This is a genomic window from Aeromonas fluvialis, from assembly GCF_000819885.1.
GTDB classification, from domain to species: domain Bacteria; phylum Pseudomonadota; class Gammaproteobacteria; order Enterobacterales; family Aeromonadaceae; genus Aeromonas; species Aeromonas fluvialis.
In genome coordinates this window covers 95,564-210,906 of record NZ_CDBO01000011.1, presented here as the reverse complement: position 1 = coordinate 210,906, position 115,343 = coordinate 95,564, and the positions used below count along the sequence as shown (strand labels likewise).

The 115,343-nt window shown below is 54.1% G+C and carries 100 protein-coding genes, 13 tRNA genes and 3 pseudogenes (2 of these 116 running past the window's edge); 48 read left to right on the top strand and 68 right to left on the bottom strand.

Annotation, left to right across the window (positions count from 1 at the left end; genetic code table 11):
- Positions 1 to 893, top strand: the 3' portion of a protein-coding gene (pheA, locus tag BN1125_RS03100) for a prephenate dehydratase (RefSeq protein ID WP_042010618.1). The gene continues 280 nt to the left of window position 1, outside the view; only the last 893 of its 1,173 coding nucleotides appear in the window; its start codon lies off the left edge, out of view; the stop codon is at positions 891 to 893.
- Between the two features lie 93 nt (positions 894 to 986).
- Here the strand turns inward: pheA and BN1125_RS03095 are convergent, their stop codons facing one another.
- A complete protein-coding gene (locus BN1125_RS03095; protein WP_042010617.1) occupies positions 987 to 1,412 on the bottom strand; it encodes an LPP20 family lipoprotein in 426 nt (141 codons plus the stop codon).
- Positions 1,413 to 1,422: 10 nt separating this feature from the next.
- Complete coding sequence (locus BN1125_RS03090; RefSeq protein WP_042010616.1) at positions 1,423 to 2,043, bottom strand: FlgO family outer membrane protein; 621 nt, start codon at positions 2,041 to 2,043, stop codon at positions 1,423 to 1,425.
- A gap of 207 nt (positions 2,044 to 2,250) precedes the next feature.
- On the opposite strand from BN1125_RS03090, the gene BN1125_RS03085 reads away from it, so the two are divergent.
- Positions 2,251 to 3,405, top strand: coding sequence for a flagella assembly protein FlgT (locus tag BN1125_RS03085; RefSeq protein ID WP_042010744.1), 1,155 nt, complete (start codon positions 2,251 to 2,253; stop codon positions 3,403 to 3,405).
- Positions 3,406 to 3,481: 76 nt separating this feature from the next.
- Here BN1125_RS03085 and BN1125_RS03080 read toward each other — a convergent pair whose 3' ends face one another.
- The 6 genes from BN1125_RS03080 to BN1125_RS03055 form a co-directional block, all read right to left on the bottom strand.
- Positions 3,482 to 4,426 (bottom strand): chemotaxis protein CheV, encoded by a 945-nt coding sequence (locus BN1125_RS03080; RefSeq protein ID WP_042010615.1) that lies wholly within the window; start codon positions 4,424 to 4,426, stop codon positions 3,482 to 3,484.
- A gap of 363 nt (positions 4,427 to 4,789) precedes the next feature.
- Positions 4,790 to 4,865: transfer RNA gene (locus BN1125_RS03075), tRNA-Ala, on the bottom strand.
- Between the two features lie 34 nt (positions 4,866 to 4,899).
- A tRNA-Ala gene (locus BN1125_RS03070) sits at positions 4,900 to 4,975 on the bottom strand.
- A 48-nt stretch (positions 4,976 to 5,023) separates the two neighbouring features.
- A tRNA-Ala gene (locus BN1125_RS03065) sits at positions 5,024 to 5,099 on the bottom strand.
- Positions 5,100 to 5,161: 62 nt separating this feature from the next.
- Positions 5,162 to 5,237: transfer RNA gene (locus BN1125_RS03060), tRNA-Ala, on the bottom strand.
- A 28-nt stretch (positions 5,238 to 5,265) separates the two neighbouring features.
- Positions 5,266 to 5,341: transfer RNA gene (locus BN1125_RS03055), tRNA-Ala, on the bottom strand.
- A 45-nt stretch (positions 5,342 to 5,386) separates the two neighbouring features.
- Between BN1125_RS03055 and BN1125_RS18865 the strand changes: the two genes are divergently transcribed.
- From BN1125_RS18865 to BN1125_RS03000, 13 genes are all read left to right on the top strand, one after another.
- Positions 5,387 to 5,605: a hypothetical protein gene (locus BN1125_RS18865; RefSeq protein ID WP_156993038.1), complete on the top strand. Its 219-nt coding sequence runs from the start codon at positions 5,387 to 5,389 to the stop codon at positions 5,603 to 5,605.
- Between the two features lie 706 nt (positions 5,606 to 6,311).
- Positions 6,312 to 6,385: transfer RNA gene (locus BN1125_RS03050), tRNA-Arg, on the top strand.
- A gap of 156 nt (positions 6,386 to 6,541) precedes the next feature.
- A complete protein-coding gene (locus BN1125_RS03045) occupies positions 6,542 to 7,963 on the top strand; it encodes a tyrosine-type recombinase/integrase (RefSeq protein WP_042010614.1) in 1,422 nt (473 codons plus the stop codon).
- Complete coding sequence (locus BN1125_RS18855; protein WP_156993036.1) at positions 7,960 to 11,367, top strand: hypothetical protein; 3,408 nt, start codon at positions 7,960 to 7,962, stop codon at positions 11,365 to 11,367. The genes BN1125_RS03045 and BN1125_RS18855 overlap by 4 nt, the downstream gene beginning before the upstream one ends.
- Positions 11,364 to 12,008, top strand: a complete 645-nt coding sequence (locus BN1125_RS03035; protein WP_042010612.1) for a hypothetical protein — start codon at positions 11,364 to 11,366, stop codon at positions 12,006 to 12,008. The genes BN1125_RS18855 and BN1125_RS03035 overlap by 4 nt, the downstream gene beginning before the upstream one ends.
- Positions 12,009 to 12,366: 358 nt before the next feature.
- The gene (locus tag BN1125_RS18085; protein ID WP_052446045.1) at positions 12,367 to 13,692 is read left to right on the top strand and encodes a competence protein CoiA family protein; all 1,326 of its coding nucleotides are present in this window, start codon (positions 12,367 to 12,369) and stop codon (positions 13,690 to 13,692) included.
- A gap of 328 nt (positions 13,693 to 14,020) precedes the next feature.
- Positions 14,021 to 15,226: a hypothetical protein gene (locus BN1125_RS03025; protein ID WP_042010611.1), complete on the top strand. Its 1,206-nt coding sequence runs from the start codon at positions 14,021 to 14,023 to the stop codon at positions 15,224 to 15,226.
- A 320-nt stretch (positions 15,227 to 15,546) separates the two neighbouring features.
- Positions 15,547 to 16,362, top strand: a complete 816-nt coding sequence (locus tag BN1125_RS03020) for a hypothetical protein (RefSeq protein WP_052446041.1) — start codon at positions 15,547 to 15,549, stop codon at positions 16,360 to 16,362.
- An 84-nt stretch (positions 16,363 to 16,446) separates the two neighbouring features.
- Positions 16,447 to 18,270, top strand: a complete 1,824-nt coding sequence (locus BN1125_RS03015) for an arylsulfatase (protein ID WP_084202237.1) — start codon at positions 16,447 to 16,449, stop codon at positions 18,268 to 18,270.
- Between the two features lie 58 nt (positions 18,271 to 18,328).
- Positions 18,329 to 19,312, top strand: a complete 984-nt coding sequence (locus tag BN1125_RS03010) for a transporter (RefSeq protein WP_042010610.1) — start codon at positions 18,329 to 18,331, stop codon at positions 19,310 to 19,312.
- A 114-nt stretch (positions 19,313 to 19,426) separates the two neighbouring features.
- Entirely contained in the window at positions 19,427 to 20,686 is a 1,260-nt protein-coding gene (locus BN1125_RS18325; protein WP_084202236.1) for an anaerobic sulfatase maturase, read from the top strand.
- A 29-nt stretch (positions 20,687 to 20,715) separates the two neighbouring features.
- Complete coding sequence (locus BN1125_RS03005) at positions 20,716 to 22,944, top strand: patatin-like phospholipase family protein (RefSeq protein ID WP_042010609.1); 2,229 nt, start codon at positions 20,716 to 20,718, stop codon at positions 22,942 to 22,944.
- Between the two features lie 38 nt (positions 22,945 to 22,982).
- Positions 22,983 to 23,657 carry a DUF3313 domain-containing protein gene (locus BN1125_RS03000; RefSeq protein WP_080741057.1) on the top strand — a complete coding sequence of 225 codons (675 nt, stop codon included), beginning with the start codon at positions 22,983 to 22,985 and terminating at the stop codon, positions 23,655 to 23,657.
- Between the two features lie 160 nt (positions 23,658 to 23,817).
- Here BN1125_RS03000 and BN1125_RS18320 read toward each other — a convergent pair whose 3' ends face one another.
- The 4 genes from BN1125_RS18320 to BN1125_RS02985 form a co-directional block, all read right to left on the bottom strand.
- Positions 23,818 to 24,777: a sensor domain-containing diguanylate cyclase gene (locus tag BN1125_RS18320; protein WP_084202240.1), complete on the bottom strand. Its 960-nt coding sequence runs from the start codon at positions 24,775 to 24,777 to the stop codon at positions 23,818 to 23,820.
- A gap of 538 nt (positions 24,778 to 25,315) precedes the next feature.
- Positions 25,316 to 26,161, bottom strand: a complete 846-nt coding sequence (locus tag BN1125_RS02995; RefSeq protein WP_042010607.1) for a universal stress protein — start codon at positions 26,159 to 26,161, stop codon at positions 25,316 to 25,318.
- 19 nt (positions 26,162 to 26,180) lie between these two features.
- Entirely contained in the window at positions 26,181 to 27,671 is a 1,491-nt protein-coding gene (locus tag BN1125_RS02990; protein ID WP_042010606.1) for a SulP family inorganic anion transporter, read from the bottom strand.
- Between the two features lie 673 nt (positions 27,672 to 28,344).
- The gene (locus tag BN1125_RS02985; RefSeq protein WP_042010740.1) at positions 28,345 to 28,788 is read right to left on the bottom strand and encodes an antitoxin Xre/MbcA/ParS toxin-binding domain-containing protein; all 444 of its coding nucleotides are present in this window, start codon (positions 28,786 to 28,788) and stop codon (positions 28,345 to 28,347) included.
- A 209-nt stretch (positions 28,789 to 28,997) separates the two neighbouring features.
- Here BN1125_RS02985 and BN1125_RS18850 point away from each other — a divergent pair, with 209 nt between their 5' ends.
- From BN1125_RS18850 to BN1125_RS02970, 4 genes are all read left to right on the top strand, one after another.
- Positions 28,998 to 29,249, top strand: a complete 252-nt coding sequence (locus BN1125_RS18850; RefSeq protein WP_125602553.1) for a hypothetical protein — start codon at positions 28,998 to 29,000, stop codon at positions 29,247 to 29,249.
- 15 nt (positions 29,250 to 29,264) lie between these two features.
- The gene (locus BN1125_RS02980; protein WP_042010605.1) at positions 29,265 to 29,456 is read left to right on the top strand and encodes a hypothetical protein; all 192 of its coding nucleotides are present in this window, start codon (positions 29,265 to 29,267) and stop codon (positions 29,454 to 29,456) included.
- 114 nt (positions 29,457 to 29,570) lie between these two features.
- Positions 29,571 to 29,870, top strand: coding sequence for a hypothetical protein (locus BN1125_RS02975; RefSeq protein ID WP_042010604.1), 300 nt, complete (start codon positions 29,571 to 29,573; stop codon positions 29,868 to 29,870).
- Positions 29,871 to 30,224: 354 nt separating this feature from the next.
- A complete protein-coding gene (locus tag BN1125_RS02970) occupies positions 30,225 to 30,632 on the top strand; it encodes an H-NS family histone-like protein (protein WP_042010603.1) in 408 nt (135 codons plus the stop codon).
- Positions 30,633 to 31,062: 430 nt separating this feature from the next.
- Here the strand turns inward: BN1125_RS02970 and BN1125_RS02960 are convergent, their stop codons facing one another.
- From BN1125_RS02960 to BN1125_RS18310, 4 genes and pseudogenes are all read right to left on the bottom strand, one after another.
- Positions 31,063 to 31,413, bottom strand: coding sequence for an NIPSNAP family protein (locus tag BN1125_RS02960; RefSeq protein ID WP_042010601.1), 351 nt, complete (start codon positions 31,411 to 31,413; stop codon positions 31,063 to 31,065).
- A gap of 286 nt (positions 31,414 to 31,699) precedes the next feature.
- Positions 31,700 to 32,539, bottom strand: coding sequence for a Fic family protein (locus BN1125_RS02955; RefSeq protein WP_223290132.1), 840 nt, complete (start codon positions 32,537 to 32,539; stop codon positions 31,700 to 31,702).
- 66 nt (positions 32,540 to 32,605) lie between these two features.
- Positions 32,606 to 32,839 (bottom strand): annotated as a pseudogene (locus BN1125_RS19455) (DUF4172 domain-containing protein); the annotation flags it as partial.
- 401 nt (positions 32,840 to 33,240) lie between these two features.
- Positions 33,241 to 33,447, bottom strand: coding sequence for a helix-turn-helix domain-containing protein (locus tag BN1125_RS18310; protein WP_005895552.1), 207 nt, complete (start codon positions 33,445 to 33,447; stop codon positions 33,241 to 33,243).
- 118 nt (positions 33,448 to 33,565) lie between these two features.
- Here BN1125_RS18310 and BN1125_RS02950 point away from each other — a divergent pair, with 118 nt between their 5' ends.
- Positions 33,566 to 34,132, top strand: a complete 567-nt coding sequence (locus tag BN1125_RS02950) for a hypothetical protein (RefSeq protein WP_042010600.1) — start codon at positions 33,566 to 33,568, stop codon at positions 34,130 to 34,132.
- 15 nt (positions 34,133 to 34,147) lie between these two features.
- Here the strand turns inward: BN1125_RS02950 and BN1125_RS18845 are convergent.
- Positions 34,148 to 34,417, bottom strand: a pseudogene (locus BN1125_RS18845) (hypothetical protein); the annotation flags it as partial.
- Positions 34,418 to 34,464: 47 nt separating this feature from the next.
- Here BN1125_RS18845 and BN1125_RS02940 point away from each other — a divergent pair.
- The 5 genes from BN1125_RS02940 (at position 34,465) to BN1125_RS02920 (ending at position 41,081) form a co-directional block, all read left to right on the top strand.
- A complete protein-coding gene (locus tag BN1125_RS02940; protein ID WP_052446031.1) occupies positions 34,465 to 34,728 on the top strand; it encodes a hypothetical protein in 264 nt (87 codons plus the stop codon).
- A 540-nt stretch (positions 34,729 to 35,268) separates the two neighbouring features.
- Positions 35,269 to 36,153: a DMT family transporter gene (locus BN1125_RS02935; RefSeq protein WP_042010598.1), complete on the top strand. Its 885-nt coding sequence runs from the start codon at positions 35,269 to 35,271 to the stop codon at positions 36,151 to 36,153.
- Positions 36,154 to 36,258: 105 nt separating this feature from the next.
- Positions 36,259 to 38,196 carry a methyl-accepting chemotaxis protein gene (locus BN1125_RS02930; RefSeq protein WP_042010597.1) on the top strand — a complete coding sequence of 646 codons (1,938 nt, stop codon included), beginning with the start codon at positions 36,259 to 36,261 and terminating at the stop codon, positions 38,194 to 38,196.
- A 503-nt stretch (positions 38,197 to 38,699) separates the two neighbouring features.
- Positions 38,700 to 40,112 (top strand): OprD family outer membrane porin, encoded by a 1,413-nt coding sequence (locus BN1125_RS02925; protein ID WP_042010596.1) that lies wholly within the window; start codon positions 38,700 to 38,702, stop codon positions 40,110 to 40,112.
- Between the two features lie 141 nt (positions 40,113 to 40,253).
- On the top strand, positions 40,254 to 41,081 hold the full coding sequence (locus BN1125_RS02920) for an SDR family oxidoreductase (protein WP_042010595.1): 828 nt from the start codon (positions 40,254 to 40,256) through the stop codon (positions 41,079 to 41,081).
- Between the two features lie 92 nt (positions 41,082 to 41,173).
- On the opposite strand, the gene BN1125_RS02915 is transcribed toward BN1125_RS02920, so the two are convergent.
- Complete coding sequence (locus tag BN1125_RS02915; RefSeq protein ID WP_042010594.1) at positions 41,174 to 41,506, bottom strand: DUF1904 family protein; 333 nt, start codon at positions 41,504 to 41,506, stop codon at positions 41,174 to 41,176.
- An 88-nt stretch (positions 41,507 to 41,594) separates the two neighbouring features.
- Between BN1125_RS02915 and BN1125_RS02910 the strand changes: the two genes are divergently transcribed.
- The 5 genes from BN1125_RS02910 to BN1125_RS02890 all read left to right on the top strand — a co-directional run bounded on the left by BN1125_RS02910 (position 41,595) and on the right by BN1125_RS02890 (position 46,502).
- A complete protein-coding gene (locus BN1125_RS02910; RefSeq protein WP_042010593.1) occupies positions 41,595 to 42,497 on the top strand; it encodes a TraB/GumN family protein in 903 nt (300 codons plus the stop codon).
- 121 nt (positions 42,498 to 42,618) lie between these two features.
- Positions 42,619 to 42,798, top strand: a complete 180-nt coding sequence (locus BN1125_RS02905) for a DUF3149 domain-containing protein (RefSeq protein ID WP_005338733.1) — start codon at positions 42,619 to 42,621, stop codon at positions 42,796 to 42,798.
- A gap of 189 nt (positions 42,799 to 42,987) precedes the next feature.
- Positions 42,988 to 43,569: a DNA endonuclease SmrA gene (smrA, locus tag BN1125_RS02900; RefSeq protein ID WP_042010592.1), complete on the top strand. Its 582-nt coding sequence runs from the start codon at positions 42,988 to 42,990 to the stop codon at positions 43,567 to 43,569.
- Between the two features lie 138 nt (positions 43,570 to 43,707).
- A complete protein-coding gene (locus BN1125_RS02895) occupies positions 43,708 to 45,186 on the top strand; it encodes a carboxypeptidase M32 (RefSeq protein ID WP_042010591.1) in 1,479 nt (492 codons plus the stop codon).
- A 314-nt stretch (positions 45,187 to 45,500) separates the two neighbouring features.
- Positions 45,501 to 46,502 (top strand): DUF2860 family protein, encoded by a 1,002-nt coding sequence (locus BN1125_RS02890; protein ID WP_244268454.1) that lies wholly within the window; start codon positions 45,501 to 45,503, stop codon positions 46,500 to 46,502.
- Between the two features lie 288 nt (positions 46,503 to 46,790).
- Here the strand turns inward: BN1125_RS02890 and BN1125_RS02885 are convergent, their stop codons facing one another.
- The 7 genes from BN1125_RS02885 to BN1125_RS02855 form a co-directional block, all read right to left on the bottom strand.
- Positions 46,791 to 47,681: a phospholipase A gene (locus BN1125_RS02885; RefSeq protein WP_042010590.1), complete on the bottom strand. Its 891-nt coding sequence runs from the start codon at positions 47,679 to 47,681 to the stop codon at positions 46,791 to 46,793.
- A 531-nt stretch (positions 47,682 to 48,212) separates the two neighbouring features.
- Positions 48,213 to 49,517, bottom strand: coding sequence for a carbohydrate porin (locus tag BN1125_RS02880; protein ID WP_042010589.1), 1,305 nt, complete (start codon positions 49,515 to 49,517; stop codon positions 48,213 to 48,215).
- Between the two features lie 296 nt (positions 49,518 to 49,813).
- Complete coding sequence (locus tag BN1125_RS02875) at positions 49,814 to 51,157, bottom strand: PTS sugar transporter subunit IIC (RefSeq protein WP_042010588.1); 1,344 nt, start codon at positions 51,155 to 51,157, stop codon at positions 49,814 to 49,816.
- Positions 51,157 to 52,566, bottom strand: coding sequence for a GH1 family beta-glucosidase (locus tag BN1125_RS02870; protein ID WP_042010587.1), 1,410 nt, complete (start codon positions 52,564 to 52,566; stop codon positions 51,157 to 51,159). Before BN1125_RS02870 ends, BN1125_RS02875 begins: the two co-directional genes overlap by 1 nt.
- A gap of 12 nt (positions 52,567 to 52,578) precedes the next feature.
- Positions 52,579 to 52,950, bottom strand: coding sequence for a PTS N,N'-diacetylchitobiose transporter subunit IIA (gene chbA, locus BN1125_RS02865; RefSeq protein WP_084202234.1), 372 nt, complete (start codon positions 52,948 to 52,950; stop codon positions 52,579 to 52,581).
- Positions 52,951 to 53,194: 244 nt separating this feature from the next.
- Positions 53,195 to 53,515, bottom strand: a complete 321-nt coding sequence (locus tag BN1125_RS02860) for a PTS sugar transporter subunit IIB (protein ID WP_042010586.1) — start codon at positions 53,513 to 53,515, stop codon at positions 53,195 to 53,197.
- A 369-nt stretch (positions 53,516 to 53,884) separates the two neighbouring features.
- Positions 53,885 to 54,892, bottom strand: coding sequence for a LacI family DNA-binding transcriptional regulator (locus tag BN1125_RS02855; protein ID WP_042010585.1), 1,008 nt, complete (start codon positions 54,890 to 54,892; stop codon positions 53,885 to 53,887).
- Between the two features lie 501 nt (positions 54,893 to 55,393).
- Between BN1125_RS02855 and BN1125_RS02850 the strand changes: the two genes are divergently transcribed.
- Together BN1125_RS02850 and BN1125_RS02845 are read left to right on the top strand one after the other, a co-directional pair.
- Positions 55,394 to 55,798 carry an NAD-binding protein gene (locus BN1125_RS02850; protein WP_042010584.1) on the top strand — a complete coding sequence of 135 codons (405 nt, stop codon included), beginning with the start codon at positions 55,394 to 55,396 and terminating at the stop codon, positions 55,796 to 55,798.
- A gap of 6 nt (positions 55,799 to 55,804) precedes the next feature.
- The gene (locus tag BN1125_RS02845) at positions 55,805 to 56,803 is read left to right on the top strand and encodes an NAD-dependent epimerase (RefSeq protein WP_042010583.1); all 999 of its coding nucleotides are present in this window, start codon (positions 55,805 to 55,807) and stop codon (positions 56,801 to 56,803) included.
- A 58-nt stretch (positions 56,804 to 56,861) separates the two neighbouring features.
- On the opposite strand, the gene BN1125_RS02840 is transcribed toward BN1125_RS02845, so the two are convergent.
- The 3 genes from BN1125_RS02840 to BN1125_RS02830 are packed head-to-tail and all read right to left on the bottom strand — an operon-like array spanning position 56,862 to position 59,660.
- The gene (locus BN1125_RS02840; RefSeq protein ID WP_042010581.1) at positions 56,862 to 58,568 is read right to left on the bottom strand and encodes an ArnT family glycosyltransferase; all 1,707 of its coding nucleotides are present in this window, start codon (positions 58,566 to 58,568) and stop codon (positions 56,862 to 56,864) included.
- Complete coding sequence (locus BN1125_RS02835) at positions 58,558 to 58,920, bottom strand: lipid-A-disaccharide synthase N-terminal domain-containing protein (protein WP_042010579.1); 363 nt, start codon at positions 58,918 to 58,920, stop codon at positions 58,558 to 58,560. The genes BN1125_RS02840 and BN1125_RS02835 overlap by 11 nt, the downstream gene beginning before the upstream one ends.
- The gene (locus BN1125_RS02830) at positions 58,920 to 59,660 is read right to left on the bottom strand and encodes a glycosyltransferase family 2 protein (RefSeq protein ID WP_042010577.1); all 741 of its coding nucleotides are present in this window, start codon (positions 59,658 to 59,660) and stop codon (positions 58,920 to 58,922) included. The genes BN1125_RS02835 and BN1125_RS02830 overlap by 1 nt, the downstream gene beginning before the upstream one ends.
- Before the next feature lie 244 nt (positions 59,661 to 59,904).
- Between BN1125_RS02830 and BN1125_RS18305 the strand changes: the two are divergent.
- Together BN1125_RS18305 and rraB are read left to right on the top strand one after the other, a co-directional pair.
- Positions 59,905 to 60,544, top strand: a pseudogene (locus BN1125_RS18305) (IS5 family transposase); the annotation flags it as partial.
- A 345-nt stretch (positions 60,545 to 60,889) separates the two neighbouring features.
- Positions 60,890 to 61,225, top strand: coding sequence for a ribonuclease E inhibitor RraB (rraB, locus tag BN1125_RS02820; protein ID WP_042010735.1), 336 nt, complete (start codon positions 60,890 to 60,892; stop codon positions 61,223 to 61,225).
- Between the two features lie 56 nt (positions 61,226 to 61,281).
- Here rraB and BN1125_RS02815 read toward each other — a convergent pair whose 3' ends face one another.
- Positions 61,282 to 63,234 (bottom strand): putative bifunctional diguanylate cyclase/phosphodiesterase, encoded by a 1,953-nt coding sequence (locus BN1125_RS02815; protein ID WP_042010734.1) that lies wholly within the window; start codon positions 63,232 to 63,234, stop codon positions 61,282 to 61,284.
- 185 nt (positions 63,235 to 63,419) lie between these two features.
- Between BN1125_RS02815 and BN1125_RS02810 the strand changes: the two genes are divergently transcribed.
- Positions 63,420 to 63,914 carry a hypothetical protein gene (locus BN1125_RS02810; RefSeq protein WP_042010573.1) on the top strand — a complete coding sequence of 165 codons (495 nt, stop codon included), beginning with the start codon at positions 63,420 to 63,422 and terminating at the stop codon, positions 63,912 to 63,914.
- Positions 63,915 to 63,982: 68 nt separating this feature from the next.
- On the opposite strand, the gene BN1125_RS02805 is transcribed toward BN1125_RS02810, so the two are convergent.
- The 4 genes from BN1125_RS02805 to trhA all read right to left on the bottom strand — a co-directional run bounded on the left by BN1125_RS02805 (position 63,983) and on the right by trhA (position 72,568).
- Positions 63,983 to 68,845, bottom strand: a complete 4,863-nt coding sequence (locus BN1125_RS02805) for an immunoglobulin-like domain-containing protein (RefSeq protein ID WP_042010571.1) — start codon at positions 68,843 to 68,845, stop codon at positions 63,983 to 63,985.
- Positions 68,846 to 68,849: 4 nt separating this feature from the next.
- Positions 68,850 to 69,911, bottom strand: coding sequence for a retention module-containing protein (locus BN1125_RS19450; protein ID WP_052446027.1), 1,062 nt, complete (start codon positions 69,909 to 69,911; stop codon positions 68,850 to 68,852).
- Between the two features lie 232 nt (positions 69,912 to 70,143).
- Complete coding sequence (locus BN1125_RS02795) at positions 70,144 to 71,805, bottom strand: putative transporter (RefSeq protein ID WP_042010568.1); 1,662 nt, start codon at positions 71,803 to 71,805, stop codon at positions 70,144 to 70,146.
- A gap of 127 nt (positions 71,806 to 71,932) precedes the next feature.
- Positions 71,933 to 72,568: a PAQR family membrane homeostasis protein TrhA gene (gene trhA / locus BN1125_RS02790; protein WP_042010566.1), complete on the bottom strand. Its 636-nt coding sequence runs from the start codon at positions 72,566 to 72,568 to the stop codon at positions 71,933 to 71,935.
- 174 nt (positions 72,569 to 72,742) lie between these two features.
- On the opposite strand from trhA, the gene BN1125_RS02785 reads away from it, so the two are divergent.
- From BN1125_RS02785 to BN1125_RS02775, 3 genes are all read left to right on the top strand, one after another.
- Positions 72,743 to 74,266 carry a pyridoxal-dependent decarboxylase gene (locus BN1125_RS02785; RefSeq protein WP_042010565.1) on the top strand — a complete coding sequence of 508 codons (1,524 nt, stop codon included), beginning with the start codon at positions 72,743 to 72,745 and terminating at the stop codon, positions 74,264 to 74,266.
- A gap of 91 nt (positions 74,267 to 74,357) precedes the next feature.
- Positions 74,358 to 74,909, top strand: coding sequence for a septation protein A (locus tag BN1125_RS02780; protein ID WP_042010732.1), 552 nt, complete (start codon positions 74,358 to 74,360; stop codon positions 74,907 to 74,909).
- A 24-nt stretch (positions 74,910 to 74,933) separates the two neighbouring features.
- Positions 74,934 to 75,230 carry a YciI family protein gene (locus BN1125_RS02775; RefSeq protein ID WP_042010563.1) on the top strand — a complete coding sequence of 99 codons (297 nt, stop codon included), beginning with the start codon at positions 74,934 to 74,936 and terminating at the stop codon, positions 75,228 to 75,230.
- Between the two features lie 79 nt (positions 75,231 to 75,309).
- Here the strand turns inward: BN1125_RS02775 and cysQ are convergent, their stop codons facing one another.
- The 11 genes from cysQ to rpoE all read right to left on the bottom strand — a co-directional run bounded on the left by cysQ (position 75,310) and on the right by rpoE (position 84,976).
- The gene (gene cysQ, locus BN1125_RS02770) at positions 75,310 to 76,077 is read right to left on the bottom strand and encodes a 3'(2'),5'-bisphosphate nucleotidase CysQ (RefSeq protein WP_042010561.1); all 768 of its coding nucleotides are present in this window, start codon (positions 76,075 to 76,077) and stop codon (positions 75,310 to 75,312) included.
- Positions 76,078 to 76,278: 201 nt separating this feature from the next.
- On the bottom strand, positions 76,279 to 77,016 hold the full coding sequence (gene pdxJ, locus BN1125_RS02765; RefSeq protein ID WP_042010560.1) for a pyridoxine 5'-phosphate synthase: 738 nt from the start codon (positions 77,014 to 77,016) through the stop codon (positions 76,279 to 76,281).
- 84 nt (positions 77,017 to 77,100) lie between these two features.
- The gene (recO, locus tag BN1125_RS02760; RefSeq protein WP_041210624.1) at positions 77,101 to 77,811 is read right to left on the bottom strand and encodes a DNA repair protein RecO; all 711 of its coding nucleotides are present in this window, start codon (positions 77,809 to 77,811) and stop codon (positions 77,101 to 77,103) included.
- A complete protein-coding gene (gene era, locus BN1125_RS02755) occupies positions 77,812 to 78,711 on the bottom strand; it encodes a GTPase Era (RefSeq protein WP_005335393.1) in 900 nt (299 codons plus the stop codon).
- Positions 78,708 to 79,379, bottom strand: a complete 672-nt coding sequence (rnc, locus tag BN1125_RS02750) for a ribonuclease III (protein WP_042010557.1) — start codon at positions 79,377 to 79,379, stop codon at positions 78,708 to 78,710. Before rnc ends, era begins: the two co-directional genes overlap by 4 nt.
- On the bottom strand, positions 79,380 to 80,318 hold the full coding sequence (lepB, locus tag BN1125_RS02745) for a signal peptidase I (protein ID WP_042010555.1): 939 nt from the start codon (positions 80,316 to 80,318) through the stop codon (positions 79,380 to 79,382).
- Positions 80,319 to 80,321: 3 nt separating this feature from the next.
- On the bottom strand, positions 80,322 to 82,115 hold the full coding sequence (gene lepA, locus BN1125_RS02740) for a translation elongation factor 4 (RefSeq protein ID WP_042010554.1): 1,794 nt from the start codon (positions 82,113 to 82,115) through the stop codon (positions 80,322 to 80,324).
- Positions 82,116 to 82,231: 116 nt separating this feature from the next.
- Positions 82,232 to 82,693 carry a SoxR reducing system RseC family protein gene (locus tag BN1125_RS02735; protein ID WP_042010552.1) on the bottom strand — a complete coding sequence of 154 codons (462 nt, stop codon included), beginning with the start codon at positions 82,691 to 82,693 and terminating at the stop codon, positions 82,232 to 82,234.
- A gap of 74 nt (positions 82,694 to 82,767) precedes the next feature.
- Complete coding sequence (locus tag BN1125_RS02730; protein WP_042010551.1) at positions 82,768 to 83,748, bottom strand: MucB/RseB C-terminal domain-containing protein; 981 nt, start codon at positions 83,746 to 83,748, stop codon at positions 82,768 to 82,770.
- A gap of 21 nt (positions 83,749 to 83,769) precedes the next feature.
- The gene (locus tag BN1125_RS02725) at positions 83,770 to 84,372 is read right to left on the bottom strand and encodes a sigma-E factor negative regulatory protein (protein WP_042010549.1); all 603 of its coding nucleotides are present in this window, start codon (positions 84,370 to 84,372) and stop codon (positions 83,770 to 83,772) included.
- A gap of 22 nt (positions 84,373 to 84,394) precedes the next feature.
- The gene (gene rpoE / locus BN1125_RS02720; protein WP_042010547.1) at positions 84,395 to 84,976 is read right to left on the bottom strand and encodes an RNA polymerase sigma factor RpoE; all 582 of its coding nucleotides are present in this window, start codon (positions 84,974 to 84,976) and stop codon (positions 84,395 to 84,397) included.
- Between the two features lie 182 nt (positions 84,977 to 85,158).
- On the opposite strand from rpoE, the gene nadB reads away from it, so the two are divergent.
- Positions 85,159 to 86,766 (top strand): L-aspartate oxidase, encoded by a 1,608-nt coding sequence (gene nadB / locus BN1125_RS02715; protein ID WP_042010545.1) that lies wholly within the window; start codon positions 85,159 to 85,161, stop codon positions 86,764 to 86,766.
- A 161-nt stretch (positions 86,767 to 86,927) separates the two neighbouring features.
- Here nadB and BN1125_RS02710 read toward each other — a convergent pair whose 3' ends face one another.
- Entirely contained in the window at positions 86,928 to 87,320 is a 393-nt protein-coding gene (locus tag BN1125_RS02710) for a protein YgfX (protein ID WP_042010731.1), read from the bottom strand.
- Between the two features lie 19 nt (positions 87,321 to 87,339).
- Entirely contained in the window at positions 87,340 to 87,609 is a 270-nt protein-coding gene (locus BN1125_RS02705; RefSeq protein ID WP_042010544.1) for an FAD assembly factor SdhE, read from the bottom strand.
- Positions 87,610 to 87,720: 111 nt separating this feature from the next.
- On the opposite strand from BN1125_RS02705, the gene ygfZ reads away from it, so the two are divergent.
- Positions 87,721 to 88,629 (top strand): tRNA-modifying protein YgfZ, encoded by a 909-nt coding sequence (gene ygfZ / locus BN1125_RS02700; RefSeq protein WP_042010542.1) that lies wholly within the window; start codon positions 87,721 to 87,723, stop codon positions 88,627 to 88,629.
- A 6-nt stretch (positions 88,630 to 88,635) separates the two neighbouring features.
- Here ygfZ and BN1125_RS02695 read toward each other — a convergent pair whose 3' ends face one another.
- Positions 88,636 to 89,517 carry a LysR family transcriptional regulator gene (locus BN1125_RS02695; RefSeq protein WP_042010541.1) on the bottom strand — a complete coding sequence of 294 codons (882 nt, stop codon included), beginning with the start codon at positions 89,515 to 89,517 and terminating at the stop codon, positions 88,636 to 88,638.
- Between the two features lie 133 nt (positions 89,518 to 89,650).
- Between BN1125_RS02695 and BN1125_RS02690 the strand changes: the two genes are divergently transcribed.
- Positions 89,651 to 90,088 carry a PACE efflux transporter gene (locus tag BN1125_RS02690; protein ID WP_042010540.1) on the top strand — a complete coding sequence of 146 codons (438 nt, stop codon included), beginning with the start codon at positions 89,651 to 89,653 and terminating at the stop codon, positions 90,086 to 90,088.
- 89 nt (positions 90,089 to 90,177) lie between these two features.
- On the opposite strand, the gene BN1125_RS02685 is transcribed toward BN1125_RS02690, so the two are convergent.
- Positions 90,178 to 90,534, bottom strand: a complete 357-nt coding sequence (locus BN1125_RS02685; protein WP_042010539.1) for a hypothetical protein — start codon at positions 90,532 to 90,534, stop codon at positions 90,178 to 90,180.
- A 231-nt stretch (positions 90,535 to 90,765) separates the two neighbouring features.
- Here BN1125_RS02685 and cutA point away from each other — a divergent pair, with 231 nt between their 5' ends.
- The 3 genes from cutA to BN1125_RS02670 all read left to right on the top strand — a co-directional run bounded on the left by cutA (position 90,766) and on the right by BN1125_RS02670 (position 93,415).
- Positions 90,766 to 91,083, top strand: coding sequence for a divalent-cation tolerance protein CutA (gene cutA, locus BN1125_RS02680; RefSeq protein ID WP_042010537.1), 318 nt, complete (start codon positions 90,766 to 90,768; stop codon positions 91,081 to 91,083).
- Positions 91,080 to 92,870: a protein-disulfide reductase DsbD gene (locus BN1125_RS02675; protein ID WP_042010536.1), complete on the top strand. Its 1,791-nt coding sequence runs from the start codon at positions 91,080 to 91,082 to the stop codon at positions 92,868 to 92,870. The genes cutA and BN1125_RS02675 overlap by 4 nt, the downstream gene beginning before the upstream one ends.
- A gap of 131 nt (positions 92,871 to 93,001) precedes the next feature.
- The gene (locus BN1125_RS02670) at positions 93,002 to 93,415 is read left to right on the top strand and encodes a hypothetical protein (RefSeq protein ID WP_042010534.1); all 414 of its coding nucleotides are present in this window, start codon (positions 93,002 to 93,004) and stop codon (positions 93,413 to 93,415) included.
- A gap of 30 nt (positions 93,416 to 93,445) precedes the next feature.
- Here the strand turns inward: BN1125_RS02670 and BN1125_RS02665 are convergent, their stop codons facing one another.
- The 11 genes from BN1125_RS02665 to BN1125_RS02615 form a co-directional block, all read right to left on the bottom strand.
- A complete protein-coding gene (locus BN1125_RS02665) occupies positions 93,446 to 93,976 on the bottom strand; it encodes a hypothetical protein (protein WP_244268453.1) in 531 nt (176 codons plus the stop codon).
- A 236-nt stretch (positions 93,977 to 94,212) separates the two neighbouring features.
- Positions 94,213 to 95,517, bottom strand: a complete 1,305-nt coding sequence (locus BN1125_RS02660) for an NAD(P)/FAD-dependent oxidoreductase (RefSeq protein ID WP_156993034.1) — start codon at positions 95,515 to 95,517, stop codon at positions 94,213 to 94,215.
- A gap of 159 nt (positions 95,518 to 95,676) precedes the next feature.
- Positions 95,677 to 96,756 carry a class II fructose-bisphosphate aldolase gene (gene fbaA / locus BN1125_RS02655; protein ID WP_042010529.1) on the bottom strand — a complete coding sequence of 360 codons (1,080 nt, stop codon included), beginning with the start codon at positions 96,754 to 96,756 and terminating at the stop codon, positions 95,677 to 95,679.
- 113 nt (positions 96,757 to 96,869) lie between these two features.
- The gene (locus BN1125_RS02650) at positions 96,870 to 98,033 is read right to left on the bottom strand and encodes a phosphoglycerate kinase (RefSeq protein ID WP_042010527.1); all 1,164 of its coding nucleotides are present in this window, start codon (positions 98,031 to 98,033) and stop codon (positions 96,870 to 96,872) included.
- A gap of 61 nt (positions 98,034 to 98,094) precedes the next feature.
- Positions 98,095 to 99,105, bottom strand: coding sequence for an erythrose-4-phosphate dehydrogenase (gene epd, locus BN1125_RS02645; protein WP_042010525.1), 1,011 nt, complete (start codon positions 99,103 to 99,105; stop codon positions 98,095 to 98,097).
- Positions 99,106 to 99,165: 60 nt separating this feature from the next.
- Positions 99,166 to 100,095: an ROK family protein gene (locus BN1125_RS02640; protein ID WP_042010524.1), complete on the bottom strand. Its 930-nt coding sequence runs from the start codon at positions 100,093 to 100,095 to the stop codon at positions 99,166 to 99,168.
- Between the two features lie 111 nt (positions 100,096 to 100,206).
- Positions 100,207 to 101,274 (bottom strand): uroporphyrinogen decarboxylase, encoded by a 1,068-nt coding sequence (hemE, locus tag BN1125_RS02635; RefSeq protein ID WP_042010522.1) that lies wholly within the window; start codon positions 101,272 to 101,274, stop codon positions 100,207 to 100,209.
- 180 nt (positions 101,275 to 101,454) lie between these two features.
- Entirely contained in the window at positions 101,455 to 102,234 is a 780-nt protein-coding gene (gene nudC / locus BN1125_RS02630) for an NAD(+) diphosphatase (protein ID WP_042010521.1), read from the bottom strand.
- 231 nt (positions 102,235 to 102,465) lie between these two features.
- Positions 102,466 to 105,630 (bottom strand): bifunctional proline dehydrogenase/L-glutamate gamma-semialdehyde dehydrogenase PutA, encoded by a 3,165-nt coding sequence (gene putA / locus BN1125_RS02625; RefSeq protein ID WP_042010519.1) that lies wholly within the window; start codon positions 105,628 to 105,630, stop codon positions 102,466 to 102,468.
- A 324-nt stretch (positions 105,631 to 105,954) separates the two neighbouring features.
- Positions 105,955 to 106,560 (bottom strand): TIGR04211 family SH3 domain-containing protein, encoded by a 606-nt coding sequence (locus BN1125_RS02620; protein ID WP_042010517.1) that lies wholly within the window; start codon positions 106,558 to 106,560, stop codon positions 105,955 to 105,957.
- 146 nt (positions 106,561 to 106,706) lie between these two features.
- Positions 106,707 to 107,525 (bottom strand): potassium channel family protein, encoded by an 819-nt coding sequence (locus BN1125_RS02615; protein ID WP_042010516.1) that lies wholly within the window; start codon positions 107,523 to 107,525, stop codon positions 106,707 to 106,709.
- 32 nt (positions 107,526 to 107,557) lie between these two features.
- On the opposite strand from BN1125_RS02615, the gene BN1125_RS02610 reads away from it, so the two are divergent.
- The gene (locus tag BN1125_RS02610) at positions 107,558 to 108,808 is read left to right on the top strand and encodes a methyl-accepting chemotaxis protein (RefSeq protein WP_042010514.1); all 1,251 of its coding nucleotides are present in this window, start codon (positions 107,558 to 107,560) and stop codon (positions 108,806 to 108,808) included.
- A 148-nt stretch (positions 108,809 to 108,956) separates the two neighbouring features.
- Here the strand turns inward: BN1125_RS02610 and gltX are convergent, their stop codons facing one another.
- Positions 108,957 to 110,372, bottom strand: a complete 1,416-nt coding sequence (gltX, locus tag BN1125_RS02605) for a glutamate--tRNA ligase (RefSeq protein ID WP_042010512.1) — start codon at positions 110,370 to 110,372, stop codon at positions 108,957 to 108,959.
- 274 nt (positions 110,373 to 110,646) lie between these two features.
- On the opposite strand from gltX, the gene BN1125_RS02600 reads away from it, so the two are divergent.
- From BN1125_RS02600 to BN1125_RS02590, 3 genes are all read left to right on the top strand, one after another.
- Entirely contained in the window at positions 110,647 to 112,749 is a 2,103-nt protein-coding gene (locus BN1125_RS02600) for a methyl-accepting chemotaxis protein (RefSeq protein WP_042010510.1), read from the top strand.
- A 99-nt stretch (positions 112,750 to 112,848) separates the two neighbouring features.
- Positions 112,849 to 113,514 (top strand): LysM-like peptidoglycan-binding domain-containing protein, encoded by a 666-nt coding sequence (locus BN1125_RS02595; RefSeq protein ID WP_042010508.1) that lies wholly within the window; start codon positions 112,849 to 112,851, stop codon positions 113,512 to 113,514.
- A gap of 272 nt (positions 113,515 to 113,786) precedes the next feature.
- Entirely contained in the window at positions 113,787 to 113,996 is a 210-nt protein-coding gene (locus BN1125_RS02590; protein ID WP_042010507.1) for a cold-shock protein, read from the top strand.
- 381 nt (positions 113,997 to 114,377) lie between these two features.
- Here BN1125_RS02590 and BN1125_RS02585 read toward each other — a convergent pair.
- From BN1125_RS02585 to orn, 8 genes are all read right to left on the bottom strand, one after another.
- Positions 114,378 to 114,453 (bottom strand) — tRNA-Gly (locus BN1125_RS02585).
- A gap of 24 nt (positions 114,454 to 114,477) precedes the next feature.
- Positions 114,478 to 114,553, bottom strand: a tRNA-Gly gene (locus tag BN1125_RS02580).
- A gap of 24 nt (positions 114,554 to 114,577) precedes the next feature.
- Positions 114,578 to 114,653: transfer RNA gene (locus BN1125_RS02575), tRNA-Gly, on the bottom strand.
- Between the two features lie 24 nt (positions 114,654 to 114,677).
- A tRNA-Gly gene (locus BN1125_RS02570) sits at positions 114,678 to 114,753 on the bottom strand.
- A 24-nt stretch (positions 114,754 to 114,777) separates the two neighbouring features.
- Positions 114,778 to 114,853: transfer RNA gene (locus BN1125_RS02565), tRNA-Gly, on the bottom strand.
- A gap of 33 nt (positions 114,854 to 114,886) precedes the next feature.
- A tRNA-Gly gene (locus tag BN1125_RS02560) sits at positions 114,887 to 114,962 on the bottom strand.
- A 36-nt stretch (positions 114,963 to 114,998) separates the two neighbouring features.
- A tRNA-Gly gene (locus BN1125_RS02555) sits at positions 114,999 to 115,074 on the bottom strand.
- A gap of 178 nt (positions 115,075 to 115,252) precedes the next feature.
- Positions 115,253 to 115,343 carry the final stretch of an oligoribonuclease gene (gene orn / locus BN1125_RS02550; RefSeq protein ID WP_042010505.1) on the bottom strand. The gene runs 455 nt beyond the window's last position, so the window shows 91 of its 546 coding nt (coding positions 456-546); the start codon falls outside the window, past its right edge; it ends in the stop codon at positions 115,253 to 115,255.

Below are 115,343 nucleotides of genomic sequence, written 5' to 3'. Positions count from 1 at the left end.
ACCCGGAGCAGCAGGAGCCGATGACCAGCGTCGCCTATCTGGGGCCGCGCGGTTCCTACTCCAGCCTGGCCGCCCGCAAATATCTGGCGCGCTACAAGGATCAGGTGATCGAGGTGAACTGCCAGAACTTCCGCGAAGTGCTGGATGCGGTGGAGTCTGGCCGCGCCGCCTTTGGCGTGCTGCCCATCGAGAACACCAGCTCGGGCTCCATCAACGAAGTCTATGACGTGATGCAGCATACCAGCCTCTCCATCGTCGGTGAGCTCACCTACCCCATAGAGCACTGCATCCTCACCGCCGTGCCGACCGAGCTTGGCCGCATCAAGACCTTCTACGCTCACCCGCAGGTGTTCCAGCAGTGCTCCCACTACCTCAGCAAGCTGGAAGGGGCGCGCCACGAGATCTGCGACTCCTCCTCCAGCGCAATGATGAAAGTCAAAGAGCTGGCCAGCCCGGAGGCCGCCGCCATCGGCAGCGCCGCAGGTGGCGAACTGTATGGTCTGGATGTGCTGGCCGAGCAGCTTGCCAACCAGAAAGAGAACTACAGCCGCTTCATCGTGGTGGCGCGCAAGCCCATCGACGTGGCACCGCAGATCCCGGCCAAAACCACCCTTATCATGTCCACCTCCCAGAAGCCGGGTTCGCTGGTCGAGGCGTTGCTGGTGCTACGCAGCCACGAGATCAACATGACCAAGCTGGAGTCCCGTCCGGTGCAGGGCAACCCGTGGGAAGAGATGTTCTATCTGGATGTCTCCGCCAACCTGCAGACCCCGGCGATGCAGGCCGCACTGGTGGAGCTGACCAAGATCACCCGCTATATCAAGGTGCTGGGCTGCTACCCGAGCGAAGACGTGAAACCGACTACGGTGCCCCCTGTTCTGCTGGGCAGCTGATTGAACTGACAAACCCGCGAAGCAACAAAAAGGCGAACATCATGTTCGCCTTTTGTCTTGCCTCTTCTTCGGCACATGTTTCCCGAGAGAAGGTCAGAATTGGCCCGCCATCAACTGATTGATGTTGTAGAGGGCGCGGGTATCGAGCTCCATCTCGGTGGCATAGGTATTGCCCCGCGGATAGGAGGCAACCACCCGGGCACCGCGTACCACGCCTGCCACCGACACATCCAGCGAGTTGGAGGTCTGGGTCAGATCGCGGTAGCTGCTCTGGCCGCGCACCTGCTGGCCATTGAGTTGTTCGGCCAGCTCGCGGTAGGCATCCATCTTGGATGCACGAATAGCTTGCAGCATCTTCTCCGACTGAGAGGGGCCAGGCTGGATGTCGATCACCGCATACCCCACTGCCTTGAGTACCGGAAAATCATCGGGCTTGCCACCCTGGGTGTAATCCACCACCCGGTTACCACTGCAACCGGTGAGCAAGAGTGCCAACAGGCAACCAAACATGATCTTCATGATTCGATCCTCACGGGGTCAGATTGACCAGATGACCGCCCGGCCGAGCCTGACTGTCACGCATCAGATAACCGCGATTGATCGATGCCCGGCCAAACGAGTTGTTGGCACCGACCAGATATTGTTGTGGCACCAGGCTCTGGGCCGTGGTTTCTACCATCTTGGTACGCATGTCAATGATACGGGCGTTGACCAGGATCCCCTGCTTGTTGCGGCTGAAGGTGCCGACCAGAATACGGGAGATGGGCAAACGGGAAGAGAGCTCCTTGTAGTTGCGACTCAGTACGAAATCCCCCTGGGGGGTCACCTTGATGCTGCCGGTCAGCTTGAAGTCCACCACCACCTCGCCGCGACGATTGAGCTCGTAGATAAAGCTCTCCTCAATCTGCTGCCCCATCCAGTTGGTATCCTGCAGGGTGTCGAGATCGACGAAAGAGGCCACCGCGATGGGTTCGGTCAGGGTGGTCAGCGATTTGCGCTCCATCAGCTGATCAGTCATGCGCGCCACCAGCCAGTTGAGTTCCATCCCCTGCACTGCCTGGCGGGGCTCCCCCTGATCCCGATTAATAGGGTCGGAGCCGCACCCGGTCAATGCCAGGACGAGCGCTAACGCCGTAATGAGTTTGTTCATGGATACCAGTTCCTGTATCTGTACCTGACTTGTTATCGGAACCGTCAGACAAAGCTTGAGCCAGGAGTGAGGCATGATTCTTGCTTTTTAATGGTCATCGTCAGCGCCAACGTGCGCTGCCACTTGGAAAGTGTTGTGATCCATGTCGGCCAGCAGATGCCATTTCCTCAAAATGGCTCGGCGGCCCGCCAACTCAAGGTATTTGCCATGAAATTACCGCTGCTGTTGACCCTGCTGCTGGCCAGCCTGAGCGCCCGCGCCGAGCTTATCGAAGCGCAGGGCAGCGCCGCCATTCTGGGGGGCGATGAAGTCTATGCCCGCGAGCTGGCGACCCGCGACGCCCTGCGTCAGGCGCTGCTGGCAAGCGGTGCCGCCGTCTCCAGCGTCCAGCGTCTGGAAAATGGCACTCTGCGATCCGAGCAGATCCAGATCCGCTCCGGTGGCGATATTCGCCAATACCGGCTCAAGCGGGAAGAGGTACGCAACGGCCGCATGTACATCACGCTAGTGGCCGACATTCAGGCCGAGCGCCAGCTCTGCCAGACCCAGCACTTCGCCAAGGATTTGACACTGGTAAGGCTGCGGATGCGCTATCCGGATCAGGCCAGCTACGGCGCCATGGACGACATGCCGGAGAACCTCTCGCGCCGGCTGTTCGAAACCCTCGCCAACGCGCCGCAAGGGGTCGCGGTGCGTCAATGGCTGGATGAAAACCTGCGCATCGACCCGCTCCACCTGCAACAGGGGGATCGCAGCGCCCTCGAGGAGATCAAGGCGCTCAGCCTGCGCACCGACAGCCAGTATCTGGTACTCGGCAGCATCGACGATCTCTCCATCGAGCCGCAGGGCAATCAGCTGACCCGCTGGTATGAGGATCCCGTGCGCAACTTTCGCATGCAGATCTACCTGTTCGACGGCATCAACGGCAGTCTGATCAACCGCAAGGTCTATGAAGGGCGCGCCACCTGGACCTTCGGCAAGCGGGACCGGGTGGGCAGTAGCAGCGGCCAGTTCTGGCAGTCAAGCTACGGCCAGGAGGTCAACTACCAGCTGCAGCAGGCGGCTCAGGATCTGGTGGCCCAACTCACCTGTGCGCCTGTCACCGCCCGGGTGGTCGGCCAGAACGAGCGCGGCCCCCACATCAATCTGGGCCGGCGCAACGGGGTCAAGCTCGGCGACCAGTTCCGCATCCAGCACAACGCCGACTTTATCGACCCCTACGGCAAGTCACGGATGATGCGCAACCCGGCCGACGGCTTGTTCGAAGTCGTGCAGGTCTTCGACGATGGCGCCATCATCAGCAGCCAGAACAAATATTCGCCGTTTAACATCCAGAATGGGGATTTGGCAGTGTTGGAATAGAAGCCAAGGAGTTACCAGCGATTCCGGCCTCTCCCGCCCTCCTCGTTGGCATGGCTGACCACCGGGCTGGTGTCGGTCAGCTTTCCAGCATCTGACGCAGCCGCTCCTGCGCAACACCCACCAGCAGGTCGGGCTGGAACTTGGAGATAAAGCGGTCACAGCCCACCTTCTTGACCATGGCTTCGTTGAAGTTGCCGCTCAGGGAGGTGTTGAGGGTGATAAAGAGATCCGACATACGCGGATCGCTGCGTACCTCGTGGGTCAGCCGGTAGCCGTCCATCTCAGGCATCTCGGCATCGGTGATCATCAGCAGGATCTCGTTGGTCACCTTCTTGCCTGCATCGCACCATCCCTTGAGCAGGGTCAGCGCCTGCAAGCCATCCTGACACTCGATAACCTCGAGCCCCAGCTGACACAGGGTCTCACGCACCTGATTGCGGGCGGTGCTGGAGTCATCGACGATCAGCACCTTGCGACCATGCATCTCGGGCAGGATCTCCCGATCCAGCACCTCTTCCGAGATGCGGATGTCATAGGTGATGATCTCTGCCAGCACCTTCTCCACGTCGATGATCTCGACGATCTGATCAACGCCATCTTCCGGGATGCGGGTGATGGCGGTGAGGTAGTTGGCACGCCCGGCAGAGCGCGGCGGTGGCAGGATATCCTTCCAGGTCATGTTCACTATGTTGGCAACCTGTCCCACCAGAAAGCCCTGAATGGTACGGTTGTATTCGGTGATGATGAGGTTGGACTCGCTGTCGATGGGCATGGGGCGCATGCCGATGGCGCTGCGCAAGTTGATCACCGGGATAGAGGTACCGCGGATATTGGCCACCCCACTGATATTGTGATGGGAGCCGGGTATCTTGCTGAGATGGGGTAACTTCACCACTTCCCGCACCTTGAAAACATTGATGGCGAACATCTGGCGGGTGCCGAGACGAAACATCAACAACTCGAGGCGGTTTTCCCCCACCAGCTGAGTTCGTTGATCAACGGAATCCAATATACTCGCCATACGCTGATATCCATCTGAATTATTAATCGACTCTAGTATAGAGACTGCCCGCCAGGAAAGGCAGACGCATTTTCCACCAGAGCGACCATTCAGGGCACAGGCTCCGCCAGCGCGCACCGGCTCGGACTCCCAGCAGCGACCTGTGAGTCGGTAGCTTTAACGTGCTCAACTACTTCACCAGCGCGCCCGAGATCGGCGGAGATCTCAACATTCTTTGTAAAGCCAGCGAGTCTCGCGGTTTTTTTTCATTCAGGTCATTGGATTTACAAATGAAAGCAGCAAAAACAGGGAGGAATTAAATAATGGAGAAAACAAAAAGGCCACCGCGATGCGGTGGCCTTTTAGCTTCTTGTCACAAGAAATTGGTGGAGCTACGCGGGATCGAACCGCGGACCTCTTGCATGCCATGCAAGCGCTCTCCCAGCTGAGCTATAACCCCGATTTGTGTGAATGACCGGCAGCCATTCTGAATTTGGTGGAGCTATGCGGGATCGAACCGCAGACCTCCTGCGTGCAAAGCAGGCGCTCTCCCAGCTGAGCTATAGCCCCATAATCGGCACTGAACAAATGGTTCTGGCGGCCATTCATCCTAAATAGTGGTGGAGCTACGCGGGATCGAACCGCGGACCTCTTGCATGCCATGCAAGCGCTCTCCCAGCTGAGCTATAACCCCACAAAGGTTGGCCTGGGTGATACACACCGCACTGCCCTGGGTATTCAATACAATCAGGAATCTGGTGGAGCTACGCGGGATCGAACCGCGGACCTCTTGCATGCCATGCAAGCGCTCTCCCAGCTGAGCTATAACCCCTTTGATTCCAGATTGTTCGAGGAGAATTTGGTGGAGCTACGCGGGATCGAACCGCGGACCTCTTGCATGCCATGCAAGCGCTCTCCCAGCTGAGCTATAACCCCAACTCACCTCGGCGCTGACGAAGTTATCTCCGGCAACGGAGGCGCATGATAGGCATCACCCGCTTTGCTGTCAACCCTAAAATAACCGCGATTGATTCGTTTAGTCAAAATTGCAGCAGTTCGCTGTTTTTACCAGCAAAGCTCGTGCTATCTCTCTGTTTTATGTCACAAATCGGCTCAGGCCCCTATAAAGGAGCGGTCGCGCAGCAAGCCGCTTTCCCCATGCAACGCACCCGCTCGAAGACCTCTTTTGCTGACTGGTAATCAACTTCTCACCCGTCACCCCGGGAAAGCCTTTCCATAAAGGGCATTGCATTTGAAAACCCTTTCCATGACTTTTGTAAATTTACAACACAAAAAGTTGATCTGGCTCACAGATGACCATAGGATCAAACCGTGACCCAGGTCACACACCATAACCATAAATGACAGAGCGATGAGGTAAACCATGTTTGAGAATCTGGCAGTCCTGTTCCACCTTAAGGGTGCAACCACCAAGAACGGCATTGTAGAGAAAGATGCCTATGCCCCATCCACCCGTGAATATTACTTCAGCTACGGCAAGTAATTGCTGAAAGCCTTTCACGGAAAACGTAATAAAACTACAACGCACACATCATCACCCAGCCCTCTCGAGGCGCTGTCCTGTCCGGGCCAGATGTTCCACGGCCAAACCTGAACTCCACCAAACAAGAATGGGGCCCACAGGCCCCATCTTTTATTACATCTATTGCATCGGCTCATTGCCGGATCACTGCTTGATCTCAACAAATGCATAAATCGGCCAGAATGTAAGCAACTGGATAAACAAATCTATGCAGTTGTTTATTTTTATTGGTTTTTTTATATAATGCGCGCACGTCCCAGTGGCACAGCTGGATAGCGCGCGCCCCTCCTAAGGGCGAGGTCGCAGGTTCTTATGTACTATAGGTTTTAGTGCAATAGAAAACATGATAGAGTAGGTTGTTATCGAGGCGTAGCTCAATTGGATAGAGCATCCCCCTCCTAAGGGGAAGGTTGTGGGATCGTGCCCCACCGTCTCGGAATTTTCCTCCATAAAACAATGCGTTGTATGGAAAAAGTAAAGGTGATTCGCTTAAACGCGTATCACCTTTTTTTTATCTATCAGCTCATCTATTGCACTAAGAGCACAAGCAAACTACTATTGCACTCCATAATGATACGTGCAAAGGTGATTTGGTGCGCAAACTTGCAAAGGTCGCAATTGGCATTGGCTCTCTTGGAATGAAGGGGTATGACCTTCTAGACACAGAGACTGGAGAGAGCATCCCTTTCTATGCAGACTATTTGCATACAATAATTTCTGAGCAAGTAGCCAATCAGAAGCGTTCCCAGAACACAATTGATGCAATTGCTGCTGACCTTAAGGTTTTCCTTGAATACGTAATCAACGCTCAGGAGTTGTTCTTTGAGCAAAGAGCGAAGACCGACAGCACACTACTTGCAGAGATCATACTGTCCTACCCTGTTTACCTGACACTCGGCAGCAATTCGTCAGCACCAATCGCGCGAGACACGGCTACAGCTACAGGCCATACCCCAATCAAGCCACAGAGTGCCAATCGCAATCTGAGCTCTGTGAACGGCTTTATTGACGCATCTGCTAACGCTCACCAAAAACTCAAAGAGGCCAAAATGCTAGGTCTCATTGACATAGATGTTCCCTCAGAGAACATCCATGCAGAATTGCTTACACGAAGAAAATTAAGCCTTTCAGAACGAAAGCGATTACAACAGCAATCCGTTCTTTGCCAGGTAATGCGCGGTGGAGCAAAGTACACAAAAACTCGTTTATTTAGCATTAAAGCCTTGCCAAAAGGCGGACATACGGCTGAATACAAATACTTCCCTGTATCACATATAGAGCCGCTCCTTGATGCAGCCCCGACCTACCGAGATAGAGCTCTATGGGCACTGATGTTTGGAACTGGTCTGCGGGTCAGTGAGGCGACACAGCTTCTTGTTACAGATGTCGATATTGTGAATGAAACTCTCAACGTTTTCTCTTATCGCAATCGAATCGAGTGCTTCGAAGGCATAAAGGATGAAGATATAAATAGATTATCCTTTAAGGGAAGAGAGACAGAAGAAGCTTACTTTATTTATCCATTCAATAAAATATTTTTTGAGTCCATCACAAAATACCTTCGACTTGAAAGACCAAAAGGTCTCGAACATAACTATCTATTTGTTACTAATTCAAACCGCAGCCGTGGCAGACCGCTTTTCGCAACGTCTAGATCTAATAGAGGTAGTTCGTTTAAAAAGACTCAAGAGACTATAGAATGTCCATTAAAAAACAACATAGATAAAAGATATACATTACATTCACTCCGCCACTTCTACGGATACTGGCTATTAAATTTTCATAGAACAGCAGATGGACACTCTTTTAGTCTTCTCGAAGTCCAAAATATGATGGGGCATGCAAATATTGAATCAACAAAAAAATATGCGGTTACAGACAAAATAGTAGCTCAAGAAAAAATGAGATTAGCCAATCTTGTTTTGCAAAACAAATCAATTAACAGTGACAAAAATATGCTTTTGGAGCATAAACAAAAAATCATTTCAGATCTGATTGCGGGAACTAAGTCATGAGAGTTGATACAAAAATCATAACAAATATTAATGATGCAACCGCTTGTGCTGAAAAATGGTTGCAGCAAGCGTTTGATGAAGATTATGAATATGACTGGAATAACTGTCGTAGTGAATACCTTACAAAGTTAGTATTGGCAAGCCTTAGAAGATATAACTGGCTTAAACACATTGAAGACGTATCACTGTATTTCAAAAAGAATGATAGCTCAATAGAAAACAAAATAAATATGGTCAGGTTCATTGGAGTGAACCATACTCATGGTCAAAAAGCAGACTCGATGATCTACCTGATCATTAGCTTTCTGTTTATCCATCTTTCATTTGAAGGGCATATTTCTCTACGCTTCGGGCATCAAATACACCTCCCTGCGACACCAAATGTATTTAGATGGTTCTATGTGCGAGGTTTAATTGTTAGCAGTGTGGCTCATGTTTACATGGCATCCACGCCTCCTAGATATGCAGAGCTAAGAGAGTTTTTACCTGAAAAATATAGACCTTTCATAGATGATTTAAGCAATGATAAGCGCTCAACTAGGCAGCGTGCGGCAATGAATATGATAGAGGCGTTAACATACTCTAAAACCAGTTCATTGGATAGCGTTTCCGTAGATATTCTAATCGAATATTATAATGCTAATGAAGAGGCTGCTAGGTACTACATATCAACCAATGATCTTCAAAACAAAATAAGCACTGTCACGTACTTAATCATTTTGGAGATGTTAGATTCAGCAAACGGTTCCACATTGAGCACAGAATATGAAAAAGCAATAGCTAGGAACTCATTTGTCATAGAATCACCTTTGGATAAAAATAGGGAAAAAAATCTTATAAAAGTTACATCAACCGCCAGTGATGTAAAAAAGCTAACTAACAATAATATTAATGCACAAGAATATGAAATTGAAACAGCCCTTCGAGAAATTTCCGTAATTTCATTTGGTGAATATACATTTTCGATTAGAGCTAGTTTGTCTAGCTTTCGGCCATCTGAATTATCACAGGATAATTATTGGAAGAAGACTCAACTAGATTTCGTGGCATCAGCAACCGAATCAGGAACAAAAAAAACACACGAATCTAGATTGGCATACCTAAATTCTTATCTCTTTGACTACCTTCCTACATTTTTTAGGAGTCATCCAAACACACCGATTAAATACCCTTCCTCGCCGGCAGAATTTCTAAGCTTTGTTTTCGTATCACAATCACAGACAATGGAGCATGCACATTTTGGTGAGCATGAAGGCACAATCTATCCAGTTGGACTATTGGATTACATCTACGCAATCACAGAAGAAAAGAGCGCATCTAAAGGTTATTTAAAAACCAATGCCGGACGAGATACAATAGCTGGTATTCAGAGATATTTTGACTATATAATTTCTAAGTTTTCAGGGGTTCCTGCATGTAAATTAGAATCAAACCCGATTTCGGATTTCGATAAAGATTCACATAAGGGTTATTCATATAAGCATACAGTAAAAGAAAAGATTAGTTTAGACTATTGGATATTGCTTCGCATGTATCTCTGTGAAGTAACGAAAGTAGTTCTCGATAATGCAGAGAATGTCATTTTCAACAAAGGAAAAAACAAACATAACTTCAAGGTAAATAAAACTATCGAGTGGTTAGAACACAAGGTTCATATAGAAGAATTTAATGCTTCGTGGTTGCAAGATTTCAATATTGAAGACTGGAGGGATCCTGTTAAGTTTACTCAGTATCATGGACTGGTAAACATGACTGTAATGGCATGGAGCGGTTTGAGAGACTCAAATATCCTATGGTTGGATGTCAGAAACTATTCTAAATGCTGCAAGAATGAATATACAGATGACGATTTTGTAGACTTATACGTCAACACCGACAAGGCAAAAACAGAGCCATATACAAGTCAAATTCCAGGTCATGTTATGCGCCTCTTAGATCGAGCAGCACGGCTAAGAATGAAAGTTAATAGAGTCGGTTTTAACGAACCAATCCATTACAATGGAGAGAGCTCTTCAAAGTGGCCTACGATCCTCCCATTGTTACAAAGAACTCCGCTAAATACCTCACATTATCATAACACCCAAAGAGGCCGCGAGAGCAGTTTTTTGTTGCATTTACTGCTTGAGTTTGAAAAGTGCCTACTAGCACATAACAAAAAAATGATGCTGGAAAATCGAGAACAAATAGATTTTGAATCTTCTCTATATTGGCTTCCATTGTATGCAAACCAAACAACATTTAGAAACACGAAGAACTTTGTTCATGCGGAACAAGACTACACAGCAACATTGAGAAACAAGTCCACCGGAGTAGGACATGCATTCACTCCACTTAAGCGTGCAGTAGTATGGACTCCACATTCTCTCAGGGTCACTTTTGACAGCGTTTGTTCCGTGCTGGCGAGTCCAAAAGCGGTAGGTGAGATTTGTACCGGACAATCAGAAAAAGTTGTAGGATATTACACAATAAACACACATGAGGAATCAGCTTTAATCAGATCAATTCATGATGCAAGTGGTCTTAAAAAGCAATTCCCCCCATCAATTCTAGATCAGAATCGCAATGAAACTGCCAGAATTGCGTCTATCAATGAAATTCGAGTTGATGAAAATGAATACCTAAAAAGGCATGAACAAGGTACAGCCATCAACGACTTCGGTTGCCACAGTATGTCTTCAATCGCAGTTAGCGGTATGCGCTCACCTATTGAGACACTATCTCAAGCATCAGCAAACGAAATATCATTCAACAGAACACACATATGTCCATTTAATAATGAATGCCCTAAAGATGTCATAGCAGCCCTAGCTGGTGAAAAGTGTTGTGCAATCTGTCCTTACGCTATCATCTGCTGTGACCATGCGGTTGCTATTGGCGTTGAATTGAAAAGGCTCGGAGATATTGCAGTAGATTTAACCAAGCAAATAAAAAATGGATCAAATCTCTTGAATGCAGAAAAAGAGAGCCTAAAAAGGGACAGGCAATTAATTATAAAATCAGTAAGTGGATGGTATGCGCGGCATCAGTTTTTGTCCACCCATATTAACTCTCGTAATTTCTATACTGGCTCAAAAAATGATAAATTGGTGAAACATATATCAGGTTCTTTTTCGGGGCAAAACATCATTGATAGACTCATAGAGTCAGATGGTGTTAGTACAATCACCTCCCCCAAGCTTGAGCGAGAAGCGAGCAAGCTTAATCGCCAACTTACTGCTCTTATGAATAAGAACATTGAAGCTATTGAAATACTGGAAGATAACTCAAATAGCGAAGCAGAAGTAGCCCTTCGGTTAATTAAAATTATATGTGATACGAATAGAATAAATGAAACTCAACTGGCTAAAAAGCTAACAAATCCAGCTTTGATTACCTCAAGCATCAAAATTGGTGAGTTCAAATGAAAATATCGAATAAAGACAAGGCTAAATCACTACAAGCATATTATTCCGAGACCACTGATGCTCGGGCAGAAAGAATCTCAAAAATATTAATGGAGCTGATCCCTCTTAAAGTAAAGTTCCCTAACAGGACAAAACTAAGTGAATATGTTGCTAAAAAACTTAGCGAAGAGGAAGGGCAACCTGTTGCTAGCTCAACTATACGTAGAAATAAAAAATATGACGATTTATTAATTAAATATCTTATGAAAGTCAGCCCTGAAACGGTTGCCCACAAAAAAGACCTTGCAATTGAGTTTAATCTTGTCCAACGTAGCTTACAAAAACAAGTTGAGGAGAAGGAACTCATAATAAAAGAGCTAACAAGGAAGCTTAATGAGGCTGATGCTCTACTTGAAAAACGTTTAGCACTTGAATATTCAGAAAAATATTCGATGCAAAAATCCAGAGTAGAAAAGATAGAAGTTTCAGGAGGGGAAACCTACGAGGACTTATTCAATGAACTTTATAAGTTAATTTTAAAGCTTGAATATATAAAATTTGAATTAAAAGATGGCGTTATTTATGACTGGGAGAGTGATGAAGCCATTATTAGCAAATCAAAGTTCCCAAAATTCTTTAAATGGTTAGCGAAGAAAATATAGTCTACAGTCCTCTCTATCGCCAGACACCGGCCTCAAACCGGTGTCTTTTTTACGCTACTTTCGTGCGCCCTTCCTTTTGTATCAATCTCAGAGCCGTCTTCAACATACTGTGGGGTTTCCCTTGCATCATCTTTCCCTGTTTGCCTGCCCCTGCCCATCCTCTACAGCCCAATTAGCTCGCTTGGGGAGTGGTCATATCTCTAAATCCGATTGAATCTTGATTAAGTTCAAAACAATCAAATGGAAGTGTATGATTTTTCATGAAAATGTTGTAGTAACTGATGTGGTGTACGCATCTACGTGGGCTGAATAAACTGATGCGCTTTGATACATAGATCCACTTGTGGGTAGGATAGAGATGGCAAGAATCCTGATGACTCGCGCCCTTGACGACAACGGCCATATCGTTGATGTCAAAGACGTTGTTAGTGGCAAAGGATGCAATTGCACATGCATCGGTTGTCAGGGCGCAGTCTGGGCAATGAAAGGGCCAATTAAAGCCCATTATTTTGCTCATGAGCCTAACTCAATCGAACAGGACTCCTGTACCTGGAAGCCGGAAACGGAAATACATATCCTAGCTAAAGAGGTTTTAGCAACTGACAGGCAGTTGTTACTGCCTATTGGAACTATAAACCCAATACATCAAAATATATCCTTTGATGAGATGGCATGTGAGGTTTATGAAGGTCGAGTTATACCTGATGTAATCGGATTCATCGATGGAGAGAAGGTTCTCATCGAAGTTGCAGTTACGCACTTTTGTGATCGAGGGAAAATTAAAGAATTAAAACGGGTGAATGCAACCTGTGTTGAACTTGACCTGAGTGGATTTCGTGTGAAAGGAGAGATAATCTCAAAAGAAGAGATAAGAGATTATCTAAAAAAATGCCCCAAAAAATGGGTATCTGTGGCCCCTGTTGGCAACTTCTCCGAAATGATGTATACGCACAATAGACAGCAGTTACTATCTTTACAGAATCAGTATTCATCTTTGAGTGCAAAGCATGATGCAGAGGTTAAAAGGCTTAATGCAGAATACAATGCGATAAAAAATACGAGTCAATCTGAGCTGAGTGATATGCAACGAGTCATTCAACAGTCTCGGCATGCAGAAGGCAAGGCTAACGCAATTCTGAGAAGATGGGAGAGAGTATTAAAAGAAAAAGAGTCGTCCATTTTAGAGGCACAGGAAAAAATAATCCTATTGGAAGATCAATACAGAAGCTTTGAAATGGAGTTAAAAGACCATCTTTATCATATGCAAGATGAAATCGATAAAAAGCAAGACTTACTACGCGACCTTCTCAATTTAGATGAACTTAAGGCAGGGTTTTATTCACAGGTTGATGATATAAATAGGACAATTAAAGCCAAAGAGGCTCAACTTGATGCTGGAGAGCTAGAAATAAGTAGGCGTACAACCTCTTTAGATCTCATACAGAAAAATTTAAATGATAACATAATCTCACTACAAGGACGAGAAGATGCTCTAACAGAAAAATCCAAAGACTTGGCAAGCATCGTGGATATTAAATCAAGAGAGCAGGCTAAAGTAATGTTTGAGCAGTTGCTAAAAGAAAAATCAAATGAGATAAAAGCACTGGAGGAAAAAGAAAGGAAAGCAAAAAAAGATATTGATGATTTAAGGCGAAAATATAGTTCATTTATCAAAATCCCATGATTTTCATATACAGATTGTGCATATGCAACATGCATACGAAACCACTTTCTATTCAACCATCAGTTGACAGCACTGCTAGGTCTTGTTTGACCTCAAGAGCATCAGTCCGCTTGAACAGTAACGGCCTATGTTAACCACACTTATATGACCTCGCCCACAAAAAAACAAAATTTCAGTCAGTTAGACCGTTGATTGTGGTTTTCCGAGAGAGCTATAACTATAGGCAATGGGGGAAGCAGTCCCTGAGTGGGCATCTCTGCACTGCCAAGCTGTTACGCTGAGAGGAGCTCGGTCTCGCCCGCCGTGTACAGTCACAAGGTGAACACTCATGTCTTCACAAAACCCAACAGAAGACCGTTCCCCCTCCACGACAACACTGGAGCAATTCTCTCTCGTATTGGGTGGCCCACTTTATCAATTGTTAAATCGCGCTCATCTTGGCGATGTCTCATCCCATCTTCGACTACGCATTTTGGTGCTTAGTGGGTTGTGCTGGATCCCACTTCTGTTGCTCTGCTCCTGGGAAGGCACATTGCTTGGTGGGGTTACGGTTCCTTTCTTGCTGGACATTGAATCTCAGACCCGTTTTCTGATTAGTGTGCCGCTCTTGGTTTTTGCAGAACTGATCGTACACCAGCGTATTCGGAGCATCATCGCCCAGTTTCTGGAACGTCATCTTGTTCCCGAGACAAATCTTGCTGATTTTCACCGTGCAATAAGCAATGCGATGACTTGGCGTAACTCTGTGGCCGCTGAATTGTTCCTACTGTTACTTGTATTCTCTAGTGGCTATTTCGTTCGCACCAGCACCTTTGTGATGGAGTCCTCAACTTGGTACATCAATCTAAGTGATGGTAAGGAGCATCTATCTTTTGCTGGTATCTGGTTTTTCTGGATTAGCATCCCTATTACCCAGTTTCTTATGCTGCGATGGTTCTACCGCATCTTCATCTGGGGTCGTCTACTGTGGCATCTGTCACGCATTCCCCTCGACCTAATACCAACACATCCAGACCGAAACGCTGGTCTAGGATTTTTAGGAACATCAGCATACGCATATTCGCCGCTACTTATGGTCTTTGGCGTACAACTAGCTGGTTATATCTTAAATCGCATTCTACATGATGGAGCCGTGCTCACGGCCTATAAACCGGAGATTGCTCTGCTCGTGGTGTTCGGTCTAGTGCTCGTGCTTGCCCCACTTACTGTTTTTGCCACCCAGATCATGCAAGCCAAGCGTCAAGGTCTACGTGAATACGGTGTCCTTGCCGCTGAATATACCCGAGATTTTGAAGGTCGATGGTTACACAGCCAAGATCGAGATAATGAGATCCTACTGGGGTCTGCCGATATCCAGTCTCTGGCTGATTTAGGTAATGCATATGCCGTGATCAAAGAGATCCGCCCCCTTCCATTTAGTAGGGATACGATCATGCAACTCATTATGGCGACATTGATACCCTTCATACCTCTTCTCTTTACCCTGTTCTCGTTCGAAGTAATTCTCGATAGAGTAATAGGAATCATTTTCTAATATAGGGCTGCATGCTTTCTTAGTCCTCCCTGGAGACACTAATAAAACCTGTGACTTAGCCGCAGAGCTCTCCCTTTTATCTGTTCGTTGTAAGCACCAAAAATGGTGAAAGCATCACACAATCCAAGTCTGTAACGGGCTACTATGGTGCTATGGTTCATTAAAGATTAACTTTATCAACCTCTTGCTTTATAACAGAGTTGCTGGATGTGAAAACTAAACCATAAAACGGATAGACCTGTCGTTAAACTGCCCAGAACAAGCTGCATCCATATCTGTGCTGAAAAACAGGTTTGAATGAAGTGCATGGAGCACAGAAGATGAAAAACTATGGGTATCTCTTTTTCTTTGGCATAGCAACCTCCACCTGGGCTGTTGACAGCCCCGCGACCTCGGATGCCAAATCTGCGACTGAACTAGCCAAGAAGCTTGCGAATCCTGTAGCTTCCCTGATCAGTGTCCCTATTCAGTACAACTATGACGAGTTAGGTGGTTCCAACGCGGGTGCCGCTGTCAATCGGTTGTATATTCAACCCGTTATCCCATTCTCACTCACCGAGGATTGGAACCTGATCACAAGGACGATCATTCAAGGTGTCGAGCAACATGGGTTTCAACAAAACGCTTTAAACACATCTGGTACTGGAGATAGCACAGCAAGCCAATTTTTCTCCCCTAAAGATCCTACTGATGGAGGCTTGATCTGGGGCGTAGGCCCAGTTGAACTGCTGCCCACTGCGAGTGAAAGCGTACTTGGTACAGAAAAATGGGGCTTGGGGCCAACGGGTGTAGTGCTCAAGCAGACTGGGCCTTGGACTGCTGGGCTTCTAGCCAGCCAAATTTGGTCTGTTGCTGGTCATAATGATAGAGATGATTTGAATGTCTTATCATTACAGCCTTTTTTTAGTTATACAACTGAAACGCATACAACAATCGGTATATACACGGAATCAACTTATGATTGGTATGCAAGTCAGTGGTCAGTGCCAGTGATTGTACAAGCTGGGCAGATTTTTAAAATCGGATCCCAGATCATGCAATTTTCTATAGCAGGGAAATATTGGGCTGAATCACCAGAGAACGGATATGAGGGTTGGGGTATTAGAGGACAGCTAACCCTGCTATTTCCTAAGTAGTAATGGATTTACCGTTTAGGTCTATTGTGTTTTTGTTATAGAAAGGCGTATTTAAAGCAATCGACATTAAGAAGGATTTGAGCTATGTCGAAACAGGTAAGTGGAATACCAATCAAGAGAAGTAAAATAAGTCTATTGATTGGTTCTTTTTTTTTACTTTCAGCATATGCAGGTGTTGATGCAGTCGCAGCTGAAACAGATGTTAAAAGACCCAATATTGTAGTCATTTTAGGTGATGACCTCGGTTTTTCCGATCTTGGTTCATTTGGGAGTGAAATCAACACTCCCACTTTTGATGCTCTGGCAAATGAAGGTGTTCGATTCACCAATTTCTATACAAATCCAAGCAGCTCTCCTACTCGCTCTACAATGCTGACAGGTATAGACACACACCTTAATGGTCTGGGCAATATGGATGAGTGGACGGCTCCTAATCAGAAAGGGGTGCCTGGCTACGAAGGGTATCTAAGCAAGCAACTCGTTACGCTTCCACAGTTGCTCAAAGATGCCGGATATCATACCTACATGGTTGGTAAGTGGCACTTAGGGAAAACCCCAGACCTCATCCCTGCGGCAAGAGGCTTTGAGCGTGATTTTTCGCTACTTGATGGAGCTGGTAGCTATTGGGATATGACCAATTTTACAGCGGCCTCATCCAAGTCAGTTTTCACTGAGGACGGTAAGTACCTTAAAGAGTTACCAGATGATTACTATGCAACGAAAACATACACAGATAAGTTGATTGAATTTATTGACTCAAATAAAAATAGTAACAAGCCATTCTTTGCATATGTATCACACCAAGCCCCTCATGACCCATATCACCTTCCAAAGGACTGGCGCAATCGTCATGTCGGTGAATACGATAAAGGGTGGGATGCAGTACGAGAGCAACGCCTTAAAAAACAGGTTGAACTTGGTATTATGCCAGCAGGAACGAATCTTGCCGAGAGAATGTGGTTTGTCCCAGATCCCATAGTTTTAGCTCCCGCCAGTCGCGCTCTGCTAGGTAAAAAGATGGAGCTCTATGCAGGGCTGGTTGAAAACCTCGATCATCATACTGGACGGCTGATACAGCATCTCAAGGATATCGGCGAATATGAAAATACAATTTTCATTGTCTTTGGAGACAATGGTGCCGAGGGTACAGATCTATTTGAGCAGATTGCTGGAACTCCAGGGACGCGGGATTTCTTGCATGCAGCAATAAACTGGTCACAGACACATCCCAATTCATGGGGAGATCCTGGCTCTTATGTGGCTTATGGGTCAATGTGGGCTCAGGTATCGATGACGCCATTTAGTCAATATAAGGGATGGGTCGCGGAAGGCGGTATTCATAATGCATTGATCGTTAAGGGGCCAGTAGTTAAACGGCAGAATGGCAGCATCAATAATGGAATAATGCACGTAGCTGATGTGATGCCAACCTTGCTGGAGGTTGCAGGTGCCAAATATCCAGACTCATATCAAGGCCATCAACTGCCACCCTTAGCTGGAAAATCATGGCTGCCAACCTTGGCAGGAAAAGCTGAATCACCTCGAACAGTGCAGGATTATATTGCCTGGGAAGTCTTTGGCAATCGAGCCTTACGGCAAGGAGACTGGAAAATTCGTTGGCAATTTAAGCCATTTGGCAAAGGTGAATGGGAGCTGTTCAATCTTGCAGATGATCCTGCTGAGCGCTTAGATCTGACATCTAAAGAGCCAGAAAAGCTCAATGAAATGCTAAAACTCTGGGATCATTACGTGAAGACAAATAATGTCATCATTCCAAGTAGATCCCCATTCGAAACATTGGATGATGTGCTTCCGATGCGAACACCTGTAGAGACAGGTTATCCACCATTGCTCTATAAGAAACAGTTTGTTCCCCCTCCTGAGATGGTGGAGAAACAAGATAAATAAACATGAAAACATTCATCAGTAATTGTGAATGTCAAATATACAATGGTGGAAGGATATTATGAAAATAAAAAATCTATCAAACTTGATTATGAGCGCTATGTTTACCGCCATCACGGTTGTGCCAGCTGTATCACAAGCACAGGAGGTTCCCGCTCGTTTTTATCTTAAAAGCCTTGCAGGTGGTAATGCTGTACCTGTTATTTACAAGAACATTTCAGGTAACACCAACCCATTCGACTTTGCTCATACAGTAACGCCAGGAGCCAGTTTTGAAGCATCAATGTTTCTTACTGGCTATGCCAAAACACTCTCAATCATGGATCGCTCTGCTTTAGTTGCTTTCATTGTGCCTATGGGCAGAATATCAGGCGATGTCAATATTGGCGGCAATACGGTTCACCAATCCGCCAAAGGGTTTGGAGACCCGATGATTGAATTTGATGTCAATCTAATCGGGCCTAAAGCCCAGACAGATCTTCCTGCGGCTATGCGTTATGAGCCAGGGTTCTCGATGGATGTCTTGGTCGATTTGGGATTGCCCATCGGTGAGTATGATAGCGATAAGCCTCTGAACTTGGGACAAAATCGCTGGTATGGCCGTATCGGCCTTCCCATGACTTGGCAAATTGGCTCTTGGGTTCCTGGCGAGCGTACTACATTCGAATTGCTCCCTGCGGCTTGGGTCTTTGGCAAAAATGATGACTTCATGGGTAAATCACTGGAAACAGACCCCATGTATAGGCTCGATGCACATCTGACTCGTGATTTTAATGAACGCCTGTGGGGCTCACTCGATCTTTCTTTGTACAATGGAGGCAAGGCATCAATTGATGGTGTTGATGGAGACAAAATGAGTAGTACCGCAGTCGGGCTGACACTTGGTTATAACCTTGATGACAATATGAGCTTGACAGTAGGCTATATGTCAACGATCAACGATGATGCACCAGGTGAAATGAGTATGGATAGCTTCATGATCTCCTTTATTTATGGATGGCACCCATTGATTGAAGGCTCAAAAAGACTTAATCATGGTAAATAAAGGCATGATATGAGTGAACAGGGTTGTATTTACTGATTTTAATAGCTTTATAGTAAATACGACCTTGTTCGTTACGTAGAGCATTTGTGAGTTTAACTAAATTGAGCTATCTGTATGCATTCAAATGAAGTAGATCCACCGCTATCACTGCCACAACTCGCTGATGGTGATTATTACGCTTTTCATACAATGATAAAACCTAGTGGTGCTCAATGTAATCAAGACTGTGCATACTGTTTTTATTTACACAAAGAAGACTTGTTGAGACAAGGTAAAGTACCACGCATGAGTGAGTCACTTCTTGAGGCTCATATTCGTCAATATTTAGCTGCTCAGACTGGCCCCGTTGCTGTGTTTACTTGGCAGGGAGGGGAACCAACATTAATGGGGTTGGATTTCTTCCATCGCATAGTTGAATTACAAGCGAGATATGCTCGTGCAGGCCAACGAGTAGAAAATGATCTCCAAACCAATGGCGCACTACTTACAGCTGAATGGTGTGCTTTTTTGAAGCAACACGATTTCGTTGTCGGTCTTTCAATTGATGGGCCGGAGGAACTACACAATATATATCGATATAGCAAAGGAGGAAAGCCAACATTTGATAGAGTTATGAATGCAGTCGAATTATTACATAGGTATAATATTCGGTTCAATGCACTATGTGTTGTGAATAATAAGAATATTAACAGCCCACTTCCCGTCTATGAATTTCTAAGAGACCAGGTGCGTCCTTACGTCATTCAATTTCTCCCTGCTGTCGAGCCTATTAACTTCCAAAACACAGCCCCAGGTTATTGGGAGCTATCTACGCTCCCCATTAGTGGGACAAGCAGGGCCAAGCCTGGTCAGCCTGACTCGGTTGTCGCAGAGTGGTCAGTCAGTCCTGATGATTGGGGACATTTTCTTACACAAATTTGGGATGTATGGCTTTCAGAGGACTTTGGCTCCGTATTTGTAGATCAATTTGAAAACGTGATCAGTCAAATGCTCGGCAGAGGAGCTCAGTCATGTGTTAGTGGGCAAATTTGTGGAAAAGCAATTGCGATAGAACATAATGGTGATGTGTATAGTTGTGACCGCTTTGTGTATCCAGAATATCGATTAGGAAATATATTGCATGTTCATCAAGGAGAGATGGCATTTTCTGAGCGTCAAAAGGAGTTTGGGTATGCCAAGCACAAGTCTCTTCCAAAATATTGCAAGACCTGCTCATATTTGAAATTGTGTTGGGGGGAATGCCCCAAGAATCGTTTTGTCAGAACACCAGATGGAGAGGCAGGGCTAAATTATCTTTGCCCTGGCCTCAAGATATTTTATAAAAAAACGCTGGCCGACCTACCTGTCATTTTAAGAAGGCTTAAAGCTAGATGAGCACTGTCGATAATAGGGAGGTTATCACAATGAACAGTTATTTTAGATACTGTATTTTAAAATACGCCTACCAAACTATTTGGCTATCTTTATTTTTTACCTGCATTCTCCCTAGCGTTAGTTATGCAGATGAAAGACCTAAAGTTTGCTTGGCGTTGAGTGGTGGTGGCGCTAGAGGTGCTGCTCATATAGGTATTCTAAAACGGCTAGAGGAGATGAGAATACCTGTTGATTGTATTGCTGGCACCAGCATGGGATCTATTGTTGGTGGCCTTTATGCATCAGGAAAAACAGCAGATGAAATAGAGAAGGCACTTGGTGCGATGAATTGGGAATACATTTTTAATGATGACCCCGCACGACAAGATCTTCCGCTTCGTCGAAAGCAAGAAGAACGGCTTTATCTGATTGACGCAAGGCCAGGTGTTACCGATAAAGGTGAACTTAAATTCCCAACAGGTGCTATACAAGGGCAAAAGTTTTCACTTGTCTTGAGAGAGTTAACACTGTCTGTCAGTACAGTCACGGACTTTGATAAGTTACCAATCCCATTTAGAGCTATAGCCACTGATATTGGTAATGGCAGTGAAGTCGTTATAGCTAACGGAGACCTAGCTACTGCTATGCGAGCAAGTATGGCCGTTCCTGGTGCATTTGCTGCGGTGCAGCAGGGTGACCACTTACTTGTTGATGGTGGTTTGACCAACAACCTTCCGGTCGATGTTGTCCGTAGCATGGGCGCTGATATAGTCATTGCGGTCGATATTAGTTCACCATACATGCCAGCAGATCAAGTGACAGATATGTTTGCAATTACTGCTCAGATGACATCCATCATGACGCGAACTAACGCTGACCGTCAAATTGCCTCCTTGCATCAACAGGACATACTTATTGAACCTGCACTTGGTGATATTGGAAGTGGTGACTTTGATAGAACAAAGGATGCTGTGAAAATTGGCTATGAAAGTGCAGTTCAGGTAAATAGTAAGCTTAAGGCACTGAGCCTATCTGAATCATCATATAATAACATGCTGCTCTCTAGAGCTCATCCTGAGAAAAATGAGCCAACAATTGATTTCATTAGAATAAAAAGTAATGCTAATGCTGATGATGAAGTTATTGCACAACGAATAAATCAGAAAATAGGAATGCCACTGAACCGAGAGATATTGGAGCAAGACATTGGCGCTGTTTATGGCCTTGGCTTATTTCAATCGGTAAGTTATGACGTAATCGAAGAAGATGGCAAGAAAGGACTTGAGGTTGACGCTAGGGCAAAAAGTTGGGGACCTAACTATATGCAGTTTGGTTTGGAACTTTCGAGCTCTGTACAGAAGGATGATAGCTACAATCTGGCGCTTTCTTACCAGCGTACCGATATAAACTCACTGGGAGGTGAGGTTCGTGGTGGCGTTCAGTTCGGAAATGAACCAAGAATAGGCATGGAGTGGTTCCAACCATTTGATATGCAGGGGCTATATTTTTGGCAGACTGGTGCTTCTTACGGTTCTTATGATGTCGGTATTTATGACGATGATGGTAATCATCTTGCTGTTTACCAAGTAAATGAAGCGAAATTGGATGCCGCTTTGGGACGAGAATTTCCACGCTATGGAGATCTTCGCATCGGCTACCGCTATCGAATTGGTGATGGTGAGTTAAGTACAGGAACTCCTGGTTGGGATTCGTTTAATTATGAGACTGCTCAAATATATACCAGGTTCTCAGTTGACAGACTTGATAATCTTAATTATCCGACCTCTGGTTGGCTTAGTCTAGTTGAGTATGCCAAGGCAGATCCTTCATGGGGAAGTGATAGCTCGTTTGATCAACTTAATGCAAGTGCGAGCCTGTTTACTACTGTCTATGGCAGTCATGTACTGGGATTATCTGGTGTGGCGATGACAACGATAGATGGAACTGCACCCATTCAAGATCTATATCGGTTTGGGGGCTTTCTAAATTTATCTGGTTATACGGAAAACTCTCTTTCTGGTCAGCAGGCTGGGGTCATATCAGGCATTTACTATCATCAATTCAAAATAATACCATTGCTTTCTTGGTACTTAGGGACTACCGTGGAATATGGTGGGGTATGGGATAACAGGAATGATTTCGGCTCAAATCCAGAGCTGGCTGGTAGTCTGTTTTTAGGGGCGAACACTCCCCTCGGGCCAGTCTATCTTGGTTATGGTTATGGAGAAAGTGATAACAAAACCATATTCTTTTATTTAGGTAAGCCACTGTTTTATTAGAACTACGTTTTTAATTTTATTAGCAATAGGAATGCATAATGAAAAATACGAAAATCGCAGTTTTACTTTCCGCCATAATGCTGACAGCTTGTGCTGGGTCTGGCTCGTCAAGCTCAACAAGTAGCGACATTCCTCGCTCGGGTTATCTTGGTGATTACTCAATGTTGACGAAAGCACCTGGTGATTATCAAGGTGAGATGTTACGTTGGATTAATCCAGAAATGGTTAAGGGTAAGTATAAGAAAATCATTATTCATCCAGTGGCATTCTACCCTTTACCAAAAGAAGGTTCACAGGTTAAACAGGAAAACCTCGATAAAATATCCGCTTATCTTACCCAGCAACTTATGCAGGAAGTTAGCAAGAGCTATGAATTAACGAATACTCCTGGTACAGATACACTGGACTTTAAACTAGCTGTAACTGGTGTTGCTACGAGTGTCGAAGGTCTTAAAGCTTATGAGGTTGTACCTGTAGCGTTGGTATTAGCTGGAGCCTCAACAGCGCTAGGATATCGAGACAAAGTTGTAACTATTTCTGTTGAAGGTATTCTCACAGATTCAGTGACCAGTGAGGTTATGGCTAAAGGATTGCGTCAGGGTGTAGGTGAAAGTCTCACTGATGATAAGCAACAGTTAGAAGTCGAGCATGTAAAAGCTTTATTTGATGAATGGGTAAAAGTTGCTACTTCACTTGCAGCTAAATTGCGTTAATTTTTAAAAGGCCCCAGCATAGTAATGCTTTGGGGCCTTTATATAAAAAATAAATAAAGTGAATGGTGACAGGTCTCGAATAATAAAGGCTCCTCTTTGGGGACAGTGAACAGTCACATATATATGTGATAGAACCAAGATCATCGGAAGGCATTCTTAGTCATGAGTTCTGCTTACAGCGATACATGGCCTCATCCGCCAAACGGAGCAACAAGTTTAGATCTGGTGGCGTAGTTGCATCATATTCCACAAAGCCTATAGAACAAGAAAGGGTATATACTTTACCGCTATGTTTATTGAACTCATCAAAGATCTGATTTATTCGATTATTGATTGATTCAATGTAGTTAATGTTTGTTTCTGGGAGTAAAACCACATATTCATCACCGCCAAATCGAGCACAGATATCCGCATTTCTAAATATAAGATTAATTAAGCGAGCAGCTTGGCACAATGCATCATCTCCAACATCATGACCAAATCTATTGTTTATAGATTTGAAATGATTCAAATCTATAAACAATAATGAAAGACTTCTTTTCGTTCTAAACGCATATTGCAAATACCTCTCCGCCAGAAGAATAAAACCTCGCCTATTAGTTATTCCTGTTAATTCATCTATTGTGGCCATTTGCACTGCACGTAACTCGCTTTCAATAGTTAATGCCAAGTCGGCAAGTAAAGCTCTATCTTTGTCTCCAAAAATTCTTGGCTTACGGTCTATAATGCACAAAGAGCCGATATGTAGTCCATCGGTTATTACTAATGAGTGCCCAGCATAGAATCGAATATGTGGTTCCCCTATGACCATGGGATTATCAGCATAACGAGCATCTTTAGCCGTATCCTCAACAACCAACATTCTTTCTTGGATAAATCCATCTTTACAAAAGGAAATATCAGGAAGGTGCTCATGAATATTTAGACCATAACAAGGCTTGGCCCATTCGTGTTCATTTTTTTCGAAGGAAATTAGGGCGATAGGCACGTCAAACACATTACGAGCCATTCTTGTTATACGCATAAAACGCTCTTCTGTTGGAGAATCAAGAGCTTGAAGACGACGCAACGCATCTAAGCGAAGGAAAGAATTATCAGAGGTTTCATGAATAGGTTGCATCCTTGCGGCCTTTCTCATATTTGGTTCGAAGCTGTAGTAGTATGACACTCTTCTGAATGAAAAAAAATAGAGTGTGGTATTACAGATGACTGATTTTAGTCGTAAGATTTGATAATTTATGTGCTAGATTTCGAATGGACTTTAACGTGATAGATGCTCTACTCGGTGTGTCCATAAAACTGCCCCTCATAGCACTACACCTTGCCGAAATCCCAGCCCTGAAGCTAGGCATTCCAGCACTTGGGTAGCAAAGCCTTGAGTAACAGGGCTAAAACCAGAAAAATATCAGCTTGCATTTGGCCTTGTTATTCTTAGTGGCTAGTTTTCATATGTTAAAATCACCAACTTTAAGTATTGGGATGATTTTTGATTGTCAGAGTTATTTTTCAAGCCGATGTTCACACCACTGTGCGATGTGGGTTGAAGTCCCGTGCTTCAGCTTACAGCACTGGGTGGTTGAGGGTTTTAAGTCTGACCCTGAATGAAGATTCATCAGAGGTAGATGCTGTTACATAAACAGATTATTTAGAACACGGCATTAACGTAACAACAACACTGATGCTTGCGTTGCTTCTAAAATACCTGTTGTCGTACTTCCCACAATGAACTGCCTGATCCGAGAGTGACTGTAAGCCCCCATCACGATAAGGTCACAGCCCACATCGGTAGCATGCTGGCAAACCAATGACACCACCTCTCCTTGCAGCAGCATTGCTTCAACCCTGATGCCCGCACTTTTCAAGACCTGTTTGGCTTGTGCCAGCTGACGCTCGCGCTCTTCACTCGGCTCGGCGACCATCACCAAGTCACATTCAAGTCCCTTGAGCAGGGTGCTGCTTGCGATCAGCTCCAGCACCTTCTTGGCAGTCGGGCTGCCGTCATAGGCAAACAGGAAGCGGCTTGGGGCCTGAAAGCCCGGCTGCACCACCATGATGGGATTAGCTAGGGTACGGATGACGTTTTCGATATTGCTGCCAATCAGATCGTGGGCATAGGTCGAGCCCTGTTTGCCCATGATCAACATCCGCATGTTGGATGAGTGTTCCAGGATTGTCTCTACCAACTGGCCGTGGCGTTGCAGGGTATCGACCTCTGGCATCCCCAAGCCAGCAAGATAATCCTTACCGCTGTTGAGCAGCATCCGTCCCTGCTCATGGGCGAGGCGGCTGCGTTGATGATCCAGCTCGGCGAGCTCCTGGAGAAGAAGCTCGCGGCTGCCAAGACCAATATTGCCGGAGAGATCGCTGTGTCCTTCAAACTCGTTTTTTTCCAATACGTGCAGCAAGGTGACGGGTAACCCCGTATTGGCAGAGGCCCATGCCGCCGTATCACACACTGCTGTCATGGCTGGGGAGCCATCGATACAGGCAAAAATGTTTGTCATGATGAATTCCTTCTTGTCATCAGTGTCCAGCCAGCAGCTTTTCAACTTCTTCCGGTTTGTCGTGTACACCAAAGCGGTCAACGATAGTGGCACTCGCCTCGTTCAAACCAATCAGCTCAACCTCGGTGCCCTCACGGCGGAACTTGATGACCACCTTGTCCAGCGCAGTGACAGCGGTGATGTCCCAGAAGTGGGCGTGGGTGAGGTCGATCACCACTTTCTCTACCACCTCCTTGAAGTCGAATCCGGCAAAGAACTGCTCGGCACTGGCGAAGAACACCTGGCCCCGTACCAGATAGGTGCGTACCTCACCTTTACGCTCGCTGTCGCTCTTGACTAGCATGAAGCGGGCGACCTTGCTGGCGAAGAACAGGGAGGCGAGCAGTACCCCGACAAATACCCCAAGCGCCAGGTTATGGGTAGCAACGACCACAGCCACTGTTGCCGCCATCACGATATTGGTAGAGAGCGGGTGCTTTTTGAGGTTGCGCAGTGAATCCCAAGAGAACGTGCCGATAGAGACCATGATCATCACGGCTACCAGGGCCGCCATGGGTATTTGGCGGATCCACTCATCCATGAAGACCACCATCAGGATGAGCAGGGTGCCAGCCACAAAGGTAGATAGGCGGCCACGGCCACCGGATTTGATGTTGATGATGGACTGACCAATCATGGCGCAGCCCGCCATGCCACCCATCAGGCCCGCACCAATATTGGCGATCCCCTGGCCCTTGCACTCGCGATTGCGGTCGCTGCTGGTATCAGTCAGGTCATCGACAATGGCCGCCGTCATCATGGATTCGAGCAGACCGACCACAGCCAGACCTGCGGAGTAGGGGAAAATAATCGCCAGCGTCTCCAGATTGAGTGGCACTTCGGGCCACAGGAAGATGGGCAGGGTATCGGGCAGTTCGCCCATATCGCCTACAGTGCGGATATCGATCCCCATTGTGATGGCGACTGCCGTCAGGATGACGATGCAGAGCAGCGGAGAAGGCACTAGCTTGCCAACCACCGGAATAAGCGGGAACAGATAGATGATGCCAAGGCCAGCTGCTGTCATGGCATAGACCTGCCAGGTGACGTTGGTGAGCTCAGGCAACTGGGCCATAAAGATGAGGATCGCCAGCGCATTGACGAAGCCGGTCACCACCGAGCGGGAGACAAACCGCATCAGGCTGCCCAGTTTCAGGTAACCCGCTGCGATCTGGAGTACCCCAGTGAGCAGGGTTGCTGCCAGCAGATATTGCAGGCCATGCTCTTTGACCAGGGTCACCATCAGGAGTGCCATTGCGCCTGTGGCTGCCGAGATCATGCCTGGACGACCGCCAACAAAGGCTATGACCACGGCGATACAGAAGGAGGCATAGAGGCCGACTTTGGGGTCTACTCCAGCAATAATGGAGAAGGCGATGGCTTCTGGGATCAGCGCCAGGGCGACCACGATTCCGGCTAACAGGTCACCACGGATGTTGGAGAACCATTCTTGTCTTGCACGTTCTAGCATGGGGAGATTTTCTCGCTTGTTTAGGATCCATAGCACAACGCCCCCATCGGCTTGGGGGTCAGATGGAGTTCGGGCAGGATCAGATTGTTGTATTGGGATCTAATGGGTGTAAGAAAGCGCTCCGGTTGTGACAACCAGAGTCAGGCGGCAGGAGCCGCAGAGGGAGGGGTTAGGGCGGCGTTACAGTCACGCCAGTATGCGATTTGTTCATGGGCGGAAAATGATAGCAGAGAGGAGCTTGTATAGATAGAGCTCTCATTTTTGCAAAACACTTTTTTAATTTTCCACCCTAGGGGGCGAATATAACCACACATCATCACTGATGTTATATTTCTGATTTCTATTCTCTCTCAGCTTATGAATTTTAAATCCATTACCAAGTGACAGAGCATTAATTTATTATGTCAATCCAATTAATCTTGGTTTATAAAAGCGACTTTCATATGTTATTTTCAATAAAATCGTGTGAGGGGTTGTAAAACTGGGCTCTCTTCGCTGCGTAGCAGCGGAATGTTCAAACGCTGAAATTTAATTCAAGCTCTCATAATTAGTAAATGGACAGTTTTCCGAATTTTTCAAGTGGGGGGATGCGAAAAAATTTTGAAAATCATTCTGTTTGGATGAATGTTAACCAATTGAGCTGGTTTTATCCTCTCAGCCCCCGACTGATTACTTATTGGCAAACCCCATGTTCAATCCGCCCCACAAGCTCGATAACAGCCTGAACACCCATCGGTGTAGTCAATAGATCGGCAGGTGCTACGCCACCAAGGCCCCATGCAGGACGGTGTAACCACGACAATGCCATGACGGCATCGTTTTCCTGAAGGGACAGAGCGGCATCAAGGGCGAGCACTACTCCATACACCCTGGCACCTTGTGATATTGATAGAGGGGTATCTGCTTTGAGCCTGCGAGTCACAGTGCTCTGGCTAATACCAGCCAGCTTACATATCACACCAACATTAGTTCTAACGAGCGCAGCTAACTGATGGATGATGTCCGTAGGAACCCCAGCCACAATCCACAGGTGAGCACTCAGTGCTTCACGAGGAACACCCAAGGGGTCAAGAAGTGTCGCTCTAAGGTTCGGGTTATGGACTGCATCGGGTCTCATGTTACATTCCTCTGTCTGCATGGGCTCTTTATCATGCCCTATCTCCCCCCACACTGTCGTGCCCAGTGCTCAACAAAGTTTGCACATGTTGCAGGGCCGACACTTGGTTTCCAACCAACTAGGTTGGTGTCTTGATTTATTGATGGACATCATGAGCAACCCCGAGCAATATTCTATAGTTTCGAAGCGTTCGATTAGGAATAGGGGCTATGCCTATTTATACAAGTGTTTTAAAGTTGGATAAACCAATCGGAACACCACTCCATCAAGTAGAGGTGAGCGTCTATTCCAGCCCGTATGGTGGCTACATCAGAGTCAGTGAAATGGATGTTCACAATGAGAATGCTGCCGCATTCACATCCGCTTTAATGTCCGCAGATGAGTGTCGTGCCCTTGCTCGGTCACTAGACGCGATGGCTTCCGTTCTTGAACAATCGGAAAAAAATGGTGATATGTCCTAGCACCGAGGAGAGTCGATGACTGAGCTGATCTGTACTGAGCCTGGCATAGGTATTGAGCTTGGGACTACTTTTCAGGTTCTATCGGAGAACGGCTCTGAATGGGAAATCCTGTTGGGTAATGAATACCGAAGGGTCAACAAACGCAGCGGGCGCGTTACAGGTTGGAAAACACCTCCAAAATTTGAGTGCAAAGACATCCAAAAATAACAAATGAGAGTTCAATGCTGGTTATGCCAGTGATAAATAGCCAGCCCAGGTTACTCCCACATCAAAAGCAGAAGATATTATAGTTTTCATAAAGCCTTAAATAAGGAGCTTAGCATGCTCGTAAAAGAAATTGTGCCAACAGAGCAGGTCGTTGACATTCTCTGTGATGTCTGTGGTCGTAGTACAAAAACGAATTTTGGAACCAATCAATACGGCTCGTTATCGGCGGATTTTGGCTATGGTTCCCGTCACGATGGTGAGCGTTATCTGGTGCATCTGTGTGAAATGTGTTTTTTCGGTATACTCGCAACAATGAGGGAGATGCATCGCGGGGATCATATGTTTGACGATGACTATGAGGCCGCAGACCCAAATACATTTGGGCGTGATTATTCTAATAGGGAGATAATCTGAATAGTATGCCCCTATATTCGAGGTTGTGTGGAGAGAACTATTTCCTATCATCGACTCATTCTGTGAGCCAATGATATTCTCCAATCGGCTCATTTCGTGAGCCGATCAAGATCGTTCATCGGCTCATCTGGTGAGGTGGTCTCAACGCTCACTACCACCTAGATTAAGTTTTTGGCTACACAGTTTCATAGAAGATTGGCACCATGGCCCTAGGTAGATCCAGACGCGATTTAGCTCACGTCCTTTTGAATAATGCTATTTTTCGAATCATCTTGGTGCCAAAAACAGTGGAGCTGATGCTGGTATTGAGAGATAATTTTCCTGATATAAAAATGTGATACATGAGGCTAAAAAATGAATGACTTTTTGAAAACACTGATGAATATTCGTAGCCTGCGAGCTGCACTGCGTGAGCTGTCATTTGAGCAGCTGGTCGAAATCAGAGAAAAATTTGAAGAGATTTTTGCTGAGCGTGAGCAGCAAGAGACCAAATTGAGAGAAGAATCTGCCGAGCGCCTGCAAAAGCTGGCCGAGTTCACCGAGATGCTGAAACAAGCAGGCATCGATCCGAGCGAGCTGGTTGGTACTGTGGCTCCAGCGAAAGCTGACGGTTCAGCCAAAGCCAAACGCGCTCCTCGCCCTGCAAAATACAGGTATACCGAGGATGGTCAGGAGAAGACCTGGACTGGTCAGGGGCGCATGCCTAAGGCTATCGCAGAAGCTGTTGCGAATGGTCGAGCATTGGAAGAGTTCTTGATCTAGTGCTGAGAGCCCATGCCAGCTCGGCGTGGGCCTTTAATTCTATCTGTAGTAGGAGCACCGTATGGGGAGGACATTAGAGGATATCATCGAGTCTGAATCATCCGAGGTAGTCCAGAGAGCCAAGGAGCATGCCGAAGAGCTGCGAGTTCATATTGCTGTGACCAAATTGCTTTCAAATCGCAGTGCAGGTGATGTTCCTGAAATTAATCCCGATGTTCTAAATATTTTGTTGTCGCTCAAAAGGTCTGTTGAGAGTAATGACTGTCGGCTAAGTTTATTCGTCCATATGCCAGATGGTACGCATCATGGCGTCAACATTTAGTTGTTTTTATAATCCATCATGGATTAAACAGTTTCATACGGACAGCACCTTACAAAGCAATCCGAGCTATTGCTTTCTGAACCAGCCTAACAGAATGTGTCATTATTCCTAGTCAGACATAGAGGTGTAGCAGGTCTGACGCAGAGCATCAATAGTCGTTGACTCCATCGACACAACAGACATAACACTAACAGCAATGCTGTTAATAATTTTCTCTCTTGGGCCCTTGCGCCAACTATCGCTTTGGTAAAAGGCATCAAGAGATTTTTCCCTATGCTCAGGGTTATCAAAAGCTCGAACCAAAACATAGCTGTCTGGATCATGTTGCGACTGACCATAAGTGACTACATCAATTCCAGCGGCCTGATGCAAAGGAACGCTGATACTTCGCATGATCTGATGAAATCCATTACCTGCACTTGGCTGTAAAGTGTACTGGAGAAACTCGACCGTTCTCATTAAAGATCCTTCATATCAACTTAAATAGATACGGATACTGTACATGAGGCTTCTCAAAAATACATTTAAAGGTGAGATGCCCGTAGGGATTACCGCAGCTTGCGCTGCATGGGGCCACACCCAAGAGAATGCCATCTTATCTGCTCACTCATATGCCTGACGGCACTCATCATGGCGTCAAAATTTAATTTATGCGCTTTATTAGTTCGTCAATAGAGGCTCTAATCCACCAAATTAAAACAACTCCCGCAGGGAGAGTCCAAACAATTTAACAGATAGAGTCTTTTCAGACTCCCACAGTGGAGCCAATATGGCCCCAGTGGATCTGATAGCGTGTATTGCGTCCGCCACCAGGTAATTTCTCAATGCACCCCTTATCCACCAATTGCGCAAGATGGCGTGTAGCGGTCGCTTTGCTTACTCCGGCCACTTTTTGATACTGGCTTGCATTGATGCCATTTTCAAAACCCTGTTCGCCGCCATCCAGTAAACGATTCAGCACTTTGGTTTGCTCTGGACTCAGATCGTCATTACAGTGCCGCAACCAGAAAAATGTCTTGGCGAGAGAACGATCAATAACCTGTAATGCCAGCTCTATGGAGTAATCCAGTGTGTCGAGGAACCAACAGATCCAGGAGGTAATATCTAGCGAGCCCCTCTGCGCTGACTCAAGCGCTCGATAGTAGTCACCCCGCAGCTCTAGAATGGCAACTGACATGGCATACAGCCGGATGCTGTGGCTGTCAGCCTGTGACAGCGCGAGGTCGGTCAGTGCCCGCGCTAACCGCCCATTGCCATCATCAACGGGATGCAGCGTCACGAACCAGAAATGGCAGATCGCCGCACGAAGCAGTGGATCCATCGTGGGGTCATGCTGAGTCTGGTTAAACCAGGGGATGAACTCGGCCAGTTGATCGTCCAGAGCGGCTCTGGGCGGTGCCTCAAAATGCACGGTAGGGCGATCAACACGCCCAGAGACAACCAGCATCGGCTCATCTCCTCGCAACTGCCCTACGTTCATTGGCTGTACCGACCATTCGTTGACAGGGAACAGCCAACGATGCCATTGGTAAAGTCGTTCAATTGTCAGTGGTTGTTCATGGTTGTCGATGGCATCCAGCATCATGGCCGCGAGCCCCTCTGAGCGCTCTGATACTGGATAGGACTGAGTTTGTGAGCTCCCTAACCGCCTAGCCAGGGAAGATCGCACGGATTGGGCATTGAGACGTTCGCCTTCGATAGCGGACGAGGCGATGATGTTAGCCAATAACGTGTCCAACGTTTGGTCGGGGTTCCCCAACCTGGAATGACTACCGATTAGAATTCCCTGTCTGCGTTGAACCTGCCGTAATCTGGGCAATATCTCGCTATCCCGCCAACGAAAATGGGGCCAATCTGCTTGTTGCCAAATCCAAAATGGTTCCATTATTTCCTCATCCAACATGCTAGGGTCTCAAGAATGAGCCGACCCAGCCCATCATTCGGCTCAATGTTTGAGCCGAATATAACACATGCAGCAGACCAGCAGAGCTGGTAATGAGGATGGGGATACAGGCTGAAAATCTCAGACAGGAGCTGACGAAAAACTGGATTTATTGCTGCTGTGTGGTGCTATAGCAACCAGTAGATAGACAAGGCGGGAGTTCGTTTTCGTTTCGAATGGTTCTTGTGAGCTTGCAGCTTGCGCTGCATGAAGCCACGCACACGCAGATGCCGTCTGGTCTGCTTATTCATATGCCTGAAGGCACTCACTATGCCGTCACTGTGAATAATTATAGGGAAATTTAGTTTTATCTGGGTTAAGAGATAATTATTTGGCAAATATATCTATGGCAGCAAATCGCGAATGTCACACCCCATAACCCTGGCAAGACGATAAGCCTTTTCCAGGGTGACATTGACCTCACCACGCTCAATTCGTCCTACGTAGCTTCTATCAATTTCGGCCGCATATGCGAGTGCATCTTGCGATACGCCCAATTGAAGCCGTCTATCACGTACAGCATCACCAAATTTTTTTGCTAGCTCTTGCATGTCTCGCCTCTCGCTGGCGAGCACTATCTCTGGTTGTCTGGCTAACAACCACGGATTATAATCCGCAACCGAGTTTAGATTTCCACTAAATGTTTTCGTTCGAGGCCCAGGATTACTTATGAGCTCCCAGACCGTGTGGTTACCAACCGCGCTCTACACCGCACTCATTCGATGGCAGATGGATGACTTCACTGCGACAGGATTTGTAAATGCCATTTTTGGTGACAAAGCAGAATCGCAGATACGTCAGCGGCGTTATACCTTCATTTATCGGCATCTGATCAAGCTCGTAAATCAGGGACTTCTAAAAAGGAAGACAGTTGATGATGGGAGGCGCTTTTCTCATTTCATCAGGACTCCCAAGTTCGATGAAGTGCATTTCAAGGAGGAATTTATTGGGCCTTGTGCGCTTGTAACGGAATCGGGTAAGGAGCGTAAGTCGGAAACGTATGAATCCGTCCTGGAAGGACTGATCGCGAGAGCACAGCACTACCGTAAGGGGTTGCAGGAATGTGATTCAATGCTCGCTGAGTACCAGCAATTAAGAGTGGACTTCTCCATATTGGATCCAGCGATTGAAAGGGCCATCAACAATACCGTTGCAGAGAAACGCGATTTGCGGGGCAGGCTGGAGGCCGTGGAGAGGCTTTTGAGGGGGTTGATTGCGTTTAGAAGCGCCTCTTGATGTAACCGTTCAGCGTCAGGGGATTGATGCACACAGTTCGGAGTGAATGGGGTAATCCGTTTTCTCGATGCGGGCTCGGACAATGGTATGCAGTCACTCTTGGGGGCAACGTCCCAAGCGCTTGGTCGTCTCAACCAACGAAAGTAAGCGTTGACGAAACCGCTCCCCACTCTGGGCGATAACAGCCACGTTGCGCAGTACATGGGCCCAGCAAAGCAGGCGCAGACTCGTGCAGACAAACCGGTAGCCAGCATACAGGCCCGCCACCAATACGCCAGCCAACTCCTACTCCAGCAGGCGTTCGAGAGGATCTACTTGGCCCACAGGTTCCAGTGACTCAGGTCGAGCAAACGCCTGTCGTGGAAGTGAAGGATGAGGTGCGAAAGGGATTGGAAGAATTGGAGGCCAAGGCGAAATCTAATCGATTTGAAATTCAGGAATATCAGGCCACGTTCGCCGAATACAATGAGCTACGAGCAGATTTCCCCGCGCTAGTGGCAACCATTGATAGTGTGCTCAGGCACACCAGTCAGAAATTTCAGTCCTTACGAGGACGGTTGGCAGCCGTGGAGGAGGTGATGAGGACGTTGGGTTAAGGCCGCTAGAAAGAAGGTAAAATGCAGCCAATCCAGATGACCTGTAAAGTCAGGCCACACACTACGGTGGCCTGACGCTAGTAGGCATACAATAATGCATAAACCCAAACAGCCCGCCGCATCTCTTAGTTGTAAGGCTTTATCGTCAGCTCATTGGCATAGCGATTAGAAGTGTATACTTCTGCGGTTCGCACCACCATGCGCACTTAGTGCAATAGAACCCAGCATCTTAGCACGAAATCAAACCACTGATTTTTAAGTGGTTAGCAAAGACACACACAGTAAAAACCATCACCTATAGTACATAATGGTTCGAATCCTGCCTGGGACGCCACCCATCATCACCTTTTCGCATTCACTCATCTCTTTGGCGACGAGTACAAGGTCCGGCAGCACTCTTTTTGCTCCATTCAACTCCTCACCGGGTCACAAGCAATTGTATTCACGCGACATGCGGTATCTGTCCTGTCTGATAAACTGCCTCTCTTTGGCTGAACCCCGCGGCAAAGCCTGTTGCTTCATCTTGCAAAGGAGTGTTGGATGCCCATTTGTTCCTGTTGGGATAGATCCACCGGTTTTGCCTTGCTGACCATTGTGCTGTGGGCCTCACTGGCGGCGCTGACGTCACGGGTCACCAGCGTGTCACCACTGGTGCTGGTCGGGCTGGTGCTGTTTTTCTGCGGGGTCGGGGCCTTGCCGTTTTGGCGCCAATGGCGCGCTCGCCCCATTACCTGGCTGGTGACGGTTACGGCATTGCTGCTCTACCATCTGCTGCTCTTTATGAGTTTTCGCCATGCCCCGGTGCTGGAGGCCAACCTCATCAACTACCTCTGGCCGCTCTGCATCATTCTGTTCACCCCGCTGTTGTTGCCCGGCCATCCACTCCATGCCCGTCATCTGCTGGCTGGCGCCTTTGGTCTGGCGGGCTCCATGCTGGTGATGGTCAATGGCGAGCTGCAACTGCAACAGACCTATCTGCCGGGATACCTGCTGGCACTGGGCGCGGCTGTCGTCTGGGGGGCCTATTCGGTGCTGTCACGCCGTCTGCCACCGGCACCTGCCGTGGTCACTGCGGCAGCCTGCCTGCCCGCAGGTTTGCTGGCGCTGCTGCTCGCCCGTCTGCTGGAGGGGCCCCTGCCACTCGCGCAGATCCCCACCAGTGACTGGAGCCTCATCATCGGGCTGGCGCTGGGCCCCATGGGGGCGGCCTTTGTGACCTGGTATCTGGCACTGCGAGACGGCGATCCACGCCGGATCGGTGCCCTTGCCTACCTGACACCGCTGCTGAGCACCTTGCTGCTGGTGTTGCTCAATGGAGAAGCGCTGACCTCGCGCCATCTGCTGGCCGGTGCACTTATTATGGGAGGCGCCCTGCTCGGTATGCTGGGCCAACGCAACAGCGCTCAGGTATCCCGAGCCAGTTAAGCCGGCAAGATAGGGCTACCTGACCGTGCTGTCATAAAAACGCCATCATCCCTGTTTAGGCTCTGGCCACGCTCCCCCATGGTCTGTGCTGACAGGAATTACCCCGTGAAAATCGCCCATTACGCCACCCTATCCTCCCTTGTTTTGTTACTGGTTGCGGGAGGACAGGCGCTGGCCCTCTACCACGGCTGGCAACAGCTTGCCCGCACCAATCAGGCCCAGCATCAGCACGAGACGCTGCAACAACTGGTGACGGTGACCCTGCAAAACAGCCTGCGTGACTACCTCAACAGCGGCGATCCACAGCAACTGACCGCTGCGGAGAAGATCCGCCAGCAAGCACTCTCCTCACTGGCCGCTCAGGATGATGCCGTGGCGGCCCCGCTCAGACAGCAACTCGAACAGATGGCGCAGCGCATCGCGCACGACTATCAGGCCGCAGGCAAGCTCTCGGGCAACAGCCAGCTGCTGCTGCAAAATGCGGAGAGTGAGCTGGGCAGCCAAGCCATGGCGCTGATCCGCTATGGGGAGCAAGGCGCCAGCACAGAACAATCTGCCGCAGCACAGCAATATCGCCGCGGTGCGGCCGAGATCCTGGCTGGCCTGCCGCGCCTCGCCCATTTGCGCCAAAGCTATATGGAGCAGGGCAATGAAAAGCTGCTCGAAGGGATCCGCTTTGAGCTGGAGGCACTGCAAAAACAGGCGCAAGCGCTGCAAGCCTTGCCGCTGCTCGGCCTGTATGAAGAGGCGCCCGCCGATGAATTCACGCTGGGGGAGCCGGTACGCAAGGAGCTGGGAGATCAACCGCGCAGCGAATTACGCTCGCTGCTGGGCCGCTATCCGCAGGAGCTGGCCAACAGCCGCACGGCGCTACAACAGCAACAGGCTGGCCGCCAGACCGTGCAGCAAGACATCATGGCCATGTTGCAAGCGACCAGACAGATGGGGGAACAACTAGCCCGCGAACGGCAAGCCGTCAATCAGGAGCTGGCCACCATCCTCGGCACGCTGGCGCTCTGTCTGGTGATAGTCGCCCTGCTGTTTGCGCTGGTGCAACGACGTTGGCTGCTCACCCCCTTGTTGCGACTGCGTGGAGCTTTTATGCAACTCGATCAGACGGGGCAGGCCGAGCCGTTGCCTACCGGGCGCGATCGCAACGAGCTGGCCGATATTGTTGCCAGCTACAATCGGCTGATCGGTCGTCTGCAACTGGACCAACAGCAAAAAGAGGGGCAGCTGTCAGCGGTATCCCTCAGTCTGCAAGGGATGGTCAGTCAGGTTGACGAGATCCACCACAGCACCCGCACCACCGAACAGGTGGTCGACGAGAGCGGTCAGATGATGGATGAGCTGAACCAGCTGGCCGGAGAGGTCCATCAGGTCGCCGCCGACATCGCCCAGCATGCCCACCATAACGAACAGGCGATGAGCCAGAGCGAAGATCTGGTGGGGAGCATGCTGCACGCCACTCATCAGACAGGACTGGCGATTGACGAGAGCGATGAGGCACTGCAAGCCCTCACCCGCTCGGTTGCCGATGTGACGGCCATTGTCGATGTGATCGGTCATATCGCTCAGCAGACCAACTTGCTGGCCCTCAACGCCGCCATCGAAGCGGCCCGCGCAGGGGAGCAGGGGCGCGGCTTTGCCGTGGTTGCCGATGAAGTGCGCCACCTCTCGGCCAATACCCAGCAATCCCTCAACCAGATCACCGATATTTTGGGGCGTCTGACCCAATCCGGTGAACAGCTTGGCACTGTACTGAACCGGATCACCCGCGAGTCAAGCCGCCAGCGGGCGCAGGCGGAGCAACTGCGCCAGACCACCCAGGCGGTGCGGGAGATCGCCCGCAACACCGCAGTGATTGCCCTGCAGGGCGCCGACAACGCCAAAAGTCAGGAACACAAGCTGGCCAGTTTTGCCGATCTGATCACCCGTATCCATCAGCATGCCCGTCAGGTGAGTCAGCTATCGGTTCAGGTCTCATCCCATATTCACCATCAGGCGCAGCAGATCCCCCGCATCCTCGGCCAGCAAGGCTGACCCCTATTCGCCCCCACATCCCCATCAGATCACTTTCCCTCAACCAGAGGGAAAGTTTTTTTGTAGCACAAAATTATATATTGCCGACAGGTTAACTGCACCCTCTTCACCCATACCGGATGAAAACCCCACTGGCGCAGGCCACTGCCTCATGAAAACGCTCTCATTGCCGTGATACCTGCCATGAGGCTGTTTACGACCTTGCCCATGATTATTTGCACTCGGTCATACTTTTGAAACGTTGGGGGAACTTTTCATTGATATTTCGCACCGCGAACGTACTCTTGACGTTGTCCGATAGCCAAGTATCGGAACATAAAAAAACAACATGTGATGATCAGGACTGCCAACGACGAGGTGTGCCAAGACATCCGGGTTTGCAGATAACCAAAGACACGATTTTTTGCCCTTCGGGGTTTTGATTGCAATGCCAATACCGAGCGGTAGGCCCGAAGCCAGCTGCCGGAAAAAATGCTAAGTCCATAAAATCAGGAGCAATAAAAATGGAAAAAGTGATTTTCAAGCGCGCCGCGTTGAGTGCCGCTGTAGTAGCTGCGCTGGTCGCCCCCGGTATGGCGTTGGCAGCACAGGATATGATGAGCCAAGAGTATGGTGAGGCTTATGAAACCTTTATCAATGATGGGAAGTTGACCGGTGGTCTCTTCTATTTCCAGCGTGACCGTACTCGCCTTGAAGGTGGTCCTGACGGCGACGGCAAATATCACTCTAATTTGGATCATGGTACAACCCAACTTGCTCTCAACTACAACTCTGGCTATTTGTGGGATGTCGTGGGTATCGATATCGGTGGTTTCACCGCCTATGACTTGAGCTCTGATGAGACTAATCCCGTCAATGAGGAAAACGAATTTACTTTCATTGGTACAAAATGGGGCGGAAAAATGGATGGCAAGGCCGAAGGTGGAGCCAGCCTAAGCAACGCTGCATTAAAACTGAAGTTTCTTGATGGTGCCGTGACCGCGAAAGGCGGTTACACCCAACTCTATGTACCAGGTATGCTCGGCGTTAACTGGTCCTATCAACCAGGCACCTACCGTGGTGGCCAATTGGAAGGTAACTTTGGTAACGTATATCTGACTTATGCCTATGCTGACGAGTATAAAGCACCATGGTATAAGGATACTGCTGGGTTCTCCAAGCAAACGATGTATGCAGGGAAAGATGCCTTTAAACATGGTAACAGCATTGATTACATCCATGGTTTTGGTGCGCGTTATACCTTCGATAATGGCACGGCCATCACAGGTTCTTTTGGCCAGTCTGAAGGCTACATGGATAGCTACCACGCCAAGATTGCCCATAAGTTTGATGTACTAGGTGGCCTCAACTCCAGCTATCAATTTTATGGCTCGAACACCGACAACAATGACTATGACGGTTTGGCGCAATATCATGCCATTACTTTTGCCGCAGGCCATGGCCCATACAGTTATCGACTGGAAGGCACTTACACCAGAGCCGATGGTGAGCTGGGTAACTACTTGCCACGTCTGACCCGCGGTTACGGCAATTCCCAGGGTGCTAACGAAATTTGGTGGGACTCTCGCTCTGACTGGAACGCTGATAACGAAAAAGCTGTGTTTGCCGGTGTCACGCGTTCTCTGGATGATTTGGTCGGCGCGCCAGGCTGGGCTGTTGGTGTCTCAGGTGCCTATGGTTGGGATGCGGAATACACTTACGGTTCCAATAACCTGACTGGTGGTGAAGAGTGGGCCGTCAACTTCGATGTCATGTACACAGTACAAGACGGTAAACTTAAAGGCACCTTGTTCAAGCTGCATTACACCGACTATAACAACAAGCAAGATGAGCTTGGTAGCTGGGCATATCCGAACATGTTCACTTCCGAACATGACGTCAAGTTCCACATCATCATGCCGTTTACCATCATGTAATCAGGCAATACGATGTCAGCAAACCGGGCCATTTGGCCCGGTTTTCTTTTTTCCGGTTGGCGGGCTACCATGCGAGCCGGATAAGGGTTTTATCCACTCACCTGCCCACACACTTCTGTCAGCAGTTACTAAGGACGCCACATGCCCCGTTTTGTTCTGATCACCGGTTGTTCCAGCGGTATTGGCCTCGCCGCCGCCCAGGCACTCGGGCAGCACGGTTTTACCGTGATCGCCTCGGCGCGCAAGGCGGAAGATGTGACCCGTTTGCAGCAACATGGATTGCTGGCAGTACAACTGGATCTCGCGGACCCCGCCTCCATCGAGCTGGGTGCCAGTGCGGCGCTCCATCTGGCGGGTGGGCGCCTCTATGGTCTGTTCAACAATGGTGCTTATGGCCAGCCCGGGGCGCTGGAAGATCTGCCCACCGAGGCGCTCAGGGAGCAATTCAATACCAACCTGTTTGGCTGGCACCATCTGATCCGTCAGGTGCTGCCGCCAATGCTGGCGGCCAAAGAGGGCCGGATAGTGCAGAACAGCTCGGTGCTGGGGCTGGTTGCCATGAAGTATCGTGGCGCCTACAACGCCAGCAAATTTGCGCTGGAAGGCTATAGCGATACCCTGCGCCTCGAACTGGCAGGCAGCGGGGTACATATCAGCCTGATCGAACCGGGCCCCATCGATACCCGTTTTCGTGCCAATGCCCGCAGCGCCTTCTTGCGTCACATCGATCCGGCCCAGAGCCGTCATCAGTCGGCCTACCGCCAGACCCTGACGCGGCTGGAAAAAGAGGGGGCCACCAGCGGCTTTACCCTCTCCAGCGAAGCCTGTATCCCGCCCCTGCTCCATGCACTGACCCACGCCCATCCCAAAGCCCGCTATCCGGTGACCACTCCGACCCGGCTTTTTGCCTTCTTGCGACGGGTATTGCCCACTCGCTGGCTCGATAAACTGCTGGCCAAATCGGCCTGATCCTGTGATTGGCGACAAGTATCATGCCGCCCGAGTTGGGTTAGCTGTATAGCGGCATCACCCGCCCCAACCAACCTTGCTTATCCCTCTCTTCAGTAGTGCTCGCCATTGCTGTAGTAGGCACTCTTGACCATGGGGATCACTTGCACCACCACATAGGTCTGATCCCCCAGCAGCTGTTTCAGATGGCGCGTGATAAGGCGCGCGGCCGCGTCCTGCATCTCCTGTGGCCGTTCGAACCAGTGCAGCTCGACAAACGGAAAACCCGCCTCTGGCTCGCCATTGCGGATCCAGCAGCTCTCCACCCGCTCCATGGTGACAAACTCCGGCTTGCCGCCGGTCAGCTCGCAGAGCTCGGCCAGCAGCGGGCCGCTCACCTGTTGCAGGGTATCGAGCGTCACGGCGCGAAAACGAAGATGGGGCATGGCAAACCTCTTGGTTATCTGAAATGAGGACTTATCATAGGAGTTATTGTCAGCAAGAGAAGTCACCCGGCGCATATTAAGGATCCCCATGAGATTTCATCGCACCCTCTTTGCCTTCCTGCTCTGCCTGCTGCTACCGCTGCACGCCTTTGCCGATCCCGCGTTCTATCGGGTGAGCAAGGGCAACCAGCAACACTGGCTGCTGGGCTCCATCCATGCGGGCAAGCCATCCCTTTATCCTCTGCCCGAACCGGTGGAGCGTGCCTGGCTGCAGAGCCGCGCACTGGTGATGGAGGTGGACATGAACAGCATCACGCCGGATCAGTGGCAACAAACCGGCTCCCTCACCCGACTGGTGGATGGCAAACCGCTCAAGGATCATCTGCCAGCCGAGCTCTATCAACGCACCCTGATGGCGGGCGCCCGCTATGGCATCGACGAGACGACCCTCGCCACCCTGCACCCCTGGTTTGCCGCCATTACCCTGACCCAGGCCGCCATGGCACGCTCCGACTTCAAGAGTGAACTCGGGGTAGACCAGCACTTTGCCACCCGGGCCGCCAAAGAGGGCAAACCGGTGATGGGCTTTGAAACCCTGCTGGAGCAGTTGGGCTATCTGGCCAGCGTGGGGGACAACCAGACTCTGATGCTCGCCAGCACCCTGGATGAGCTACCGATGCTGGAGAGTGGTTTCGCCGCCGTGATGAAGGCGTGGCAGCAGGGAGATGAGGCGACGCTGATCAATCTGCTCAAGGAGGAGATGGCCCCGCCTGCGCTACAAAGCTGGATGGAGCAGACCCTGCTGGCCGAGCGCAACCACAACTGGCTGAAGAAATGGTCCACCCTGCCCAACGAGAGCTTTATCGTGGTAGGCGCCCTGCACCTTTACGGCGAACAGGGGTTGCTGGCGTTGCTGGAGCAGCAAGGGTGGCGCATTACCCTGCTCACTACCCCGGGCCCGGTGCAAGCTCAGTCGCAAGGATTCCAGTAAGAACGATCACAGATCGCGCTGGTGATTAAATAACCTGCAACGGAGTTGATCGGGATCATCCCGGACGGGGCAAAGAGGTATTTATCATGCCTGTCATCAACCGGGTGACAGGAGCAATAAAATGGACTTTTGGCTGGACCTGATGTTTGGCAACAGCGTGGGATTGATGTCGATGCTGGTGATTATCGGCACCTTCTTGCTCATCAGCTCTTACGCGGCCTACTTCATCTACAAGGTAATGCACTCGCAACCGCCTCATTCACAGCAACCCCATTCTCAACAACCCAAAGAGGGAAAATAATCCTCTGACCACAGGCGGCAGTTCACACTGACCGCCTGTGTTGTTTTATGGTTCGCGACTGTGATTCCCGGGCCAGTCTGCACCAGTGCCCATACATTGCCCCCCTCTTATCCCCTCCCCCTTTCCCCGTTTTCTGTGCCGGTTGCGGCCGTTATAATGGCCCCCACTTTTTCTTATGGGGAGCCTGCCGTGTCTCATAACGACGAACTCTCGCTATTTATGAATGAAGTGGCCGACGTGCGGCCCATTCGCAGCGACAACATCCATCCCCATGCGGCCAAATCCGCCCCGACCGAGGCGCAACTCGCTCGCCGTCAGGCTGCCACCGCGCAGCAACTCGCCCTCGACCACCTCACCATGGAGGCCATCGAGATGCGCGATCCGCACGAAATCGTCGGCTTCAAGCGCGATGGGGTGCAGGAGGGGGTCTACAAGAAGCTGCGGCTCGGCAAATACGAGCTGCAGGCAAGTCTGGACTTGCACCAGAAAACCCTCAACGAAGCGCGCCAGACGCTGGTGCAGTTCATTGCGGATTGTGAAGTCCGGGATATCCGCTGCCTGCTGATCCTGCACGGCAAGGGAGAGCGCAGCACCCCGCGCGCCCTGCTGAAAAGCTATGTCAGCACCTGGTTGCCGCAACTGCCTGCCGTCATGGCCATCCACAGCGCCGAGCGTCGCCACGGCGGCAGTGGCGCCCTCTACGTGCTGCTGCGCAAAAGCGAACGGAAAAAAGCGGAAAACCGCGAACGGCACCAGAAGCGGCTCGGCTAACCCGCCTCTCGCCACTACGCCTTTGGCCCGCATGCGTGAAGGTGGTCAACGATGCTGCGGCGGTGTTAGCATCGAACGGACCCGATCATGCCAGGTACGGGGCGGCATACCATCAGGGACGATAACAAGGACAATCCCATGTCATATCAAAAGCTTGAACAACATCAGCAACAGATCCACCGCTTTAGCCACCTCGCCGCCATCTGCGGCTGGGATCAGGCCGCCATGATGCCGGAAGGGGGCAACGGTGCTCGCGCCGAAGCGATGGCCGAACTCGGTCTGCTGATCCACCAGAAGCGCACCGCTCCCGAGCTGGGCGACTGGATTGCCAAGGCCGAGAGTGAGCCGCTCGATGAAGTGCAACGCGCCAACCTCGGCGAGATCAAGCGCCAGTGGCAAGATGCCAGCCTGCTGCCCGGTGAGCTGGTCGAAGCACTGTCGCTGGCCGGCAGCAAGTGTGAGCACGCCTGGCGCAGCCAGCGCAAGAACAACGACTGGGCCGGTTTTGCCCCCAATCTCAAGGAGGTGGTGAAACTCTCCCGTGAAGTGGCGCAACTGCGGGCCGATGCGCTTGGCGTGCGCCCCTACGACGCCATGCTGGCCCTCTATGAGCCGGGCATGACCAGCGCGCGGCTCGATCAGATCTTCGGCGATCTCGCCAGCTGGCTGCCGGATCTTATCCAGACCGTGAGCGAACAACAGAAGGGCGATGCCCTGCTGCTGCCGCAAGGCCCCTTCCCCATCCCCACCCAGCAGGCGCTCGGTCAGGAGGTGATGGGGCTACTCGGCTTTGATTTCGCCCACGGTCGCCTCGATGTGAGCAGTCACCCCTTCTGTGGCGGCGTGCCGACCGACGTGCGGATCACTACCCGCTATAACGAGCAGGAGTTTGTCTCCAGCCTGATGGGCATAGTGCACGAGACCGGTCACGCCCGTTACGAGCAGGGACTGCCGCGCCATCTGCTCGGTCAACCGGTAGCCGAAGCGCGCTCCATGGGCATTCACGAGAGCCAGAGCCTGTTTTGCGAGATGCAGCTGGGCCATCATCCGGCCTTCCTCGCACTGCTGGCGCCACGCATTCGTCACCACTTTGGCGAGCAGGCGGCGTTTGCGCCGGACAATCTGGCCAAGCTCTATAGCCGGGTCGAGCCGGACTTTATCCGGGTCGATGCTGACGAGGTGACCTATCCGGCCCACGTTATCCTGCGCTACGAGCTGGAACGCGATCTGGTGGAAGGGAAGATCGAGGTGGCCGACATCCCCGCGCTGTGGGATGCCAAGATGCAGCAGTGGCTGGGGCTCTCCACCAAGGGCAACTACCGCAATGGCTGCATGCAGGATATTCACTGGACCGACGGTTCGTTCGGCTACTTCCCGAGCTATACCTTGGGCGCCATGTATGCCGCCCAGCTGCGTTTTTCCCTCGAGAAAGAGCTGGGCAGCATGGGTGAGGTGATCGCGGCGGGCCGCCTGCCAGAGATCTTCGGCTGGCTTGGTCGCCACATCTGGTCACAGGGGAGCCTGCACAGCACCGACGAGCTGGTGCGCCGTGCCACCGGTGAAGCGCTCAACCCGCACTGGCTGCGCCAGCATCTGGAACAGCGCTACCTTAAGTAATGAGTTCAACAAGTTAACAGCAAAGCGGGGCCATTTTTAGTTGATCACGACACAGTCACTAAGGGGCCAGCCAAACACATCAACTCGCGCAGTTGCAGCATATTGCCCTAGACTCGAAGGCTGTGGGCACCACAAAGCCGGGCTCTGTCCACTTCCGTGCCCGGCAATACTATACCGCGTCCATGGGGGGCGTGGACCTGACGGGGACGAGCTGCGCTTCTCGATGCGTTTTTAGATAAAAATATTGATAACAATGAACTTAACAATGCACACTAGACAAGTGTTATAAGCACCATGTTTCAGAGGATACTAAGATGATGAACAAGTTGTCGTTATTTCTTTTAACCACCATGGGAGCCTGCTCGGCACAAGCCGAGATTATCAAGATTCCAAAGGAGTCTGGCTTCTCGGGTTTCGCGATGGCTGGCGTTGGGGCTATGGAGTATGAGTCCAATATGTTCAAGGGACCAAATGACGATAACTCCAGCCACAATGGTCTAAACAAATCACCTGATAGCCACTCCTCAGCGATTCCACTATTTGGTGTGGATCTACGTTATACATTTGCGAACAGCGGCACACAGTTATTTTTGGGGAACTTAATTCAAGACGCCGTGCGTTTTGACTTCACTCAACAGCTTGGCGTACGCCAACAGATAAGTGATAAGGGAATTGTATCACTAGGCTATGTTTTCCCACTGATGGCCACGGAAACATGGTCTGACCCGTATAAATCCGGCAACCGAAAAGAAACAGACATGAAATCCGGCGGTGCCCGTATAACTTGGGACCAGATTTGGAATTCTAACTTCAATGCCGCCTATACTGTTCGAAAATTTGATTTGGATAAAGAGCGAAGTGGAGCAAGTCTAACTCAATTAACTGATAATGAGCGCGATAAACTGGATCGTAACGGTGACACTCAAGAATTTGCTCTATCATATGATTGGTTAATAGCACCAAACCATGTTATTCGCCCTGAGCTCACTTTCACCAATGGTGATTTCGATGGTAAGGCAATGAGCTATGATAAGACAATTGTCCAACTGTCTTATGCTGTTACTGGTAGCCAGTGGTCATTGGTAACCAATGCGTTTGGTGGCAAAATAAGCTATGATGCTACCAATCCAATTTATGGTAAAGAGGCTGACTCTAACGAGTTTGGTTTAAATACCACCTTTTTCTGGCATAATCTATTTGGTGTGCATAGCCTGAGTGGTTTAGTAAGTGCATCTTATAGTAAGAGCGATTCTGATATCGATTTCTATGATGCTTATGTTAGTAGCTTCGGGACCAGTTTAATGTACCGATTCTAATGTAAAAATGAGATTTACTCGCTTAGTTTTAATATAAAACTAAGCGAGTTTCATGGCAGAAAGAGTAGCATGTCTATTTTTGTTCGCCGCTATAAATCCTGCTAAAAACACCCTCTCAAGATAGTCGCTATTCATGGCGAATATTTTCATAGCCTATAAGTTATAGGCCAATCAGGTGAGTATAGATTATTAAAGATTTTACTTCTCAGATGCGTACTTTAGGGAAGGAGCAACCCACTTGTTTGCTCGCCCCATCCCTAGTATCTTAGCACTTGAGAGTTAACATCATCACAGAAGATCTTCGAGCATGACCCCGATCCCTACTCGGGTTTGGTTATGATTGTAGTCGATCATGGTCTCCCCATAACCACTAAATACCTGCCCATATATACGGAGATTTTTCAATACCGGATAGCTCACCCCCAGTTCACTTGAACCATATCCCGTATTCCAATTGTAACGAAACTTACTGGTTAAAACAGTATCATCCCAACGATAATTCAAGCCAACATGATAATAGCCCAAATAACGATTTATATCTGGGTTATCATCATCTTCTTTATCCTCTTGAAGCCGGTACCACACTTTTAACTCTGCTGAAAAATTTTCATGATCGGCATATATGGTACTGTAAAGCCGATTCCAACTTCTGGATAAATCGCCAGCCCTACCATTAGACTGATGATTGAAACCAAACTCAGCAGCCCGCAACGTCAGATTTTTCACATTCCAGTCAAATGCTTTAGCAACAAAGAATTGCGGTTCGTAATTTGTCTCTCTAAAAGGTGATGATATGGTGTTATTTGTTGCTTGCCACATGGCGACCTGTGTATATGAAGCAAACAGGCCTGTCCTCTCAAAAATAAATGGTCGCCAAACAGGAATTAGCAAGCTTATTTGGAATTTTGCTTCATGCTTATCTATTTCATCCACATCATCATCTTTGAATGAACTACGATAAATATCTTTATTTTCATTGGTGGAGTAGCTGTATAAAAAATAGTTCTGTTGGTATGGCAGCAATGCGAATGGATTTTCACTCACGGTGAAAATATTATCCCAACGCTGTTGGAATGCAGAATAAGATAACTCTTCCTTAGACGATACCTCTACCTCCTCCGCCTGGAGTTGATAGCACATCAACAATGTTATCCCTGAAAAAAACAACCGACATTTCATAAAACACTCCACTGTTATGTATTTGAAATTCCTTTTCTAATTTCATTTCCAAAATACCACTTAATAGAGGATGCAAACAAGTGTAAGAGGTGAGAATCGCCGTAAATCTGCATCGAAAACTGACCAAGGTTCTGCGACCACAAGTGTGGGGGATTACCCCATCATCTTGGCTGACGCCTTAGTCATCGGATCCGGGTTGCTTAGGTACTTGGGCGGCTCGGTTGGAGGTTGATGAAAGTCATTGCGAACGATACTGCGAGAGAGACCTTTGGCTTTGGTGATGGCGCAGTGATCAAAATTGGACTCTGAAAATCCCGTAAACCTGGTCACTTTTGCACGCTGATCAACATTCAAAACCGATGATTGCGCGAAAAGTGGCGCTCCTAGCGGTAAAGCAAGCCTCCAGGAAATGAACCATACCGATCCAGAGTTGAAAGCTTGCTTTAAATCGCTTTATTTTCGAATTATGCGACCGCCTGAAGTATCACCTGTAATGGCTTGGGCAGTTACGCTGATTTATTTATGGGTACCTTACCACCAGGCTTCAAACATCGCCCCGAAAGTCACAGTATCATCGTGGGAATCAATGATCTTGCCATTATTATCACGTTGTCTATATTCGTTATCGGCATTACCTACAGTTGTATAGAAACGGATCATTGGGCGAGACCAGGTTTCGCCACCAATAGCAATGTTCTGTGACAGGGTAGCCTTCCAGGATGTATTGGTCGCATCTATATCATCGTAGTCGACAACGTTGTAACCAGTCTCGAACCAGGTCGAGTGAACCTTGTTCCACTGATAGGTCGGGCGCAGAATCACGTTATAGTTGGCGCGACTTTCATTTCCAGCGACATCCAGGGTTTGATAAGCTGTCAGATATTGCAGATTAGCTTTTTCGGATAGGGGAATTGAGCCATCTAGGCTGAACAGCATTGCACGTTGCTCATCTTCAAGGTCATACACGCTGTCTTTGGCGTTGTGTGAATATCGCATGATGAACTTTTGGCCAGCCCACATTAACTCACTGGCTACTTGGTAGGCAGAGCCGGCGATTTTTTCATCATCATCTAGTTTCTCTGAACTGCCGCCATAGTTTGCATAGAAGCTCAGATCAGCCTCACCGATTTTCAAACCATGCAATTTTGAAGTCAAAGCATAACGACCGCTATCTTCTACATAGTCGCCATTCACCGCACCTACGGCTGCCAGGTCTAGTTTTATCCCACCCAGATCAAGATTCCTGAAACCACCACCTTGTCCATCGTGCATCATCCAGAAGTAGTCGTTGATATCGGTTTGTGGTCGTTGATGGAAGTCTCTGCCTGCCCATACATACAAATCGGGTTGGGACTCAAAAATATTGACCGCCCCGGCGTAGATTTTTTTGACATTGACACCACCATCATCGGCCCAAGCGTTATCGGACCAGTGATCGACCATGAAGACCAGATCCCAAACTGCTCCGGTTTCGCTTTTAAAAAGTTTAGCAAGCTGAAACTCACCGCCATTTTGTTCATTGCCCAAACGACCAGTAGCATTGCCATTCAACTGGCCATGAGTATTTACTCGTTCGGCATTACTACCTTGGAAAGCTGCACCGTAGCGTGCATACCCTGAAAAAACAATGCCCTCTGGTACCTTTATATCACTCAGTAACGTTGCTGGTTGCTGGTCATCTTTATATTGTAGCTGCTCACTTTGCTCAGCGACTTTGTTTTCAAGTTCTTTAAGTCGTTGCTCAAATGCCTCTATTTCTGTATTTGCATACACCGATGATGATGCGATCACTGTTGCTACGGCAAAAGCAGTGGGCAAGACACGAAATAATTTCATACTAACTCCATTAGCATTTATGGTTGTTGATATTTTCGATTAAAAAGACATGTATTAAAAATTATATCATCATGACTATGATGTAATAAATGTCAGATAACACACATATCAGTTTAGAATAAACAAAATAACAAGCTTACCTATAGCGCAAACCTTATATATGGCCTTAACTTCATCTTTAAGTTAGATGTATAGAAAATTAACTAGTGGTTATAAATACTTCCTTGGCTAGGAATTAAGGCTAAATTCAGTCGCAGGAATGAAAGGGAGCATTTAAGCCCCCTGTGTTATGGCTGCTAGAGTTGCAGTGCCAAGGCATCGTCATCCTCATTGGCATCAGTCTGCTTCTCTTCATTTTTCTGCGCCATTTTGTCTTGCGCCTTCATAAATGGATAGTAAACACAGACCGTCATCAGGAATACGGCAACTTGTAACATGGCCGCCTTCCACCCACCTACGATGAAACCGCTGATGATCATGGGAGTGGTCCAAGGAACACTGATGGCCGTAAAGGGCTCAACAATACCATTGGCGAGAGTGAAGTAGACCATCAATACCGAGATAACCGGCGCCGCCAGGAAGGGAATCAGCATGAATGGGTTAAACACTATCGGGAAAGCAAAAATGACAGGTTCATTGATATTGAAAATACCCGGCATGATGGCAACTCGGCCCAGATCTTTAAATTGAACCGACTTGGCAAACATCAGCATGCACACCACCAGACCCAGTGTGAGACCTGCACCGCCAAAGGTAATGTATTGATCGATAAACTGGTTGGTCACAATCTTGGCATTTTCACCGGCTATCAATTGCTCCCCCTTGAGCAAGAGCTCTTGGTTCTGCAGCGCATTCGCGGTGACGATGGGGCCAATGATGCCGCCGACAATGGCCGAGCCATGAACGCCGCACCACCATAGCAACGAGATGAGCAGCGCAACGATGATCACCCCTCCCAGCGAATCGGATAACCCCTGCAGCGGCGTCTGTAGGAAGTCATAAATGACGGTCACTATGGTTTTATCAAACGATGTTTCGAAAAAGATCCAAATCAGGAACGAGCTGAAGATGATCAGTGCGCCAGGGATCAAGGCGATGAAGGCGTTGGCGACACCTTGCGGCACACCTTCCGGCATCTTGATGGTCAAGTTTTTCTTCATGCACCAGCTGTAGAGCCAGCCCACAAAGATGCCGACGAAGATGGCCACTATCATCCCCTTGCCACCCATATAGGCTTTGGGGATGACCCCGCCGATAGAGCTGCCGTCTGCGGCCAAAATGAAGTTGTCGTTGAGGATCAACAGAGAGACGATGGCAAAAATACCTGCACTGACCCCCTGATAGCCTTCATTTTGTACCCAACTGTAGGCAATACCAAAGACTCCAATCAGGGCCAAAATATCAAATGTTGCACCCACCACTTGCCATAGGGGGCTCTGCCAGTTGTCACCAAAGATACTGGCCATGAGATCACCGTATCCAGGGATAGGGATAAAAGCCAGCAACAGGAATACAGAGCCGATAATGGTCAATGGCATGGTAAACAAGAAACCATCTTTAATTGCCTTTATCGGTCTGGAGTTAACAAACCTCATCACTTGAGGCATGATATTGCTGATAGTTGCGTTGACAGTGCTCATTAGAGATCTTCCCCTCTATTTTCAATAACTGAGCGATACCAGTGGAAGGACAGCTTTTTCTTCCGTTGATAGTTGTTTTTGTGATCCACGTAGATAAAACCATACTGCTTTTTGTAACCGTTCAGCCAGCTCAGCAAGTCGATCACAGACCAAGCAAAATAGCCTTTTACGTTTACTCCATCTTGAATCGCCTGCTTGAGTGCTTGCAGGTGTTCCTGAATGTAGTGAATTCTCGGCACATCACATATTTCATCTTCAATGATAGGGTCTTCATCCCCCAACCCATTTTCAGTGATGTATATTTTCACTTGACCGTAACGCTCTTTGAGCATATTCAAGCCATCGACAAATCCTTCCGGCGAGATTTCCCAGTCCCATTTCGTATAGCGCTTATCATTCATCTTTACGGTGCGAAACACACCGTCAAAACTGGGATTTCCAGGTGCCCCTGTGCAGTTTTCTCTTTTATTTTCCCGTTTCTCCACGTCTCCCTTTATGAGTTCAACCCGGCTCGGTTGGTAGTAGTTAAGCCCCATGAAATCATTCATTGTTGATGCTTGCTTGATAATGGCCAGCTCTTCTTCTGTCTGCTCAGGATGAATCTCATTGTCCTTAAGGGCATCCATCACATAGGCTGGGTATTCACCCTTGAGGATCGGATCAAAATAGAGATGGGTCGCATAAGCGTTAGCATGATAGGCCGCTTTATGGCTCTCTTCACTGTCATCAACCCCAAATGCAGGGCTGAAAACATGACTGATACCGATCTCGCCATACTGGCTCATTTCCTTGTAGATCAAGACAGCTTGTGCATGTGCATAGAAGACGTTGTGAATCGCCTGGAAATATTTTTTCGGATCATTGGTGATTCCAGGCGGGTGTGCTCCGGCCATATAACCAAGACTACAAAAAACTATCGTTTCATTAAAGGTAATGAAGTGTTTAACCCGGTCGCCAAATGCAGTGAAACATGTTTCTGCATAACGGACGAAAGCGCGTATCGTGCGTTGACTCAACCAACCACCATCTTTTTCCAGCGTCAGCGGAAGATCCCAATGGTAGAGCGTAATGAAAGGCACGATTCCATATTTCAAACACTCATTGATCAGGTTGTTGTAAAACTCAATGCCCTTGGGATTGATCTCTCCATCCCCATCGGGAAATATACGCGCCCAGGAGATAGAGAAGCGATAGGATTCCAATCCCATCTCAGCCATCAGCGCGATATCTTCTTTATAGCGGTGATAGTGATCGACAGCCACGTCACCATTAGTACCTTCAAACGTTTTCCCCGGGATCTTGGAAAATTCATCCCAGTTCGTCATGCCTTTACCATCTTCGTTCCACGCCCCTTCGACCTGATAGGAAGCACTGGCAGCACCAAACAAAAAATCGTGTGAGAACTTCATCGATGCGACTCCTTATTGCGCGGCCAGTTTCTTGTGAAGATCGATCAGCTCATTCACCAGCTCGCGAGCCAGCATGGATGTCATGAGGTGGTCTTGCGCATGCACCATGATGAGGGTCATGGTGGTCTTTCCTTCTCCCATGTCGGCTTCAATCAGCTGGGTCTGCACCAGATGTGCCGCATTGGCTGCCTGGCGTGCCTCTTCCATCTTGGCTTCGGCCTGGGCAAAGTCGCCCTGTTTGGCGAAGGCGAGCGCCTTATAGGCACAACTACGGGCCTCACCCGAGTTGATGATGATTCCCATCACCTGCTCTTCCAGATCCATTTTATTAGCCTCGGTCGAGTCAGGACTAATATCATCAATATTCAGTTCGTCAAAGTTCATGGTTACCTCATAATAGTGATTTCAATAATTTTAAAACAAAATGTGTGCATGGCGTTGACTAATAAATGGCATGAGCATGCCAGGCCTATATAAAAATAGGCTAGATAAAGCAAATATTATCAACGCACCATAAATATGGTATCTGCGACGTTATATGAAATAAAATTTGAATAGGTGGGAAGGCTAACGTTATGGTTAGCCAGAAGAATTCCCGACTATTTATATTGGCTATGGTGTCGTGCTATTACGCCGGCTTTGCCGCATTTTTAATTTCGACAATGGCCATTTTCAATACGCCCAGTCCATCGACTTTGCCATACATGGCAGTGTCAATGACCGCTACGGGTTTGCCGGGAAAACGAGAGGCGATGTCTGCGTGCAGATAGCCTACCTGTGGACCCAGCAAGATCAGATCGGCTTCTGGGCCCTTCTCATTGGCACGAGACTCGGGAAAGGCTTCGATCTCGACGGGGACGGAGTGTTTGGCGGCTTGATCTCGCATCTTGTTAACCAGCAAGGAGGTGGACATTCCCGCAGCGCAAAACAGATAGATTTTTTTGTTCATGGCACAGACCTCAAGATAATGAAACTCGAATTGATGGCGTATCACACTGATATTGACTATAGCAAAAAAGGAAACCGGTTACAGGAACCGGTTTCATTTTTGTGGTTCAACTCACACAGACAAGATGAAAATCGACAGACGCATGAGTATCTTGTTTTTAACATTATGAAATTATTAGATTTTATTGTTTTTACGTAAAGATCTCATATGGTACTACCAGCAGGCGGTGAGGGATGATGGAGATCGAAGGCGGCGTGATCCCGTGACACGGGCAAGGGTCGGTCTGTGTTCCGGGAAATTGAAGGGCCAAGCTGAGTCGCTGGTGAGCCATGCATACCATCCCTGGTATTTTCTCTCCATGCCCTTGAGTCATTCGCTGTAGGGAATGGCAGATGAGCGGACTTTGAGCTCCCCCTGAAACACCCTGGATTCGAAAGGAGTACTTTTGCCATCCATCAGATTGAGGGCAAGATCCATGGCATAGTAGATCATCTGGTTCATCGGCTGATGGTAGGTGGTTAATGTCGGGGAGATATAAGCCGAGATCTCTTCGTCGTCGATGCTGCTTATCGACATGTCCCTGGGAAGAGTGAGTCCTGCCTCACGAAAGGCTTGCATCGCCCCAAATGCGATGGTGTCACAGGCCGCAAACAGGGCGCTGCACCCCGCGCCGCTCGCCAGGTAGCGTTTGGCCGCCTGGTAGCCACCGGCAATGCTGTAGCTGCTGCACTGGTACCAGTGCTCCTCCGAGGTAGATCCCTGTTGCGCCAGCAGGGTTTGATAGGTCTCCATACGGATGGAAGCTGTTGGGGTGACGGGCTGTGGACCAAAGTAGGCGATCTTGCGATGCCCTAGGGCCAGCAGGTGTCCCAGGGATTGGCGGGCGGCCTGCCGGTTATCGAGGCTGATGGAGTGGCAGCGGTGAGCTGGCAACGCACGCCCCATGAAGATGATAGGGAGTGCGACCTCATGCTGTATGGCCAGTATGTCCTCCTCGGACATGTGTCTGGTATAGACAATCAGAACACTGCAACGACGGTCGACCAGTGAATAGATCGCCTGTTTCTCGCGCTCGGGTTCATGGTGGCCATCGGTGACGATCAGTTGTTTGCTGGTCTTTTCTGCAACCTGGGCGGCACTTTTCAGCATATGGCCAAAGTAACTGCCATCAAAGTCGGAGAGTACCAGCCCTATGCTGTGACCACTCTTGTTGGCCAGGGCTTGTGCCAGGGAATTAGGGCGAAAGTTAAGTCGTTCCATGGCATCGAGAATGGCCTTGCGGGTTGACTCTTTCACCTGACCGGTTTCATTGATGGCGCGCGATACGGTTGCCTTAGAAAATCCCGTCATTTTGCAAATGTCATTAATGGTTGCCATCAGTTTATTCTTTCCTGTCACAGCGCGGGATCAGACGCTTCGGGGTGTCTGACACGTCAGTTTTTTGGGTAACGATAGGATTTGGTCGCCATTATACCTTTTTCACTATTCCGAGCATGCAGTTAGCGATGGCTGCAGATTCTTTTACCATGGTTGGGTAGGCTCACAGGGCTTATAGCAAGTACCAAGGAGAGGGGCTAAGTGCATGACATAGTGCATTGGGTCGCCTGATTAGAGGCAACCCTCTCATCTCATACTCGGGCAGGTAGCATCATGAGACAACCAAAATAATAAACGTTCGACCCGAGTCAGACTCAATTAAAATTTTCCACTCGACCAGGGATAGGCTTGGCGTGCCACATGGGATGCGATGGGGATCAGTAAATCGGCCCTGAATCATCGCTAGGGGCTGACGTACACCATTGGATGCGCTAGCACTATCAGGATCCGTTACTTAGAATGGACGGCTTGTCACTGCCGACATCGAGGAGCAACACTCAGATGAGAGTCGTCGTATTCGGGATTGGTTATGTAGGGCTGGTTCAGGCGGCCGTGCTCGCCGAAATGGGCCACCAGGTCACCTGTGTGGATGTGGACGACAACAAGGTCGCATGCCTCAAGGAGGGGATCATCCCCATCTTTGAACCCGGCCTGGCCCCCATGGTGCAAGCTAACCATCAGGCTGGCCGCCTGCACTTCACCACGGATGTGGCCGAAGGGGTGGCCTTTGCCGAGCTCATCTTCATCGCGGTCGGCACCCTGCCGGACGAAGACGGTTCTGCCGATCTTCAGCACATGCTGGCGGTGGCCGGCACCATAGGCCGTCTAATGCAGGCGGGCAAGGTGGTGATCAACAAGTACGCCATCGGCCGCGGCGATAGCCTGGAAAATACACGAGCTGGATAAAATACAATGAAGTACTTAGTCACCGGCGCCGCCGGCTTTATCGGCTTTCATGTGGCGCAGAGGCTCTGTCACGAAGGGCATCAGGTCGTCGGCCTCGACAATCTCAATGACTACTACGAAGTGAGTCTGAAAGAGGCGCGGCTGGCGCAGCTCCTGCCACTGTCCGATTTTCGCTTCGAGCGCGGCGATCTCGCGGACAGGCAAGCCATCGCGGCCCTGTTCGTCCGGGAGCAGTTCGACCGGGTGATCCATCTGGGGGCCCAGGCCGGAGTGCGTTACTCGCTGGACAACCCCTTCGCCTATGCCGACAGCAATCTCAACGGGACCCTCACCATCCTCGAGGGGTGTCGCCATCACGGGATCGGGCACCTGGTCTATGCCTCATCGAGCTCGGTTTACGGCCTCAACGAGCAGATGCCGTTCAAGACCTCGGACGGGGTGGATCATCCTGTCTCCCTCTATGCGGCGAGCAAGAAAGCCAATGAGCTGATGGCCCACTCCTACTCCCACCTCTACGGTTTACCGACCACTGGGCTGCGTTTCTTCACCGTCTACGGCCCTTGGGGGCGCCCCGACATGGCCCTGTTCAAGTTCGTGCGAGCCATCCTGAACGATGAACCGATCGACATCTACAACCAGGGGGCACTGAGCCGGGACTTCACCTATATCGACGACATCGTCGAGGGAGTAATACGCATCGCGGATCGCCCTCCGGTGGCGAACTCCGCCTGGCACGGACAGACCGAGTCAAGCTCGGCCCCCTATCGGTTATTCAATATCGGCAACGGCAGCCCGGTGCGTCTGGTCGACTTCGTGGAGGCCATCGAAACAGCACTAGGCAAACAGGCCATCCGCAATCTCTGTCCCATGCAGCCCGGCGATGTGCTCGCCACCTGGGCCGATACCGAGGCACTTTTTGAGGCAACCGGCTACCGACCTCAAGTGGAGCTGGCACAAGGAGTTTCCCGCTTCGTCGAGTGGTACAAGGAGTACTACGGAGTCTAAGCGAGCCGCGATCTGGCCTGACAATGAAAGAGGGGCTGCCAATGGCAGCCCCTCTTTCTTAGTTCAGGTTCCCCTCCTTGGGGCCTGGCACATAGCTGAATGGTTCTATCTCTGGCCTGAGCCCCTGACAGGTCGGCTTGATAGCCTCGGCATTGGCCAGCAGCCAGTCGGTACGGTGGCGATTACCAAGGTTGTCCATGCGCGCGGGGTCAAAACAGCGTGCCATCAGACGGGTCGGCCCTAATACCCAGCGTCCGGGGGCGGCGGCCACCCAGGCTGCCGCCTCTCGGGCCTGGAGATCATTCGGCATATGGTAGCTGTAGTGTCGCAGCGGCTGGCGTGCAAACAGCAAGTGCTGCTCCTTGAAACCGGTCAGCAGCAATTCGCTCCCTGCCGGTACCCGCTCCGCAGCCAACGCCATCACGGTTTGCGGCGTGCGCATGTCGTTGAGGCGCGTACAGATCCAGGTGGAGTAGATGAGCCAGCCACAGGCGAGGGTGGCCAGAATGGCGGTGAGCGGTGCCCGGCGCAGCAAGGCGTTGACGAGCAGCAACACACCCCCCATCACCAGCAGAGGGAGCCAGGGGGTCGGCCCCAGTTCGCTCACCCGGCTGGCCAGCTTGGCACTGAACTCCAGCGCGACCGCCCCACCGAGGCAGACGATGCCCAGCAACCAGCCAAGCCCTGACAGCAGGCGGCCTAGCCAACGTCGGGCCAGCAGGGCGGCGATGAAGGGGGCGCTCAGCAGCGCCAAAGCCGGCGTGCCAGGCGTCACATAGACGCCGCGCTTGCCGGGCGAAACCGAGAAGAAGATCACCACCAGCACCAGATAGCCGAGCAGCAATATGATGCGTTTATCCCCCCCCTGAATGGCTCTGCGCCACTGCACTACTAGCCAGGGCAGCAGCAGGGAAACGGGCAGCCAAAATGGCGGGATCACCGAGGTGAGGTAATACCAGAAGGGTTTGACGTGATGCCAGGAGTTGGCATAGCGGGTCACCGTCTGGCGCAGCATGATGTTGTCCCGATACGCCTGCAGTATGGGGTCGCCGCTCTGGGCCACGGCGATCAGCATGGGCACCAGCCACAGGCCGATCGCCAGCAGCATGCACAGCGGCCCCGCCAGTCCCTTGAGCCAGTCACTGCGGGATGCCGTGCGAATTTTATCCCAATGGGTCCAGATCGCCGGGATCAGCACCAGCAGTGCCAACAGTCCCACCCCCTTGGTGATGATGCCAAGGCCGGCGGCAAACCAGCCTAGCCAGTACCAGCGCCAGCCCCCGTGACACAAAAGGAAGCGAATGAAGCTGTAAAGACCCAGGGTGATGAAGAAGGTGACCAGCGCATCGATCTGGGCTGTCTTGGCCTGCAGGGTGAACTGGACGGTAAAGAGCAGCAGCAAACCGGCCAGAAAACCGACCTGGGGCGTCCACAGCCGGCGGCCCAGATCCCATACCAGCACCAGGGTCAGCAGACCCGCGAGTAATGAGGGCAGCAGAAAGGCCACCTTGATGGAGCCGGTCAGCAGATAGCCGATGGCGATCCCCCACATGAACATGGGAGGCTTGTCCGGATAAATCTCGCCACCGCGCATCGGGAACAACCACTGGCCGCTCTCCACCATCTCCTTGGCCACCAGGGCGAAGCGGGGCTCGTCAGCTGGCCAGGGATCGCGCAACCCAAGCCCGATGCCAAGCACGGCTAGGGCAATCAGTAGCAGCCAGCCAAGAGAGCTCTGATTGAGCAGGGTACGATCATTTACCATGGCGAATCCCGTTGTCATGGATGAGTTTGTCCCGCTTCCAGCCGCGATGCTGAATATCCAGATAGAGGCTGTAGAGGGCGGTAAAGGTGGGGAAGAGGTTTTGCAATACCCCGACAGAGTCCTGTTTGGGCGAGAAGAGGAAGTAACTCAGTGTCATCAGGCTACCAAGCACACTCATATACCAGAACACGCGGGGGATCACAGGTCGGCCCGCCCGCCTGGAGGCAATGAATTGCACCAGCCAGCGCCCCCCGAACATGAGCGCCCCCGTGTAGCCGATAAGCTTCCAGCCGGTCACATGCAGGCCGGTCCAGTCGAGCCAGTGCAGGGGGAGCGAAAGCAGGTCATCCATCAGTCCAGCACCTCCCTTACCTCGACGACCTTGGAGCGCCGCTGCAGCCACCAGACGCCGACGACGTCCACCAGACCGACCCAAAGGCGATTCCAGACCCCGTATTTGGAGATTCCCGCCTGTCTGGGCCTGTGATTGACCGGCCAGGGTGACATGCGACCGCCCTGCGCCTGGATCAGGGCTGGAATATAACGGTGCATATGGTTGAAACCGGGCAAGCGCAGATACCAGTCGCGCCGCACCACCTTGAGACCACAACCGGTATCCGGGATGCCGTCGCGCAGCAAGAGGTCGCGAAAACCGTTGGCCAGTTTGGAAGAGAGTCGTTTTACCCAGTCATCGCGGCGATTGACGCGATGGCCGATGAGCCCCACCGCCTTCGGGTCTGTTGCAAAACGGCGCTTGGCCTCTTCCAGCATGGCCGGAATATCGGCGGGGTCATTCTGGCCATCCCCATCGAGCACCACCAGCCACTCGCCACGGCCATGACGCACGCCACTGAGCACCGCCATGCTCTGACCAACGGCCCGCTCGTGGCGCACCACCCGCAAACGGGGAAAACGCGTCTTCAGCTCGCACAGGATGGTGTAGCTGTCGTCTTCGCTCCCGTCATCCACGTAGACCAATTCGTAATCGTACTTCCCGCCAAGCGCAGCATCGATTTCACCGATAAGGGGAGCCAGGTTGTCCCGTTCATCTTTGGCTGGCACAACGACTGATACATCAATTGAATAACCCATATAAACTTCCCGACAATAGAATGACGCAATCAGTCCGCCTACTTGCGTCATGAAAAAATAGGGATACTTATCATCCCAAATAAATACAATAAATTACATCAATGTGAGGCAAGGTTATCATCTTGAAATTGAGTCATGCATCAACTGATTTACGGCGTTGTTGCCCAAGTCGATGCAGCTTGAATGGAACTAACTGACCATTCGGTGATCTGATCACCACCATCCTCTTCAAATCTGCATCATCATGGGCACGTCGCTTCACCCCATCACCAACTGGCCTAAATACAACAAGTCTTTGATTAACCGTGGTTCACTCACCTTCTGGGTTGATGCCGAGGCCATGAGCAACTGATTCCACCACGACCATCATGGGCGGCGGGGCCGCAGCCAGCTTTACACTGCCCAGACTATCTGTACCTTCCTGATGCTCAGGGGATTTTCAACCTCACCCTGCGGGCCACTCAGGGACTACTCGAGTCCCTGTTCGAGTTGATGAATGTGCCGTTGTGTGCACCGGACTACAGCTGTGTCAGCAAGCGAGCCCACACGGTGATAGTGGCTTATCGACAGCCCTCAAAGGGGAGGGACGCATTACCGATTTGGTTATCGACTCCACCGGGCTGAAGGTGTTTGGTGAAGGCGAGTGGAAGGCCAGAAAACACGGTACCGAGAAGCGGCGAGTCTGGCGCAAGTTGCATCTGGCGGTAGACCCAGTGACCCACGATATCGTGGCGGCGGAAGTCTCGCTGGAAAATGTCCATGATGCCGAGGTATTGCCCACTTTGCTCAACCCTCTGCGGCGTAAGCTGGGACATGTTTATGCGGATGGCGCCTATGACAGCAAAACCAGCCATCAGCTTATCTCGCGCAAAGGGGCGAAAGCGACGCCTTGTAGAAGAGGCCGACCAGAGCAGAGACATGACAACATTTTCAATCCCCTGTACGACTGACTGAGCTATCTGGCCAACGATGCGCGTTAACTCCTTTCCTGTGCAGGGTCCCATCCATGAAGGCTCGATACAGAGCAAATTCGCTCAACAACCGAACACCAGGGATGGTTATTGGTTATTTCAGGGTAAAAACGGCCTGGTCATAACCAATCTCATCTATCACTCATCACCAAACCGTGGGAAATCAGAGCGTCTATAGATTTGCCACATTGAGCCGAATCCACTCTGCGAGTATGCTTTGCCGCAATGATACCGCCTGGAGGCAACATGAGTCTGAATATGCAAGAGTGGCGTGAAGAGACCACCGAGATCGTCAACGAGCTGCTGGCCGATGGCAGCAACCCCGATATGGATTACGACATCGAACACCACTTCGCCTGCCAGGATTTCGACCGTCTGGAAAAAGCAGCGGTTGACCTGTTCAAGGCCGGCTTTGAAGTGACTGATGCCGAGGAGATGGAACTGGATGATGGCGCCACCATCTTCTGCTTCGATGCCACCATCGAGTGCAAGCTGGATGTCGATGCCATCGTGGCCGATATCGAAAAGATGCTGCCGATCCTCGAAAAATACGGGGTGGATTACGATGGCTGGGGCACCTACTTTCAGGATTGATCCCTGTCAGAAACAGAGAGGCCACCTGCGGGTGGCCTCTCTGTTATTGCAGACTGTCACAAATAACTGGCAGCAAACTCCGCCGGCGGCAGGGGGCGACTGAACAGATAGCCCTGTAGCCGATCACACCCCGCCTCGGTCAGCCACAGCTGCTGCTCGGGCGTTTCCACCCCTTCGGCCGTGATCCGGATCCCGAGCTCATGGCCCAACCCGATGACCGAACGCACGATAGCGGTGGTCGCGCTATTGCTGGCCAGCCCCTGGGTGAAGCTGCGATCCAGCTTGAGAGTCGCCACCTGCAAACGCGGCAGATAGGCCAGCGAGCAGTAACCAGTACCAAAGTCGTCGATGGCCAACTGAAAACCGGCGGCGATCAGGTTGTCGAGGTTGGTCTCGATCTCGTCAGCGTTCTCCATCAACACCCCTTCGGTGATCTCCAGCTCCAGCTGACTGGCCTTGAGACCATGGCGAGCGATGCAGGCTGAGACCCGCTCACAGAGCGCCGGATCACGGAACTGCAGCGGCGACAGGTTGATAGAGAGCACCATATCCGGCTGCGCTGTTTGCCACTGCGCCAGTTGGGCACAGCCCTGCTCCAGCATCAGCTGGCCGAGTTGGCCGATGAGCCCCATCTCTTCCGCCAACGGAATGAATTCGTCGGGGGAGATCATCCCAAGCTCGGGATGGGGCCAGCGACAGAGCAGCTCGGCACCGTGCAGCCGATGAGTGCGGGTACAGATGATGGGCTGATAGACGGCAACCAGCTGGGCGGACTTGATGGCAAGTGGCAACTGGGCGGCGATCAGCTGACGCCGCTTGAGCCGGGCATGCAACTCGGGATCAAACAGGGTGCAGTACTGCTGCTGCCGCTTGCCCTGCGCCAGTGCAGCCTCGGCATGACTGAGCAACCGCTCGGCATCGCTTGCCCGCCCCTGGGCCAGCCCCAGAAACACCGGGATCTGGATGCGGTGATCTTCCACCTGATAGTGCTCCATCAACTGCTGCTGCAGATGCTGGCTCCACCCCTGCAATGGCTCGTTGAAGTCGGGCAACAACAGGCTGAAGTCATCGGCAGCGACCCGACAGAGCAGGGAACGCGGCGGTACCAGCTGCTGCAACCGCTTGGCCACCTGGCTGAGCAGGCGGTCGGCAATCCGGATCCCGAAGCGATCATTGACCTCACGAAAGTGATGCAGATCGACCAGCACCAGTGTGGCACTTCGCCCCCCCAGATGGCGGCTGGTCTGCAAGAACCGGGAGAGTTTGAGCAGTCCGGTCAGACTGTCGTAGTGCTGCTCCTGCTGCAACTGCGCCTGGGTGGTGCGCAGGCCGGTGATGTCGCGCCCCAGCGTCAGGATCCCGAGGGAGTGGCCATCACCATCGGGGACATCGACCCGGGTGAGCTCCATGTGTCGCCCCTGCCCGCTGGCATCCAGCAGACAACACTCGCCGTGACCCATCCCCTGCGGCGCGGCCAGCCGAAACGGCAACTGCTGACCGAGCACCTCATCCGCCCCCTGGCCGATAAAGTCGAGAAACGCCTGATTGCACTCCAGCAACACACCATTGTGATCATCGAAACGGATCAGGTCAGGGATCGCATCGAGCAGAAAACGCTGCAACACCTGCTGTTTTTTGACCGTCTGCTCCAGGCTCTTGCGCTGGGCAATCTCATTGACCATCCCGAATATGGCATATGGCTCACCCTGCGCCGTATAAAGCGGGATCTTGTGTGCCTCCATCCAACTGCTCTCGCCGCCCCGGTTGCAATACAGTTGTTGGTGAAGCAAGGGAACACCACGCGCCAGCAACTGATCGTCCTCAGCGCGAAATATATCGCCCCACAGCATCTCAGCATCAGTCTTGCCGAGCACCTCGGCGGGAGAGCTCAGCCTGGCCTCAATGGCAAACTCACGATTGGCGAACAGGTAGCGACCATGCCTATCACGACAGAAGATACTCATTGGCAATTGGTCGATGATCTGCTGCAGCAGATCCGGGGTGAGCATGTTGGTCACAGGGGCGCTTATGGAGGAATTTCGAGCAAATCTATGATAGCAAACCCATTTTGTAAAGCACCCCGACAACCTCCCTATGACACCGGATGCAGGATGGTTGCTGACAGAGATTGTCGCTCCGGCGATAATAGACGCCAGTTGGCCAATGGCCTGGTGATGTGGACGAGAGAGACAAGATGAAAAAGATGATGGGGAGCGCATTGGCGCTGCTGCTGGTTGGTTGTGCTGGCGACAATAACGGTGGTGAGGCGTATCGCTACAACCCGCCAATTGCCAAAGCAACCAACAATACACAGGAGATGGCGATCCCGGTGGATCTGGTGTGGGCTCGCGCCGAGAAGTGGTTCACCGATCATGGCCTCACCATCGAAAACAGCCAGCGTGGTGCCGGCCTGATGACCGCCAACGTCAACCAGTCAGCCGATGGGCTGGAGTGGCTGGACTGCGGTACCATGGGGTCCAAAGTGGCACTGGGCAACCCGAACCTGCAGATCAACCTGATCATCACCCAGAGCGGCAACAGCAGCGTGGCCACCGTCAACGTCAAGGGCAACACCGAGCTGTTCTTCGTTGAATCCTCAGGCGAGCGCGTACCAGCCTCGTCCATCAAGCCAGTCTGTGTCTCTCGCGGCTCCCTGGAGCAGAGCCTGTTCGCCACCCTCGGCAACTGATTTCGCTTCCCTGCAAAGATAAAAAGCGGCAGATTGCTCTGCCGCTTTTTTACTGTCCCAAGTTGGGCTTACTTGTCGATATCGAGTAAGTGGTTTTGCAACATATAGTTGATGACCTGCTCGGATGTTGATCCCGTAGAACCAGAAACATGATTGTTACTATCTCCGGTTATGGACTCGAAGGTATGGTCAAGCAAGACAATCTCCTGACTGACCTGATTATTCCCCGCTGACTTCACCTGCAGATGCACACCATCTTGAGCTTCGAAAGCCGAAAGCAACTTGCTGAGATCCCCCTCCAAATTGCTACCGCTGTGATCCAGCATATCGGAGAGATCAAGCTTGTCAGAGTGGGCGATGTCCACACTCTTGAAGTCATTCCGACCGTTGCTGCTCTGTTGCCAGCCTGATGTATGCTCCACATTGAAATCGGTAATATAGTCGATGGCGTGATCAGGGGTCATTGAGGCATTGTTGGACCCCTGCTCCAGAGCATCGCCTTGTTGCCAGAGGAAAGTATCGGCCCCCTCCTCACCGCGCAGGTAATCACTACCGGCCCCCCCCAAGATCACATCATCACCACTGCCACCACGGATGAAGTCTCGATCCTTTCCACCATCCAGATGGTCGTTACCTGATCCCCCAAAGAGCAAGTCCACACCATCCTCGCCAAACAGGAAATCATTGCCCTGAGCACCTTGCACCACATCTCCCCAAGCCACAGAAGCTTTGGCAGGGATCAGGTCACCATCCTCACGGGCAACACCATCAGCAGGCCGCAGGGTAATGCTAGCAACATCAGCTGTGACAAAATCAATTGCACTGTTGAAATTTGCAGGATTGCTGCCGCTATTTCCCAAATACACCACATCATTACCACGCCCACCTTCGACATGATCATTGCCACCATAGGTATACACGGTATCGGCACTGTCTTTGTTGATGACGACACCGGCTGTACCATCCTGATAAGTATCAGGTCGAGAGTAGTGGATACCATTTATTTCGATGGCCGTATTGGCAGCTACGGAAGGCCTATCGCTACTCAAATATACCGCGTCATTCAACTCGCCCGTCTTGATCGTATTACCCTCCGGCAATACCTCAACCGGCAAGATAACCTTGCTAACGGCACTATCCAGAACAGTACCGCTAGATGTCACTTCCGTAGCCGTGGCCTTGACAACAAGGTTGTAATGACCAGGATCATTCACTTTCAGTTGCAGGGTGGACAGACTCCAACCTGTCACATCCACCTTGTGGGTGTCGTCTTTCACGATCACAATATGGTTGGCCGCATCTTTGAGCACAGCCCCCACCGGCAATCCTTCGATCTCGACAGACAAGCGTTCAGAACCGTCTTTATCTACCAACTCTGCCTCGATCTTGCCCAGCTTGATGAAGCTGTCTTCATATCCCTTGTTATCAACTGCCTGGAACTTGACATTGTCGATGACAGCACCGTAAGAATCCCCACTACCTGAGGCGTCCTTGGACTCAAATACCAGTCGATATGTGCCGGTCTCCGGCACATTCAACGGAACAGGCACCCCCTTCAACCAACCGACAGACTGAGGTGAAAAATCATATAGCTCGATACGTTCCCCGGACACTGGCTGCCCATTAACAATCTGAATCATATAGACTTTCAGACCGCAGGTCTCAATCTTTTTACCATCCGTTGTTCGGGCGCTGATATCAAAGTTCAGCTGATAGAAACGGCCTGACTCACACTGAATATCGGTGTAGAGCTGGCTCACATTCCTACTACTTTCGATTTCCATCACCTGGTTCGTTGTACTGGTTGCCAAATTGCCCAAATAAACGGATTCCTTGCCCACCTCAATCAATCCACTGCCATTGGCTTTCCATTGACCAATAGCACCGGCACCATTAATAGAGTTGGGGTTAATGTTATCTTTCCATCCTCCAGAACCTACCACTACATTCTCAAAATCCATGGCAGCCAGGGAACTAAATGTCCCAACCTTCAGCATCGGGGTATCCGCTTGCGGTATCAGATCCACCACAACACTCTTATCACTGGCAATAATCTGATTTCCCTTCAGTACATCAAACTTGATACTGGTGAGATCGTGGCCTTTGTTACCAACCCCTTTGTCATTCCCGTAGACATCAGCACCAGATACGTTATCTTCCGGGTCAAATTTCACCTTGCCGCTGTCGATATCCGCCTTGGTAAAGGTTTTGGTTTCGTGTTTCCCCAACTCTTTGTACTGGTTGGTGCTTGCATCCAAATACCGGATAGTGCCGGTACCATTCTGGTTACCGGAAATCCGGACGGTCGACGCATTATCCGAGATCCCGAACGACGCCCACGTCAGGGCAACATCCGAATCCTCTACTCCCATCAGCATGGTTGGCGCTACAGTCGTTGGGACATTGCCATTCAAGGTCAGCACCGCTGAATTGGACACATCGCCATCGTTATCCTTAACGGTATAAGCAAACTCTTCTGTCACGGCACCAATGGCTGGTGTGTACTTGATCGAATCAATGACATAACCGTTCTGATTACCGTTATAACCCAACACCAGATACTGGAAGGGGGTATTGGTCGAGATATTGAACGATTGCAAACTTCCATTACTGGAAGACGATGCCAGGGTACCGGAACCGACCAATACCCCCTGCGCATCATAGGCTTTCCAACTTGCACTACCCTGCCCGCTATTAAGCTCGTTGATACCGATCTGCGCAAAATTGGATAGCACCTTAAACCCGATCACCAGCGACTCGCCACCACCGATATCGTTAGTGCCGCTACCGCTTTGAGACACACCGATACCCGGCTTGGCGTTGTTGCCGCTGGAACGAATATCCACGAGTGCCGTTGCACTATCGGTCAGGCCGGTCAAATTCAGCGAGGAGCCATTCAGCGGCAGCGAGTTATTCTGGAAGCCATATAAAGCAAACGCAGATTTCACCGCGACACCACCTTCGACAGCCTGCACATCGGTATCCAGTTTGCTCGTGTAGGTGTAACTACCATTGGCGTTTACCGTCAGATCGCCATACTTGCCAGCTACGGTCACACTACCTGCGGCACCCAGCTGGACGGCTGTGCCATTCAAACCAGTCACCGAATACACCTTGGCTGGGTTGGCACTCGAGCTATCCACTACAGTGTCGTTTGCCAGCAGACTGGCCGAACCGGTCGTCTGGACATTCAGCCCGACGGCCACACTGCCGCTATCGTCAGCCGCAATCGGGTCGGTATCCAGGATGTTGATGGTATAGGTCACCGTCGAACCGTCGGCCTTGGTATAGGTAAACGAGTCAGTGTCCGCAACCGAATCAGCATGATCTCGCACCGGCGCCTGGTAAACGTACTTGCCGTTCACAAGCGACACCGTCCCTCCCAAGGCGGTCGCACCTGTAAAGGCAACACCATCAGCCACATTCAAGATATTGCCTGCCGTGCCCTCCACTACCTCATGCAAGGCTACGACTGAATCATTGTCGATGATTGTCGCAGAGCCTGACGCAATGCTGCCATTGGCACTGGCTGTCAGGCTGTAATGCTCATGACCTTCGTAGGAGGTGTCGTTGATGGTTGAGACCTTGACCGCAAAGCCGGTGGTGCCCGCCGGCACGCTGACGCTGAAGCTGCCATCGGCAGCCACGGCCACGCTCTGGCTCACGCTACCAATCACCACGGTCACCGTGGTGCCGGTGAAGTCCACCCCTTTCTCGGCAGTGCCACCCGCCAGGGTCAGGTTGACAGTGGTGGCGCTGGTGCTGGCGTTGGACAGGCTCACGCTGAAGGTGTTGGCATTGCCTTCCGCCACGCGGTCGCCCACCACGCCGTTCACCGTCGGCAGATCCGCCATATCGGTGATGATTGACTCAGCACTACCTTTCGTGGAATTAATCTCGATTGCTTCAAACGCAGTGTTGGTTTTCACACCGCTGATTGACGCAGTTAACTGCTCATCGCCTTCATAAATCGTGTCATTGACTGTCGTAACGGTGAACTCGGCTTTGCCGTCAGCGCCGATGGTCACGCTGGCCGGACGGCCGCTGGTGTCGCCATCATTGGCCGCCGCACCGCTCCACTCGAGGTTCAGGGTCACTTCCTTGCCAGCCGGCAGGGTCACGGCGTTGCCGTCCTTGTCCACCAGGCTCACTGTGTATTTGAGCGCGCCACCTTCCGCCACGCTCGATTTGTCTACTTCAATTTGGGCGAATACAGAATCCCCCTGCCCCTGCGGCTCGTCGGTGATGGTGGTGGTCACCGCATTCGGCAGCGCCGGGGCCTGCTCGTAGCCACCGCCACTGGTGCCGCTCACGCTGACCTGGAACTGCTCGGCCTCTTCCGCATAAACGTCATCCAGGGTCTCAACATCAAACTTGACGCTGGTCTCGCCCTCCTTGATAACCACGTCGCGGGTCACCGCCTGGACATCACCGTTATCGGTGGTGATGTGCCCCACCACCACCTTGACGATCAGATCGGTTTTCGGTGCGTCGCTGATGGTCAGGGTGTAGTTGGCCTTGCCCCCCTCGACCACATTGGCATCGCCGGTTAAGGTCACGGTGGTGGCGTCGCTGTCGTCCACCACGGTGTTGGTGACGGTGCCGGTGGTGGCCACGTTCTCATAGTTGCCACCACTGGTGCCGCCGATGGTGACGCTCAGGGCCTGGTTGCCCTGCTGGTAGGCGTCATCGGCACGCACCGGCACCGGCTCGCTGTTGGCGCTGCTCGCTCCCACCGGAATGGTGATCACCACCCCGTTGGAGAGGGTCACGGTCAGCGGGCTGCCGGCCACCGGGTTGTTGACGCTGGCGGTGTAGACAATGCTGCCACCCTCGACCACGTTCTCGCCGGCAGTCGCCGAGCTTAAGGTCACGGTGGTGGCGTCGCTGTCGTCCACCACGGTGTTGGTGACGGTGCCGGTGGTGGCCACGTTCTCATAGTTGCCACCACTGGCTGCCGGTGATGCTCACCGTCAGGCTGCTGCCATCCTGGTACACATCGTCGATCGGGGCATCGACAGTCACGCTGCCGTTCAGCTCGCCCGCCTTGATGGTGATGCTGGCGCCGTTGGACAGGGTCAGCACCAAGTCGCTTTGCGGAGCATTATTGACGCTGGCGCTGTAGGTGATTTGGCTGCCTTCGTTGACCTCGGCCGGGGCGCCCAGGGTCACGGTGGTGGTGTCGACAGTGTCGTTAATCTGGGTAGTCGTTGAAGGTCCAGTGACTATCTGGTTGAAACCACCGCCCTGAGTACCGGTAATCGAAACGGTGATCGTTGACGGGTCGACATAAGGGCTGTCTGCCGGAGCAGCAACAGTGACTGAACCGGAACTCTGGCCGACGGGAATGGTGATCACTGCCCCATTTGACAGCTGAATAACCAAGTCAGAACCAAAAACAGGTTCATCTAATGTCGCGGTAAAGGTGATCAACCCACCTTCATTCACCTGTGCATCTGCACTCAAGACAAGGTTGGCGGAGGTAAAAAGAGGATCATCTTCACCAACGGCTTCAAGCGGCGGCTCGCTATTGGCGTTGTAGGTGGTATCGAACGTGGCTTCGGCAATCGTTGCGGTACCTGCGCGGTCGATGGTGACAAAACCGGCGTTGCCACTGGCACCGGCGACACCACCACCGGCGGCAGGCGCACCGCCTGCAGCAGATGCCTCAAAGGCCTGGGTCGGGTCTGCGCCACCCAAAATGGCCTGTTGCAGGGCACTGATATCATCAGGAGTGCCTGCTGCACTGTTTTGCGTCAGCAGGAGGGCATCCCCCTCTTCAGCAGGCTCACTCTGCTCGCTGGCTGGTTGCACATTGAACGACTGTTCGCCGCCCATGAAGCTAGCACCATCCGGAGACATGATCACCGCCCCTTTCGGCAGCACATCACCTTCAGCCAACAGCTTCCGGCTGCCATCAGCGGCAACCAGATAAATTTGTCCTTTAAGTTGGGTTACGGTTACGCCCTGTTCCAAGGTAACGGCATTGGTAATCATCTTCTCTCCTGAATCCTGATTTGAATGCAATAAGCCACAGCCTACTTTGCACACATGCAGATGAAATAACCAGTTAGAAAATTCGAAAGAATAGACTGATATGGGGCTGAACTGTTCAGCCAACAAGAAGGGTCGACACGAATGGGGATGTAACTAATAAAATCAATTTTATCAGCGCATTACAGAAATATGGCAGACGCATGACAAACCATGCCTCTGCCACTTTATCAGGCTATGCACCGGCCCAGAGGATGATAGCCAGCAGCTGTGGCGAGATAATCCGCAGGAACATCACCAGCGGGTAGACAGTGGCGTATGAGAGCGCACTGGCACCACTGGTCGGGTGCATGGCGTTGGCAAAGGCTAATGCGGGAGGATCGGTCATGGAGCCAGCCAGCAAGCCACAGAGGGTGAGATAGTTCATCTTGCCATATAAGCGCGCCAGTACCCCGACCACCAGCAAGGGGATCAGGGTAATGGCGGCCCCATAGAGCATCCAGGCCGGACCATCTCCATTGATCAGGGTATCGATGAAACCCGCCCCCGACTTGAAGCCCACTACCGCCAGAAACAGCACGATGCCAATCTCTCGCAGCGCGAGGTTGGCGCTGGGAGGCATAAACCAGTAGAGCTTGCCGATGCTACCGATCCGCGACAGGATCAGCGCCACCACTAGCGGCCCGCCAGCCAGACCCAGCTTGAGGGCAGCCGGGAAACCGGGTAGATAGAAGGGGATGGATCCGAGCAATACGCCGAGGCCAATCCCGATAAATACCGGCAACATCTGCACCTGTTGCAGTTTTTGCTGCACGTTGCCGACCACATTGGTCACCGCCTCAATGGCATCGAGGCGCCCCACCAGGTTGAGAATGTCGCCAAACTGCAGGCTGGTCTGGCTGGTTGGCACCAGCTCGATACCGGCCCGGTTGAGACGGGAGATCACCACGTCGTAGCGCTGTTTGATGTCGAGATCGCGGATCTTCTTACCCAGCACCTGCTCGTTGGTCACCACGACCCGCTCCACCCGCAGGTCGGTACCGCGCGTGGAGAGGGAGGTGTCGACCTCCTCCCCCAACACCAGCAGCACCTTGTGCAGTGCATGGCGTTCACCCACCAGATGCAGCAAGTCCCCCAGCTCGATGCGGGAATCAGGACGCGGCACCATCAGCTCGTCGCCACGCTTGAGGCGTGAGCAGATGACGTCAGCCTCGTCGAGGCTGGGGATCTCGCTCAGCATCAGGCCATGCATGTTGGGGTTGCGTACCGCGATGTTGATGGTCTGCAAGCTCTCTTTTGTTTTACCCGCCTGTTGCTCGAACTGGGCAGCTTCATCGTCGATCTTGATGCGAAAGAAGACCCTGACCAGCCACATGGTGAGCAAAATGCCACAGATGCCGAACGGATAGGCGACCGCATAGCCCATCCCCATCAGGCCGGTCGAACCGGGCGCGGCGCCCAACTCCGCCAGGATCTGCTGGCCCGCACCGAGGGATGGCGTATTGGTGACGGCGCCAGAGAAGACCCCGAGGATCACAGGTAGCGGCACATCAAACAGTTGATGAAGTGCCGCAGCAACGATACACCCGAGGATAACCAGCAAAGCGGCAAAGGCATTGAGCTTGAGCCCGGAGCTGCGCAATGACGAGAAGAAACCGGGACCTACCTGAATGCCGATGGTATAGACAAACAGGATCAGGCCAAACTCTTGAATAAAATGGAGCGTGTGATCATCGAGCGCCAGGTCTGACACCCCGGCAAAGTGGCCCACTATGATGCCGCCAAACAGCACCCCCCCTATCCCTAGACCAACGCCATAGACTCGCCAGTTTCCCAGCCAGAGCCCCAGCACTGCCACCAGCGACAACATGCTGATGGAAAGCGCGATTTCACTCATTTCGTGCATCCTTTGCGAATTGAACTGGCCCTAGCTTGTCAGCAAACAGTGATGCCAACTGTGTGATACCGCACGAATTTATCCTTTTACGCGCTAAAAATACCAATTAAGGGCTAGTTGCACGACGCTAGGCGACGTAACCGTAAATGGCCATAAAGTGACAAACGCTGCCACCCAACACAAAGAGATGCCAGATGGCGTGGTTGTAGGGAATCCGCTTGGCCACATAGAAGATGACCCCGAGACTGTAGATAAGACCGCCAAGCCCGAGCAGCAGCAGCCCCTCACCGGCCAGATGGATGTAGAGCTGATAGATGACCACCAGCGACAGCCAGCCCAGCATCAGATAGGTAAAGAGCGATAACGTCTTGAAGCGGTTAATGAATACCAGCTTGAACACCACGCCGGCCAGCGCCAGGGCCCAGATCACCACCATCAGCCCGCGCGCCAGCGGCGTGTCGAGCGCCACCAGCAGGAAGGGAGTATAAGTACCGGCAATAAGCAGATAGATGGCGCAGTGATCAAACACCTTGCACCAGCGTCTGGCTCGCCCTTCCGCCATGCTGTGATAGAGGGTCGAGGCGAGATAGAGCAGCACCAGACTGCCGCCATAAAGGCTGTAGCTCACCAGCGCCTGCGTGCCCTGCTCCCATCCTTTGAGGAGCAGCAACACCAGCCCGACAATCCCCAGCAACAATCCCGCACCGTGACTCAGCCGGTTGGCCAGCTCCTCCCGGGGGGAGTAATCCATCACACCACTCATCACATTCACTCCGTTATCATTGACGACACAATACCCAGCACCATTTCAGAGTACAAGTGTTCGCTTAAAAAAGGGAGTGGCTGCCACCTGTCAACCTTTGGTGTATGCTCTGCCGCCGATGCCCGAGACAAGCGGCATAGACACCTACCCCGGTGACCTGGTCTGGAGAACCTGATGACGTTGACTGAGCTGTTTGCACAAGCGGATCCCGCCTTTGGCGAGGCGATGAACACCTTGCTGGAGAGCTTCCACCACTCCGACGACAGCCAGGCCCCCTACCAGCGCGACCTGTTCACCCATCAGCTCGAACAATCCTGCATGCCTGCGGTCGGCATCTCCATCAAGGAGTATCTGGCGCGGCTGGCCACCCTGGTGCCCGGTGCCTCTCACCTCACCTCGCCACGCTACATGGGCCACATGACGGCACCATTGCCGACCTTCACTGCCGAGCTCTCTCGCCTGGTGGTGATGCTCAACCAGAATCCGATGAAGATGGAGTCCTCCCGCCTGCTCAGCTTTCTGGAGCGGGAGGTGCTGGCCAAGCTGCACCGCCTCATCTATGGCAGGGACGATGCCTTCTACGGCGTGCAGATGCATGCCAAGGATGCCGCCCTCGGCGTCATGACCAGCGGCGGCACCATCGCCAATGTCACGGCGCTGTGGCTGGCCCGCAACCGCGCCTGCGGCGACAACCTGTTCTCCCTCTATGAACAGGGCTATCGCGGCGCCGTTATTCTGGGCTCCCGACTGATGCACTACTCCTTCGATAAGGGGATGGATCTGCTGGGACTGGGCGCCCGCAGCGTCTGGCGCCTCGAAACCGACGAGCAGAACCGGCTCAGTCTGGCTGCACTGGAGCAGGCGCTGATCCAGTGCAAAGCACAGAAATTGAAAGTGCTGGCACTGGTCGGCGTGGCGGGTAGTACCGACTTTGGCTCCATCGATCCGCTGCCGGAACTCGCGGCCATCGCCGAACGCGAGCAGATCCATTTTCACGTGGATGCCGCCTGGGGCGGCCCGACCCTCTTCTCCCCCCGCTATCAGGGGCTGCTTGCGGGCATTGAGCAGGCCGACACCGTCACCCTGGATGGCCACAAGCAACTGTTGGTGCCGCTCGGTACCGGCATGCTGCTCTGCCGCCAGCCCGATCTGATGATGGCGGTCAAGCGGGAGGCCCCCTACGCCATTCGCGCCACCTCGTTCGATCAGGGCCGCTTTACCCTGGAGGGCACCCGCCCGGCCAACGCCCTCTATCTGGATGCCGCCTTCCAACTCTTCGGCCAGCAGGGCTATGCCGACCTTATCGAGGCCAACTATGACCGCGCCAGGCTGATGGCCGAGCTCATCACAAGCGACCCCGCCTTCGAGCTGATGTCGGCGCCGGTGATGAACCTGCTCTCCTACCGCTGCATCCCGCCCCATCTGCAGGGCAAACCGCTGGATGAAGCAGCCAACGAACAGATCAACACCTTCAACGTGGCCCTGCAAAAAGCCCAGCGCGCCGAGGGGCACAGCTTTGTCTCCCGCACCCAGCGGGCGGTGGTGCGCTACGGTGCCCAGCCCCTCACCCTGCTGCGGGCCGTGCTGCTCAATCCCTTGATTGAAGAGTGCCATATCCGTGACCTGCTGGCCGATCAGCAGCGACTGGGGATCACCATTGCCCACCAACTGTTTGGTGACCGCGTGGCACCGGTGTAAAAATGAGCAGCCTTATTCATTTGCCGTTGTCCGCCGTGCAGGTAGACTGGGCGAAACTTTGCAGACCATCTTTGAGGACCTGGCGCCAGACATGAAGCAATTTATTGAATTTATTCCACTTATCGTTTTCTTCGCGGTCTACAAGTTCTACGACATCTATATGGCCACCGGAGCCTTGGTGGTGGTGACCGGACTGCAGCTCGCCTATAGCTGGCTCCGCTATCGCAAGGTCGAGAAGATGCAGCTTTTTACCTTCCTGCTGGTCGGCTTCTTCGGCGGCCTCACCGTCTTCTTCCACGATGACACCTTCATCAAATGGAAAGTCACCGTGGTCAATGCGCTGTTTGCCCTGGGTCTGCTCATCAGCCGCTACGGCTTTGGCAAGAACCTGATCAAACAGATGCTGGCCAAGGAGCTGCAAGCACCCGATGCAGTCTGGGACAAGGTCAATCTCGGCTGGGTCGGCTTCTTTACCCTCTGTGGCCTGCTCAACCTCTACGTGGCGTTCAACCTGCCACAGGAGATATGGGTCAATTTCAAAGTGTTCGGTTTGCTGGGGCTGACCTTGGTCTTTACCCTGCTCAGTGGCGTCTATCTCTATCGCCATATCCCTGCCGAGCAGAAAAACGAACTGGAAAAATAACCCTCATCAGAAAAGGATCCTCTCATGTGGTATCTCATCTACTCCGAAGATGTTCAGGGCAGCCTGCCGCTGCGCAAACAGGCTCGCCCCGCTCATCTGGCCCGTCTGCAAGCATTGCAGGATGAGGGGCGTCTGCTGACCGCCGGCCCCAACCCGGCCATCGATGCCGAGGATCCGGCCGATGCCGGCTTTACCGGCAGCACTGTCATCGCCGAATTTTCCTCGCAGGCGGAAGCCAAAGCCTGGGCCGATGCAGACCCCTATGTAACCGCCGGTGTTTACGCCAAGGTCACCATCAAGCCGTTCAAGAAGGTCTTCTGATCCAAAGCGCAGAGCAAAATACAAAAGGCCGGACTGGAAGTTCATTCCAGTCCGGCCTTTTTGCATCCCGATATCTCGTTTATGCCTTGGCGACAAACCAAGGATTGAGGATATCGGGCTTGTTGTAGACAAGGGGCGAACCGTCGAGTTGGGTGACGCTGCCGCCCGCCCCCTCCAGCACCGCCTGCGCGGCACCGGTATCCCACTCGCAGGTGGGCGCGAGGCGCGGATAGAGCTCGGCGCCACCCTCTGCAATGATGCAAAACTTGAGAGAGCTGCCCATGGAGACCAGCTCGATTTCGCCAAAAGGAGCCAAGAAATCGAGGGTCTCCTGCGACAGGTGGTTGCGACTGCCCACCACCCGCCACGCCTCGCCTTCACGATAAGGCCGGGTCTGGATGGGCTCACGCTTGCCATCGGCGATGCACCAAGCTCCAAGCCCCTTGCCGCCAAACCAGATCTTCTCCAGCACAGGGGCATAGACCAGTCCCCAGCGCGGCGCACCCTCTTCAATCAGCGCGATATTGACGGTGAACTCGCCATTGCGGGAGACAAACTCCTTGGTGCCATCGAGGGGATCCACCAGCCAGTAACGGGACCAGCCGTGGCGCACCGCCATCACCTCGGGCCCCGACTCCTCGGATAATACGGGAATGTCGGGAGTCAGCCGTGCCAACGTCTGAACGATCACCTCGTGGGCCCCCTTGTCGGCCGCAGTCAGCGGGCTCTCGTCGCTCTTGTACTCCACCGCGAAGGGCTGGCTGTAGATGGCCATGATGGCCGCCCCCGCCGCGCGGGCGACAGGTTCAAGTTCAGTGATATCGGGGTGGTACTGGGGATGCGCCATAACAATCTCGTCCAACTCACAAGGCTAATCAGTGTAACTCCCTTTACATCAACTGCTTATAGCCGATTGTGCTGGGTTATTACAGCGCGGGAGCCGCCAGGCCATTTCGCTGGGGTGCACAGGGCCAAAAACAACAAAGGACGCCGTGGCGTCCCTTGTTGTTTCTGGTGACCGCTATCAGGCCACGGCCTGGCTGGCGGATCAGATCCCCTGACGGGCTTCCTGCATCAGCAGGCGCATGTCGCTCACGGCCTTGGCCAGACCGTCGAAGGCGGCGCGGCCGATGATGGCGTGGCCGATGTTGAGCTCGACGATCTCGGGGATGGCAGCGATGGCCTTGACGTTGTGGTAGTGCAGACCATGGCCGGCATTGACCTTCAACCCCTTGCCGGCGGCGTAGGAGGCACCGGCAGCGATGCGCTTGAACTCGGCGTTGCGCTCGGCATCGGTGGTGGCATCAGCATAGCGGCCGGTGTGGATCTCGATAAAGGGGGCACCACTCTCGGCTGCCGCATCGATCTGGATGGGATCGGCATCGATAAAGAGGGATACCTGAGCACCCACGGCAGAGAGACGGGCAACGGCGTCAGTCACCTTGTCCAGCTGACCGGCGACATCCAGGCCGCCCTCGGTGGTCACTTCGGTGCGCTTCTCCGGCACCAGACAGACGAAGTGGGGTTTGATGCGGCAGGCGATGCCGATCATCTCTTCAGTCACCGCCATCTCCAGGTTCATTCTGGTCTGGATAGTCTGGCGCAGGATCTCCACATCGCGGTCGGTGATGTGGCGGCGATCTTCACGCAGATGCACTGTGATGCCGTCGGCCCCGGCCTGCTCAGCAACAAAAGCGGCCTGTACCGGATCCGGATACTGGGTGCCACGGGCGTTGCGCAGGGTGGCGATATGGTCGATGTTCACACCCAGATAGATTTCACTCATTGAGAACTCCTTGAAAGGCTTCATCTGTTGACTGCGCGGTCAACGAATCACACCGCGCCAATATCCGTATGTCTTTACTCTGTGTCAGCCCTGAATGCTGGCTTTGCGTTTTAAAAACAGCTCCCGGCTTTTTAGCTGGCGCTTGCCCAGATAGGGTTGCAGCGCCAGTCGGCTGAAACGCTTGGCCGCCTGCAGCAAGGGAGGGGTATCGAAACGTCCCTCGGCAAAGGCGAGCAGGTGGGCACCGAGAAACAGGGTACGGGGATCCGGCGCCCGCTCGCAAGCAACAAAGCCCAATTCACGCTCGAAGCCATAGAGCAGGGTCGGCTCGATGGGCGACTCGTCGTCCGCCGTGTATTCGAAATCCACCGCATAGCCGAGCGCCTGCAACAGCAGGAACTCGAAGCGACGCAGCGGCAGCTCCGGCGTCTCGCCATCGGCCAGCGCCATGATGGCACGGGCATAGGCATCGAATACTTCGGGGAACGGGGTGTGCGCTTCCAGCAGGTAGTAGACCAGCTCGTTGAGATAGAGGCCGTAGAAGAGGCGATCGCCACCAAGACGCAGGGAGTGGTCGGGGCATTCGACCTGGGTGAGGTTCTTGAGATCGCCCTTGCCGCGCCAGGCGATGGTGAGCAGGGTAAAGGGTTGCAGCAGCCCCTTGAGAGGGGAGCGTGGCCCGCGAGAACCGCGAGCCACCAGAGTAAATCGGCCACTATCCTGGGTGAAGACCTCGACCAGCTGGCTGGTCTCCCGATAGGGCCGACTGTGGATGACGAAAGCCGGGGTCAGCAATCAGTCGTCGCCATACCCGAGGCTGCGCAGGGCGCGCTCATCATCAGCCCAGCCCGACTTGACCTTAACCCACAGCTCGAGGTGCACCTTGTTCTGGAACAGACGTTCCATATCGAGGCGTGCTTCGGTGCCGATGGTCTTGATCTTCTCGCCCTTGTTACCGATGACCATCTTCTTTTGGCCATCGCGCTCGACCAGGATCAGGCCGTGGATGTGGTAGAGACCGTTCTCTTCCACCTTGAAGCGCTCGATCTCCACCGTCACCGAGTAGGGCAGCTCCTCGCCGGTGAAGCGCATCAGCTTCTCGCGGATGATTTCGGAGGCCATAAAGCGGGACGAGCGGTCGGTCACGTAATCTTCCGGGAAGAAATGGACGTTTTCCGGCAGCAGATCCTTGGCCCACTCGCGGATCTTCTCCACGTTGGTGCCCTTTTCGGCACTGATGGGCAGAATATGGGCGAAGTTCATCTGTTGACCCAGCCACTCGAGGTGCGGCAGCAGATCTTCTTTCTCTTTGACGTTGTCGATCTTGTTGACCGCCAGCACCACAGGGCACTTGAGATTGCGCAGCTTGCCCAGCACCATCTCGTCGTCTTTGGTCCAGTGGGTACCGTCCACCATGAACACCACCATGGCCACGTCCCCCAGCGAGCTGGTCGCGGCGCGGTTCATCAGGCGGTTGATGGCCCGCTTCTCCTCGATATGCAGACCCGGGGTGTCCACATAGATGGTCTGGTAGTTATCCTCGGTGTCGATCCCCAAAATCCGGTGACGGGTAGTCTGGGGCTTCTTCGAGGTGATGCTGACCTTCTGGCCAAGCAGCTTGTTGAGCAGGGTGGACTTGCCCACATTCGGGCGGCCCACGATGGCGACAAAGCCGCAGTAAGTGGTATCTGTCATGACAGTTTTTCCAATGCTTGCTGCGCTGCGGCCTGTTCGGCCTTGCGACGGCTGGTGCCGACCCCGTTGATTGGACCATCCAGACCTTCCACGTCGCACTGGACGGTGAACTCCTGGTTGTGGGCCTCACCCTTGACGTTGGTCACGGTGTAGGTCGGCAGGGATTTGCGGCTTCCCTGCAAAATTTCTTGCAGACGGGTCTTGGGATCTTTCTGCTCTATGCCTGGCTTGATTTCGTCCAGACGGCTGGCGTACCAGCTCAGCAACAGGGTCCGCACCGTCTCAAGATTGGTATCCAGATAGACGGCACCGATCACCGCCTCGACCGTGTCGGCCAGAATGGATTCGCGGCGAAAACCGCCGCTCTTGAGTTCGCCAGGGCCGAGGATCAGGTGATCACCGAGGTCAAACTCCCGGCCCAGCTCGGCCAGGGTCTTCTCGCGCACCAGGGTGGCGCGCATCCGGCTGAGATCTCCTTCCGCTGCTTGCGGGAAGCGGTGGAACAGATCATCGGCAATCACCAGACTCAAAATTGAGTCACCCAGAAACTCCAGTCGCTCGTTATGACGGGAGCAGGCGCTGCGGTGAGTCAGCGCCCGGGTCAGCAGTTCCAGATCCGCAAAGACATGCCCGAGACGGGACTGCAGTCTGTTCATCTTGATATTCATTTACTTGATTCCGCCAATGCGGTTGAAGCGCACACCTGTCGGTACCCAACTTGGCAGCAGGGAGCCTTCTTCGCGCTCGAATTCAAAACTTATCCAGATAGCGACCGCCTTGCCGACCAGATTCTGCTCGGGTACAAAGCCCCAGAAGCGGCTGTCGGTACTGTTGTCACGGTTATCGCCCATCACGAAATACTGGCCTTCCGGTACCACCCACTCGTCAGGATAGGTGCCGGGCTGGCGATAGTAACGACCAACCATATCGGGCATCAGCGGATTGCGCAGGGTCTCGTGGGAGACATCACCCAACTGCTCGGTATAGCGGTCAAGGGGGATCCCCATCTGGGTAAATTCGCCTCTTTGTTCAAACTTGACGTCGAGCTTCTTGAAGCCCGGGCACGTTTTCCCTTCCTGCTCATCACCGCTCTTTTCCACACAACGCGGCCGGATCATCAGCTCCTTGTTGCGATAGATAACCCGATCACCCGGCATGCCGACCACCCGCTTGATGTAGTCAACGCGCGGTTCAAGGGGATACTTGAACACCACCACGTCACCACGCTCAGGGGAGCCGGTCTCGAGGAACTTGGTGTTGGTCACCGGGTCCCGCAGACCATAGGCAAATTTTTCCACCAGGATGAAATCGCCCACCAGCAGGGTGGGCATCATGGAACCTGACGGGATCTGGAACGGTTCAAAAATGAACGAACGCAGGATCAGCACAAAGGTGATGACCGGGAAGACCCCGGCGGTCTGTTCGATCCAGACCGGTACGGGGGCTACCTTAGCCAGGGTCTTCTCATCCAGGTGGGCACCGCCATGGGCACGAGCCACGGCAATCTTGGCGGCGCGCTGCTTGGACCAAATCATCTTGTCCAGACACCAGATAACACCGGTGATCGCGCAGACCACCACCAGGATCAGGGAAAACGTGCTTGCCATCGATTAATCCTTTCCGACGTGGAGAATCGCGAGGAAGGCTTCCTGCGGCACGTCGACACGGCCGAGGGACTTCATCCGCTTCTTACCTTCTTTCTGCTTGTTCAGCAGCTTCTTCTTACGGCTCACGTCACCACCGTAGCACTTGGCGGTCACGTCTTTACGCAGTGCCTTGACGGTGCTGCGAGCGATGATCTGGTTGCCGATGGCCGCCTGAATAGCGATATCGAACATCTGGCGCGGGATCAGCTCACGCATCTTCTCCACCACCTGACGACCACGATATTGGGCGTTGTCCTTGTGGGTGATGATGGCCAGGGCATCGACGCGCTCGCCGTTGATCATGATATCCAGACGGACCATGTCAGAGGTTTCGAAGCGCTTGAAGCCGTAATCCAGCGAGGCATAACCGCGACTGGTGGATTTGAGGCGATCGAAGAAGTCGAGTACCACTTCCGCCATCGGAATTTCATAGGTCAGCGCCACCTGCTTGCCGTGATAGACCATGTTGGTCTGCACGCCACGCTTCTCGATACAGAGGGTGATCACGTTGCCCATGTACTCCTGCGGCAACAGGATATGGCACTCGGCGATCGGCTCGCGCATCTCCTTGATGCTGGTGATGGCAGGCATCTGGGCCGGGCTGTCGATATGGATGGTGGTCCCGTCGGTCAGCTCGATCTCGTACACTACGGTCGGCGCCGTGGTGATCAGATCCAGATCGTATTCACGCTCCAGACGCTCCTGAATGATCTCCATGTGCAGCATGCCGAGGAAGCCGCAACGGAAACCAAAGCCCAGCGCAGTGGAGCTCTCCGGTTCGAAGAACAGGGAGGCATCGTTGAGCGACAACTTGTCGAGGGCGTCACGGAACGACTCGTAGTCATCGCTGGAGATGGGGAACAGACCGGCATACACCTGCGGCTTCACCTTCTTGAAACCGGCCAGCGCCTTGTCGGCACCGTTTTTGGCCTGGGTCAGGGTATCGCCCACCGGCGCGCCGTGGATGTCCTTGATACCGCAGACAACCCAACCTACCTCGCCACAGCCAAGACCCTGGGTATCCACCTGCTTGGGCGTGAAGATACCGATGCGATCGACACCCCACACCTGACCGGTGCTCATCACCTTGATCTTATCGTTCTTCTTCAGCGAACCGTTCTTGATCCGCACCAGAGAGACAACACCCAGATAAGGGTCGAACCAGGAGTCGATGATCAGCGCCTGCAGCGGGGCATCCGGGTCACCTTCCGGCGACGGAATGCGGGCCACGATCTCTTCCAGCACCAGATCGACACCGAGGCCGGTCTTGGCGGAGCAGCGCACCGCATCGACCGCGTCGATACCGACGATGTCTTCGATCTCCTCGGCAACCCGCTCCGGCTCGGCGGCCGGAAGGTCAATCTTGTTCAGCACCGGCACCACTTCCAGATCCATTTCCATGGCGGTATAGCAGTTGGCCAGAGTCTGTGCCTCAACCCCCTGGCCGGCATCCACCACCAGCAGCGCCCCTTCACAGGCCGCCAAAGAGCGGGAGACCTCGTAGGAGAAATCCACGTGGCCCGGGGTGTCGATAAAGTTCAGCTGGTAGGTGTTACCGTCTTGTGCCTGGTAGTTCAGGGTCACACTCTGTGCTTTGATGGTAATGCCGCGCTCGCGCTCCAGGTCCATGGAGTCAAGCACCTGAGCCTGCATCTCACGGTCGGACAAGCCACCGCAAGTCTGGATCAGACGGTCCGACAGGGTCGATTTACCGTGGTCGATGTGCGCAATAATCGAAAAGTTACGAATGTGTTTCATCGAGCAAGAGTCACTCAAAATTAGTTAAGGTCAGTTATGGAGGCGCGATTTTACTGGATAACCCGGCTGACGGCCATTCTTTAGTCGCCAGCGCCAGTGAAATAGCGCCTGTTCAGTCAGGAGAGGGGGCGGACAGGAACCACAACGCCGAGCATCTGCGGGCCGTAGCGCCCCTGATCCAGGCGGTTGGAAAAGTAACGAACCAGTAAAAAGCCCAGCACGCCCCCCAGCAGGCAGCAGAGGATGGTGATCCCCTCCCCGCCCGAGAGCAGCGGCGCCAGCCAGAGCTGCCCCAGCAAGGCACCGGCCAGCAGGCAAAACAGCGGCAGCACATAGACCAGCGCCGCCCCGCGCAGCAGGCTTTGCTGCGGAATACCCAGCCTCACTTGCTGACCAACCTGCACCTCGGCAGTCAGTCTGACCCGCAAGCGCGAGGCTTGCAGGGGAAACGCCTTGGCCACGGTGCCGGTACCGCAGTTGGATTGCTGCTGACAACCACTGCAGGCAGAGCGACGCTCGCACTCCACCCAGGCATGGTCACCCTCAATGGCCACCACGGTCGCCAGCTCTTCACTCATCTCATTCACGGCAACACCTCGTGCTCATGCAATGGCTGGATCTGAACACGACTGACTGTCTGCGGCAAGCAGACTCACTGCACCGCTTCGTTGCGGGCCAGCGGCTGGACCGACTCGGCGATGCGCTTGGCGGTCTCGGCAGGCACCTCGCCGACCACGGTGATCTCGACCCCCACCTCGTTGACATAGCTCACCAGCGAGGTCGCCCCCTGGCGGATCAGCTGCTGGCGTACCGCCTGCTTGGGATCAACCCGGGAGACATAAACCGAGAGATCCACCAACCCGTCGGAGAGCATCATGTAATCCACCGGCATACTGGTGGTCACCAGCTGGTGGCGGTCTTGTGACAGCACCTTGAAGCCATCGGGCAACCAGGTGATCTGCCAGCTCAGCGCCTGCTGCGGGGCAGGATAGGCATCTTCCAGTGCCAGCGCCTCCGGCAATTTGCGCTTGGCCAGGACGACCAGCCAGGGTGCAGGCTTATTCTGCAGCTCCAGATCGACCCCCAGCACCTGTTCGACCAGATTGCCTTCCCGCTCCACCATGTCGACCCGCAGCAACAGGTTGCTCTGCTCATCGATCCAGAGCACGAAGCCATACTTGTCTGCTTCTTTTGGCACCAGTCTGACAACCTGGGCGACCACTCCCGCTACCCGGCTGCGGCCGGCCAGCACAGGATCATAACTCTCCAGCACCTGCGCCAGCGGCATCTTCACCAACGTCGACCAGATGCCGGGGAAGCGGGCATCCTTCAGGGTGTAGGGATCGTGGCTGTTTTCAAAGAAGGTGTATTCGTTCTGGCGCTGGAGATACTCGATCGCCTTGCCGTCGAGGTAACTGAGGTGGGCCACTTCCTTGCCGTTGATCACGGCATGGCTGATCCGGATCGGTTCAAGACGCCCCTGACGGGCCTTGACCATGGACAACTCGAAATTCTGTTGCTGCACGGCACTCTGCATCTGCTGCAACAAGGCCTCGGCCGACTTATCGTCGGCCGAGGCCTTGGCACTGATCAGCAGGAGAGAGGCCAGCAAAATACGGCTGGACTGGCGCACGTTTGTATCCCTGACAATTCGTTATTGTTGGATCTGTCTGTCTTGCAACAGGCGCTGCTGCAACTGGTGGTCACGCAGGAAGGCGTTGATCCGCTCCCGCTGCTCCTGCATCTGCTGTTCGGTCAATCCTTGCTGACGGGCACGGGCGCCATCCTGTTGCGGATAGTGAACACTCACAGGTGCCGCACTGCCACCGATTGGAATGGTATTGAGCACCGGATTGGCCGGAACGCCATCCTGTCCCTGATACTGCTGCACCCCGAAGATAACGGCAGCGGCCACGGATGCCGCAATGGCATATTGACCAAACTGCTGACCGGCCCGGCGCAGCAGCGAAACCACATTGGACTCTTTCTTGACCGGCGATGCGGTAGATTGCGGCACAGGCGCAGTCTCAACAGGCTTGGGAGCCAGTATGGTAGGCTCGTCCTCCAGCGCAGCCATGATGCTGTCACTGAGATCCAGTTGCAGATTGATCGGCAGGTCACCCCGCATGGCATCGCCGATCAGGTGGTAACGACCCCAGGTAGCTTGCGAGTCGGCATCCAGCTCCAGCTCGTTCAGTACCTCTGCGTCACTCAGGTCACCATCCATCAGGGCAGAGATTTGCTCTTTTTTTGCCATAAGTTAATCCGTCTTTCCCCAGTTAATTCTCGATCAGAGGTTGCAGCTTTTTATCGATTGCGTCCCTCGCCCGGAAGATACGGGATCTGACCGTACCCACAGGGCAATCCATGATTTCGGCAATCTCTTCGTAGCTCAGCCCTTCCAGTTCGCGAAGGGTGATCGCTGTCCTCAGGTCTTCCGGCAATGCCTCTATGGCTGAAAACACGGTGCGTTTGATCTCGTCAGTCAGCGCCAGGTTTTCCGGGGTTGAAACCTCTTGCAAGGCTTCACTACCACCATAAGACTCCGCTTCATCAGCCTCCACATCACTGCTGGGGGGCCTGCGCCCTTGGGAGGTCAGATAGTTTTTCGCCGTATTGACGGCAATTCGGTACAACCAGGTATAAAAAGCACTTTCGCCACGGAATGTCGGCAATGCCCGGTAGGCTTTTATGAAGGCCTCTTGCGCCACATCGGGCACATCACCGGGATTGTTCACATATCTGGCAACCAGGTTGACCACCTTTTGCTGGTATTTTTTTACCAACAGGTTGAAAGCTGCTTTATCGCCGCGCTGGACCCGTTCAACCAGCTGTTCGTCCAGTAGATTCTGGTCGGTCATCAGAGCCGTAAAACCCCCATCAGGTTATCGTTCTTCTTTTCCGGCCCTTCCTAAGCGCACAAGTTCAGACAGGGAAAATAAGAGAAAGTTCGCTTCAATTGAAAAAAATGTGATGCAGGCTGCATACTCGCCCCCGCTTGGGCTACCATGGTGCCAGTTCTTAATCCAGGCCAATGATACTTATGAAAGCAAGTGTTGAATACCTTTGCGATGTACTGATCATTGGCAGTGGTGCCGCTGGTCTGTCCCTCGCGTTGCGATTGGCAGACCAGGCCAAAGTCCTGGTTCTGAGCAAGGGGCCCATCAGTGAAGGGGCCACTTTCTATGCGCAAGGAGGCATCGCTGCCGTTTTCGACGAGACCGACAGCATCGAATCCCACGTGAGCGATACGCTCAACGCGGGCGCCGGGTTGTGTGACCCGGCCGTGGTGGAGTTCACCGCTCGCCACGCCCGCGAGTCCATCCAGTGGCTCATTCAACAAGGGGTCCCCTTCGATCAAGAGGAGAACGCCGAGGGCGAGTCCCACTATCACCTCACCCGCGAAGGGGGCCACAGCCATCGCCGCATCTTTCATGCAGCTGATGCCACCGGCAAGGCGGTACAGCTCACCCTGATCGATCAGGTGCGCGACCACCCCAATATCCAGCTGATGGAGCGCTTCAACGCGGTCGACCTCATCACCACCCGCAAGCTGGGTCTGCCGGGCAACAAGGTGCTGGGGGCCTATGTCTGGAACCGCAACACCGAACAGGTTGAAGTGGTTCGTGCCCGCTTCGTGGCACTGGCGACCGGTGGCGCCTCCAAGGTATACCAGTACACCTCCAACCCGGATGTGAGCTCTGGCGATGGCATCGCCATGGCATGGCGGGCCGGTTGCCGGGTGGCGAATCTGGAGTTCAACCAGTTCCACCCCACCAGCCTGTTCCACCCGGATGATCCCAACTTTCTGCTGACCGAGGCTCTGCGCGGTGAAGGGGCTTATCTGCGCCGCCCCGATGGCAGCCGCTTCATGCCGGAATTTGACGAACGGGCCGAGCTGGCCCCACGCGATATCGTCGCCCGAGCCATCGACCATGAGATGAAGCGGCTCGGCGCCGACTGCATGTATCTGGATATCAGTCACAAACCGGCCGATTTCATCATCAAGCACTTCCCGACCATTTATGAGCGTTGCCTCGCAGTCGGTATCGACATCACCAAAGAGGCGATGCCCATCGTGCCTGCGGCTCACTACACCTGCGGTGGCGTGATGATCGACAACAACGGCCAGACTGACATCCCCGGCCTCTATGCTATCGGCGAAGTGACCTATACCGGCCTGCACGGCGCCAACCGAATGGCTTCCAACTCCCTGCTGGAATGCGTGGTTTATGCCCATCAGGCGGGAGCCGACATTCTGACCAAACTGCCGAAAAGTGTGGAACCACCTCACCTGCCCGCCTGGGACGAGAGCAAGGTAGAGGATTCCGACGAACTGGTAGTGATCCAGCACAACTGGCACGAGCTGCGGCTGATGATGTGGGACTATGTCGGGATAGTGCGCACCAATAAACGCCTGGCTCGGGCCAAGCGCCGCATCAACCTGCTCAAACAGGAGGTGCAGGAGTACTACGCCCACTTCCGCGTTTCCAATAACCTGCTGGAGCTGCGCAACCTGTTGCAGGTGGCCGAACTTATCGTCAACTGCGCCCTGCTGCGCAAAGAGTCCCGCGGACTGCACTACAATCTGGACTATCCGGATATGCAGCCAGACTCGAAGCCGACCGTACTGACCCCGGAGCGGGATTAATTCTCCTCCTGCGACGCATTACCGCGACAGTGAACCCGCCCCAGCGGGGTCACTTTTTTCAGCAGCTTTTTTACTGCCACTTTTTTCGGCAAATAGTACCGCCAGCTACATGGCAGCAGCTTATCGCGATAAATCAGCAAGCAGTCATCAGGAAGCCGGTGTCAGCGCCGGGAAGGCAGAAAGTGGATGGCTCGCGCCAGCAGGCGGTAGTGTTCGGGGGGAAGGGCATCGGAGAAGAGCCACAGTTGCCGTGGCGACACAGATCCACTCTCTTGCGGCTCGGGGCAAAGTGCCAGCCTGAGCACACTGGGCAGAATGCGGCTTTTCTTGCCGAGTTGATAGCGGCGACCTTGCCACTGCAGCCACTGGCCATCCCATATAAGCTCGCACGGGGGCTCGGCAAGTGCGCGCCAGCTCAGCCAGAGTGCCACCAACCAGACGGGCAGCAACAGCGCCCACTGCCAATCGGCAATCAGGCCAGCCATCGGCCAGAGCAGCAACAGAAAGAGGGCCACCAGCAAACATTGCTGATGGCGGGAGGGGTGAACCGTCATGATCACCCGTTCCACAGTATTACCCCTGGCGGTCGTGGCGCGCCTGATTGCGCTCCAAGATCATCGGGATCATGGCGGCAAATGCGGGCTCTTCGGGGATACCATGACCCATGCACCACTTGAACAGGTCCGGGTCATCGCACTCCAGCAGGCGGATAAAGGTCTGCTGATCGGCCTCGCTCAGGGTGTCGAATTCGTGTTCAAAAAAGGGCATAAAGATCACATCCAGCTCGAGCATGCCGCGACGGCAAGCCCACTTCAGGCGGGATTTTTCAACTGGGCTCAACATGGCACTCTCCTTACAAAGACCGTGGGATGGTACCAGCTGGATTTTCCGGCTGACAAACATTAGTTACGTCTTTACCATGCAGCTCACATACTTTCTCTCTGGAATACCATCGTGAGCCTGCAACCACCTGTTTTTCCTGCCGAGCCGACCCGCTTCCCCCTGACCAAGATCGCCATCACCCGCATCAGCGGCGAGGAGCGCGCCAAATACCTGCAAGGTCAGGTCACCTGTGATGTCAACGCCCTGCAACCGGGGCAACAGACCCCGGGTGGCCACTGTGATCCCAAGGGCAAGCTGTGGAGCAATTTCCGCCTGCTCTGCCTCGACGACAGCCTGCTGCTGCTGACCAGCCCTTCGGTGCTGGAGCGCCAACTGCCGGAGCTGAAGAAATTTGCCGTCTTCTCTAAGGTGGAGATCGCCGCCGATGAGCGTCACACAACCGGGATCGCCGGTGCAGGCAGCGATGGGTGGATCGCCGCGCAGTTTGGCCTTGCGCAGAGCGGTCTCATCGACGGCGGCATGGCGGTGAAGATCGAACAGGATCGCTGGCTGCTGGTGAGCAATCAGCAAGCCGACGCCCTGCCGCAAGGTGATGAGTCACTCTGGTGGGGGCTCGAGATCAAGGCGGGTCTGCCGCATATGGAGGCGGTGCATCAGGGGGAGTTCATCCCGCAGATGCTCAACCTGCAGGCGCTGGATGGCATCAGCTTCAACAAGGGTTGCTACATGGGGCAGGAGACGGTGGCCCGTGCCAAGTATCGCGGTGCCAACAACCGCGCCCTGTTCCTGCTGGCCGGCACGACCGGCGAGCCGGTCGCCAGCGGCGATACCCTTGAGCTGCAACTGGGTGACAACTGGCGCCGCAGCGGCATGGTGCTCAACGCCTGGCAACAGGCCGGGCAGGTGTGGCTCACCGCCGTGCTGCCGAAAGATACCGAGGCTGACGCCCAATTCCGCCTCAAGCAGGACGAAGGCTCCCGCCTCACCCTGCAACCCCTGCCTTACGCCCTGACCGAGTAAGGTCGGCTAGCGAGGCACGCGCGCCAGCAGGGCCTCCTTCAGCCAGCGCCCCGCCTGCCCCAGCGGGCGGGCGCGATGCCACTGTAACTCCAGCGCCAGCGCGTGGCTGGCGATAAAGTCCGGCTCCAGCACCACCACTTCCCCCCGCTTCAGCGGTTGATGCAGCAGAAATTCCGGAATGGCGGACCAGCCAAGACCCCGCTTGACCAGCTCCAGCACCCCGAGATCCCCCTCGACCCACCACACCTGAGCCGAGATACGAAAACGCTGGCGCTCGCTCCCTTCCCGGCGGCCGGTGACCATCAGCTGACGCACCCTCTGCAGATCGACCTCCCGCAGCGGCTGCTTGCGGGCCAGCGGATGATCCGGTGACACCACCAGCGGCATGGTCACCTCCCCCAGCGAGTGGGCAACGATCTCCCGCTGGGGATGCACCTTCTGATAACTGATGCCTAGCTGGGCCCGGCCAGTCACCAGCATCTCGGTCACATCCTCCATCAGCGGGAAGAGCAGCTCCAGCTCGACTGTCGGGTAGCGGGTGGCAAACTCCGCCAGCAGACTACCAAGCCAGGGAAGGTGAGAATCATCATCGATAGCCAGAGTGAGGCGTGACTCCACCCCGGCCGCCAGCTCCCCGGCAATGGCCTGTAACCGTTCACTCTGCGCCAGCAGGATCCCCGCCTCCTGCACCATGCGGGCCCCCGCCTCCGTCAGCTGCGGATAGCGACCGCTGCGGTCAAACAGGGTGAGCGCCAGATCGATCTCCAGATTGGCGATGGCGCTGCTCACCACCGACTGCGCCTTGCCCAGCTTGCGGGCGGCGGCAGAAAACGAGCCGGTGTCGGCGGCTGCCAGCAAGACTTTCAGTTGTTCCAGTGATGGCGTCATTGTGCGGCCCTCCGGGCAACCCCTTTCCCTTATCATCTATCTGTTTTAGCGATGGATACCAACGTGAATCTATCGCTAATGAACTATAGATTAGCCAGCAATTCCTGAACACACCTGATTGAGAGAATGATGTATGCGTACCCGTAACGATCGTCTGCGCCATGCCGTTGGCTTTGAATTCATTGGCCTGCTGATTGCTGCCCCGCTGGCCAGCTGGGTCACGGGCGTCGGGCTCAACCATATGGGCCCGCTGGCCCTGTTCTTCTCGCTGCTGGCCACCGTCTGGAACTACATCTACAACATCGGGGTCGACAAGCTGCTGCTGAGGTATCAGGGCCATACCCACAAGACACTGTGGCAACGGGTGCTGCACACCTTCGGCTTTGAGGGCGGTCTGCTGATCGTCGCGCTGCCGGTCATGTCCTGGTGGCTGAGCGTCAGCCTGCTGGAGGCGCTGCTGCTGGATTTGGGCTTCGTCGCCTTCTACCTGATCTATGCCTTTGTCTATAACTGGGGATATGACAAAGTGTTCCCCATCCCCCAACCGATGCTGCAGAAAGCGCCAGGCTAAGTGGTTAGAGCCCCAAAAAACAGAGCACCATCATGATCGCAATGATGGTGCCCGAGAGAACAAAGGCGACGAGCGAGGAGAGAAAAACGTCAGGCCTGAGCCTTAAACTCGGCACCCTCGTCATCGGTGATATCGACCTTTTCGGGTTGAGCCTGGGCTAGTTGCAGGGCTTCCAGCTCGCTTTGGTATTCACTCAGCATCTGCTGAGCTACCGCCATATCTCCCTTGTGTTTGCGCTCGAACAGATGGTGCTGCACCACGCCGTTGAGATACTCCACCGTGATGGGCTGCTCAAGGGTTCCCATCAGCTCCTCTTTATCCAACTCGGCATTGATTTCATCGGCGGTCGTGCGCAGCAGCCCGGCCAATTGAACCAGCATACGGCGCTCACCTTCGCGCAGCAGGCTCAACATGCGGTTTCTCTGCTGCTCATTCTGTTGGGTCATACATTTCCTTACGTCAATTGGGAACAAGCCCGCTCATTCTGCCCTGTCCCCATGACAGCGTCTATCTCGCGCCCCCCACAAATTGTTGGCGCTGGCTCACAAATGGCTACAGATGCTATTTGCTGTAGCTCTGGGGTATAGTATCCGCTGATTTTCGGGGCCTTCATCATCTTCATATTGCACGTTAAAGGCTCCCCTACGGCTTACCCCAACGAGGTGAAGATCCGCTTTATGACCGACGCCATAGTGGTGCTCTGCACCTGCCCAGACCAAACCAGTGCCGACCTTCTCTGCGAACAACTGCTGAACCAGCGGCTGGCCGCCTGCATCAATCAGCTGCCGGGTGTCACTTCCATCTATCGCTGGCAAGGCAAGGTGGAGCGCGCCTCCGAGATCCAGCTCATCATCAAATCCCGCCAGTCGCGCTTTACCGAGCTGCAGCAGTGCATCCAGACTCATCACCCCTACGAGGTGCCCGAGCTACTGGCCCTGCCAGTGAGCAACGGACTGCCCGCCTACCTCGACTGGCTCAATGGGGAGACCTCATGACGTTCACCCGCTTGCTCTCTCCCCTGCTGCTGCTCTGTGCCCTGTTGACGACGGCGGTGGGCAGCTCCCCAGCCCACGCCAGCGGCGCCGATCTGCTCAGCTCGCTGGGTATTGAAGCCAACGCCAAACCCACCTTTTTGCAAGTCGATGAGGCCTTTCAGATCGAGAGCGAACAGCGCGGCGATCAGCTGCTGCTGACCCTCCACATCGCCGACGACTACTACCTCTATCGCCACAGCCTGCGTTTCAAGGGGAACAATCTCACCTTCAGCGAGCCGACCCTGCCAGAAGGCACCGAGCACGAGGATGACTTCTTCGGCAAGACCCGGGTCTACTACCAGCAGGTGAGCATCGTGGTGCAGCTAAAAGAGGTGGGCGAAAACGCTACCCTGCGGATGCGCTATCAGGGCTGTACCGACGGCCTCTGCTATCCACCGACCGACAAGCTGATCGAGGTGGCCCCGCTGGTCACGGCAACCACAGCGTCCACTGCTGAAACGGCACAAAGCGTCACACCCGTGAGCCAACAGGATCAGCTCGCCGCCGCCCTCGGCAATCAGGGGTTCTGGCTCAGCATCGTCGCCTTCTTCGCGCTGGGGCTGGGGCTCGCCTTCACCCCCTGCGTGTTCCCCATGTACCCGATCCTGACCAGCATCATCGCCGGCGCTGGTCATCGCCTCTCTACCGGCCGCGCCTTCCTGCTCTCCTTTGTCTATGTGCAGGGGATGGCGGTCACCTACACCCTGCTGGGGCTGGTAGTGGCCTCGGCGGGTCTGAAATTCCAGGCGGCGCTGCAACACCCCTATGTGTTGATCAGCCTCTCGCTGATGTTCGTGCTGCTGGCCCTCTCCATGTTCGGGTTCTACACCCTGCAACTGCCGAGCAGTTTGCAAACTCGCCTCTCCGGTCTCTCCAACCGCCAGCAGGGCGGCTCGGTAGTCGGGGTCGCCATCATGGGGATGATCTCCGGGCTGGTCTGCTCCCCCTGCACCACGGCACCACTCTCGGGGGCGCTGATCTACGTGGCCCAGAGCGGCGATCTCTGGCTCGGCGGCGCAGCGCTCTATGCGCTGTCACTGGGGATGGGGCTGCCGCTGCTGCTGCTCGGCACCTCGGGTGGCAAGCTGCTGCCCAAGGCGGGCGCCTGGATGGATGTGATCAAGCAGCTGTTTGGCTTTGCCCTGCTGGCGGTGCCCATCCTGCTGCTGTCACGGCTCTGGAGCGATCAGATTGCCACCCTCGCCTGGCTCGGCTGGGGGTTGCTGCTGTGCGGCTATCTCTATCATCACAACCAGCACCAGCCCCACTCGGTGGCCAGAAGCGTGCGCGGCTTCGTGCTGTTGCTGGCGATGATCAGCGCCGTAGTAGTGGGCAAGGATCTGCTGCAACCGGCCGCCCCTGCAGCCGTCTCTGCGGGCGCGAATCAAAGCGCCCCGCAATTTGTCCGCATCAAGACCCTGGATGATCTCAAGGTGCAGCTGGCCGCCGCCCGCGGCAAGCCGGTGCTGCTCGACCTCTACGCCGACTGGTGCGTCGCCTGCAAGGAGTTCGAGCACAAGACCTTCAGCGATCCCGCTGTGCGGGAGCGCTTCGGCCAGATGGTGCTGCTGCAGGCGGATGTCACTGCCAACGACGATGCCGATATCGAGCTGCTCAACACCCTCAATGTGCTGGGGTTGCCGACCCTCATCTTCTTCGACCGCGAGGGCAAGGAGCTTGAGGGGCAGCGGGTCACCGGCTTTATGGGGCCAGCGGAGTTTCTTGGCAAGCTTGATCAGCTACGCTGACCAGCGGCGCCCCTGTCGACAGACCGGGGCCGCCTTATACGTTACGCACTGATTTTTCTGGCAATCCCTTGTATATGACCGGCAGCATGGCAGAATTTGCCCTTCGATTGTCTCGCCCGTCCGGAGTTTTGATGAAAAAGTGGTTCATCCCCCTGCTGGCCCTCTGGCTTTATGGCTGCAGTGCAGGGCCCGGTGAAGAGGATATCCGGAGCCAAGTTACCGCCAGGCTACTGGCCGAGACAGACGCAAACCTGTTCGAGATCAGCGACTTCACCATCCTCGGCAAGGAGGAGCGGTTGGAGGGGGTCTATCTGGTCAAGGTGAGTTACCAGCTCCACTTCAAGCAGGGGCTCGATCAGTTGCAGGTGTTGCACGACGAGGATCTGGTCTACGACAAGGTCGGCCCCTTCCAGCAGGAGATGGGACTGATGGAGCTGGAGCGCAAATATGGCGACTTCGAGGCTGGCCAGGTGCTGCCCCAGCAAGCCGAGGTGTGGATGATGAAGACGGAGCAGGGCTGGCGGCTGGCCGAGCCGACGTACTGACGCGGACCCGACCAGTATTATCAGGCTGACTCAAGCCTGGGTATCGACCAGATAGCCCCTTCGATCCGGCGCATCACTCGGGATCTTGTTGGCAAAGGCCGAGAGGAACTCCTTGAGGCTCACGCCACTGCCGCTGCTACCACTGCTCTCCAGCAAGCTGGAGAACTGGCTTTGCAGGGCACTCACTTCGCTACTTTGCTCGCCCTCACCATCCAGCTGGGCCAGCAGGCTCTGCAGATCCAGTTTCATCGGATTGTCGCTGCTGCCGGCGGCGATGGCCTTGCTCCCCTCCTGCTGGGCATGCAGGGCGTCCATCAGGCTCGCCATAAAGGTCTCGAGCGAACTGCCACTGCTGTCCGATACCTTGTCACTCTCCTCTGCCCCGCCACTCAACCCCAGTTCGGCCAGTACCGATTTGAGATCCTCCTCCATCTTGTTATTGGCACCCTGGGGAGGGGGCGGTGGCGGCATGGCGGGTCTCTCCTTGCGTTCACTGCCACTTGCGGCCAGCAATTGTGCCAGCGAGCCGACATCTCCTGACCCATTCACGTTTATTGTCATAGTCACTTGTCTCCTGAGTGGGGCCACCGCTGCTCATCAGCGATTCAACCCCTGTCAGCCATGGCAAGGGACGGGCCAATCCAGTTCGCCTTCATCATCAGCACAAGAAATTGGAGATCCTGACTTTATTGACAACTTAAACCATAAAGAGAGACTGCCACAGAATAACACCGCACAGTCGGCAAACAGGGTGGCAACCCCTTGCCCACCAGCGGCAAGACCGGGTAGGCCCCTGCTCAGAGCAGATCCTTCATCCGGTGCCACAGCATCCCGAGCGCCAGCAGCGGGGAGCGCAGGGCAGGGCCACCGGGGAAGGTGATATGGGGCACGCTGGCAAACAGATCGAAGCCCCGGCTCTCGCCGCGGATCGCCTCCGCCACCAGCTTGCCCGCCATATGGGTGGCATTGAGACCGTGGCCCGAGTAAGCCTGGGCGTAGAGCACGTTGGGATATTCCTTCAAGCGGCCAATCTGCGGCAGTCGGTTGGCGCCAATCCCGATCATCCCCCCCCACTGAAACTCGATGGCAGTGCCTGCCAGCTCGGGGAATACCCGCAGCAGCTTGGGCAGCATAAAGGCCTTGATATCCTTGGGATCCCGGCCCGAGTAGTTGCAGGCCCCGCCGAACAGCAGGCGGCCGTCGGCGGAGAGGCGGTAGTAGTCGAGGGCTACGTTCTGATCGCACACCGCCATGTTTTGCGGCAGCAAGCGCTGGCGCAAGCGGCGATCCAGCACCTCGGTGGCGAGGATATAGGAGCCCGCTGGCAGCACCTTGCCCCCCAGCTCGGGATTGAGCTCGTTGAGATAGGCATTGCAGCCGATCACCAGATAGTCGGCCGTGACCCGACCGTGGGCGGTTGTCACTTCGACCTGCTTGCCATAGTCGATGTGGGTCACTCTGGCCTGTTCGAACAGCGAAACCCCGAGGCTGGCGGCGGCACGCGCCTCTCCCAGCGCCAGATTGAGAGGATGCAGATGACCGGAGCCCATGTCGATCAAGCCGCCGATGTAGCGATCCGATCCCACCACGCTATGGATATCTTCGCGCGCGACCAGCTTTAGCTCGTGCTCATAACCCAGGCTCGCCAGATGGTCGAGATCCTCTTCAAAACCGGCCAGATGACGCTGACGGGTCGCGAGGTCGCAGTAACCCCAGGTGAGATCGCAATCGATATTGAAGCGCTCGACCCGCTCGCGCACCAGCTGCACCGCCTCCAGCCCCATCAGGTCGAGCTCGCGGACCCCCTCCTCACCAATCCAGCGGGCAAACTGGCTGGTATCGTGGCCGATACCGCGAATAAGCTGACCGCCGTTGCGCCCGGAGGCCCCCCAGCCGATACGGTTGGCCTCCAGCAAGGCGACCTTGTAACCGGCATCCGCCAGATTGATGGCTGTGTTGAGGCCGGTGAAGCCGCCACCGATGATGCAGACGTCAGCCTTGTGCTCCCCCTCCAGCTCAGGCCACTGTTGCGAGTCGTTGCGGGTGGCCGCGTAGTAGGAGGCGACGTGCTCCTGATATCCGATGTGCTTTCCTGCCTGCATACTCAGCATCCTGCCTTGGTTGCAAATTGTTTAATAAAATAAGCAAAGTTGTTTTGATAATACCCAGATCCTCCTCCACTCACCAACTGGTGCGGATCACAGAAATGCAAAAGGCGCCCCGAAGGGCGCCTTTTCATGCAATCAAGGTGCTGTAACGAATTACAGTACGTCGATGGCGTTCAGGTCGGAGAATGCTTTCTCCAGACGAGCGATCATGGAAGTCTGACCTTCACGCAGCCATACGCGCGGATCGTAGAACTTCTTGTTCGGCTTGTCGGCGCCTTCCGGGTTGCCCAGCTGGCCTTGCAGGTAAGCTTCGTTCTTCTGGTAGAAGTGCAGCAGACCTTCCCAGGTTGCCCACTGGGTGTCAGTGTCGATGTTCATCTTCACGACGCCGTAGGAGATGGACTCGCGGATCTCTTCCAGAGTGGAACCTGAACCACCGTGGAATACGAAGTCCAGAGACTTGGCAGGGATGCCGAACTTCTCGGAAACGTACTTCTGGGAAGCATCCAGGATGGACGGGGTCAGCTTGACGTTACCCGGCTTGTAGACACCGTGTACGTTGCCGAAGGAGGCAGCGATGGTGAAACGCGGGCTGATCTTGGACAGACGCTCGTAAGCGTAAGCAACATCTTCCGGCTGGGTGTACAGGGAAGATTGATCCAGGTGGCTGTTGTCTACGCCATCTTCTTCGCCACCGGTGCAACCCAGTTCCAGCTCCAGAGTCATGTTCATCTTGGCCATGCGGGTCAGGTACTCGCAGCAGATGTCGATGTTCTCTTCCAGAGACTCTTCGGACAGATCCAGCATGTGGGAGGAGAACAGCGGCTTGCCAGTTTCAGCAAAGTGCTTCTCACCTGCATCCAGCAGACCGTCGATCCACGGCAGCAGCTTCTTGGCAGCGTGGTCGGTGTGCAGGATGACTGGTACGCCGTAAGCTTCGGCAACGGCGTGCACGTGCTTGGCACCAGAGATAGCACCCAGAATGGCTGCTTGCTGGCCTTCCAGCTTCAGACCCTTACCGGCGGTGAATACGGCACCACCGTTGGAGAACTGAACGATAACCGGGGCTTTCACCTTGGCGGCAGCTTCCAGTACGGCGTTAACGGAGTCGGTACCAACGCAGTTAACTGCTGGCAGAGCAAAGCCGTTCTCTTTAGCGATAGCGAACACTTTCTGAACGTCATCACCAGTGATCACGCCGGGTTTTACGAAGTCGAAAATTTTCTTAGACATGTTTAATCGTCCTGTCTCGTATGCCGTTAATAAAATGGGGGGTTCATCATGAACCGGCACAGCGGGCTCATGATAAACGAAACGGGAGGCTTTTGCCCCCCGTTCCGGGTCAATTAGGCTTTGGCGCGCTCTTCGAGAATCGCGACAGCTGGCAGAACCTTGCCTTCTACGAACTCCAGGAAGGCGCCGCCGCCGGTAGAGATGTAGGAGACTTTGTCGGCGATGCCGAACTTGTCGATGGCGGCCAGGGTGTCACCACCGCCCGCGATGGAGAAGGCGGGAGAAGCAGCGATGGCTTCAGCGATCACCTTGGTGCCTTCAGCGAACTGGTCGAACTCGAACACACCGACCGGGCCGTTCCACAGGATGGTCTTGGCGTTCATGATGATGTCAGCCAGGGCCTTGGCAGAATCCGGGCCGATGTCGAAGATCATGTCGCCGTCGGTCACATCAGCAACAGACTTGATGGTAGCCGGAGTGGACTCGGAGAACTCGCTACCGACAACCACATCGGTGGTCACCGGAATGTTGGTCTCGGCAGCCAGTTTCTTGGCGGTATCGATCAGGTCGTGCTCGCACAGGGACTTGCCGACGTTGTGACCGGCAGCAGCGATGAAGGTGTTGGCGATGCCGCCACCGACCACCAACTGGTCAGCGATTTTGGAGAGGGATTCCAGAACGGTCAGCTTGGTGGAGACCTTGGAGCCACCAACGATGGCAACCATCGGGCGCTCGGGCTTCAGCATGGCTTTGCCCAGGGCTTCCAGTTCACCCGCCAGCAGCGGGCCAGCACAGGCGACCGGTGCGAACTGAGCCACACCGTAGGTGGAGCCTTCGGCGCGGTGAGCAGTACCGAACGCATCCATTACAAAAACATCACACAGGGCGGCGTATTTTTTGGCCAGCTCTTCGGTGTTCTTCTTCTCGCCTTTGTTGAAACGGCAGTTTTCCAGCACAACCAGCTCACCGGCAGCGACGTCTACGCCATCCAGGTAATCCTTGGCCAGGCGAACCGGGCAGGACAGAGCGTCTTTCAGATAGTTGACAACCGGAGCCAGGGAGAATTCTTCGTTGTATTCACCCTCGGTCGGACGACCCAGGTGGGAGGTGATCATCAGCTTGGCGCCCTTTTCCAGAGCCAGCTTGATGGTCGGCAGAGTCGCAACGATACGTGCATCGGAGGTGACCTTGCCGTCTTTTACCGGTACGTTCAGGTCAGCACGGATCAGAACGCGTTTACCCGCCAGATCCAGGTCAGTCATCTTGATAACAGACATATTCAGTCCTCTATATTTTCCAGGTAATGTTAAAAACAGTAACCTTTCGCCCGGAGCAGGCTCAGCCTGCGGCCATCATTGCCCGGGTGGTATCCAGCATCCGGTTCGCAAAGCCCCATTCGTTATCACACCACATCAACATCTTGACGAGGTTGGCATCGCTCACCCGAGTCTGGGTACCATCAATGATGCATGAGTGAGCATCATGATTAAAGTCTACGGAGACCAGCGGTTCTTCCGTGTAATCCAGAATACCGTGTAATGTACCTCTGGATGCCCGTTGCAGGGCTTGATTTACGTCAGTAACTGTCACTTTTTTACGAACAGTAATACTGAGATCCATCGCTGTTACATTGATGGTCGGCACCCGCACCGCGATCGCCTCGAACTTGCCGGCGAAGTGGGGCAGGATACGCTCCAGTCCCTTTGCCAGCTTGGTATCCACCGGAATGATGGACTGACTGGCTGCGCGGGTTCGGCGCAAGTCACTGTGGTAGGCATCGATGACTTGCTGATCATGCATGGCCGAATGAATTGTCGTAATAGTACCACAATTTATCTCGAATTCTCGATGCAATGTTTCAATCACCGGCACCACGCAGTTGGTGGTACAGGAGGCGTTGGAGACGATCCGCTCCGCTCCGGTGAGGGTATGATGGTTGACCCCGTAGACCACGGTGGCATCCACATCGGCATCGGCCGGGTGGGAGAAGAGCACCTTGCCCGCCCCCGCCGACAGATGCAGCTCGGCATCGGCCCGCGAGCCGAACACTCCGGTGCAATCGAGCACCACGTCCACCCCCAGCGCCCGCCACGGCAGCTTTGACGGATCCCGCTCGGCAAACAAAGAGATGAGATCCTCCCCCACCAGCATGCTGTTGCCCGCCAGTTGCACCGGATGGTGGAAGCGACCGTGACTGGTATCGTAACGAGTCAGGTGCACCATGGCCTCGGGGGCCGCCAGCTCATTGATGGCGACGATCTTGATGGTCTTGTCGCGCCCGCTTTCATAGAGGGCTCGCAACACGTTGCGACCGATCCGCCCGTAACCATTGATGGCAATCTTGATCATCGAGAATCCGTTTCCTTGAACCAGCAACAGGGCGACGCACCGGCCGCCCGGGAGCCCAAGCTACGACAGCAGGGCCTCCTTGAATTCACCGCGGGCCAGCAGTGCGGCCCCGAATACCCCGGCACTGTCGCCAAGGGCTGGAGCAATAATGGGGGCTCTGAAGCGGGGATTAAAGAGGAAGGGCAAAATTGTCTGTCGTCCGGCGCTGTAAAGGCTCTGCACATTGCCCACCCCGCCGCCGATGACGATAACATCCGGGTCGAGAATGTTGACCACGTTGGCCAGCGCCTGACCAAACAGCAGGTGCAGCCGGTCGATGGTGAGCTTGGCGATGTGATCGTGGGCGGTGGCGGCCGCGATCTGGGCGAGCGACAGATGACGCTTGGCCTTGGCTTCGTACCAGGCCTCCAGCGCCGGGCCGCTGATCAGGGTCTCGACGCAGCCGCGCTTGCCGCAGTAGCACTCGGGACCATCAGGGGAAAGCACGTTGTGGCCCCACTCGCCGGCGATGCCGTGGTGGCCGTTGAGGATCTGGCCGTTGATGACGATACCGGAGCCGACTCCGGTGCCCATGATGATGCCGAACACCACTTTCGCATCGGGATGGTGCTGGCGCACTGCACCGAGATGGGTTTCTGCTAGCGCGAAGCAGTTGGCATCGTTGGCGATCAGCACCGGCACGCCCAGCTTGCGTTCCAAATCCTCCTTGAACGGCTTGCCATTGAGCTCGGTGGTGTTGCAATTCTTCATCAGGCCGGTCTGCGGATCCCGAGCGCCGGGGGTGCCCATGCCGATGACGGTCGGACGCTGGCCAATCTTCTCGGCGCACTGCGCCACCAGCTTGGCGATCTGGCCGATCATGTGCTCATAACCGCCCGCCCGCTCGGTGGGGATGCGGTGGCGCAGCAGCACCTCGTCGCCATCCAGCACCACGCATTCACACTTGGTACCGCCAAGATCGATACCCCAATCCAGTGACTTGCTGCTCATCTTGCCTCCTGCACTGACGCCACGCACTCGTCGTCGCGGCGCCATTTTAAATGTAAAACGGGGCCTGACGGCCCCGAATTTCAATCGCACTATTCTTCGCCCACCCCGGCCTTAGCGGCCGTGGTACTGGGCGGAGAGCTCGTGCACCGCGTTGACGAACACGCCGGCGTGCTCCGGGTTCACATCCTGATGGATGCCGTGACCCAGGTTGAAGACGTGGCCATTGCCGTGACCGAAACCGGCCAGGATGGAGGCGACCTCTTCACAGATGCGAGCCTGATTGGCGTAAAGCATGGAGGGATCCATGTTGCCCTGCAGCGCCACCTTGTCGCCGACCCGGCGCTTGGCGTCGGCAATGTCGGTGGTCCAGTCCAGGCCCAGCGCATCACAACCGGTGGCGGCGATCTGCTCCAGCCACTGACCGCCGTTCTTGGTGAACAGGGTGACCGGCACGCGACGACCGTCGTGCTCGCGGATCAGGCCATCGACGATCTTGTGCATGTACTGCAGGGAGAAGTCGCGGTAATCGCGCGGGGTGAGCACGCCGCCCCAAGTGTCGAACACCATGACTGCCTGGGCACCCGCCTTGATCTGGGCGTTGAGATAGCTAATCACGCTGTCGGCCAGCTTGTCGAGCAGCAGGTGCAGGGTCATGGGCTCTGCGTACATCATCTGCTTGATCTTGGTGAACGCCTTGGAGCTGCCCCCCTCCACCATGTAGGTTGCCAGGGTCCATGGGCTGCCGGAGAAGCCGATGAGCGGCACTTCGCCCTTCAGCTCACGGCGGATGGTGCGCACCGCATTCATCACGTAGCCCAGCTCATCTTCCGGATCCGGAATGGGCAGCGCCTGCACATCGGCTATGGATTTGATGGGGCGCTCGAAGCGCGGGCCTTCACCCTGCTCGAAGTAGAGGCCGAGCCCCATGGCATCGGGCACAGTGAGGATGTCGGAGAAGAGGATGGCGGCATCGAGCGGGTAGCGGCGCAGCGGCTGCAGGGTGACTTCACAGGCCAGCTCGGCATTACGGCACAGGGACATAAAATCCCCCGCCTGGGCGCGAGTCGCCTTGTATTCCGGCAGATAGCGGCCAGCCTGGCGCATCATCCATACCGGGGTCATATCCACGTCCTGACGCAGCAAAGCGCGCAGGTATCGATCGTTCTTCAGCTCTTTCATCCCAGTTCCTGAGTTCGTATCACGCATAAAATGGCGGTCATAATACCACTTTGCCCAGTCAAGCGGACTGCCCAAAACGTGGCAAATGGGTGATCGGTTGCAAAGATGTGAAGGGGCGCAAACCAGAGCGCCCCGTTTTTAAAAAGAAGTGCAAAAAGGTTGGCGAAAAGATAAGCGCCGTTACCCCTCGCCAGCCAGTGACAATTCGATCAGGCGCCGGGCAATGGTGCCGTGGGGTGGCAAGCGCGGCAGCCGGTCGGCGGCAAAGAAAGCGGCAGCGACCAGTTCGTCATCCTGCACCATTATCTCGCCGCTCTCGTAGTCGGCGGTAAAACCCATCATCAGGCTGTGGGGGAAGGGCCAGGGCTGGCTCGCCACATAGCGCACATTGCGCACCCGGATGCCGCTCTCCTCGAACACCTCCCGCGCCACGCACTGCTCGAGGTTCTCCCCCGCCTCCACAAAGCCGGCCAGCACGGTATACATGGGATCGTCCGCCTGATAGTGACGACGATGGGCAGCCAGCAGGATCTCCGGCCCCTTGCGCACTGCCACGATAATGCAGGGGGAGATGCGCGGATAGGCCGTGTGACCCTGGTGGCACACCTGCGCCCACTCCCCCACCTTCGGGGTCATGGGGGCGCCGCACTCGCCGCAAAAACTGTGGGTGCGGCGGAAGGTAGCCAGCTGCCAGGCGCGGCCAGCGAGGCGAAAGCCCTCTTCGTCCCCCGCCACCATCAGCTGGCGCAGCGGGCTCATGGCGCTCGTGTCGGCCTCAACCCCCAGATCGAGCAGATAGCTGGGCAGCCCCTGCCACTCGTCAAAACGCTCGAAATGGGCGTCAGCCAGCGTAGCAGGCAAGCACGCCTTACTTCCCTGTGGCACCTGACCCTGCAGATCGAGCAGTACCAGATGATCGCCCCCCAGCACGAACCAGCGGGCTTGTTCGGTTAATGACATCAGATGAACACTCTCGTTAAATCCAATTAAACAAAACCCAGACTACGGCGGGCCCGCCAAGGGGAAAAAGCCGCGTGATGGCCCCCATCTTACGACCAGCACGGGTCGCTGACGACCCCGCTGCTGCCGATTGCACTGTTCGCCAACATTGATGAGCCCGGCAAAAAAGAGGCCGCCCGAAGGCGGCCCGCTGTTATCCGGCATCCAGTATCCGGCCTCTATCGGCGGGGATCAGGCATCGCCCATCGCCAGCAGGGAGGCGTTGCCACCCACCGCCGTGGTGTTGATGGTGCGGGTCTTCTCGGTGACGAAGCGACTCAGATAGTGGGGGCCACCCGCCTTGGGGCCGGTGCCGGAGAGCCCCTGGCCACCGAACGGCTGCACCCCGACCATGGCGCCGATCTGGTTGCGGTTGATGTAGACATTACCCACGTTGATGCGGCTCGCCAGCTCCTCGGCGTGGGATTCATTGCGGCTGTGGATCCCCAGCGTCAGGCCGTAGCCGGTGCCGTTGATGTCGCTGATCACCTTGTCCAGATCCCGGGTGGCGTAGCGCACCACGTGCAGGATGGGGCCGAACTGCTCCTTGGCCAGCTCGCGGATGGAGCCGATCTCCAGCGCGGTCGGTTGAACAAAGTGCCCTTCCATCGTCGCGGCGGGCATCGGCGCCTGGGCAATCAGGCGAGCGCGCGGGATCATCCGGGCCAGATGGGCATCCAACCCCAGCTTGGCATCGGCGTCGATCACCGGGCCGACGTCGGTATTATGCTCGGCCGGATTGCCCACTTTCAGCTCCTGCATGGCGCCGGTGAGGATCTCCAGCACCCGCGGGGCTATCTCCTCCTGCAGGTAGAGCACCCGCAGGGCCGAGCAGCGCTGACCGGCGCTCTGGAAGGCAGCGCTCACCACGTCGCGCACCACCTGCTCCGGCAGGGCGGTTGAGTCGACAATCATGGCGTTCTGACCGCCGGTCTCGGCGATGAGCGGCAGGATGGCACCATCGCGCTGGGCCAGGGTCATATTGATCAGTTTGGCGGTCTCGGTGGAGCCGGTGAAGCAGACGCCGCCGATGCGTGGATCCGCCGTCAGCTTGGCACCCACGGTGGCGCCGTCACCGGGCAGCAGTTGCAGCACATCGCCCGGGATACCGGCCTGATGGGCCAAAGTCACCGCCAGATAGGCGATAAGGCCGGTCTGCTCCGCCGGTTTGGCGATAACGGTGTTGCCGGTGGCCAGTGCTGCAGCAATTTGGCCGAGGAAGATCGCCAGCGGGAAGTTCCACGGGCTGATGCAGACAAACACCCCGCGCCCCTGCAGGAACAGCTCGTTCTGCTCGCCGGTGTAGCCCGGCAGCAGGGTCGCCTGCCCCATCAGGCTGCGGGCCTGCACCGCGTAGTAACGACAGAAATCGACCGCCTCGCGCACCTCGTCGATGCCATCTTGCAGCAGCTTGCCCGCCTCGCGAGTACAGAGGGAGACGAACTGCTCGCGGTTCGCCTCCAGCAGATCTGCCAGCTTCTCCAGCGCGGCGGCACGCTCGCTCACCGGGGTTTCGCGCCAGCGCGGGAAGGCGGCATGGGCCGAGGCCAAGGCCTGCTCCACCGCCTGCTCGTCGGCCCAGTGGATCTTGCCGACAGTCAGGCTCACATCCTGCGGGCTCAACACTACGCGGGCTTCGCTGCGCTTGAGGGTCTCCCCATCAACGATGGGGCCCGCCAGCCACTGCTTGCTCTCCAGCTCTTTCAAGCGGGCGAAGAAGGGGCGCTGGATGGAGAGGATGTTCATATTGACGCCGCTGGAGTTCTTGCGGTCGCTGAAGAGATTCACCGGCTGAGGAATACGGTCGTTGGCAAAGCCGGAGTAACGCTTGAGGGTACGCAACGGGTGCTCGGCCAGCGAATCCACCGGGGTGTTGGGATCCACCAGCTTGTGGACGAAGGAGGTGTTGGCCCCGTTCTCCAGCAGGCGGCGCACCAGATAGGGCAGCAGATCCTTGTGGGCACCGACCGGCGCATAGATGCGGCAGTGCAGGCCGGGATTGTCGCTCAGCACCGCGTTGTGCAGCTCCTCCCCCATGCCATGCAGGCGCTGGAATTCAAACTGGCGATCACCCGCCATCTCCAGAATGCTGACCACGGTATTGGCGTTGTGGGTGGCGAACTGGGGGGCGATAAAGCCGCGGGTCGGCTCGCTCAGCAGGTAACGAGCGCAGGCGAGGTAGGAGATATCGGTACCCGCCTTGCGGGTAAACAGCGGGTAGCCGGGCAGGCCCGCCTGCTGGGCATATTTCAGCTCGCTGTCCCAGTACGCCCCCTTCACCAGTCGCACCGGGATAAGGTCACCCTGCTCGCGGGCCAGCACGGTGAGCCAACACAGTACCGGCAGGGCGCGCTTGGAGTAGGCCTGCACCACCATGCCGAGTTTGCCCCAGCCACGGTTGGCATCGGAGCGGTAGAGCTGCTCGAACAAGTCCAGCGACAGCTCGAGTCTGTCCATCTCCTCGGCATCGATGCTGATGGCCACATCCTTGTCGCGGGCCAGACGCACCAACCCCACCAGCCGCTCGCACATTTCGCCGAGCACCCGTTCGCGGTTGGCCACGTCATAGCGCGGATGCAGCGCAGACAGCTTGATGGAGATGGAGGGGGCCGGGCCGCCGTCGCTGATCCGCTCGTTGCCCACCGCCTCGATGGCGTGGCGGTAATCGATCAGATACTTGTCGGCATCCTGCATGGTCAGCGCCGACTCACCCAGCATGTCGTAGGTGTGGGTGTAGCCCAGCTCGCGGGATTTGCGGCTCGCCTTGAGCGCCTCTTTCATGTCGCGACCCAGCACGAACTGCTTGCCCATGATCTTCATGGCGGCGTACATGGCGGAGCGCACCACCGGCTCCCCCAGCTTATTGACCATGCGACCCAGCAGGTTGGCCGGGTTGCCGTCGAGCTTCTTGTCCAGCTTGATGATCTTGCCGGTCAGCATCAGCCCCCAGGTGGAGGCGTTGACCAGGGTGGAGTCGCTCTTGCGAAAATGGGACGACCAGTTGGCGCCTGAGAGCTTGTCCTTGATCAGGGCATCGGCGGTCTCGGCATCGGGAATGCGCAGCAGCGCCTCGGCCAGACACATCAGGATGATCCCCTCCTGGGTATCCAGGCTGTACTCCTGCAGGAAGGCGTCGATACCGTCACCGGAGCCGCTCTCCTTGCGCACCTTGGTCACCAGGGTACGGGCACGCTGGGTCACCCGCTCCAGCGAAGCGCCATCCCCAGGCAGCATGGCCGACAGCTCGGCCAGATAGGCATTTTCATCCACCACGTAGTTCTGGGTGATGGCTTCGCGCAGGGCGGCCAGATCGGAGGGAACATAGTCAGCGGCAAGCACTTGGGTAGCTTTGAACATAGGGGGTCTTCCTGTACGCCCGAGGGCTGATATCGACAAAGGCGGACGCGCCGCCGAAACGCCGACAATGTATACAATATTGCACCATATATGAAATGAAATTGTTGCCAAGCTTTAACAAGCATCGCTATTTCAGCACCAGACTCCCTCCTAGAGTCCCCTTGCTGGCTGTAACGAGGGCAGATCGGCATCATTTTGTATACGATATCGTGTCGATACCTTCCGCTATCCGGGCACAGGCAGCAGCAACCGGCACGGGCAAGACGCAGATAAAAAGAAGAAGGGTCGCCACGGCGACCCTTCCATTCATGCTGACCGGTGAGATCAGTTCATCCAGCGATCGCCGCGACTGCGACGACGGGGCAGCATGGGCAACAGGATGCCAAGCAGGATACCGGCTCCTACCATGGCGCCACCACGGATAAACCAGTCCATCTGCATATCGTGTTCCTGGTTGTCATAGCTCTGGGTGAGGGCCTCATTCTGCTCCTTTAGTGAGCGCATCTCCTCGCTCTGGCTGGCTAGCTGGACCTTGAGGGCGTCAATCTCCTTGCTCTGGGCCGCGATCTGACCGTCCTTCTCGGTGAAACGTTTCTCGTTGTCACCGTTGAGGTTTTGCAGGCGATCTTTAAGCTCATCACGCTCCTTTTCTACCTGAGGGAGCCGCTCACGCAAGCTGGGCTCACTCTGCAGTTCATTGCTTTTTATCCACCCTTCGCGGCCACGCCCATCCACCACCTGGGTGAAACCGGCCTCACCGTTCACCGCCTTCACCTCCAGCGGTTCACCAGCCTTGACGCTGCCAAGGATCCGGTACTGGGTACCCGGACCATTGTGGATATAGGTAAAGATGTTGTCTGAAACATAACGGGTATCGGCCAGTGCCTGTTGGGCACACAAGCAGATCAAAATCCCGAGAAGGGCGCGCATGGTCGATCGGTTCTCTTTTTCAGGTTTGGACAAGAGGATGAATGTTAAGCCGCCAGCAGGCTAAAGGACAAGCAAAGAAAAAGCAGCGCCTCCCGGATAAAGGGGGCAGCGTTGCGAGTCACCTCACAACTGGCCCGCCCGCAGCCTCACTTGTCTTTCAACTCCCGCACCTCGCTGCGCAGGGCACGGATCTCCCGCAGCAGCTCCTCTTGCTGGTTGTTGTAGTGATGACGCCACTTGTCGGCCTCACTCTCCTTGTCCGGCTGCAAAAAGATGCTGGCCATAAAACCGCTGATGGCACCAAACAGGCCAACCCCGAACAGGATCAGCAGGCTGGCAATAAAACGACCCTCCTCGGTCTTGGGCACCAGATCGCCGTAACCCACTGTCGAGAGGGTCACCAGCGTCCACCAGAACGCGTCATAGGGTGTCTCAATCTGGCTGCCGGGCTGGCCTGACTCAATCCAGTACATGACGCCGGAACCCACCCCCAGCAACAGAAAGAATAAAAACAGAATGCCGGAGAGGGTGGTCTCGTTGCGCTCGCGACGGAACATGGCCCAGAGATCCGGGTTCGCCTTGAACAGTTGATAAACCCGCCACAGTTGCAGCAAACGGGCCCAGCGCAGTTGCTCCACCATCGGCAGGCTGCCAGGCAGATAGATCCAGTTAGCCCTGAAGAACGCCTTGCGATCGGGAGCCCGGATCCAGCCATAAGCAAAGTGGGCAAGAAAGAAGTAACAGATCAGGCTGTCCAGGTCATAGAAGAGCTGCAGGGTCTGTGGCGTCAGGCTCTCATTGCCCCACCAGCGGGCCGTCACCAGCACAACCGAGACAATCGACAGAAATGCCATCAGCAAATCCATCGCCCGCAGATGAGTTAAGTGATGTCGCATACATTTTCCAACTTTAAGCACAGTGCAAATTAATAAAAGAGAAGATAATGCCGATAGCCTTGAGGGCAAAGGAAAAAGCAACGTTCAAAGGAGATTTTACGATGCAGCTGAACCTGCTGGAGAAGCGGATGAGCAACGTTCGGCTGGTACCGAAAGTGGTGTTGCTGATGGTGGTCAGTACCATTTTGCTACTGGCCAAACTCTGGTTTGATACCAGCAATCTGGAGACCACCCTGCTCAGTGAAGGGTTTGATCCGGACAAAGCCAATGCCATTGCCGACCGCCTGCTCTGGAGCAGCCTGATGGAGACCGCCATCATGGGGCTGCTGTTCGTGATCCTGCTGCTCACCGGCTCCCGCCTGATGGTCAAGCAGGTGCACTATCTGGTGGGCCTGCTGGAACGCTTCGCCAAGCGGGACCTCAGCCACAAGGTACTGCTCAAGTCTCGTGACGAATTCGGTGACATCGCCAAGGCGGTCTCACACTCGCAGGAGAACCTCAAAGCAGTATTTGGCAACCAGCGCGCCGCCTGCAAGGAGCTCAACGACATCGCCTCCCAGGTGACCCTCTGCATGGAAGAGGCCAACGAAGCGATCAACGAAGAGTTCACCCAGATCGAACAGCTGGCCAGCGCCATGAGCCAGATGGTCGGCGCCATTCGCGAAGTGGCCGCCCATGCGGATCAGGCCTCTCACGCCACCGCCGAAACCAGCCAGCTGGCAGAAGCGGGGAGCCGCTGCGTCGCCGATACCGTCAGCACCATCGATACCCTCTCCGGCAACATCCAACGCTCCGCCACCGTGGTCAACGAGGTGGAGCAGGGGGTCGAGCGCATTGGCTCTGTGGTCGACACCATTCGCGGCATCTCGGAGCAGACCAATTTGCTGGCGCTGAACGCCGCTATCGAAGCGGCCCGGGCCGGTGAAGCGGGTCGCGGTTTTGCGGTAGTCGCCTCCGAAGTACGCGAGCTGGCCAACCGGGCTCAGGCCGCGACCGTCGAGATCCAGAAGATGATCGAACAGTTGCAAGGCAATGCCGGTCAGGCCGCCGAGCTGATGGCCCAGAGCGTGCGCCAAGCCGACAAGGGGGTGGAACAGGTCACCCAGGCTGGCACCCAACTCGCTACCATAGTGCAGCGGGTGCAGGGGGTAGCCGACATGAACCGCCACATCGCCGCAGCCTCAGAGCAGCAGAGCTCGGTCGCCGAAGAGATGCGCGGCAATCTGGAACAGGTCAAGCAGATCGCCGAAGGCTCCGTCGTAGTGCTGCGCGAGCTGCAAGAGGCCTCCGAGCTGGTGGAGCAGCACAGCAAGGAACTCGACAGCCAGATCCAGTCCTTCAAGATCGCCTGACAAGTCGCTCTGGTCGGGTATGACCGCCGTTGTGCCCTGTCCCCGCCGATCCCGGCCATAAAAAAATCCGAAACCAGTGGTTTCGGATTTTTTCTATTTAGCATCTAGCAGAACAGGGTTATTCCCTCACCTGCAACATCAGCAAAACTTACTCGGCAGCCATGCGGGCTTCGATGTAGGCCAGTGCGCGATCAATTCGAGCCAGTACCCGCTCTTTGCCGACCAGCACCATCACGGCGTCGATGCCGGGGGACTGACCCAACCCGGTCACCGCCACGCGCAGCGGCATGCCGACTTTGCCCATGCCCAGACCCAGTTCGGCGGCAGTCGCCTCAATCAGCTCGTGCAGTGCTTCGGTAGTCCAAGTATCCAGTGCAGCCAGCTTGGCTTTGGCCAGGGTGAGCGGCTCGGCTGCGACGCCACGCAGGTGCTTCTTGGCAGCCGCTTCGTCGATCGCCTCAAAATCTTCGAACAGGTAGCGGCTCTGAGCGGCCATCTCGACCAGGGTGTTGCAGCGCTCCGCCAGCAGGGTGACCACGTCGGCCAGCACCGGGCCATTGCTGGTGTCGATCTGCTGGCTTTCCATGTGCCAAGCCAGATGCTGGGCCACATAGGCCGGATCCAGAGTGCGCATGTAGTGGTTGTTCAACCACAGTAGCTTGTCGGTATTGAAGGCGGAGGCGGACTTGGAGATGGCATCCAGACTGAACAGCTTGATCATCTCGTCGAGGCTGAAGATCTCCTGATCGCCGTGGGACCAGCCCAGACGCACCAGATAGTTCAGCAGCGCTTCCGGCAGGTAGCCGTCGTCGCGGTACTGCATGACGGAGACGGCACCGTGACGCTTGGAGAGCTTGGCGCCGTCATCACCCAAGATCATGGAGACGTGGGCAAACTCCGGCACGGGGGCGTTCAGGGCCTTGTAGATGTTGATCTGACGCGGGGTGTTGTTGATGTGGTCTTCGCCACGCACCACGTGGGTGATCGCCATATCCCAGTCATCGACCACCACGCAGAAGTTGTAGGTCGGCGCGCCGTCGGTACGGCGGATGATCAGATCGTCCAGCTCGGTGTTGGCGAACTCGATGCGGCCACGGACGTGGTCATCAAACACCACGGAACCTTCGGTCGGGTTGCGGAAGCGGATGACGTGGGGCGCATCGGCCGGGTGATCGTGGGCGTGGTCGCGGCACTTGCCGTCATAGCGGGGCTTCTCGCCGTTGGCCATCTGACCTTCGCGCAGCGCTTCCAGCCGCTCCTTGGAGCAGTAGCATTTGTAGGCGCGGCCATCTGCCAGCATCTCGTCGATCAGAACGTTGTAGCGATCGAAGCGCTTGGTCTGGTAGTAGGGGCCCTCATCCCAGTTCAGCTCCAGCCATTCCATGCCCTCAATGATGGCGTCGATCGCCTCTTGAGTGGAACGTTCCAGGTCGGTATCCTCGATACGCAGCACGAACTCGCCGTCCTGGCTCTTTGCAAACAACCAGGAATAGAGTGCGGTACGGGCACCGCCGACATGCAAAAAGCCGGTCGGGCTGGGAGCAAAACGGGTTTTGACTTTCATCTTTAAGCCTTGTGTAGAGGGCCTTGGGCCAATTCGTTAGAAAAAACCGTCGCATTTTAGCACCGACCATCGCGGATGGGAAAACCATGAGGCCATTGCGGGCTAAAGAGGAGGATTAAAGCTGTCACCATCTTCATCTATCACCTGATATTTGAGGAGAATCGCAAAACAGAAGCGCTGTTTCCAATGTGCTCTACACAACGCTGGAGAACTGCCTCCTCCGGTCGATAGCCACATAGCGCTTACCATATTTTTCACGAACAAGGAAGAGACGATGCAGTTCCGTTCTATCCAGAATCGCATTCTAGTGATGGCCGGGATCGCCATGACAGTAGCCCTGGTCATCCTGATCCTGCTCAACCAATACTCCGGCCAACAAACCCAACAACTGACCATCAGCTCCAGCCGTGAAGCACTGCAGCAGGAGGCATGGCAGAAGGTCAGCGCCAATGCCCGCGCCGAGGCGGCTACCATCACCCAGCTGCTGCAAAAGGGGCTCTCCTATACCCAGCAGATGGCCAGCGCCCTCGCCCTGCAGCAACAGGGCAAGCTGCCGCTGGATCGCCAGCAAACGACCGATCTGCTCAAGGCGCAACTGGCGCTGGAGCCGCAACTCTATGGCGCTTTCGCCGGCTTCGAACCCAACGGTTTCGACGGTCAGGATGCCAGCTTTGCTGGCCAGAGTGCGCTGGGCAGTGACGACAAGGGGCGCTTCGTGCCCTACTTCTATCGCGACAAGGATCAAATCGGTACCGATCTGCTGCTCTCCATCGAAAAAACCGACCCGGACGAATTCGGCAATCCCGCCAACGACTACTACGCCTGCCCGAAACGGGAAGGACGCTCTTGCCTCATCGATCCCTTCAAGGTGGATATCAACGGTCAGCAGGTGCTGGTGAGCACTATCACCACCCCCATCATGGTGGATGGTCAGTTCAAGGGGATCGCCGCGCTGGATCTGGCGGTGGACTCCATCAGTCGTCAGGCCAAGAGCCTCAACAGCAATATCTATGACGGCAAGGGCGAAACCCTGATCGTCAGCGCCGCCGGTGTCATCACCGGCACCAGCGGTGATACCAGCCTGCTCGGCAGCAGCGCAAGTAAGGTGCTGGGCAACCAGTGGCAACAGTACCTCAAACCGGAAGTTCAGCGTCAGGAGCTGGACGAGTCATTCCGTATTTCCGTCCCCATCATGGTGCCGGGCATGAGCCGCAACTGGGCCATCATCGTCACCCTGCCCTACAAGGTGGTACTGGCGGGGGCCGATCAACTGGAAAGCCAGCTGAGCGACATGAACCAGGCAGCCATGACCCAGCAATTGGTGGGTGCCGTTATCGTACTGGTGCTGGCGCTGGCCACCATGCTGGTGATTGCACGCAGCATCACAGGCCCCATCCGTCAGATGGTCAGCCTGGTGGATGACATCGCCGATGGTGAAGGGGATCTCACCAAACGCCTCACGACCGGCTCGGTCGACGAGCTGGGGGATCTGGCCAAAGGCATCAACCGCTTTATCGACAAGCTGCAGGGGCTGCTCGGGGATGTGCTCAAGACTGCCAGCGAGGTGAACCGCTATGCCGGTGACACCGACCGCATCGCCGGCCAGACCGACAACAACCTGCAGCATCATCAGGCCGAGATGGAGCAGATGCTGACCGCGGTACAGGAGATGTCCTACGTCAGTCAGGAGGTCGCCACCCACGCCAACCACACCGCAGATTCGGCCAAACAGGCCCAGGCTGCGGCCGATCAGGGCAAGGTACGCTTCCAGCAGGTGATCCAGTCAATGCACAAAGTCGCGGCAGAAGCCGGTAAAGGGGCTGAGGTAGTGGAAGGGCTGGCCCACGACAGCGAACAGATCACCAGCATCCTCACCGTCATTCAGGGGATTGCCGATCAGACCAACCTGCTGGCGCTCAACGCCGCCATCGAGGCGGCCCGGGCCGGCGAGCAGGGCCGTGGCTTTGCGGTGGTGGCCGACGAGGTGCGCAAGCTGGCGGGCAATACCCAGCAGGCGGTGCAGAACACCCAGGAGCTGATCGAGAAGATCCGCCAGAGCTCCACCAATGCGGTCAATGCCATCACCCAGAGCCAGCAGCTGACCCATCAGGCGGTGAGCGAAGCAGATCTGGCAGAAGAGGCGCTCGGCAGCATCTACCAGGCCATCTCCACCATCAACGACATGACCTACCAGATCGCCTCCGCCGCCGAAGAGCAGAGCTCGGTCTCCGAAACCGTCTCCGGCAATCTGTCAAAAACCAACGCCCTGGCCAACGACATCGCCCAGGATGCCACCGAAACGGCCAAAGCCAGTCAGGCTCTGCGTCAGGCCGCCGAGCGATTGCAGCAATTATTGGGACAATTTCGTCTCAGCTGATAATTTTCCGCATCAGGACTCTCCCCCTCGGGGGCGAGTCCGTTTACCATAGGCACTATATTTGCCTGATGGCAGGCAATGTAGTGAGAGGTAAATGCCGTGCCCACCCCGGACCGTCGCCCACGTGGCCATAACAGACGAGCCCAGCAGCGTCGCCAAGACGAATCAAAAGGATCCCTGCTCCATCGTATCAATGCCGCGACCCTGTCCCTGCGCCAACGTTCTGGTCAAGAAATGAACAACTCAGACCAACACCGCCAGGATGCCAAAACAGGCAAATTCAAGCTGTCCAGCCCACTGCCCCGCAACAACACCATAGGCCTGCTGATCCTGTTCCCGCTCTGGCTGCTGGTTCTGGCCTGGGAGCCGGCGCCGTCCGCCCCCAAAGTGGCCCCCTCCGGCTCGCTGGACGTGCCGCTGGCCGTGCCCGCTCAGGCACTCACCGTGGGCAATGGTACTGCGGGGAGTGCCCCCGCCGCCAAGCCGGTCGAAGAGAAGGTCAACGGCACCTGGTTGCAGCACGAGGTACAGGCCGGCGAGACCCTCTACGCCATCTGGCGTAAATTCGAGTTACCGGGTGCAGAGCTGAGCCGCCTGATCGCCATCGAAGGGCCGGATCGCCCCCTGACCCGCCTACAATCTGGCCGAGCCATCTTCATCCTGGTGGACGACACCCGCCGCACCCAGCGGGTGGAGATCCGCTCCTACGGTCAGGCAGTCTACCGCTACGACCGGCAGGGCGAAGGGTTCGCCCTCAAGGAATGACCAAACGGGAGGCTGCGGCCTCCCGTTTTTGTGGGGCAAATCTCTTAAATAAGCTACTGACTTCACAATATTTTTAGCTTATTCAAAAAATGAAAAGGGTCAAATTGACAAGGATCGGCGCTAACGTACAATCGTTTGTGCTTTAGACAGGGATTGTTCTGCGTGCTACTGGGACAAAGAGACGTGGTCAGTCATGAGCCAACCCCTGATTGCAAGGCAAATGCAGCCCAGCACGGGCTTAGTTTCATTTTGTTATTGATAGGATTTAGCACATGTCTGACATTCGCACCGGCCAGGTAAAATGGTTCAACGAAACCAAGGGTTTTGGCTTTATTGAGCAATCTCAGGGTCCGGACGTTTTCGTTCACTTCTCCTCCATCCAGAGCACCGGTTTCAAAACCCTGGCTGAAGGTCAAAAAGTCCAGTTCACTGTGACTCAGGGCCAAAAAGGCCCCCAGGCTGAGAACGTTACTCTGGTCTAAGCCCGCGCCAGTGAATCATGCAGGAGGAGCCAAGGCCCCTCCTCTTTTTTTGTCCGCAATTTACCCTCTCCTATCACAACCGTTTGTCTCGCTCACCCCACAGAGTAAGCCCCCGCATACCCTTCCTGTTGACAGAAGAAGGCAGAGACGAGCGGAGTAAACGACAGATGCGACAAGGCATCGCAGCGCGATGTGATGGGTAATTTCGAACATGGATTGGTGTACTTCGAGGATAGATTGGAGCGGGAAACGAGATTCGAACTCGCAACCCCAACCTTGGCAAGCACGGATCATGCTCTACCAACTGGGTGTGGCAGTGATTGTATGGAAAAACTGGATTCGTGAGCTTGGGGGGGAAAGAGATTGAATTCGAAGAGAGATTGGAGCGGGAAACGAGACTCGAACTCGCGACCCCGACCTTGGCAAGGTCGTGCTCTACCAACTGAGCTATTCCCGCAACAGGATGTCATTTACAAGTGATTGGAGCGGGAAACGAGACTCGAACTCGCGACCCCGACCTTGGCAAGGTCGTGCTCTACCAACTGAGCTATTCCCGCAACGGAATGTCACTTACAAATGTTTGGAGCGGGAAACGAGACTCGAACTCGCGACCCCGACCTTGGCAAGGTCGTGCTCTACCAACTGAGCTATTCCCGCAACAGCATGTCATCTGCAAGTGATTGGAGCGGGAAACGAGACTCGAACTCGCGACCCCGACCTTGGCAAGGTCGTGCTCTACCAACTGAGCTATTCCCGCATCGGAATATCACTTACAAATGTTTGGAGCGGGAAACGAGACTCGAACTCGCGACCCCGACCTTGGCAAGGTCGTGCTCTACCAACTGAGCTATTCCCGCAACAATTTGGTTGTCTTGAGGCTGGCTGATGATTGGAGCGGGAAACGAGACTCGAACTCGCGACCCCGACCTTGGCAAGGTCGTGCTCTACCAACTGAGCTATTCCCGCATCGGGCTGGTTTGCACCAGTGTCATCATCAGATTTTGGAGCGGGAAACGAGACTCGAACTCGCGACCCCGACCTTGGCAAGGTCGTGCTCTACCAACTGAGCTATTCCCGCAACTACCTTAAAACAGGCCGTACAGCATTTGGTTGCTTGCGCTACTGTACGGGAGCCGAATTATAAGAGCAGTCATTCCAATTGCAAGGGCTTTTTTGTCTGGATGCGCGCGTTCGCTCAAAAGCTGGCCGAACTGTCGATTTTAGCAACCGGGAGACCACAAGCCCTTGCCGCAGACTCAGATCTTGAAGACGTGGCTGCGATAGAACTGCAGCTCGGCGATGGATTCGCGGATGTCGTCCAGCGCCTGATGGGTGCCGCTCTTCTTG

Coding starts and splice junctions, on each gene's coding strand:
- BN1125_RS02950 (WP_042010600.1), top strand. CDS start 33,566: ATGAGCTCCCAGACCGTGTGGTTACCAACCGCGCTCTACACCGCACTC.
- BN1125_RS03035 (WP_042010612.1), top strand. CDS start 11,364: ATGAAAATATCGAATAAAGACAAGGCTAAATCACTACAAGCATATTAT.
- BN1125_RS03090 (WP_042010616.1), bottom strand. CDS start 2,043: ATGAACAAACTCATTACGGCGTTAGCGCTCGTCCTGGCATTGACCGGG.
- BN1125_RS02960 (WP_042010601.1), bottom strand. CDS start 31,413: ATGAGAACGGTCGAGTTTCTCCAGTACACTTTACAGCCAAGTGCAGGT.
- BN1125_RS02995 (WP_042010607.1), bottom strand. CDS start 26,161: ATGACAAACATTTTTGCCTGTATCGATGGCTCCCCAGCCATGACAGCA.
- hemE (WP_042010522.1), bottom strand. CDS start 101,274: ATGAAAGAGCTGAAGAACGATCGATACCTGCGCGCTTTGCTGCGTCAG.
- BN1125_RS03015 (WP_084202237.1), top strand. CDS start 16,447: ATGTCGAAACAGGTAAGTGGAATACCAATCAAGAGAAGTAAAATAAGT.
- BN1125_RS02875 (WP_042010588.1), bottom strand. CDS start 51,157: ATGAGCACTGTCAACGCAACTATCAGCAATATCATGCCTCAAGTGATG.
- BN1125_RS02885 (WP_042010590.1), bottom strand. CDS start 47,681: ATGAAATGTCGGTTGTTTTTTTCAGGGATAACATTGTTGATGTGCTAT.
- BN1125_RS02670 (WP_042010534.1), top strand. CDS start 93,002: ATGAAAAAGTGGTTCATCCCCCTGCTGGCCCTCTGGCTTTATGGCTGC.
- BN1125_RS02660 (WP_156993034.1), bottom strand. CDS start 95,517: ATGCAGGCAGGAAAGCACATCGGATATCAGGAGCACGTCGCCTCCTAC.
- BN1125_RS02600 (WP_042010510.1), top strand. CDS start 110,647: ATGCAGTTCCGTTCTATCCAGAATCGCATTCTAGTGATGGCCGGGATC.
- BN1125_RS02775 (WP_042010563.1), top strand. CDS start 74,934: ATGTGGTATCTCATCTACTCCGAAGATGTTCAGGGCAGCCTGCCGCTG.
- BN1125_RS18850 (WP_125602553.1), top strand. CDS start 28,998: ATGCCTATTTATACAAGTGTTTTAAAGTTGGATAAACCAATCGGAACA.
- nadB (WP_042010545.1), top strand. CDS start 85,159: ATGAAAGCAAGTGTTGAATACCTTTGCGATGTACTGATCATTGGCAGT.
- BN1125_RS02915 (WP_042010594.1), bottom strand. CDS start 41,506: ATGCCCCATCTTCGTTTTCGCGCCGTGACGCTCGATACCCTGCAACAG.
- BN1125_RS02675 (WP_042010536.1), top strand. CDS start 91,080: ATGACGTTCACCCGCTTGCTCTCTCCCCTGCTGCTGCTCTGTGCCCTG.
- BN1125_RS02590 (WP_042010507.1), top strand. CDS start 113,787: ATGTCTGACATTCGCACCGGCCAGGTAAAATGGTTCAACGAAACCAAG.
- cysQ (WP_042010561.1), bottom strand. CDS start 76,077: ATGGCGCATCCCCAGTACCACCCCGATATCACTGAACTTGAACCTGTC.
- BN1125_RS02990 (WP_042010606.1), bottom strand. CDS start 27,671: ATGCTAGAACGTGCAAGACAAGAATGGTTCTCCAACATCCGTGGTGAC.
- BN1125_RS02895 (WP_042010591.1), top strand. CDS start 43,708: ATGTCATATCAAAAGCTTGAACAACATCAGCAACAGATCCACCGCTTT.
- BN1125_RS02705 (WP_042010544.1), bottom strand. CDS start 87,609: ATGTTGAGCCCAGTTGAAAAATCCCGCCTGAAGTGGGCTTGCCGTCGC.
- BN1125_RS03085 (WP_042010744.1), top strand. CDS start 2,251: ATGAAATTACCGCTGCTGTTGACCCTGCTGCTGGCCAGCCTGAGCGCC.
- BN1125_RS02985 (WP_042010740.1), bottom strand. CDS start 28,788: ATGAGACCCGATGCAGTCCATAACCCGAACCTTAGAGCGACACTTCTT.
- putA (WP_042010519.1), bottom strand. CDS start 105,630: ATGTTCAAAGCTACCCAAGTGCTTGCCGCTGACTATGTTCCCTCCGAT.
- BN1125_RS02620 (WP_042010517.1), bottom strand. CDS start 106,560: ATGCGCGCCCTTCTCGGGATTTTGATCTGCTTGTGTGCCCAACAGGCA.
- BN1125_RS02890 (WP_244268454.1), top strand. CDS start 45,501: ATGATGAACAAGTTGTCGTTATTTCTTTTAACCACCATGGGAGCCTGC.
- chbA (WP_084202234.1), bottom strand. CDS start 52,950: ATGAACTTTGACGAACTGAATATTGATGATATTAGTCCTGACTCGACC.
- BN1125_RS18325 (WP_084202236.1), top strand. CDS start 19,427: ATGCATTCAAATGAAGTAGATCCACCGCTATCACTGCCACAACTCGCT.
- BN1125_RS19450 (WP_052446027.1), bottom strand. CDS start 69,911: ATGATTACCAATGCCGTTACCTTGGAACAGGGCGTAACCGTAACCCAA.
- BN1125_RS02970 (WP_042010603.1), top strand. CDS start 30,225: ATGAATGACTTTTTGAAAACACTGATGAATATTCGTAGCCTGCGAGCT.
- BN1125_RS03000 (WP_080741057.1), top strand. CDS start 22,983: ATGAAAAATACGAAAATCGCAGTTTTACTTTCCGCCATAATGCTGACA.
- BN1125_RS02810 (WP_042010573.1), top strand. CDS start 63,420: ATGAAAAAGATGATGGGGAGCGCATTGGCGCTGCTGCTGGTTGGTTGT.
- BN1125_RS02855 (WP_042010585.1), bottom strand. CDS start 54,892: ATGGCAACCATTAATGACATTTGCAAAATGACGGGATTTTCTAAGGCA.
- fbaA (WP_042010529.1), bottom strand. CDS start 96,756: ATGTCTAAGAAAATTTTCGACTTCGTAAAACCCGGCGTGATCACTGGT.
- BN1125_RS03025 (WP_042010611.1), top strand. CDS start 14,021: ATGTCTTCACAAAACCCAACAGAAGACCGTTCCCCCTCCACGACAACA.
- BN1125_RS02845 (WP_042010583.1), top strand. CDS start 55,805: ATGAAGTACTTAGTCACCGGCGCCGCCGGCTTTATCGGCTTTCATGTG.
- BN1125_RS18310 (WP_005895552.1), bottom strand. CDS start 33,447: ATGCAAGAGCTAGCAAAAAAATTTGGTGATGCTGTACGTGATAGACGG.
- BN1125_RS02955 (WP_223290132.1), bottom strand. CDS start 32,539: ATGATGCTGGATGCCATCGACAACCATGAACAACCACTGACAATTGAA.
- BN1125_RS18865 (WP_156993038.1), top strand. CDS start 5,387: ATGATAGGCATCACCCGCTTTGCTGTCAACCCTAAAATAACCGCGATT.
- BN1125_RS02860 (WP_042010586.1), bottom strand. CDS start 53,515: ATGAACAAAAAAATCTATCTGTTTTGCGCTGCGGGAATGTCCACCTCC.
- pdxJ (WP_042010560.1), bottom strand. CDS start 77,016: ATGAGTGAAATCTATCTGGGTGTGAACATCGACCATATCGCCACCCTG.
- BN1125_RS18320 (WP_084202240.1), bottom strand. CDS start 24,777: ATGCAACCTATTCATGAAACCTCTGATAATTCTTTCCTTCGCTTAGAT.
- BN1125_RS18855 (WP_156993036.1), top strand. CDS start 7,960: ATGAGAGTTGATACAAAAATCATAACAAATATTAATGATGCAACCGCT.
- BN1125_RS02880 (WP_042010589.1), bottom strand. CDS start 49,517: ATGAAATTATTTCGTGTCTTGCCCACTGCTTTTGCCGTAGCAACAGTG.
- BN1125_RS03020 (WP_052446041.1), top strand. CDS start 15,547: ATGAAAAACTATGGGTATCTCTTTTTCTTTGGCATAGCAACCTCCACC.
- cutA (WP_042010537.1), top strand. CDS start 90,766: ATGACCGACGCCATAGTGGTGCTCTGCACCTGCCCAGACCAAACCAGT.
- BN1125_RS02935 (WP_042010598.1), top strand. CDS start 35,269: ATGCCCATTTGTTCCTGTTGGGATAGATCCACCGGTTTTGCCTTGCTG.
- BN1125_RS02920 (WP_042010595.1), top strand. CDS start 40,254: ATGCCCCGTTTTGTTCTGATCACCGGTTGTTCCAGCGGTATTGGCCTC.
- epd (WP_042010525.1), bottom strand. CDS start 99,105: ATGATCAAGATTGCCATCAATGGTTACGGGCGGATCGGTCGCAACGTG.
- rpoE (WP_042010547.1), bottom strand. CDS start 84,976: ATGACCGACCAGAATCTACTGGACGAACAGCTGGTTGAACGGGTCCAG.
- BN1125_RS02710 (WP_042010731.1), bottom strand. CDS start 87,320: ATGACGGTTCACCCCTCCCGCCATCAGCAATGTTTGCTGGTGGCCCTC.
- BN1125_RS03010 (WP_042010610.1), top strand. CDS start 18,329: ATGAAAATAAAAAATCTATCAAACTTGATTATGAGCGCTATGTTTACC.
- lepA (WP_042010554.1), bottom strand. CDS start 82,115: ATGAAACACATTCGTAACTTTTCGATTATTGCGCACATCGACCACGGT.
- BN1125_RS02830 (WP_042010577.1), bottom strand. CDS start 59,660: ATGGGTTATTCAATTGATGTATCAGTCGTTGTGCCAGCCAAAGATGAA.
- BN1125_RS02780 (WP_042010732.1), top strand. CDS start 74,358: ATGAAGCAATTTATTGAATTTATTCCACTTATCGTTTTCTTCGCGGTC.
- BN1125_RS02835 (WP_042010579.1), bottom strand. CDS start 58,920: ATGGATGACCTGCTTTCGCTCCCCCTGCACTGGCTCGACTGGACCGGC.
- rnc (WP_042010557.1), bottom strand. CDS start 79,379: ATGAATATCAAGATGAACAGACTGCAGTCCCGTCTCGGGCATGTCTTT.
- BN1125_RS02815 (WP_042010734.1), bottom strand. CDS start 63,234: ATGCTCACCCCGGATCTGCTGCAGCAGATCATCGACCAATTGCCAATG.
- BN1125_RS02640 (WP_042010524.1), bottom strand. CDS start 100,095: ATGAGCAGCAAGTCACTGGATTGGGGTATCGATCTTGGCGGTACCAAG.
- BN1125_RS02685 (WP_042010539.1), bottom strand. CDS start 90,534: ATGACCCAACAGAATGAGCAGCAGAGAAACCGCATGTTGAGCCTGCTG.
- BN1125_RS02870 (WP_042010587.1), bottom strand. CDS start 52,566: ATGAAGTTCTCACACGATTTTTTGTTTGGTGCTGCCAGTGCTTCCTAT.
- BN1125_RS02725 (WP_042010549.1), bottom strand. CDS start 84,372: ATGGCAAAAAAAGAGCAAATCTCTGCCCTGATGGATGGTGACCTGAGT.
- BN1125_RS02665 (WP_244268453.1), bottom strand. CDS start 93,976: ATGACAATAAACGTGAATGGGTCAGGAGATGTCGGCTCGCTGGCACAA.
- BN1125_RS02905 (WP_005338733.1), top strand. CDS start 42,619: ATGGACTTTTGGCTGGACCTGATGTTTGGCAACAGCGTGGGATTGATG.
- trhA (WP_042010566.1), bottom strand. CDS start 72,568: ATGAGTGGTGTGATGGATTACTCCCCCCGGGAGGAGCTGGCCAACCGG.
- era (WP_005335393.1), bottom strand. CDS start 78,711: ATGACAGATACCACTTACTGCGGCTTTGTCGCCATCGTGGGCCGCCCG.
- BN1125_RS03005 (WP_042010609.1), top strand. CDS start 20,716: ATGAACAGTTATTTTAGATACTGTATTTTAAAATACGCCTACCAAACT.
- BN1125_RS02910 (WP_042010593.1), top strand. CDS start 41,595: ATGAGATTTCATCGCACCCTCTTTGCCTTCCTGCTCTGCCTGCTGCTA.
- BN1125_RS18085 (WP_052446045.1), top strand. CDS start 12,367: ATGGCAAGAATCCTGATGACTCGCGCCCTTGACGACAACGGCCATATC.
- BN1125_RS02690 (WP_042010540.1), top strand. CDS start 89,651: ATGCGTACCCGTAACGATCGTCTGCGCCATGCCGTTGGCTTTGAATTC.
- BN1125_RS02735 (WP_042010552.1), bottom strand. CDS start 82,693: ATGAGTGAAGAGCTGGCGACCGTGGTGGCCATTGAGGGTGACCATGCC.
- BN1125_RS02785 (WP_042010565.1), top strand. CDS start 72,743: ATGACGTTGACTGAGCTGTTTGCACAAGCGGATCCCGCCTTTGGCGAG.
- nudC (WP_042010521.1), bottom strand. CDS start 102,234: ATGTCATTAACCGAACAAGCCCGCTGGTTCGTGCTGGGGGGCGATCAT.
- BN1125_RS02980 (WP_042010605.1), top strand. CDS start 29,265: ATGACTGAGCTGATCTGTACTGAGCCTGGCATAGGTATTGAGCTTGGG.
- lepB (WP_042010555.1), bottom strand. CDS start 80,318: ATGGCAAGCACGTTTTCCCTGATCCTGGTGGTGGTCTGCGCGATCACC.
- BN1125_RS02840 (WP_042010581.1), bottom strand. CDS start 58,568: ATGGTAAATGATCGTACCCTGCTCAATCAGAGCTCTCTTGGCTGGCTG.
- BN1125_RS02925 (WP_042010596.1), top strand. CDS start 38,700: ATGGAAAAAGTGATTTTCAAGCGCGCCGCGTTGAGTGCCGCTGTAGTA.
- BN1125_RS02650 (WP_042010527.1), bottom strand. CDS start 98,033: ATGTCTGTTATCAAGATGACTGACCTGGATCTGGCGGGTAAACGCGTT.
- BN1125_RS03095 (WP_042010617.1), bottom strand. CDS start 1,412: ATGAAGATCATGTTTGGTTGCCTGTTGGCACTCTTGCTCACCGGTTGC.
- gltX (WP_042010512.1), bottom strand. CDS start 110,372: ATGAAAGTCAAAACCCGTTTTGCTCCCAGCCCGACCGGCTTTTTGCAT.
- BN1125_RS02850 (WP_042010584.1), top strand. CDS start 55,394: ATGAGAGTCGTCGTATTCGGGATTGGTTATGTAGGGCTGGTTCAGGCG.
- BN1125_RS02975 (WP_042010604.1), top strand. CDS start 29,571: ATGCTCGTAAAAGAAATTGTGCCAACAGAGCAGGTCGTTGACATTCTC.
- BN1125_RS02610 (WP_042010514.1), top strand. CDS start 107,558: ATGCAGCTGAACCTGCTGGAGAAGCGGATGAGCAACGTTCGGCTGGTA.
- BN1125_RS02695 (WP_042010541.1), bottom strand. CDS start 89,517: ATGACGCCATCACTGGAACAACTGAAAGTCTTGCTGGCAGCCGCCGAC.
- rraB (WP_042010735.1), top strand. CDS start 60,890: ATGCAAGAGTGGCGTGAAGAGACCACCGAGATCGTCAACGAGCTGCTG.
- BN1125_RS02795 (WP_042010568.1), bottom strand. CDS start 71,805: ATGAGTGAAATCGCGCTTTCCATCAGCATGTTGTCGCTGGTGGCAGTG.
- BN1125_RS03080 (WP_042010615.1), bottom strand. CDS start 4,426: ATGGCGAGTATATTGGATTCCGTTGATCAACGAACTCAGCTGGTGGGG.